Source organism: Sphingomonas sp. 2R-10, from assembly GCF_030062225.1.
Lineage (GTDB): Bacteria > Pseudomonadota > Alphaproteobacteria > Sphingomonadales > Sphingomonadaceae > Sphingomonas.
Genome location: NZ_JASCXF010000016.1, coordinates 1 through 90,871, shown reverse-complemented (window position 1 = coordinate 90,871; position 90,871 = coordinate 1). Strand labels below are relative to the sequence as shown.

Annotated in this window: 89 protein-coding genes, 3 tRNA genes and 1 pseudogene; 48 read left to right on the top strand and 45 right to left on the bottom strand. The window is 68.6% G+C overall.

The window, feature by feature from the left end; genetic code table 11:
• From QLH51_RS09415 to QLH51_RS09405, 3 genes and pseudogenes are all read left to right on the top strand, one after another.
• Positions 1-844, top strand: a pseudogene (locus tag QLH51_RS09415) (hypothetical protein); the annotation flags it as partial.
• 71 nt (positions 845-915) lie between these two features.
• Positions 916-1,437, top strand: a complete 522-nt coding sequence (locus QLH51_RS09410) for a DUF2975 domain-containing protein (protein WP_125658089.1) — start codon at positions 916-918, stop codon at positions 1,435-1,437.
• Positions 1,437-1,664, top strand: a complete 228-nt coding sequence (locus QLH51_RS09405; protein ID WP_125658086.1) for a helix-turn-helix domain-containing protein — start codon at positions 1,437-1,439, stop codon at positions 1,662-1,664. The genes QLH51_RS09410 and QLH51_RS09405 overlap by 1 nt, the downstream gene beginning before the upstream one ends.
• 17 nt (positions 1,665-1,681) lie before the next feature.
• Here the strand turns inward: QLH51_RS09405 and QLH51_RS09400 are convergent, their stop codons facing one another.
• From QLH51_RS09400 to rplJ, 3 genes are all read right to left on the bottom strand, one after another.
• On the bottom strand, positions 1,682-2,278 hold the full coding sequence (locus QLH51_RS09400; RefSeq protein WP_206429040.1) for a TonB family protein: 597 nt from the start codon (positions 2,276-2,278) through the stop codon (positions 1,682-1,684).
• A 731-nt stretch (positions 2,279-3,009) separates the two neighbouring features.
• Positions 3,010-3,387 carry a 50S ribosomal protein L7/L12 gene (gene rplL, locus QLH51_RS09395; RefSeq protein ID WP_055758810.1) on the bottom strand — a complete coding sequence of 126 codons (378 nt, stop codon included), beginning with the start codon at positions 3,385-3,387 and terminating at the stop codon, positions 3,010-3,012.
• A 48-nt stretch (positions 3,388-3,435) separates the two neighbouring features.
• Complete coding sequence (gene rplJ, locus QLH51_RS09390) at positions 3,436-3,951, bottom strand: 50S ribosomal protein L10 (protein ID WP_125658081.1); 516 nt, start codon at positions 3,949-3,951, stop codon at positions 3,436-3,438.
• A gap of 376 nt (positions 3,952-4,327) precedes the next feature.
• On the opposite strand from rplJ, the gene QLH51_RS09385 reads away from it, so the two are divergent.
• A complete protein-coding gene (locus tag QLH51_RS09385; protein WP_206429039.1) occupies positions 4,328-5,092 on the top strand; it encodes a copper homeostasis protein CutC in 765 nt (254 codons plus the stop codon).
• Positions 5,089-7,986 carry a beta-galactosidase GalA gene (gene galA / locus QLH51_RS09380; RefSeq protein WP_206429038.1) on the top strand — a complete coding sequence of 966 codons (2,898 nt, stop codon included), beginning with the start codon at positions 5,089-5,091 and terminating at the stop codon, positions 7,984-7,986. The genes QLH51_RS09385 and galA overlap by 4 nt, the downstream gene beginning before the upstream one ends.
• A 259-nt stretch (positions 7,987-8,245) precedes the next feature.
• Here the strand turns inward: galA and QLH51_RS09375 are convergent, their stop codons facing one another.
• The 5 genes from QLH51_RS09375 to QLH51_RS09355 form a co-directional block, all read right to left on the bottom strand.
• Positions 8,246-9,301, bottom strand: a complete 1,056-nt coding sequence (locus QLH51_RS09375) for a winged helix-turn-helix domain-containing protein (protein WP_125658078.1) — start codon at positions 9,299-9,301, stop codon at positions 8,246-8,248.
• A 617-nt stretch (positions 9,302-9,918) separates the two neighbouring features.
• A complete protein-coding gene (locus QLH51_RS09370) occupies positions 9,919-11,136 on the bottom strand; it encodes an SDR family oxidoreductase (protein ID WP_125658075.1) in 1,218 nt (405 codons plus the stop codon).
• A gap of 64 nt (positions 11,137-11,200) precedes the next feature.
• On the bottom strand, positions 11,201-11,407 hold the full coding sequence (locus QLH51_RS09365; protein ID WP_125658072.1) for a DUF1289 domain-containing protein: 207 nt from the start codon (positions 11,405-11,407) through the stop codon (positions 11,201-11,203).
• A 4-nt stretch (positions 11,408-11,411) separates the two neighbouring features.
• Positions 11,412-12,842, bottom strand: coding sequence for a DEAD/DEAH box helicase (locus tag QLH51_RS09360; protein ID WP_125658069.1), 1,431 nt, complete (start codon positions 12,840-12,842; stop codon positions 11,412-11,414).
• A 132-nt stretch (positions 12,843-12,974) separates the two neighbouring features.
• Positions 12,975-13,454, bottom strand: a complete 480-nt coding sequence (locus QLH51_RS09355; protein ID WP_125658066.1) for a hypothetical protein — start codon at positions 13,452-13,454, stop codon at positions 12,975-12,977.
• A 76-nt stretch (positions 13,455-13,530) separates the two neighbouring features.
• Between QLH51_RS09355 and QLH51_RS09350 the strand changes: the two genes are divergently transcribed.
• The 3 genes from QLH51_RS09350 to QLH51_RS09340 all read left to right on the top strand — a co-directional run bounded on the left by QLH51_RS09350 (position 13,531) and on the right by QLH51_RS09340 (position 16,374).
• A complete protein-coding gene (locus QLH51_RS09350; RefSeq protein WP_206429037.1) occupies positions 13,531-14,973 on the top strand; it encodes an FAD-binding oxidoreductase in 1,443 nt (480 codons plus the stop codon).
• 80 nt (positions 14,974-15,053) lie between these two features.
• Complete coding sequence (locus tag QLH51_RS09345) at positions 15,054-15,839, top strand: SapC family protein (protein WP_125658063.1); 786 nt, start codon at positions 15,054-15,056, stop codon at positions 15,837-15,839.
• 1 nt (position 15,840) lies between these two features.
• The gene (locus QLH51_RS09340; RefSeq protein WP_125658060.1) at positions 15,841-16,374 is read left to right on the top strand and encodes a cytochrome b; all 534 of its coding nucleotides are present in this window, start codon (positions 15,841-15,843) and stop codon (positions 16,372-16,374) included.
• A 379-nt stretch (positions 16,375-16,753) separates the two neighbouring features.
• Here QLH51_RS09340 and QLH51_RS09335 read toward each other — a convergent pair whose 3' ends face one another.
• A complete protein-coding gene (locus QLH51_RS09335) occupies positions 16,754-17,572 on the bottom strand; it encodes an N-formylglutamate amidohydrolase (RefSeq protein ID WP_206429036.1) in 819 nt (272 codons plus the stop codon).
• A gap of 149 nt (positions 17,573-17,721) precedes the next feature.
• On the opposite strand from QLH51_RS09335, the gene cpdR reads away from it, so the two are divergent.
• The 3 genes from cpdR to QLH51_RS09320 all read left to right on the top strand — a co-directional run bounded on the left by cpdR (position 17,722) and on the right by QLH51_RS09320 (position 19,959).
• Positions 17,722-18,099: a cell cycle two-component system response regulator CpdR gene (gene cpdR / locus QLH51_RS09330; RefSeq protein WP_125658054.1), complete on the top strand. Its 378-nt coding sequence runs from the start codon at positions 17,722-17,724 to the stop codon at positions 18,097-18,099.
• A 74-nt stretch (positions 18,100-18,173) separates the two neighbouring features.
• Positions 18,174-18,248 (top strand) — tRNA-Val (locus tag QLH51_RS09325).
• 121 nt (positions 18,249-18,369) lie between these two features.
• A complete protein-coding gene (locus QLH51_RS09320) occupies positions 18,370-19,959 on the top strand; it encodes an amidase (RefSeq protein WP_125658052.1) in 1,590 nt (529 codons plus the stop codon).
• Positions 19,960-19,965: 6 nt separating this feature from the next.
• On the opposite strand, the gene QLH51_RS09315 is transcribed toward QLH51_RS09320, so the two are convergent.
• Both QLH51_RS09315 and QLH51_RS09310 read right to left on the bottom strand, forming a co-directional pair.
• Positions 19,966-21,309: a glycoside hydrolase 5 family protein gene (locus QLH51_RS09315; protein WP_125658049.1), complete on the bottom strand. Its 1,344-nt coding sequence runs from the start codon at positions 21,307-21,309 to the stop codon at positions 19,966-19,968.
• Positions 21,310-21,507: 198 nt separating this feature from the next.
• The gene (locus tag QLH51_RS09310) at positions 21,508-24,843 is read right to left on the bottom strand and encodes a TonB-dependent receptor (protein ID WP_125658046.1); all 3,336 of its coding nucleotides are present in this window, start codon (positions 24,841-24,843) and stop codon (positions 21,508-21,510) included.
• 176 nt (positions 24,844-25,019) lie between these two features.
• On the opposite strand from QLH51_RS09310, the gene QLH51_RS09305 reads away from it, so the two are divergent.
• Genes QLH51_RS09305 through QLH51_RS09295 form a run of 3 tightly spaced genes read left to right on the top strand, consistent with a single transcriptional unit; the run spans position 25,020 to position 29,271 of the window.
• On the top strand, positions 25,020-26,525 hold the full coding sequence (locus QLH51_RS09305; protein ID WP_125658043.1) for a tryptophan halogenase family protein: 1,506 nt from the start codon (positions 25,020-25,022) through the stop codon (positions 26,523-26,525).
• Positions 26,522-27,775 (top strand): tryptophan 7-halogenase, encoded by a 1,254-nt coding sequence (locus QLH51_RS09300; protein ID WP_125658040.1) that lies wholly within the window; start codon positions 26,522-26,524, stop codon positions 27,773-27,775. The genes QLH51_RS09305 and QLH51_RS09300 overlap by 4 nt, the downstream gene beginning before the upstream one ends.
• A complete protein-coding gene (locus QLH51_RS09295) occupies positions 27,772-29,271 on the top strand; it encodes a tryptophan halogenase family protein (protein ID WP_125658037.1) in 1,500 nt (499 codons plus the stop codon). Before QLH51_RS09300 ends, QLH51_RS09295 begins: the two co-directional genes overlap by 4 nt.
• Positions 29,272-29,426: 155 nt before the next feature.
• Here the strand turns inward: QLH51_RS09295 and QLH51_RS09290 are convergent, their stop codons facing one another.
• The gene (locus QLH51_RS09290) at positions 29,427-30,452 is read right to left on the bottom strand and encodes a cupin-like domain-containing protein (protein ID WP_125658034.1); all 1,026 of its coding nucleotides are present in this window, start codon (positions 30,450-30,452) and stop codon (positions 29,427-29,429) included.
• Positions 30,453-30,547: 95 nt separating this feature from the next.
• On the opposite strand from QLH51_RS09290, the gene QLH51_RS09285 reads away from it, so the two are divergent.
• On the top strand, positions 30,548-31,693 hold the full coding sequence (locus tag QLH51_RS09285; RefSeq protein WP_206429035.1) for an SGNH/GDSL hydrolase family protein: 1,146 nt from the start codon (positions 30,548-30,550) through the stop codon (positions 31,691-31,693).
• Positions 31,694-31,929: 236 nt separating this feature from the next.
• On the opposite strand, the gene QLH51_RS09280 is transcribed toward QLH51_RS09285, so the two are convergent.
• Both QLH51_RS09280 and QLH51_RS09275 read right to left on the bottom strand, forming a co-directional pair.
• On the bottom strand, positions 31,930-33,162 hold the full coding sequence (locus QLH51_RS09280) for a glycoside hydrolase family 27 protein (RefSeq protein WP_125658031.1): 1,233 nt from the start codon (positions 33,160-33,162) through the stop codon (positions 31,930-31,932).
• A 112-nt stretch (positions 33,163-33,274) separates the two neighbouring features.
• Positions 33,275-33,553: a DUF2798 domain-containing protein gene (locus QLH51_RS09275; protein ID WP_125658028.1), complete on the bottom strand. Its 279-nt coding sequence runs from the start codon at positions 33,551-33,553 to the stop codon at positions 33,275-33,277.
• 139 nt (positions 33,554-33,692) lie between these two features.
• Between QLH51_RS09275 and QLH51_RS09270 the strand changes: the two genes are divergently transcribed.
• The 10 genes from QLH51_RS09270 to QLH51_RS09225 all read left to right on the top strand — a co-directional run bounded on the left by QLH51_RS09270 (position 33,693) and on the right by QLH51_RS09225 (position 42,718).
• Positions 33,693-35,222, top strand: coding sequence for a CoA-acylating methylmalonate-semialdehyde dehydrogenase (locus QLH51_RS09270; RefSeq protein WP_125658025.1), 1,530 nt, complete (start codon positions 33,693-33,695; stop codon positions 35,220-35,222).
• A gap of 4 nt (positions 35,223-35,226) precedes the next feature.
• Positions 35,227-36,156 (top strand): polysaccharide deacetylase family protein, encoded by a 930-nt coding sequence (locus QLH51_RS09265; protein ID WP_125658024.1) that lies wholly within the window; start codon positions 35,227-35,229, stop codon positions 36,154-36,156.
• Positions 36,156-36,548 carry a RidA family protein gene (locus tag QLH51_RS09260; protein WP_125658021.1) on the top strand — a complete coding sequence of 131 codons (393 nt, stop codon included), beginning with the start codon at positions 36,156-36,158 and terminating at the stop codon, positions 36,546-36,548. Before QLH51_RS09265 ends, QLH51_RS09260 begins: the two co-directional genes overlap by 1 nt.
• Positions 36,545-37,684: an acyl-CoA dehydrogenase family protein gene (locus QLH51_RS09255; protein WP_125658018.1), complete on the top strand. Its 1,140-nt coding sequence runs from the start codon at positions 36,545-36,547 to the stop codon at positions 37,682-37,684. Before QLH51_RS09260 ends, QLH51_RS09255 begins: the two co-directional genes overlap by 4 nt.
• A gap of 211 nt (positions 37,685-37,895) precedes the next feature.
• Entirely contained in the window at positions 37,896-38,930 is a 1,035-nt protein-coding gene (locus QLH51_RS09250) for an enoyl-CoA hydratase/isomerase family protein (RefSeq protein WP_125658015.1), read from the top strand.
• Positions 38,931-39,052: 122 nt separating this feature from the next.
• Entirely contained in the window at positions 39,053-39,829 is a 777-nt protein-coding gene (locus QLH51_RS09245) for an enoyl-CoA hydratase (RefSeq protein ID WP_125658012.1), read from the top strand.
• An 11-nt stretch (positions 39,830-39,840) separates the two neighbouring features.
• On the top strand, positions 39,841-40,716 hold the full coding sequence (gene mmsB / locus QLH51_RS09240) for a 3-hydroxyisobutyrate dehydrogenase (RefSeq protein WP_125658009.1): 876 nt from the start codon (positions 39,841-39,843) through the stop codon (positions 40,714-40,716).
• Between the two features lie 51 nt (positions 40,717-40,767).
• A tRNA-Leu gene (locus QLH51_RS09235) sits at positions 40,768-40,853 on the top strand.
• Between the two features lie 42 nt (positions 40,854-40,895).
• Positions 40,896-42,287 carry an ABC transporter substrate-binding protein gene (locus QLH51_RS09230; protein WP_125658006.1) on the top strand — a complete coding sequence of 464 codons (1,392 nt, stop codon included), beginning with the start codon at positions 40,896-40,898 and terminating at the stop codon, positions 42,285-42,287.
• Positions 42,288-42,292: 5 nt separating this feature from the next.
• Complete coding sequence (locus QLH51_RS09225) at positions 42,293-42,718, top strand: DUF4112 domain-containing protein (protein ID WP_125658003.1); 426 nt, start codon at positions 42,293-42,295, stop codon at positions 42,716-42,718.
• Here QLH51_RS09225 and QLH51_RS09220 read toward each other — a convergent pair whose 3' ends face one another.
• From QLH51_RS09220 to aroA, 5 genes are all read right to left on the bottom strand, one after another.
• Positions 42,719-43,438: a ribonuclease T2 family protein gene (locus tag QLH51_RS09220; RefSeq protein WP_206429034.1), complete on the bottom strand. Its 720-nt coding sequence runs from the start codon at positions 43,436-43,438 to the stop codon at positions 42,719-42,721.
• A complete protein-coding gene (locus QLH51_RS09215) occupies positions 43,435-43,866 on the bottom strand; it encodes a hypothetical protein (protein WP_125657996.1) in 432 nt (143 codons plus the stop codon). Before QLH51_RS09215 ends, QLH51_RS09220 begins: the two co-directional genes overlap by 4 nt.
• 30 nt (positions 43,867-43,896) lie before the next feature.
• Positions 43,897-44,739 carry a carboxylating nicotinate-nucleotide diphosphorylase gene (nadC, locus tag QLH51_RS09210; RefSeq protein WP_125657993.1) on the bottom strand — a complete coding sequence of 281 codons (843 nt, stop codon included), beginning with the start codon at positions 44,737-44,739 and terminating at the stop codon, positions 43,897-43,899.
• A 544-nt stretch (positions 44,740-45,283) separates the two neighbouring features.
• Positions 45,284-45,907 carry a (d)CMP kinase gene (cmk, locus tag QLH51_RS09205; protein WP_125657990.1) on the bottom strand — a complete coding sequence of 208 codons (624 nt, stop codon included), beginning with the start codon at positions 45,905-45,907 and terminating at the stop codon, positions 45,284-45,286.
• Complete coding sequence (aroA, locus tag QLH51_RS09200) at positions 45,904-47,235, bottom strand: 3-phosphoshikimate 1-carboxyvinyltransferase (RefSeq protein WP_125657987.1); 1,332 nt, start codon at positions 47,233-47,235, stop codon at positions 45,904-45,906. Before aroA ends, cmk begins: the two co-directional genes overlap by 4 nt.
• Positions 47,236-47,334: 99 nt before the next feature.
• Here aroA and QLH51_RS09195 point away from each other — a divergent pair, with 99 nt between their 5' ends.
• From QLH51_RS09195 to QLH51_RS09180, 4 genes are all read left to right on the top strand, one after another.
• On the top strand, positions 47,335-47,652 hold the full coding sequence (locus tag QLH51_RS09195; protein WP_125657984.1) for an FYDLN acid domain-containing protein: 318 nt from the start codon (positions 47,335-47,337) through the stop codon (positions 47,650-47,652).
• A 122-nt stretch (positions 47,653-47,774) separates the two neighbouring features.
• Positions 47,775-47,850 (top strand) — tRNA-Ala (locus QLH51_RS09190).
• Between the two features lie 146 nt (positions 47,851-47,996).
• Entirely contained in the window at positions 47,997-48,737 is a 741-nt protein-coding gene (locus QLH51_RS09185; protein ID WP_125657981.1) for a Crp/Fnr family transcriptional regulator, read from the top strand.
• Between the two features lie 77 nt (positions 48,738-48,814).
• Complete coding sequence (locus QLH51_RS09180) at positions 48,815-48,970, top strand: hypothetical protein (protein ID WP_164516145.1); 156 nt, start codon at positions 48,815-48,817, stop codon at positions 48,968-48,970.
• A gap of 15 nt (positions 48,971-48,985) precedes the next feature.
• On the opposite strand, the gene QLH51_RS09175 is transcribed toward QLH51_RS09180, so the two are convergent.
• Entirely contained in the window at positions 48,986-50,290 is a 1,305-nt protein-coding gene (locus QLH51_RS09175) for an MFS transporter (RefSeq protein WP_125657978.1), read from the bottom strand.
• A 126-nt stretch (positions 50,291-50,416) separates the two neighbouring features.
• Here QLH51_RS09175 and pgsA point away from each other — a divergent pair, with 126 nt between their 5' ends.
• From pgsA to QLH51_RS09160, 3 genes are read left to right on the top strand one after another with little or no spacing between them, the layout of a single operon-like run.
• Positions 50,417-50,983, top strand: coding sequence for a CDP-diacylglycerol--glycerol-3-phosphate 3-phosphatidyltransferase (pgsA, locus tag QLH51_RS09170; protein ID WP_125657975.1), 567 nt, complete (start codon positions 50,417-50,419; stop codon positions 50,981-50,983).
• Positions 50,983-51,240, top strand: a complete 258-nt coding sequence (moaD, locus tag QLH51_RS09165; protein ID WP_125657972.1) for a molybdopterin converting factor subunit 1 — start codon at positions 50,983-50,985, stop codon at positions 51,238-51,240. The genes pgsA and moaD overlap by 1 nt, the downstream gene beginning before the upstream one ends.
• Positions 51,237-51,683, top strand: coding sequence for a molybdenum cofactor biosynthesis protein MoaE (locus QLH51_RS09160; protein WP_125657969.1), 447 nt, complete (start codon positions 51,237-51,239; stop codon positions 51,681-51,683). The genes moaD and QLH51_RS09160 overlap by 4 nt, the downstream gene beginning before the upstream one ends.
• A 466-nt stretch (positions 51,684-52,149) precedes the next feature.
• Here QLH51_RS09160 and QLH51_RS09155 read toward each other — a convergent pair whose 3' ends face one another.
• Positions 52,150-52,827, bottom strand: a complete 678-nt coding sequence (locus tag QLH51_RS09155; RefSeq protein WP_125657966.1) for a fasciclin domain-containing protein — start codon at positions 52,825-52,827, stop codon at positions 52,150-52,152.
• Between the two features lie 99 nt (positions 52,828-52,926).
• Positions 52,927-53,826, bottom strand: a complete 900-nt coding sequence (locus tag QLH51_RS09150) for a hydrogen peroxide-inducible genes activator (protein ID WP_125657963.1) — start codon at positions 53,824-53,826, stop codon at positions 52,927-52,929.
• Between the two features lie 128 nt (positions 53,827-53,954).
• Between QLH51_RS09150 and QLH51_RS09145 the strand changes: the two genes are divergently transcribed.
• Positions 53,955-54,497, top strand: a complete 543-nt coding sequence (locus QLH51_RS09145; RefSeq protein ID WP_125657960.1) for a peroxiredoxin — start codon at positions 53,955-53,957, stop codon at positions 54,495-54,497.
• Between the two features lie 114 nt (positions 54,498-54,611).
• Positions 54,612-55,133, top strand: a complete 522-nt coding sequence (locus QLH51_RS09140; protein ID WP_125657957.1) for a carboxymuconolactone decarboxylase family protein — start codon at positions 54,612-54,614, stop codon at positions 55,131-55,133.
• Positions 55,134-55,328: 195 nt separating this feature from the next.
• Here QLH51_RS09140 and QLH51_RS09135 read toward each other — a convergent pair whose 3' ends face one another.
• Positions 55,329-56,090, bottom strand: coding sequence for a sulfite exporter TauE/SafE family protein (locus tag QLH51_RS09135; RefSeq protein ID WP_125657954.1), 762 nt, complete (start codon positions 56,088-56,090; stop codon positions 55,329-55,331).
• Between the two features lie 208 nt (positions 56,091-56,298).
• Between QLH51_RS09135 and epsC the strand changes: the two genes are divergently transcribed.
• Positions 56,299-56,982, top strand: coding sequence for a serine O-acetyltransferase EpsC (gene epsC, locus QLH51_RS09130; protein ID WP_125657951.1), 684 nt, complete (start codon positions 56,299-56,301; stop codon positions 56,980-56,982).
• Positions 56,982-57,323, top strand: a complete 342-nt coding sequence (locus QLH51_RS09125) for a DUF2794 domain-containing protein (RefSeq protein WP_125657948.1) — start codon at positions 56,982-56,984, stop codon at positions 57,321-57,323. The genes epsC and QLH51_RS09125 overlap by 1 nt, the downstream gene beginning before the upstream one ends.
• 109 nt (positions 57,324-57,432) lie before the next feature.
• Here QLH51_RS09125 and QLH51_RS09120 read toward each other — a convergent pair whose 3' ends face one another.
• Positions 57,433-58,458 (bottom strand): hypothetical protein, encoded by a 1,026-nt coding sequence (locus QLH51_RS09120; RefSeq protein ID WP_125657945.1) that lies wholly within the window; start codon positions 58,456-58,458, stop codon positions 57,433-57,435.
• 105 nt (positions 58,459-58,563) lie between these two features.
• On the opposite strand from QLH51_RS09120, the gene QLH51_RS09115 reads away from it, so the two are divergent.
• Positions 58,564-59,124, top strand: coding sequence for a nucleotidyltransferase family protein (locus QLH51_RS09115; RefSeq protein WP_125657942.1), 561 nt, complete (start codon positions 58,564-58,566; stop codon positions 59,122-59,124).
• Between the two features lie 82 nt (positions 59,125-59,206).
• Here the strand turns inward: QLH51_RS09115 and QLH51_RS09110 are convergent, their stop codons facing one another.
• From QLH51_RS09110 to QLH51_RS09075, 8 genes are all read right to left on the bottom strand, one after another.
• Complete coding sequence (locus QLH51_RS09110) at positions 59,207-59,584, bottom strand: Fe-S oxidoreductase (RefSeq protein ID WP_125657939.1); 378 nt, start codon at positions 59,582-59,584, stop codon at positions 59,207-59,209.
• Between the two features lie 77 nt (positions 59,585-59,661).
• Entirely contained in the window at positions 59,662-60,354 is a 693-nt protein-coding gene (phoB, locus tag QLH51_RS09105; protein WP_125657936.1) for a phosphate regulon transcriptional regulator PhoB, read from the bottom strand.
• A 2-nt stretch (positions 60,355-60,356) separates the two neighbouring features.
• Positions 60,357-61,058 (bottom strand): phosphate signaling complex protein PhoU, encoded by a 702-nt coding sequence (gene phoU, locus QLH51_RS09100; RefSeq protein WP_125657933.1) that lies wholly within the window; start codon positions 61,056-61,058, stop codon positions 60,357-60,359.
• 10 nt (positions 61,059-61,068) lie between these two features.
• Positions 61,069-61,851: a phosphate ABC transporter ATP-binding protein PstB gene (pstB, locus tag QLH51_RS09095; protein WP_125657930.1), complete on the bottom strand. Its 783-nt coding sequence runs from the start codon at positions 61,849-61,851 to the stop codon at positions 61,069-61,071.
• Positions 61,851-63,149 carry a phosphate ABC transporter permease PstA gene (gene pstA / locus QLH51_RS09090; protein ID WP_206429033.1) on the bottom strand — a complete coding sequence of 433 codons (1,299 nt, stop codon included), beginning with the start codon at positions 63,147-63,149 and terminating at the stop codon, positions 61,851-61,853. The genes pstB and pstA overlap by 1 nt, the downstream gene beginning before the upstream one ends.
• Positions 63,142-64,524 carry a phosphate ABC transporter permease subunit PstC gene (pstC, locus tag QLH51_RS09085; RefSeq protein ID WP_125657927.1) on the bottom strand — a complete coding sequence of 461 codons (1,383 nt, stop codon included), beginning with the start codon at positions 64,522-64,524 and terminating at the stop codon, positions 63,142-63,144. The genes pstA and pstC overlap by 8 nt, the downstream gene beginning before the upstream one ends.
• The gene (locus QLH51_RS09080) at positions 64,524-65,555 is read right to left on the bottom strand and encodes a substrate-binding domain-containing protein (RefSeq protein ID WP_125657924.1); all 1,032 of its coding nucleotides are present in this window, start codon (positions 65,553-65,555) and stop codon (positions 64,524-64,526) included. The genes pstC and QLH51_RS09080 overlap by 1 nt, the downstream gene beginning before the upstream one ends.
• Before the next feature lie 67 nt (positions 65,556-65,622).
• A complete protein-coding gene (locus QLH51_RS09075) occupies positions 65,623-66,825 on the bottom strand; it encodes an ATP-binding protein (RefSeq protein ID WP_125657919.1) in 1,203 nt (400 codons plus the stop codon).
• Positions 66,826-66,942: 117 nt separating this feature from the next.
• On the opposite strand from QLH51_RS09075, the gene QLH51_RS09070 reads away from it, so the two are divergent.
• From QLH51_RS09070 to QLH51_RS09055, 4 genes are read left to right on the top strand one after another with little or no spacing between them, the layout of a single operon-like run.
• Positions 66,943-67,338 carry a hypothetical protein gene (locus tag QLH51_RS09070; protein ID WP_125657916.1) on the top strand — a complete coding sequence of 132 codons (396 nt, stop codon included), beginning with the start codon at positions 66,943-66,945 and terminating at the stop codon, positions 67,336-67,338.
• Positions 67,339-67,345: 7 nt separating this feature from the next.
• Positions 67,346-67,630 carry an HPr-rel-A system PqqD family peptide chaperone gene (locus QLH51_RS09065; protein ID WP_206429031.1) on the top strand — a complete coding sequence of 95 codons (285 nt, stop codon included), beginning with the start codon at positions 67,346-67,348 and terminating at the stop codon, positions 67,628-67,630.
• The gene (locus QLH51_RS09060; protein WP_125657910.1) at positions 67,627-68,490 is read left to right on the top strand and encodes an HprK-related kinase A; all 864 of its coding nucleotides are present in this window, start codon (positions 67,627-67,629) and stop codon (positions 68,488-68,490) included. The genes QLH51_RS09065 and QLH51_RS09060 overlap by 4 nt, the downstream gene beginning before the upstream one ends.
• Positions 68,487-69,491, top strand: coding sequence for a nucleotidyltransferase domain-containing protein (locus QLH51_RS09055; protein WP_125657907.1), 1,005 nt, complete (start codon positions 68,487-68,489; stop codon positions 69,489-69,491). The genes QLH51_RS09060 and QLH51_RS09055 overlap by 4 nt, the downstream gene beginning before the upstream one ends.
• A gap of 251 nt (positions 69,492-69,742) precedes the next feature.
• Here the strand turns inward: QLH51_RS09055 and wecC are convergent, their stop codons facing one another.
• The 4 genes from wecC to QLH51_RS09035 form a co-directional block, all read right to left on the bottom strand.
• Entirely contained in the window at positions 69,743-70,996 is a 1,254-nt protein-coding gene (wecC, locus tag QLH51_RS09050) for a UDP-N-acetyl-D-mannosamine dehydrogenase (RefSeq protein WP_125657904.1), read from the bottom strand.
• Positions 70,989-72,116: a non-hydrolyzing UDP-N-acetylglucosamine 2-epimerase gene (gene wecB / locus QLH51_RS09045; protein ID WP_443018822.1), complete on the bottom strand. Its 1,128-nt coding sequence runs from the start codon at positions 72,114-72,116 to the stop codon at positions 70,989-70,991. The genes wecC and wecB overlap by 8 nt, the downstream gene beginning before the upstream one ends.
• A gap of 210 nt (positions 72,117-72,326) precedes the next feature.
• Positions 72,327-73,112, bottom strand: coding sequence for an SDR family NAD(P)-dependent oxidoreductase (locus tag QLH51_RS09040; protein ID WP_125657899.1), 786 nt, complete (start codon positions 73,110-73,112; stop codon positions 72,327-72,329).
• A gap of 26 nt (positions 73,113-73,138) precedes the next feature.
• A complete protein-coding gene (locus QLH51_RS09035) occupies positions 73,139-73,813 on the bottom strand; it encodes an HAD-IA family hydrolase (protein WP_125657897.1) in 675 nt (224 codons plus the stop codon).
• 62 nt (positions 73,814-73,875) lie between these two features.
• Here QLH51_RS09035 and glmU point away from each other — a divergent pair, with 62 nt between their 5' ends.
• Positions 73,876-75,234, top strand: a complete 1,359-nt coding sequence (gene glmU / locus QLH51_RS09030) for a bifunctional UDP-N-acetylglucosamine diphosphorylase/glucosamine-1-phosphate N-acetyltransferase GlmU (RefSeq protein ID WP_125657894.1) — start codon at positions 73,876-73,878, stop codon at positions 75,232-75,234.
• 29 nt (positions 75,235-75,263) lie between these two features.
• The gene (glmS, locus tag QLH51_RS09025) at positions 75,264-77,087 is read left to right on the top strand and encodes a glutamine--fructose-6-phosphate transaminase (isomerizing) (RefSeq protein WP_125657891.1); all 1,824 of its coding nucleotides are present in this window, start codon (positions 75,264-75,266) and stop codon (positions 77,085-77,087) included.
• 164 nt (positions 77,088-77,251) lie between these two features.
• Here the strand turns inward: glmS and queA are convergent, their stop codons facing one another.
• Positions 77,252-78,283: a tRNA preQ1(34) S-adenosylmethionine ribosyltransferase-isomerase QueA gene (gene queA, locus QLH51_RS09020; RefSeq protein ID WP_125657888.1), complete on the bottom strand. Its 1,032-nt coding sequence runs from the start codon at positions 78,281-78,283 to the stop codon at positions 77,252-77,254.
• A gap of 16 nt (positions 78,284-78,299) precedes the next feature.
• A complete protein-coding gene (locus QLH51_RS09015; RefSeq protein ID WP_125657886.1) occupies positions 78,300-78,983 on the bottom strand; it encodes a peptidylprolyl isomerase in 684 nt (227 codons plus the stop codon).
• A 251-nt stretch (positions 78,984-79,234) separates the two neighbouring features.
• Between QLH51_RS09015 and petA the strand changes: the two genes are divergently transcribed.
• From petA to QLH51_RS08990, 5 genes are all read left to right on the top strand, one after another.
• Complete coding sequence (gene petA / locus QLH51_RS09010; protein ID WP_125657883.1) at positions 79,235-79,819, top strand: ubiquinol-cytochrome c reductase iron-sulfur subunit; 585 nt, start codon at positions 79,235-79,237, stop codon at positions 79,817-79,819.
• A 10-nt stretch (positions 79,820-79,829) separates the two neighbouring features.
• Positions 79,830-81,140: a cytochrome b gene (locus tag QLH51_RS09005; RefSeq protein ID WP_125657880.1), complete on the top strand. Its 1,311-nt coding sequence runs from the start codon at positions 79,830-79,832 to the stop codon at positions 81,138-81,140.
• A gap of 10 nt (positions 81,141-81,150) precedes the next feature.
• The gene (locus tag QLH51_RS09000; RefSeq protein WP_206429030.1) at positions 81,151-82,017 is read left to right on the top strand and encodes a cytochrome c1; all 867 of its coding nucleotides are present in this window, start codon (positions 81,151-81,153) and stop codon (positions 82,015-82,017) included.
• The gene (locus tag QLH51_RS08995; protein WP_241217928.1) at positions 82,014-82,565 is read left to right on the top strand and encodes an adenine phosphoribosyltransferase; all 552 of its coding nucleotides are present in this window, start codon (positions 82,014-82,016) and stop codon (positions 82,563-82,565) included. Before QLH51_RS09000 ends, QLH51_RS08995 begins: the two co-directional genes overlap by 4 nt.
• 416 nt (positions 82,566-82,981) lie before the next feature.
• Positions 82,982-83,728, top strand: a complete 747-nt coding sequence (locus tag QLH51_RS08990) for a hypothetical protein (RefSeq protein ID WP_206429029.1) — start codon at positions 82,982-82,984, stop codon at positions 83,726-83,728.
• 274 nt (positions 83,729-84,002) lie between these two features.
• Here the strand turns inward: QLH51_RS08990 and QLH51_RS08985 are convergent, their stop codons facing one another.
• The 7 genes from QLH51_RS08985 to QLH51_RS08955 all read right to left on the bottom strand — a co-directional run bounded on the left by QLH51_RS08985 (position 84,003) and on the right by QLH51_RS08955 (position 90,752).
• Complete coding sequence (locus QLH51_RS08985; RefSeq protein WP_125657874.1) at positions 84,003-84,461, bottom strand: MaoC family dehydratase; 459 nt, start codon at positions 84,459-84,461, stop codon at positions 84,003-84,005.
• 39 nt (positions 84,462-84,500) lie between these two features.
• Positions 84,501-85,757, bottom strand: a complete 1,257-nt coding sequence (locus QLH51_RS08980) for an alkaline phosphatase family protein (protein WP_125657871.1) — start codon at positions 85,755-85,757, stop codon at positions 84,501-84,503.
• A 43-nt stretch (positions 85,758-85,800) separates the two neighbouring features.
• Positions 85,801-86,901, bottom strand: coding sequence for a redox-regulated ATPase YchF (ychF, locus tag QLH51_RS08975; RefSeq protein ID WP_125657868.1), 1,101 nt, complete (start codon positions 86,899-86,901; stop codon positions 85,801-85,803).
• A gap of 65 nt (positions 86,902-86,966) precedes the next feature.
• Entirely contained in the window at positions 86,967-87,551 is a 585-nt protein-coding gene (locus QLH51_RS08970; RefSeq protein WP_125657865.1) for a TIGR02466 family protein, read from the bottom strand.
• A 38-nt stretch (positions 87,552-87,589) separates the two neighbouring features.
• The gene (locus tag QLH51_RS08965; RefSeq protein WP_125657862.1) at positions 87,590-88,489 is read right to left on the bottom strand and encodes an alpha/beta hydrolase family esterase; all 900 of its coding nucleotides are present in this window, start codon (positions 88,487-88,489) and stop codon (positions 87,590-87,592) included.
• A 626-nt stretch (positions 88,490-89,115) separates the two neighbouring features.
• Positions 89,116-89,682, bottom strand: coding sequence for an aminoacyl-tRNA hydrolase (gene pth, locus QLH51_RS08960; RefSeq protein ID WP_125657860.1), 567 nt, complete (start codon positions 89,680-89,682; stop codon positions 89,116-89,118).
• A 380-nt stretch (positions 89,683-90,062) separates the two neighbouring features.
• The gene (locus QLH51_RS08955) at positions 90,063-90,752 is read right to left on the bottom strand and encodes a 50S ribosomal protein L25/general stress protein Ctc (RefSeq protein WP_125657857.1); all 690 of its coding nucleotides are present in this window, start codon (positions 90,750-90,752) and stop codon (positions 90,063-90,065) included.
• Positions 90,753-90,871: the final 119 nt, after the last annotated feature.

Here is a 90,871-nt window from a genome sequence, read left to right as displayed (position 1 = left end):
GACCTATGTCGGGCCGCCGGTCCTGGCGGTGTCCGAGCCCACGCCGTCGCCGATCGAGGCCGCGACGCCGGCCCCCGTCGCGACTCCGGTCGATGCCGCGCCGGTTGCCCGGGACGATGCGTTGCCGTGGTGGGTGTGGTTCCTCGGCGGGATCGCGGTTGCGAGCGTCGTCGCATTCCTGCTCGGACGCCGCCGTCGCCCGGCCGAGGCGGTCGTCGACGCGGATGCACCCGCACCGGTCGCGCCGGTGGTGGTCGCTCCCGAGCCGCCGCCGGTCGTCGTGCCGCCACCCGCGCCCATCGCGCCACCGCCCCCGGTCGCACCGCCGGTCCCGGTCGCGCCGACCGCCGGCCCATTCCTCGAATTCCAGCTCGCACCGCTGCGCGTCGGGACCGAGGGCGACCGCGCGCTGCTCGATTTCGACCTGACTGTCGGCAACCCGGCATCGGTCGCGGTCGACGAAGTGCGCATCGCCACGCTGCTCACCACCGCCAACGCCCGACAGGACGAACAGATCGCCGCCTTCTTCTCCGACAGCGAGAAGCGCGGGCTCGATCCCTTCGCGCTGGGCGCGGGCGAGCGGCGCCATCTGGAGGCGACGATGACGCTGCCACGGGCGGCGGTGAACGTCATCACCGCCAACGACCGGTCGTTCTTCGTGCCGATGATCGCGATCGATGCGCGCTATCGCTGGGCCGACGGCCGCGAATCGCGCACCACCGCCGCATTCATGGTCGGTCCGGCCGCGCCGCAGGGCAAACTCGCCCCGATCTTCATCGACCGCGGCGACCGGATGATCGACCGGCTCGACGTGCGGTTGCACGGGCAGGTCCGACGGACCTGACCGGACGGCTTCGGCTATTGTCGATTATCGATATATCGCCTAGCGTTCGGTCGGGCGAGGAGGGGAGCGGCATGGCGCGGCGAGACCGGATATTGCGATTCACCGTCGTCGTCCTGCGCGTGTTGCTGGTCCTCAACATCGCCTTCGCCACCGCGTTCCTGATCGCCGCGCTGGCCAGCGTCCCGCTCCATGACGTGCTCACGGCGCGCATCGCGGCGAAATATCCTGCGATCGACGTGGCGCAGGTCGTGACCGGCATCCGGGCATTGCTGCTGCTCGGCGTCGCCGCGTCGGTGCCGGCGCATGTCATCTTCTCGCGGCTGATCGCGGTGATCGGCACGGTGCTGGCGGGCGAAACCTTCGCCTCGCCCAATGCGCGCCGCGTGCGGCAGATCGGCTGGGCATTGCTCGCCATCCAGCTGCTCGACGTGCCGCTGCTGCTCATCACCCCCAACTTCACGGGCATGGGCGTGCGGGTCGACGGGTCGTCGATCTCGATCGGCGGATGGTTGTCGGTGCTGGTCGCCTTCGTGCTGGCACGGGTGTTCGCCGAAGGGGCCGCGCTGCGCGAGGATCTGGAGGGGACGGTCTGATGGCGGTGCTCGTCCGTCTCGACGAAGTGCTGCAGGCGCGGCGCATGACGCTGACCGAACTGGCACAGGCGGTCGACATCACGCTGGCGAACCTGTCGATCCTGAAGACCGGCAAGGCGCGCGCGATCCGCTTCACCACGCTCGACGCGATCTGCCGAGTGCTGGAATGCCAGCCGGGCGACATTCTGGTCCACGGGCCGGGCGAGGTCGCGGACGGCGAGGACTGAACCCGACGATCGCGGGCTTATCGTGGTGCGCGATCATCCCCGAAATCGTCGATGCCGACCTGCCCGTCGGGCGGGATCGCAAACCGGACCCGTTCGATACAGCCGCTGGCGCCGGTCGGTGACGGCGCCCGTCGTGCCGACCGGATTACCTGCGTCGCCTGCTGGCCGAACGCTTCTGCCGGTTCGCTGGCCAGCACGCGGGTGTTCCCGATCTCACCCCATGGCGCAACGTCGAACTGGATGACTGCCCATCCCTCGATCCGGCGATGGTTCCAGGCGGGTGGGTAGGTCAGGCGCGGCTGCTGCGCCCATGGCGCCGCGACACAATGCGGCGTCGCCCCGAACCGGGCTATGTCCGGAGCAGGCGGGGCGGCTATCCGCAGGGCTGCCCGCCAATAGGGGTACAGGCAGCCCTGACGCTTCCCTTCGGTAAAGCGCGACGCGGACACCGCCTTGCGCGCGGCGGCATCGAGCGGGACGTTACCGGTCCCGCCGATCGTCCGTACGTCGATGGGACGGCCCCGCGCGTCGAGGTCGTAGCCGGTCATCGACCATTGCCGTTCGCCCCGCGTACCGGGCAGTTTCGCGAAGTCGGGATAGGCCCGAAGCAGCACGGAGGGTCGGGGTTGGCGCAGGCAATCGGTGTCCGCCGACCGGATCCGGTGCCAGCCCTCCGTGGGGAGGGGGCCGCTGTTCGGGGTCAAGGAATATGCCATCAGATCGACGGGATCGGCTTGTGCCAGGGGTATCAGTTGCAGCTGATAATCGACGCGGCAATCCGTGCGCTCCGCGCCGGGTGCAAAGGTAGACGCGGCAAGCGCCGGGGCGATGTCGTCGCTGTTCGAAACGTAGGATGTGTCGGTCGTCCGGATGGACAGCGGACGTCCTTCGGCATCAATGCGAAACCGCAGGCTTGCGGAGCGTGTTTCGGCCGTGCCCCAGCGCAGCCCGGGCCGGACGGCGGCGAGCCGGACCGGATCGACGATGGTATCGCCGCATCGGACCGTTCCCGGTATCCACTTCGCCAATGATGGTGCGGACGGACCGGTTGCCGGAACGGGTGCGGTGTTCATCGCCAGTAGCAGCGCAAGGGAGCTGATCGACATGACGGGCAGGATGACCGCCAGTGATTACAATCGCAAGACGAACCGGAACCGACCGGACCCGGGCCACACGTCTGGCGATCGGACCAAAAAAAAGGGGCGTTCCCGCGGTGGGAACGCCCCTTTTTTTGGTCGAGCCGGGATGGGAGCAAGTCCCATCCCGTCGGTCGGGCCTTGCGGCCCGCCGGCCGGCCTTGTGGGAGTGCGGGGCAGCAGCGCTGCTCCGCCTCTCCCACTGCGGCTTACTTGACTTCGACGGTTGCGCCGGCGCCTTCGAGCTGCGCCTTGATCTTGGCGGCCTCGTCCTTGTTGACGCCTTCCTTGACGGCCTTCGGCGCGCCTTCGACCAGCGCCTTGGCTTCGGTCAGACCCAGGCCGGTGATGGCGCGGACTTCCTTGATGACGTTGATCTTCTTGCCACCGTCGCCGGTCAGGATGACGTCGAATTCGGTCTGCTCTTCAGCGGCCGGGGCAGCGGCGCCACCGCCGGCGGCAGGCGCTGCGGCAACGGCAGCAGCGGCCGAAACGCCCCACTTCTCTTCGAGCAGCTTCGACAGTTCAGCTGCTTCGAGGACGGTCAGCGCGCTCAGCTGTTCGACGATTGCGTTCAGGTCAGCCATGATATTCTCCGTAAATCAGATAGGGTTGTGTCAGTGGGAAGCGCCCGTTCAGGCGGCTTCCTTCTCCGCATATGCCGACAGCACGCGCGCGATCTGGGCCGCGGGTGCCTGCGTGATGGTGGCGATCTTCGTTGCCGGGGCAACGATGAGGCCGACCAGCTTGGCGCGCAGTTCGTCGAGCGAGGGCAGCGAGGCCAGGGCCTTCACGCCGTTCGCGTCGAGGATCTGGCCGCCCATGGCGCCGCCGACGATCTCGAGCTTGTCGTTCGTCTTGGCGAAGTCGTTGATGACCCGCGCCGCAGCGACGGGATCGGTCGACGTCGCCAGCGCCGTCGGGCCGGTCAGCAGGTCCGACAGCACCGCGTACGGCGTGCCTTCGGCTGCGATCCGGGCAAGACGGTTCTTCGAGACCTTGTAGCTCGCGCCGGCTTCCCGCATCTTGTTGCGCAGATTCGTCGACTGGGCGACGGTCATGCCGAGGTTGCGGGTGACGACCACCACGCCGACCTCGTTGAAGGTGCGGTTCAGCTCGGCGACGGCTTCACTCTTCTGAGTGCGATCCATGCCGTTCTCCTTTACTGGGGCGTGTCCCGGCAGAACCGGAAACGCCCGCGAACAATCCGCCCGTCGCACGTCGCGACGACCGGGGCGAAAGTCCGTGAAGGGGCATGGTCGCCATGCGGAGCCCTGCGGATGCGAGGGGACCTCCATGACCGGCCCGACGTGCCTCGGCACGGTCGGGCGGAATACACATTCCCCGTCTCGGCAGGAGATTAAGCGGGAAACCCGCACCTGCTGTCTCGGACGGACGTCGCGCGCGGACGAATCCCCGCGTGACGGCTGGGGCGGCGCTTACGGTCGCGGTCGTCCCAAGTCAAGCATGCGAAGCGGCTTGACCTGCCGCGGTGGCGCTTCATTAGTCATATAAAAACTGGCGGGAATGAGCATGGGCGCGGTGACGCTGGAAATCTGTATCGATAGCGTTGCCGGTTGCGAGGCGGCGATCGGCGGCGGGGCGGACCGCATCGAACTGTGCGGTGCATTGTTGGTCGGCGGACTGACCCCGCCCGCCGGTCTGGTGGCGCTGGTGGTCGAGCGGGCGCGGGCGGCGGGCGTGCGGGTCCATGCGATGGTCCGGCCGCGCGCGGGCGACTTCACCTACGATCACGACGAGGTAGCGACCGCCATCGCCGATGCGCGGGCGCTGGTCGCCGCCGGGGTCGACGGGCTGGTGTTCGGAGCGGTGCGAGGCGGCGCGATCGACGGGGCGGTGACGCTGGCGTGGCTCGACGCGGTACGCACCATGCGCCCCGATATCGACCTGACGCTGCACCGCGCGGTCGACCTGTTGCCCGATCCGGTGGCGGCGGTCGATGCCGCCGTGTCGCTCGGCTTCCACCGCATCCTGACCTCGGGCGGTGCCGTTTCCGCCGTCGACGGCGCGGCGACGATCGCGGCGATGCGGGCGGCGGCGGGCGACCGGATCGTGGTGATGCCGGGGGCGGGGGTGAAGCCCGCCAACGTCGCCAACCTGCTTGCCACGACCGGCGCGCGCGAAGTCCATGCATCGGCTGGCGCGCCACTGGTGCAGGACGACTCCCGCGTGACCGCGCTGGGCTTTGCCGGGCCGGGACTGGCCCGGACCGACCCCGCCACGGTGCGCGCGCTGCGCAATGCGATCGATGCTGAGAGGATGAGCCGATGACCTTCCTGCCAATGGGCCGGCGTGCCCTGCTGACCGGAACCGCGGGCACGGTGGCCGCTGCTACCTTGCCCGCGCCGGTGGCGGCGAAGCCCGCAGCGCAAGGCGGCCTGCTCGACGGCCTGTCGCCACGCCCCGGCCTGCCCGAACGCCTGCCGGTCGAGGACCCGTCGCGCATCCTGCTGTCCAACGGCTGGCTGTTCCAGGAAGGCGATATCGTGTCGCCGCTGCCGGTGACGCATGACGAAACCTATACCAACGCCAAGGCCGGCAATGCCCGCGGCGCGGCGGCGATGGAATATGACGACAGCGACTGGGCGAGCGTCACCGTCCCGCACGACTGGGCGTCGGCACAAGGCTTCGTCGAGACGGCCAATGTGTCGCAGGGCTATCGCCCGCGCGGGATCGGCTGGTATCGCCGTACGCTGCGGCTCGACCCGGCGGACCGGGGCAAGAAGCTGGAGCTGTATTTCGGCGCGATCGCCACCGTCGCGACGATCTGGATCAACGGCAGCGTCGTCGCGCGCAACTTCTCGGGCTACAATGCGGTGCAGGTCGATCTGACCCCGTTCGCGCGTTTCGGCGACGAACTGAACGTGATCGCGATCCGCGTCGATGCGACCGCGATGGAAGGCTGGTGGTATGAAGGCGCGGGCCTCTATCGCCATGTCTGGCTGGCGAAGCGTGCGCCGGTGGCGATCGTCACCGATGGCGTGCATTGCGATCCGCGGCGCGGCAGCGACGGGCGCTGGCAGGTGCCGGTGTCGGTGGCACTCGAAAGCATCGCCCGCGAACCGGCGAGCGCGACCGTCATGGTCGACCTACTCGATCCCGCCGGCAGGATCGTCGGCAGCGCGCGGGGGCAGGCCGAACTGCAACCGCTGGGTGCGGCGCAGGTCGCGCTGTCGCTGCCGGTCGTCGAGCCGCAGCGCTGGTCGATCGAGACGCCGGCGCTCTACACCGTGCGCGTCGCCACCGATGCGCCGGGCGGCGGGGACGAACGCCGCATCGCGATCGGTTTCCGCACGATCCGCTTTGACGCGAACGAAGGCTTCTTCCTCAACGACAAGGCGGTGAAGCTGAAGGGCGTCTGCCTGCATCAGGACCATGCCGGCGTCGGCGTGGCGGTGCCCGACGCGCTGCTGGCGTGGCGGCTGCAACGGATGAAGGACACCGGCGTCAACGCCATCCGCTGTTCGCACAATGCCCAGGCACCCGAATTCTACCAGCTGTGTGACCGGATGGGGTTTGTCGTCATGGACGAGAACCGGATATTCAACCCGGCGCCGGAGAATATGGCGCAGCTGGAATGGCTTGTCCGCGCGCATCGCAACCATCCCAGCATCATCCTGTGGTCGGTTTTCAACGAAGAACCGATGCAGGGCACCGAAGCGGGGGTCGAGATGGTGCGGCGGATGGCCGCCCGCGTCCACGCGCTCGACGACAGTCGCCCGGTCACCGCGGCGATGAACGGCAGCTTCTACGATCCGCAGAACGTGTCGAGCGTCGTCGACGTCATGGGGTTCAACTATTATCAGGGCGACTACGACAAGTTCCACGCGCTGAACCCCGCAAAGCCCAGCAGTTCGTCGGAGGATACCAGCGCGTTCATGACGCGCGGCGCGTACGCCACCGACAAGGCCGCGCATGTGATGTCGTCGATGGATACCGAAGCCGCGCCATGGGGCGCGACGCACCGCGACGCATGGGCGGAGATCGCGAAACGGCGCTTCATCGCCGGCGGGTTCGTGTGGACCGGGTTCGATTATCACGGCGAGCCGACGCCGTTCACCTGGCCGACGATCGCCAGCTTCTTCGGCATCCTCGACCTGTGCGGTTTCCCCAAGACCGCCTACGACATCCACCGCGCGCACTGGATCGATAGCGAGCCGGTGGTTGGCGTCGCGCCGCATTGGACTTGGCCGGGACGCGAAGGCCAGCCGATAGAACTGCTGGTGACGAGCAACGCCGAACGGGTCCGCGTCGTGCTGAACGGACGGATGGTCGGCGAGCAGCCGGTCGACCGGATCATGGGGAATGCCTTCACCGTCCCCTATGCGCCGGGCAAGCTGGAGGCGATCGCGCTGAAGGGCGGGCGCGAGGTCGCGCGGGCGATGCATGAGACGGCGGGACCGGCGGTCGCGCTGCGGCTGACCCCGGCGCGCCGGCAGATGCTGGGCGACAACGAAGACGTCGTGCCGGTCACGATCGACGCGGTCGATGCACAAGGGCGGCATGTTCCGACTGAGAACCGGATGACGCGCTTCTCGGTCGAGGGCGCGACGCTGATCGGTGTCGGCAATGGCGACCCCAACAGCCATGAAAGCGAAAAGGCGCCGCAGCGCTCGCTGTTCAACGGGTTGGCGCAGATGCTGGTGCAGGCGGGCGAGGGACGCGGCAAGGTGACCGTCGCGGCGAGCGCGGAGGGCCTGCGTCCCGCCCGGCTGGTGATCGACCGGGTGGCAGCGGCCCCGCGGGCGCAGGTTGCGGTGACGCCGACCGGCGCGTTCATCCTCGGCTGGCGTCGGTCGAAGTCGTTCGCCGCCGCCCCCGATCCGTCGCTGGCCCCGCCGCCCAACGACAATAACAGCTGGGACTTCACCCGCAGCGGCTCGGCGGCGACGCCCGAGGCGGGGCCGTCATTCCGGCTGTACCGCGCCACGCTGCCGGTGCGGCGGCGGGTGGTGGCGCAGGGCGGGACGCTCGGCTTCGCCCGGATCGAGGGGCGGGCGACGGTCTATGTCGATGGCCGGCAGGTCGCGACGAAGCGCGACTTCGCCGCCGGGCCGCTGGAGGCGACGGTGCCGGCGGGAGCGAAGATCGTGGCGGTGCTGGTCGAGGCACAGCCGGGTGCGCGGTCGGGGCTTACCGGGGCGGTGCGGCTGGCGCCGCGATAGGATGCGATCGGCCCGGTCGCGGCCGGCTGCCCCCCCCGTGCCGATCAGCGCGCGGTGGCCAGCGGGACGCTCCGCCGGGCGGAAGCGGGCGTCACCCCGGCGAAGGCCGGGGTCTCCATCGGCTCCTGATGCGCGCTACTACCGGGCGATCCCGGCCCTCGCCGGGATGACGCCCGCTTCAATAGGGGTGGATCAAACTCTGATGGCGCGCGCCAAGCGCCGCTCGAGGCCCTGGCCTCCGCCGGGGCGACGGCTTCGTTCAGATGCCGCCATCCTGATCCCGCCAGCGCCGCTCCGCGAAGCGGACGGCCGCGACGATGCACGCTGCGAACAGCGCGGCTTCGGCAGCGGCGGTGGCGGTCTGGGTGACCGGCCCGAAGCCGCTTTCGCCGAAGAACCGTCCCAGCCCGTCGAGCCGCAGCCGCGACGCGGGAAAGGCGGTGGCGAGCAGCGCGAGGCTGCCGCCGAGCAGTCGCCCGCCCGCCAGCACGATCAGCCCGCCGGTCGCGCCGCCGATCGCCGCCGCTGCCGCGATGCCGCGCCCATCGTCGCGGATCGCGCGCGCGGCGAGCAGGGCAAGGCCGGTCGCGCCGCCCAGCGCCAGTCCCTCGGCCGCGCCGGTAATGTCGCCGGGCGCCTGCCCGAACAACAGCGTGAACAGGTCGCCGCCCAGCAGCTTCACGACCGCGCCGACGACCAGCCCGCCAATCGCCCCGCCCGCGATCAGGGCGACCGGGCGTCGGCCCCATCGCTCCGCCACGGCAAGACCCAGACCGACCCCGGCCGCGCCGGTCGTCGCCATGACCAGCGTCACGCACAGCAGCACCAGCATCACCGCGCTGGCCCCGGTGCCGGGCAGCAGCGGCCGGGTCGCCCCGGTAAAGCCGTAGGCGAGTCCGCCCATCAGTCCGGCCAGCGCGCCACCGGCTATCGCGGCGAGCGCGGTACGGGCGAAGCGGGGCGATGGCGCCGACGGGAAAGGTGCCGCCGCTGCGACCGGCGCACTGGCGTCCACCGCCGCGACGAAGCGATAGCCATGGCGCGGCACGGTTTCGATGAAGCGCGGCGCGCTGGCGCTGTCGCCCAGCGTCCGGCGCAACGTGCGGATGCACTGGGTCAGCGCCTCGTCGGTGACCGGGATCCCCTGCCACACCGCGTCCATGAACCGGTCCTTCGTCACCAGCCGTCCCGCCTGTTCGACGAGCAGGATCAGCGCGTCGAGATACCGGGCGTTGAGGTCGAGCGGGGTGCCGTCGGCGCACAGCGTCCGATCCTGCGGATCGAGCATGAACCGGTCGAACTGGTAGATGGCCATCGCGCTGCTCCCCGCCTGCGGCTTCGACGCTCGGGACGCGAAAGGCAAGGGGGGGGGCGGCCGGGTCGGCACGGCACCGCGACGCTATCGTCACCCCGGGTTAAGCGAGACCTCTGCAAAGGCCCCCAATCCGTACCCCGGCGAAGGCCGGGGCCTATAGCCTGATGGCCCTGAACGGAACCGTTCGTCCTGAGTAGTCGCTGAGCTTGTCGAAGCGGCGTATCGAAGGACTGTGGTGATGCTTCGATACGGGCCTTCGACAAGCTCAGTCCCTACTCAGCACAAACGGTTCTACCTGATGTCATCAAACTCCAGGACCGATCGACATTCAGCGAGTTGGAGCGCCATCCAGCAGGATCAGGAGCCTTTCTGGTTCCCGTACCCCCGCGCAGGCAGGGTCCAGACCCCCGAATGTCGTCCTGCCGTTACTCTGGCCCCCGCCTCTGCGGGGGTACGGCCTGAATGTCGATCGGTCCTAGTTGGGGGGCATTGGCAAGATACGGAACAGCCTTTCCAACTGGACCCCGGCCTTCGCCGGGGTACGGCGAGGCGTTGGCCCTGTTCGAGACGTTCGCAGAGGTCTCGCCAAGCCCGGGGTGACGGCGAAGGCGGTCAGCTTATGATGGCGTCGCGACCTTGATCCCGGCGGCGTTCGGCGCGACGGGGGCGTCGGCAGGGCGCTCCGAGAAGCGGTCGCGCTCGCCCGGGATCGTCCCGGCATCGGCGATCCCCGCCGCCAGCGACGCGGTGGCATCGGTGCCGTCGGCCTGATGCGCCCCGGGTGGCGGCAGCAATCGGGGCGGTTCGGGCTTGCGGCGCGGCGTCGATCCGCGCAGCGACAGCAGCATGCCCGCGGCGACGCCGATCCCGCCGAGTAGCGCGGCGGTGGTCCATGGCCGCATCTGCGCCTCCAGCGCGAGGCTCTGCTTGCGGACATAATGGTCCTGGTTCGACCGCGCCCGGCCGTCGGCGCGCGGCTCGAACAGATTGTCCTTCGTCCCCGGCGCGGCCGGCGTGGTCGTCGTCTGCGCCTCTTCCTTGAAGAACATCTCCATGAACCGGTCGGCCCCGCGCGGCAGCAGGTTGCTCATCTTCGTCATCGCCATGCCGGTGCCGCCGACGGTCAGGTCGCGCTTTGGATGTTCGGCGGCGAAGCAGATCGCCTTGGCGACCAGATCGGGGTCATAGACCACCGGGGGCACGCGGGCGGGCTGGTCCATGCGGTTGCGGGCGTGTTCGGGATATGGCGTGTCGATCGCGGCCGGCTTGACCAGCGTGACCGAGACGGGGCGTCCCTCCGCCTCCAGTTCCATGCGGAAGGCTTCGGTAAAGCCCTGCACCGCATGCTTCATGGCGCTGTACGCGCCCTGCACCGGCACCGAACGGTCGGACAGGATCGAGCCGATGTTGACGATCGCCCCGCCGCCCCGTGCGGTCAGTTCGCGCGCCGCATACAGCGAGGCGGCGACCAGCGCGAAATAGCCGACATCGAACACGCGGCGCTGTTCGTCGAGGCTGGTTTCGCTCAGCCGGGCATAGAGCGCCACGGCGGCGTCGTTGACCCAGGTATCGAACCCGCCGAACGCCTCGCGCGCCTTCGCCCCGATCCGTTCGGGCGCGTCGGCGGCGGTGACGTCGATCGCGAGGTGATCGGCCTTGCCGCCGCGCAACCGGATCGTCTCGACCGCTTCGCGCAGCGCGTCTTCGTTACGGGCGACCAGCAGGACGCGGGCGCCGGCACGGGCCGCGCGGCGCGCGGCGGCCAGACCGATGCCCGACGAGGCTCCGGTAATGACGATAGTCTGTTCGGATAGCGGCTTGAGCGTGACGGCCATGACGAATCTCCGGGGGTTACCGATCGCGCGCTCAACGCACGGGCAGCCCCACGGGTCCGCTAAGCTATTGCTCCAGAACGGCCATGCGTTCGGGAAGCAGTGCCATAACCGCGCGGCGGGCGTCCGGATCGATCGACGTCCAGCGCGCGATCTCGTCGCGCGTGCGCCCGCAGCCGAGGCACCAGTCGGTGTCGGTGTCGATCGAACAGACCAGCACGCACGGGCTCTCGATCGCCACCTTCGCAACCGCTTCGAACGGGTCGTCGCTCACCGGGTCAGAGCGGGATGCGGACGTTCAGAAAGGCGGGGAAGGGGCCGTTCCACGCACCGTCCTCGACCGCGTCCTGCTGCACGTAGCGGGCCGGGCGCTCGTCGCGGCGTTCGTCGCGTTCCTCGCGGCGGGGGCGGCGATCCTCACGCCCGGCGCGCGGCGTGCGTTCTTCGCGCTCGGCGCGCGGCGCACGTTCGCGCTCAACCGGAGCGGCGGCTTCGGCTTCGGCTTCGGCGGCGGCGGCGGCGGCGGGACGGCGGCGGCCGCGACGCGGTGCTTCCATGACCGCTTCGGCGTCGGGCGCGGGGTCGGCGGGGGCATTGCCGAGGTCGAGCACCGGGATCGTCTGCCCGGTCAGCTTCTCGATATTGGCGATGTTCTCGGCATCGTCGGGAGTCACCAGCGTATAGGCGATGCCGGTGGCCCCGCCGCGCCCGGTGCGGCCGATGCGGTGGACATAATCGTCCGGGTGCCACGGCGCATCGAAGTTGAAGACGTGGCTGACCCCCTTCACGTCCAGCCCGCGCGCGGCGACGTCGGAGGCGACGAGGATCGACACGTCGCCCGACTTGAAGCGTTCGAGTTCGGCGATGCGTGCCGACTGGTCCATGTCGCCATGGATTTCGGCCGAGCGGAAGCGGGCGCGCTGCAGCACCTTGTTCAGTTCGCGCACCGTCGTCTTGCGGTTGCAGAAGATGATCGCGTTGCGGACCTCTTCGGTCGCCAGCAGCTGGCGCAGCACGTCGCGCTTCTTCGCAGCGGATACCGGCACGACATGCTGGGTGATGTTCAGGTTGGTCGATGCCGGGCGCGACACCTCGATCGTCCTGGGATTGTCGAGGAACTTGTCGGCCAGCTTCTTGATCGGCGGCGGCATGGTGGCCGAAAACAGCAGCGTCTGGCGCTGCTTGGGCAGCTTGGTGCAGATTTCCTCGATATCGGGAATGAACCCCATGTCGAGCATCCGGTCGGCCTCGTCGATGACCAGCATCGAACAGCCGGTCAGCAGGATCTTGCCACGGGTGAACAGGTCCATCAGGCGACCCGGCGTCGCGATCAGCACGTCGACGCCCTTTTCCAGCGCCGCCAGCTGGTCGCCCATCGACACGCCGCCGATCAGCAGCGCCATCGACAGCTTGTGGTTGGCGCCGTACTTCTCGAAATTCTCGGCGACCTGCGCGGCGAGTTCGCGCGTCGGTTCGAGGATCAGCGAACGCGGCATCCGCGCGCGGCTGCGCCCCTGTGCCAGGATGTCGATCATCGGCAGCACGAACGACGCGGTCTTGCCGGTGCCGGTCTGCGCGATGGCGACCAGATCGCGCATCATCAGGACCGACGGGATCGCCGCGGCCTGGATCGGGGTCGGTTCGGTATAGCCCGAATCGGTAACGGAACGCAGCAGTTCGTCGGACAGGCCGAGATCGGCAAAGGTCATTGCGATTCCATGGCTGGGGAACGCAACAGGTCCGCGCTCCGGTACATCGGATGGGCCCTTGCGAAAAACCGTCGAAAAGTCAAGGTTTCGTGGGGGAGCGGGCCGGCACCGCATCCGCGCAAGCGGAGCGAACTACCGCGCGGGGACGAGCGCCCGGAACGTGGCGATGCGGCACTGCCCGCCCGAGCGCGAGCGGATCACGTCGCGCGAGGCGCACATCCGCCCGTCGCTGCTCGGCTTGATGTAGAGGCCGCCATAGAAATCGAGCGCGGCGCAGTCGTCGGCCAGCCGCGCGCGCACCCGCCCGCCGGTGTTGAGCAACAGGTCCACGCTGTCGGAGCGGCTGATGCTGACCGCCGCAAGGCTCTGTACCGGCAGGCAGCGGTCGGTGCGCTTCTCGACCCACTGGATCGGCGGCAGCGCGCGCGGCGCGCTGTAGGATACGGGCGCGAACGGCGCGCGGGGGACGCGGATGATGACGCGCTGGACGCGGACTTCGGTGCGTACGGTGGTGACGGGCGCCGGGGAGTCCGCCACGCGCCGCTGCGCCGCGCCCGGCAGCGCGAGCAGGAGCAACACCATGGTCGTTGCGGAAAGCGGCAAGGCGGTCACGCAGTCATCATCCTTCGCCCGAATTTAACCGCAGATGAACTGGCGGCAAGGGGTTGCGGGATGCTAACCGCAAAGGATGATGTTGCCCCCCGTCGCCGCCATGGTCGCCGATGCCCGCCGGGCATGGGGCGACCGGATCGCCACCACCGATGCCGACCGGATCGCGCCGTGGCTGACCGACTGGCGCGGGCGCTATCACGGGGCCAGCGCGGCGCTGTTCGAGCCGGCCGACACCGCGCAGGTCGCGGCGCTGGTGATGCTGGCGGCGCGGCATGGCGTGGCGATCGTGCCGCAGGGGGGCAACACGTCGATGGTCGGCGGCGCGACGCCACCTGCGGACGGATCGGCGGTGCTGCTGTCGCTGCGGCGGATGGACCGCATCCGCCGGCTGGACGGGGGGCAGGCGGTGGCCGGGGCCGGCGTCATCCTGCAGCATTTGCACGAGGCGGCGGCGCAGCACGGGCAGCGCTTCCCGCTGACGCTGGGCGCGCGGGGCAGCGCGACGATCGGCGGGCTGGTGTCGACCAACGCGGGCGGCACGCAGGTGCTGCGCTGGGGCAATATGCGGCGGCTGGTGCTGGGGATCGAGGCGGTGCTGCCCGACGGGTCGGTGCATGACGGGCTGAACGTCCTGCCCAAGGACAATCGCGGCTACGACCTGACGCAGCTGCTGGTGGGGGCGGAGGGGACGCTGGGCATCGTTACCGCCGCGACGCTCAGGCTGGTGCCCGCCATCGCCGAGCGTGCGGTGGCATGGGCGGGCATCGCCGATCCGCAGGCGGGCCTCGACCTGCTGCGCGCGATGCAGGCGGCGACCGACCGGATCGAGAGTTTCGAGATCATCCCCGCCGACACGCTGGCGCTGGCGGTGGCGCATCGGCCCGGTGCCCGCACGCCGCTGTCGGGCGACCATCCGTGGCATCTGCTGATCGAGGCGGTGGCGGCACCCGGCGAATCCCCGCCGGCAACACTGCTGGAGGAGTTGCTGGGCGAGGGCGTCGCGGCGGGCCGGATCGCCGACGCCGTACTGGCGGCGAGCGAGGCGCAGGCCGAGGCGTTCTGGCGGCTGCGCGACACGCTGTCGGCGGCGGAGAAGTCGACCGGGCCGGCGGTGCAGCACGACATTTCGGTGCCGGTGGATGCGATGCCGCGCTTCATGACGCAGGCGGCGGCGGCGGCCGAGGCGCAGTTCCCCGGCACCCATGCCACGGCCTTCGGCCATCTGGGCGACGGCAACGTCCATTTCCATGTCCGCGCACCGGCCGGTGCCGACCCGGCGCGCTGGTATGCGCAGGAGGCGCCGGGCATCACCCGCTTCGTCCATGATGCCGTGGCGGCGGCGGGCGGATCGATCTCCGCAGAACACGGCATTGGCCAGATGAAGCTGGGCGAGCTCGAACGGCTGGGCCCGCCCGCCCGGCTGGCGGCGCTGCGCGGGGTGAAGGCGGGGCTCGACCCGCTGGGACTGTTCAACCCGGGCAAGCTCGTATCGCTTGCACCCCGCAGCGCCAATCCATAGACATCGCTCGAGGTTCGCCCGGGGGGGCGGCCGTCCGGCAAGGTTTGGCCGGGCCGAAATGAGTATCTGGAGACCCTGAAATGGCCAGCGCGCCGCAAAATCAATCGCTTCCGCTGTTCTACAACCAGCTCGAACCGCTTTCGAGCCAGACGCATGCGAACTGGAAGGTCCGCGCGACCGATCGTGCGCCGTTCCTGACCGGGCAGCATGCGATCCCCGTCACCGTCGAGGAATTCCCGCTGGTGCAGCGGCGCATGCCGATCGTGTTCTCGGTCGGCGACGATCCCGTGCCGCTGGCACTGATGGGGCTGAACGAAGGTGCCAACACCTTCCTCGACGACGACGGCCGGCTGATCGATCCGGAACTCTACATCCCGGCCTATATCCGTCGCTATCCGTATCTCCTCGCCCGGCTGCGCCCCGATTCGGAGGATCTGTCGCTGTGCTTCGACCCGACGTCGGAGGTCATCGGCCCTTTCGAAGACGGCGAAGCGCTGTTCGACGGCGACCAGCCGAGCGAAGTGACCAAGCAGATTCTCGCCTTCAACGAGCAGTTCGAGCAGGCCGGGCAGCGCACCGGCATGTTCATGAAGGAGATCAAGGACCTGGGCCTGCTGATGGACGGCGAAGTCGCCATCCAGCAGGAAGGCAACGACCAGCCGTTCGTCTATCGCGGGTTCCAGATGGTGTCCGAGGAGAAGCTGAACGAGCTCCGCGGCGACCAGCTGCGCAAGATGCAGCAGTCGGGCATGCTGCCGCTGATCTTCGCGCACCTGTTCTCGCTGTCGCTGATGCGCGACGTGTTCGCGCGGCAGATGCAGCAGGGCAAGGTCCAGCCGCAGCCCGTCGCGGTCCCGACCTTCTGACATGACCGCCGCCCGGCCGGTCCACACCCAGCGTTATTCGCGCGGTGCGATCCTGTTCCACTGGACGATCGCGGCGTTCGTGCTGGTCAATCTGTGGATCGGCCTGGTTGGCGGGTCGATGGCGGCGCACAAGGCGATCGGCATCACCGTCCTCGTCCTGACGCTGGGCCGGATCGGCTGGCGGATCGGTCATGCGCCGCCGCTGCTGCCGGCCGGGATTCCCGCATGGGAACGCATGGTCGCCACGGCGACGCATCTGCTGTTCTACGCGCTGTTGCTGATCGTGCCGCTCAGCGGCTGGGCGATGGTATCGGGCGCCACGCGCCGTCCGCTCGAATGGTTCGGGCTGTTCCCGATCCCCTATCTGCCGATCCCGCCCGCGGTGGCGGACCTGGGGCACGAGGCGCACGAAGTGGTCGGGTTCGCGATGGCGGGACTGGTCGCGCTGCACGTCGCCGCCGCGCTGCGGCATCATTTCCTGCTGCGCGACGGGGTGCTGTTGCGCATGGTGCCGGGCCGCCGGACGACGCGCTGATACGCCGTTGCGACAAAGTCACGGTCAATTGCAAAAATGGGTCTTGAACGGCTTCGACCCCCACCCTAAATCATGGTTACACGGTTCGATGTCCCCCCTTTCGTTGGACCGTGTGGCGCGTTTCACGCGCCTCCTCCCTGAACCTTGGCCACTCCGTGCGATCCGCACGGGGTGGCTTTTTTCTGGGGCCGGGAGCGGTTTTCGACGGGGTTGAACCTTCGTCATCGCCCTGCGGGCGACCGCCGGCGCGGCGGGGCGCTTTCGATCCGGGGCCGTGTTGCCCTTCGGTCGCGATGCCTTGGCATCGCTCCGCTCCCCGCGCCTCGGCCCCAACCGAAATCGCCGCCGTGACGACGGCTCGATCCGGTCGAAAACCGCTCTATTCCGCTGCGATGCGGCGCGTGTCACCGATCACGGCATCGTTCAGCGCGTCGAGCAGGTCGCGGACCATCCGGACCGTCGCCGCCAGCCCGGGTCCGGGCCGGTCGAGCGCGTCGTCGAGATACAGGGTGCGATCGATCTCGACCTGCAGGGCGTGCATGCCCGCGCGGGGCCGGGCATGGCTGTTCAGGATATGGCCGCCGGCATAGGGATGATTGACCGCCAGCGTCACGCCGCTGGCGCGCAGCACCCGCGCCGCCAGATCGGTGAAGCGCGCCGCACAGCTGTGGCCGTAGCGATCGCCCAGCACGATCCGCGCGGGCGTGGCACCGGGCAGCGGTGGCATCGAATGCAGGTCGACCAGCAGCGCGGTACCGAACCGGGCATGTGCGGCTTCGAGGGCGGCAGCAAGGGCGGCGTGGTAGGGTGCGTGGTCGCGCGCGATCCGTTCGGCGACCTCGGCGGCGGTCAGCTTGCGCCGCCACATATTGTCGGCGCCGCCCGCCCGGCGGGGGATCAGCCCGATGCCGCTGCGCACCTTGTCCGACGCGGTGCCGGCAAAGGCACGCGGTTCGACCCCGGCATCGACCTGCGGATCGCGGTCGCGCACCGGCGACCGGTTGAGGTCGATCCAGCCGCGCGCCCGCGTCGCCACGATCATGACCTCCTCGCCCAGCGCGCCGCCCGCGACCGCATCGACGAAGCGATCCTCCAGACCCGTCAGCCGCGCGAGCGGGACGGTCAGCAACTCCTGCATGGCCGCCGGATAGTCGCGCCCGGCATGCGGCACCGACACCACCAGCGGGGACCGCGGCACGGCAGGGCCGATGCGCCGGAACGACGGCGGGGGCGGGGGGGCATCCATCGGTCGCAAAGGATCACGCCCTGTCGCGCTTGTCGAGCGTGCGACTGGAAAATCTTAACCACCATCGGCATATCGAAGGGGCTGGCATCGAAGGGAGTCGGATGTTCAGAATCTTGCTGGCCGAGGACGACCAGGTGATGCGCGAGTATCTCACGCGCGCTCTGGAGCGGGCCGGCTATTTCGTCAGTGCGGTGGACCGGGGAACGGCGGCGATCCCGCTGCTGCGGACCGAGCGTTTCGACCTGTTGCTGACCGATATCGTCATGCCCGAAATGGACGGCATCGAACTGGCGCAGCGCGCGGGCGAGATGGTGCCCGACCTGCGCGTGATGTTCATCACCGGCTTCGCCGCGGTGACGCTGAAGGCCGGGCGGCAGGTGCCGCACGCGCGCATCCTGTCGAAGCCGTTCCACCTGCGCGAGCTGGTCGCGGAGGTCGACCGGCTGTTCGAGGGAGAAAGAATCCCGACCAGCAATTAAAGGCTTGTCAGGGCAAATCGTCGCCGCTAACAGCGCCACTCCGGTTTCGCTCCCTTCTTCGGAAGGACAGCGCCGGGCGCGTAGCTCAGTGGTAGAGCACTGTGTTGACATCGCAGGGGTCGCAAGTTCAATCCTTGCCGCGCCCACCATCTAGAACCCCGCCAACCCATTGGGTCGGCGGGGTTTTTGCGTTGGGTTGCGTCCGTTTCCGCCATTGCGCCGTCCGCGGGGTGCGCTAGCTTCGGCGCGACGATCACGGGGGACACGGACATGCGCTGGCACGGACTTCTGGGCATGGCGGCGATGCTGTCGATCGCGATGCCGGTGGCGGCGCAACCGCGCGGCGATGCGGTCGAGGAAGTGTCGGTCGACCGGTTGCAGGAAGCGCTGCGCAGCGGCGCGACGAGCAGCGTCGCCGTCACCCGCGCCTATCTCGCCCGGATCGCCGCGATGGATCGGCAGGGGCCGACGCTGCGCAGCGTCATCGCGCTCAACCCCGATGCACTGGCGCAGGCCAGGGCGCTGGACGACGAACGCCGCGCCGGACGGGTGCGGGGGCCGCTGCACGGCGTCCCGGTGCTCATCAAGGACAATATCGAGACCGCCGACCGCATGGCGACGACGGCCGGCAGCCTCGCGCTCAGGGACAATGTCACCGGCCGCGATGCGCCGCTGGTCGCCGCGCTGCGCCGGGCGGGGGCGGTGATCCTCGGCAAGACCAACCTGTCCGAATGGGCGAACATCCGATCGACCCGGTCGATGAGCGGGTGGAGCGCGGTCGGCGGGCTGGTGCGCAACCCCTATGCGCTCGACCGCACCGCCTGCGGATCGTCGTCGGGATCGGGTGCGGCGATCGCCGCCAGCCTCGCCGCCGTCGCGGTCGGGACCGAGACCGACGGATCGGTGGTATGCCCGTCGTCGATCAACGGGCTGGTCGGGTTCAGGCCGACGCTGGGCCTCATCAGCCGCAGCCGGATCGTGCCGATCAGCCATAGCCAGGACACGCCGGGGCCGATGGCGCGATCGGTCCGCGATGCCGCGTTGCTGCTGTCCGCGATGGCCGTGCCGGACCCGACCGATGCGGCGACCGCGCTCACGGTCCCGCGCGATTATGCCGCGGGCCTGTCGGCGACGGCGCTGGCGGGCAGGCGCATCGGCGTCGTCCGCCCGGACGATATGCCCGCAATGCTCGCCGAGCGGTTCGACGCGGCGCTGGCGGTGCTGCGCGCGGCCGGGGCGACGCTGGTCGAGGTGAAGATGCCCGGGCTCGACGGGCTGGGCGAGGCGGAGCTGACCGTGCTCAGGACCGAGCTGAAGGCCGATCTCGACGCCTATCTCGCGACCACGCCCCCGGCGGTGAAGACGCGGACGCTGGCGCAGGTCATCGCCTTCAACCGCCGGAACGCGGCGGCGGAAATGCCGTTCTTCGCGCAGGAACTGTTCGAACAGGCGGTACGGACCAGGGGGCTGGACGATCCCGTCTATCGTGCCGCGCGCGCGACCTCGCTGCGGCTGGCGGGGCGCGACGGGATCGATGCGATGCTGGCGACGGCTAAGGCGGAGCTGCTGGTCACGCCGACCTATGGCGCGGCGTGGCTCAGCGATCCGGTCTATGGCGACCAATATGGCGGGCCGTCAGCATCGACGCTGCCGGCGGTCGCGGGCTATCCGCACCTGACCGTCCCGATGGGGCTGATGCAGGGGTTGCCGGTCGGGCTGTCGTTCATCGGCACCGCGAACGCCGACGCCCGGGTGTTGTCGGCGGGCTATGCCTATGAACAGCGCGCGCAGGCGCGGGTGGCGCCGCGCTATCTGCCGCAGGCGGCGGTGGCGCCGGGGCTGGCGGGCACCCCGCGCTGAACCCGGTTACTTCGGCAGGCGGGCGATCGCGGCGGCGTGGTCCGCCACCAGTCGGATCGTCGTGTCGCCGGTGAAGATGCCGTACCAGCCCTGGGGCTCGTGGGGCGGATCGCCCATATATTGCCGGTCGCCGTCCTTGAACCGATAGTCGGGATGGGCGGCCCGCGCCTCGCCGTTCCATGCCCAGAAATTGGTACCGACGATCGGCCCGCCCTCGGTCATGTTGCGGAGCGCCGCGGTATAGATCCGGCCGTAGAAGCGATCTTTGTAGGTCGTCGCCACCGCCGGATCGTTGCTGCCGCCGTCGCGCGGATAGCCGAATTCCTCGATCACCATCGGCTTGTCCAATTGCTTGGCCAAGGCGATGTGGTCGGCGATGTACTTGTCGGTCAGCGCCTCGCCGCGTGCGGCGGTGTTGGCGAGGTCGGTCTGCTTCACCCATTCCCAGTTGTTGGGCCAGATGTGCACCGTCAGGTAATCGATCTCGGGCACGGCATGTTCGGCCAGCACGATGTCGGCGCGCTCCAACCCGCCCTTCAGCCCCTCGCTGCCGGTCGATACCAGCTGGCGCGGGGCCAGCGACTTGATGAGTTGCGCGCTGCTGCGGACCCAGGCGTAGAATTGCGGCAGGTTGGCATGCGCCGCATCGCCCGACGGGCGCGGTTCGTTCGACAGCTGCCACGCCATGATCGTCGGATCGTCGGCATAGCGCGTGCCGGTCACGCCGTTGGTGCGGCCGACGACGGCGCGGATCCAGTCGCGGTACAGCCCCATCGCCCGTTCGTTGCCGTAGAATTGGGCGTTGAAGTTCGCGAATTCCGGCCACGGATGGGCGGGATCGTTCATGTTCAGGTAGTTGCCGCCGTTGACGTACGACAGATACGTCATCATGCCGCCCGACCATTCCCAGAAATTGGTCAGGTACAGCACCGCGCGCATGCCGCGCTTCGCCATTTCGGCCAGCGCATAGTCGAGCCCGGCGAGCAGCGTCTGGTTATAGTCGGTGCTAGGGCCCCGGAACCCCGGCTTGATCGAGTTCCTGAGCGGTCCTTCCTCGGCAGAGGCCAGCACGCGCAGGTTGGTGACGCCCATCGCGGCCAGCGCGTCGAGCTCGCGCGCCAGCCGTGCGCGGTCGCCATAGGCGGCATCGGCGCCGAGATAGGCGGCGTACCAGATGTTGGCGCCGACGAAGCGATAGGGCTCGTTCCCGACCATCAGCCGCTGCCCGTCGCGCCGCACGAAGCCGCCGGGCGCGCCGCCGCCGGAGGTCCGCGCGACGGGTGCGGCCATGGTGCAGCCCGCCAGCATGGCGGACGTGCCGAGAAAGGTGCGTCGTGCGATCTTGGTCATCAGGCCCTCTTCCTGCGCGCCGGTCGCGGCCGGGCGTCCTCGTTGGTTGCGGCATCAGATTGCGCGGGAGCCGTCACCGCTGTCAACGACAATAGCGATATTTGATTTCGAAATTATCCGGCGAGGGTGCCGGATGAAAAACGGGGGCCGCAACCGGATGGCTGCGACCCCCTGAAGGTGTTTTCCCGAACGCAGGGATCAGAGCGTAAGGCGCGCCGTCAGCTGGAACTGGCGATCGCTCTTGAAGTACGAGCGCGGCGCTTCCTGGCCGTCGCTGTTAAGCACGAACGTCGTCCGCGTCGTCGCGTCGAGCAGGTTCTGGACCTGCAAGCCGATCTTGAACTGCGGATTGACGGTGTAGAACAGCGATGCGTCCATCTGCCCGGCCGCCAGCGCATAGACCGGCAGGAACGGGAAGCAGCAGTCGCGGTTGGTCAGCAGATACTTCGAACGCCAGCTGTACGCCACGCGGGCATAGACGCCGGCGAGATCGTAGAAGGCCGAGACGTTGAAGTTGTACTTCGACAGCTGCGACAACGGCAGGTTGTCGTACAGCCCCGCCACGTCGAGCGGCGGACGGTTGCCGTCCTCGGGCCGGTTGTCCGGCACCGCGTTCGGGATGTTGCCCGCCTCGATGTAGGTGAAGGTCGCCTGCGACCCCAGGCCGCGCAGCGCGCCCGGCAGGAAGTCGTAGGTCTGCTGGTACGACAGTTCCGCACCCTTGATGTCGGCATTGCCGGGCACGTTCACCGGACCGTTGATCGTCGCGGCAAAGGTCTGGCCGTTGTTCGTAAAGCTGCGGCTATACCCGAAATTGTCGAGGATGATGTTCGACAGCTGCTTGTAGAACACCGCTGCGGTCAGCGAGCCGACCTTGGCGAAATACCATTCGGCGGTCAGATCGACCTGCTTCGCATCGATCGGCTTGAGGAACGGGTTCCGCGAATTGGCGCTGAAGCCGTAGATCCCGGTCGTGTTCGCTGACGACGGGTTCAGCCCGACGAAGTTGCGCAGGTCGGTGAAACCCGGACGCGAGATCGCCTTCGATGCCGCAAGGCGGAACAGCAACTGCGAATTCGGCTGGAACTTGATGTTCAGGCTGGGCAGCCACTTGTCGAACGACTGGGTTGCGACGCCGGTCGCGTTGCCGCTGTTCGAGAAGGCGACGATCGCCGCCTGCTGGGCCGGGGACACCGTACAGATCGGGCGAACCGTGTTGTTGGTGTTCGGGCTGGCGCAGAATGCCGCGACGGTCGGGAAACCGCCCAGCGTGTTGGCGATGTTCGGGAAGGTGGTGCCGCCGAACGACTGGTCCTCGGTGTGGACGAAGCGCACGCCGATGTTACCCGACACATTGCCTTCGCCGCCGCCAAGGCCGTCGACGCCGAAGTCCAGACGGGCATAGCCCGAATAGGTCTTTTCGGTGATGCGATAGACCTCGCTCGGACGGAAGAAGCCATCGACCAGGTCGGTGCCGCGATCCTCGAGCGGGGTATAGCCGCCGCCGCCCTGGCGGGTGGCGGTGCGCAGCAGCGCGGTCAGCGCGTCGTGGTTGGTCAGGATGCCGTCCTGAATGCCCCAGACCACCGGCGGCTGGATCGCTTCGCCACGATAGAAGTCGGCGAAGTTCACCGGCGTCATGCTGTCGCGATAGCGATCGACCGTGGCGAGGCCCGAGGTCCAGGTGTCCGACACCGCGCCCCAGTTGTTGTAGTCGTTGGCCTTCACCGTCTGGTCGCGGGTGGTGTAGCGGCCACCGACGCGCACCTTGCGCAGGAACGAATCGTCCGACACGTCATACTGCGCATCGGCGCGGAACGCCCATTCGTCGCCGTCGCTGTGCGTGCGGTTGTTCATCGCGTCGCGGATGAAGGTGTTGGTCTGGCTGGCGAAATACGGGCCGACCGCCTGGTTGCCCGGCGGGACCAGCGTGATCTGCGGCACGTTGCCGCGCCCGTCGATCTGCACGCCGCTGAACGTCGCCAGTTCGACCACGTCGTCCGAATCGCGCGCCTTCGAATAGACATACTGCCCGTCGAAGTTCAGGTGGAGCCGTTCTGTCGGGTCCCACTTGACGTTCAGCGACTGGTCCTGCGTGAACCCGTCGGTCTGGAAATAGCGGTTGCCGAGGGTGGTGTACTGGCCACCGAACTGCTTGATCAGCGTCCCGCTGGTGAACAGGCCGTCGTCGCTATAGGTCGGCTGGCTGAAATTCTGTCCGGCGACCGGCGCGAACGAGTTGTAGCCCTGCGGGAAGATCTGGTTCGCATCGCCGTAATAGACGTTGGGTTCGACGGTACGGTCGAGCCAGCTCTGCGACGATTCGGCGCGCAGGAACTGCGCGGTGACCAGCAGGCTGCGCGAGGCGTTCTCATACTGCGCGGCGCCCGAATAGCCGACGCGCTTGCGGTCAAATTCCTGCATGCGCATGCCCGCGCCCAGCGGCACGTAGACGAAGTCGCGGCCCGACGGCACCGGATAGCGATCCCACAGCGTCGACTGGTACGGCGTACCCGCGTTCAGCACGCGACCTTCGCCGGCATCCTGCTGACCGTTCTGGTTGGTGTCGTCGTTGTAGCGCGGCAGGAACGATGAATAGAACACCGAGTCCGACCGGCTGCGCTGGCGGTTGTAGCTGCCGCTGGCCATGATGCCGAAACGGCCGCCGTTGTTCAGGTCCCATTGCTTGGAGAACAGGCCGACCACGGCCGGTTCGCTGCGGCCGTTATAGTCGCCATAGTTCACACTGGCCGACAGGTATATCAGCGTTTCCTTGGTATCGAACGGCTTGCGGGTGTTGATGTTCACCGAACCCGAAATGCCGCCTTCGATCATGTCGGCGGTCAGGTTCTTGTACACCTCGACCGAACCGACCAGTTCGGTCGGCACGTCGTTGAAACCGATCTCGCGACCGCCGCTGACGCCGAAGCTGTCGCGGCCGTTGAACTCGCCACGAACGTACGACAGACCGCGGATGGTGACGCCCGATCCCTCGACCGAGAAGTGCGCGGTGTCCGTCGCGGCGGCGAAACGCGTGATCGCGACGCCGGGCACGCGCTGCAGCGCTTCGTTGACCGAACGGTCGGGAAGCGCGCCGATGTCCTCGGCGGTGATGGCGTCGACAACGGTGTCAGCATTGCGTTTGATCGACTGCGCGTTCGCCAGCGATTGACGCAGACCGGTGACAACGATGTCAGAACCGTCCGACGAATCGGCTGCCGGGGTCTGGACGTCCGCCGCCGTGACGTTCGACTGGTCCGGAGCGACCTGGTTCTCGATCGACATGCTGCCCGACACGGGGCGCTTGCCGGCGCCGGCACCGGCGGGAACCGAACCGTCGGTCTGCGGTCCGGTTTCGGTCTGCGGCTTGGACTGGTCGTCGCGCGATGCCGGAGCAACCGTCGTCTGCGCCATGGCGCCCGTCGCTGCCAGCTGCACCGCGACCGTCAGCGCCAGCATTGACGCCGTCGCACCCAGTCGCTTGCGCGTCTTCAAACCGTCCACGGCATATTGCCCATGGCGTACCACCATCATGCTTCCTCCCCAAAATCCCCGAACGGGGATTCACTGACAACCTCGCATTCGCGGGTTACCATCCGGGTAATTGTCTGTTTTGAGCAACACAACGGAAATATTATAATTTGGTTTTTCTATTGACGATCCTTGGTCCACTGTGGCGTCGCGGTGACAGATAGAGGCGGTGGGAGCGGATGAAGGGCCAGGGGGAGAACGCAGGCGAAGCGGTGCGCGTGGTCGTGGTCGGCGGCGGTACGGCGGGCTGGATGACGGCCGCGGGCGTTGCCGGGCTGTTGCCCGCCGCCTGCACCGTGACGCTGGTCGAATCGGAGGCGATCGGCATCGTCGGCGTGGGCGAGGCGACGCTGCCGCACCTGCGCGCCTATCTCGAACGGTTGGGCATCGACGAGACGGCGTTCATGGCCGCGACCGAGGCGACCTACAAGCTCGGCATCGAATTCCGCGACTTCGGGGCGATCGGCGACCGGTACATCCATCCCTTCGGCACCTATGGCCGGCCGCTGGGCGGGGTGGCGTTCCACCATTACTGGCTGCGGCGGGCGCGGGCCGGGACGGTGCCGCCGATCGGCGCTTTTTCCGCCGGCGTGACCGCCGCCGAACAGTGCCGGTTCGAACGGCCGGGCAGCGATCCGAACGATCCGACCACGTCGTTCGGCTATGCCTATCAGTTCGACGCGACCCGCTTCGCGCCGTTCCTGCGCGACTGGGCGGAAGCGCGGGGCGTGACGCGGGTCGAGGGGCGGATCGTCGCGGTCGAGCGCGACGGCGATACCGTGAGCGCCGTGACGCTGGACGACGGTTGCCGGATCGAAGGCGACCTGTTCGTCGACTGTTCGGGTTTCCGCTCGCTGCTGCTGGGCGACGCGCTGGCCGAACCGTGGGAGGACTGGTCGCACTGGCTGCCGTGCGATCGCGCGGTGGCGGTGCCGTGCGCCAGTCCGGCAGGGCCGACCGAGCCGTTCACCCGGGCGACGGCGATGCCCGCGGGCTGGCGCTGGCGCATCCCGCTGCGCCACCGCGTCGGCAACGGCTATGTCTATGCCGCCGGCCATGTGTCCGACGACGAGGCCGCCGCCGCGCTGCTGGCCGGGCTGGACGGCGAAGCCCTCGCCGAGCCGCGTTTCCTGCGGTTCCGCGCCGGACGGCGGCGGCGCAGCTGGGCGGGCAACGTCGTCGCGGTGGGGCTGGCGTCGGGGTTTCTCGAACCGCTCGAATCGACCAGCATCTATCTGGTGCAGGCGGCGATCACCGCGCTGGTCGAACATTTCCCCGACCGACGGGTGGCCGACGTCGATCGTGACGGGTTCAACGCGGCGATCGATGCCGAATATGACCGCATCCGCGACTTCCTGATCCTGCACTATCACGCGACGACGCGCGACGATTCGCCGTTCTGGAACCATGTGCGGACGATGACGATTCCGGCCACGCTGGCCGACAAGCTGGCGCTGTGGCGCGGCAGCGGGCAGGTGGCGAAATACGGCCACGGCCTGTTCCTCGAACCCAGCTGGGTCGCGGTCTATCTGGGGCAGGGGATCGTGCCGGACGGCTGGGACCCGCGCGCCGACTTGCCCGAGGCCGGCGGGCTCGACCGGGCGCTGGGGTCGCTGGCACGGGCGATCGGCGACCGGGTGGCGGCGATGCCGCTGCACGACGTGGCGCTGGCGCGGCTGGCATGAACTCGCGCGCGGGGTTGCGATCGGTCGCGGTGATCGGCGGCGGGCCGGTCGCGCTGGTGTACGCGGTCGCGCTGAAACAGGCGCTGCCCGCCGCCGACGTGGCGGTGGTACCGGCCGCCGTGCCGGAGGATGCACTGGCCGATCGCTTTCCGCTGGCGCTGCCGTCGGTCCATGCCGTGCTGGCGCGGATCGGGATGCCGGTCGAGCTGCTGCTGGCGCGGGGCGTGGCGCGGCCACGGCTGGCGAGCCGGTTCGACGACTGGAGCCGCGACGGCGCGCCGTGGATGGTCGGCGACGATGCCGTGGCGACGCTGGCCGAGGGGCGGCTGCCCGCGCTGTGGCTGCGCGCGCGCGACGGGCGGGAGCGGGTGCCGCCGTTCCACGCGCTCGATCCCGCCTGCGTCGCGGCGGTGGCGGGGATCGTCGATCCGCGCGTCGAACCGGCGCTGCACCTCGATCCCGCCCGGCTGAACCAGGCGCTGGCGTCGATCGCGCGCCAGGGCGGGGTGCGTTTCGCCGCCGACGGGATCGCCGACGCCGACCTGACGATCGATGCGAGCGGGCGGCGTGACGGGGACTGGGAGGACTGGCAGGGCGCGCTGCCGTGCGGGCGGGTCGCCTTCGCGCCCGCCGCCGGGGAGGCGCTGTACGATGCCTATCGCGCGACGGCGCAGGGCTGGACCGCGCACTGGCCAGGCGTGACGGTGACGGCGGGCGGGCGCGAGGGGGTGGCGATCACCCCCGGTCGCCGGGCGACGCCGTTCCACGGGCGCGTGCTGGCGATCGGCGACGCGGCGGTACAGCCCGGGCCGCTCGGCCGTGCGGGCTTCACGCTGGCGCTGGGGCAACTCGCGCTGCTGCTTGAACTGCTGCCTGCGCAGGGTTCCGAACCGTTGTTGCAGGCCGAGCTCAACCGCCGCATGGCGTTGCAGGCCGACCGGATGCGCGATTTCCTGTCGCTGCATTATCATGGCGGCGGACGGACGCAGGGGCCGTTCTGGCATGGCTTGCGCAACCTGCCGCGCCCGGCATCGCTCGACGGCCTGCTCGCCCGGTTCGCGCGGCGCGGGCAGGTCGTCCCCGCCGACGAGGAACTGGTCCACCGCGATGCGTGGAGCGCGGTGCTGCTGGGGCAGGGGATGCGGCCGGAGCGCCCCGATCCGGTCGCGCTGTCGATCCCGCCCGACCGCGCCGCCCGCCTGCTGACCGACCTCGCCACCCGCATCGCCGCACTGGATTATCCCGCATGACCGACCGCCGTATCGCCCATGTCGTCATCGTCGGCGGCGGCACCGCCGGCTGGATGACCGCCGCCGCCGCGGGCCGCTTCCTCGACGACGGGCAGCGCCGCATCACGCTGGTCGAATCCGACGCGATCGGCACCGTCGGGGTGGGCGAGGCGACGATCCCGTCGATCCTGAGCTTCAACAAGCTGCTGGGCATCGACGAGGCCGAGTTCCTGCGCGAGACGAAGGGCAGCTTCAAGCTGGGCATCGAGTTCGTCGGCTGGCACCGGCCGGACAGCGGCTATTTCCATCCCTTCGGCAGCTTCGGCCGCGATATCGAGGGGGTGAACTTCCACCAGCTCTGGCTGAAGCTGCGGGGACAGGCGGGGATCGGCCCGATCGCCGACTATTCGCCCAGCACCGTCGCCGCCCGCGTCGCGGCGTTCGGCCCGCCGGTCGGCGATCCGCGCTCGCCGCTGTCGGGCATCGCCCATGCCTATCACATCGACGCCACGCTCTATGCCGCGTTCCTGCGCAAACGTGCCGAGGCCGACGGCGTCGCGCGGGTCGAGGGGCGCATCGTCGCGGTCGAACATGCCGACAACGGCCATGTCGCCGCGGTCCGGCTGGACGATGGCCGCCGCGTCGAAGGCGACCTGTTCATCGACTGTTCGGGCTTTCGCAGCCTGCTCCTGGGCGATGCGATGGGGGTGGGGTTCGAGGACTGGTCGCACTGGCTGCCGTGCGACCGCGCGATCGCCGTCCCGACCGAACGGACCGAGCCGGTGCTGCCCTATACCCGCGCCACCGCGCATATGGCGGGCTGGCAATGGCGCATCCCGTTGCAGCACCGCACCGGCAACGGCGTGGTGTATTCCAGCAGGTTCCTCGACGACGACGCGGCCGAGAAACTGCTGCTCTCGCGCCTCGACGCCGCCCCGACCGCCGCCCCCCGGCGCCTGTCGTTCACCGCCGGACAGCGGACGCGCATGTGGGCGGGCAACGTCGTCGGCATCGGTCTGTCGGGCGGGTTCCTCGAACCGCTCGAATCGACCAGCATCCACCTGATCCAGCAGGGCATCTCGAAGCTGTTCGCGCTGTTCCCCGACCGCGACTTCTCTGCCGTCGAGCGCGACGAATATAACCGGCAGATGGCGGACAATTACCGATCGATCCGCGACTTCATCATCCTCCACTACCATGCGACCGCGCGCGACGATTCGCCGTTCTGGAACCATGTCCGGACGATGGCGGTGCCCGACAGCCTGACGCGCAAGCTGGACCTGTTCCGACAGAAGGGCCGCGTCTTCCGCTACGAGGACGAACTGTTCGCCATGCCCAGCTGGGTCGCGGTGCTGCTGGGGCAGGGGATCGATCCGGTCGGCCACGATCCGGTGGCCGACGCGCTGGACGAGGAACGGCTGGCCGGGGCGCTGCGCCAGATGCGTGGCGCGACGGCGGCGGCGGTCGCGGGGTTGCCGCCGCACGGGGCGGTGCTGGCGCGGCTGGGGCAGGGATGAATACGCAGGCAAACCGTTCGTGCTGAGTAGGGGCTGAGCGCAGTCGAAGACCCGTATCGAAGCACCTGCCGCTATCCTTCGATACGCCCTTTCGACAAGCTCAATGGCTACTCAGGATGAACGGAGAGGGTGTGCGTCGCCGTATAGATGTTCGCTTACCCCAGCATCTGCCGCAGATACCCGCGAATCCGTGCATCGCGCTCCGCGCCGGGCGCGCCCAGTATGCCACGCGCCGCGACTGGCAGGTGGTCCGCCACCCCCGCCGCATCGTCGCCGAACACATAATGGTCGAACCAGGTGCGCAGCGCCGCGCGTTCCGCCGCCGGCCGGTCGCGCACCGCGAGGATCGCGTGGACCAGCGCGAGGAACGGCGCGTCGGGCGTCCCGCGCGTCCACCAGTAGTTGACCAGCACGTTCAGCGCCCCGGACGCCCGGATCTCGTGCCACCACAGCGTCGGGATCAGGATCGCGTCGCCCGGCGCCAGATCGGCGACGACCGCATGGGCCTGCGCCTTGGCGAACCGGGGAAAGCGCGCAAGGTCGGGGCGCTCGATATCGACCATCGTCGCGGGCTGTCCCGCCATGGTGACGTCGAGCGGGCCGATATACAGGTTGGCGACCTGTTCGGGCGGAAACAGCACCACCCGCCGCCGCCCGGCGACGACCACCGCCACGTTGCTGGCCATGTCGAAATGCGCCGACACGCGGCTGCCATTGCCGATCCACACCCGCGCGGTCGCATCGCCGGTCGGCAGCGGCAGGACGTTGTCGCGCGTCCAGCCGGGGAAATGCTCCTTCGCCGCGCTCGCCCCGGCATAGAGCGCGGGCGGCGTGGGGGCGTCCGCCGCCTGCAACAACGCGTCGAGCAGAACCGGCAGCGGGATCTGCCCGCGTTCGAAATTGAACCCGCGCATGTCGTCGCGGTAGAAAAACCGCCCGTCGATCTCCGGCGCGCCGGCGAACAGCCCCAGCGGCCGCCCGCCGTCGAAGCGGCGCAGATAGGCCGCCATCGCGTCATGCCCATGGCCTGCCGCCGCCACCGCCGGCCAGTCGGCGGCGAGCCCGCGCAGCACCACCGGGCGGGCGGTGTCGAGCAGCGCGTCGAACGCCGCGGCATTTCCGGGAACGGGAATGTCGGCCAGCCGGGGGGCATTGTCGATCCAGTCGCCGTGCCGTGTCATACGTCCCTCTTGTTTTTCCGCTGGACCGGGTGTGGGTGGCAGCTATGCGCTGTAAAAGACACCGATTTGTTGCCGCCGGTATTCAGGAGACGACGATGCCCCCCTTACTGCTCCGCGCGGCGCTGCCGGCGCTGATGACCCTGCCGGCGCTGATCGCCTTGCCGGCGGTCGCCTCGGCACAGGAACGTCCCGTCGCCGGGGTCCAGCGGCTGTCCGGCGACGCGACCGACGCACGGCCCTTGCCGCTACAGGTCGGCGGGCGCGTGGCGCCGGGTACCGACGCATCGACCCGCTATCGCCGGCAATGGCCCGGGACCTATTTCGAGGCGGCGTTCCGTGGACCCGCGGTCGATATGGTGGTGGGACCGGGCGACGTGTCGCTGCGTATCGCGATCGATGGTGCCGCGCCGATCGCGCTGGTCCGGCCCGCGCCCGGCCGCTACCGGCTGACCGCGCCGTCCGCCGGCCGCCACCGGGTCCGCATCGACGTCGTCAGCGAATCGCAGGCCGGGCCGACCGCGTTCGGCGGGCTGTTCGCGCCCGCCGGCACGACCCCGTTGCCAGCGCCCGCCAACCGGCCCCGCTCGATCGAGTTCATCGGCGATTCGCACACCGTCGGCTATGGCAACACCTCGACCACGCGCGACTGCACCGAAGCGCAGGTGTGGGAGACGACGAACACGGCGCAGGGCATCGCCGGGCAACTGTCGCGCCGTTACGACGCCGCCTACCGCGTCAACGCCATTTCCGGCCGCGGCATCGTGCGCAACTATGGCGGCATGGCGGCGACGACCATTCCCGACGCCTATCCGTACGCGCTGTTCGACGGGCAGACGCCGGCGAACGACGTCGGGTGGCAGCCGCAGGTGATCGTCATCGCGCTCGGCACCAACGATTTCTCGACGCCGCTCAAGCCCGGGGAACGGTGGAAGACCCGCGACGCGCTGCACGCCGATTACGAGGCGCGCTATGTCCGCTTCGTGCAGGATCTGCGCCGCCGCAGTCCGGACGCCTTCTTCGTGCTGTGGGCGACCGATCTGGCCGATGGCGAGATCGTGCGCGAAGTGGCGAAGGTCGGCGCCACGCTGCGCGCGGCCGGCGAGAAGCGCCTTGCGGTCGTACCGGTGACGGGGCTGGCCTTTGCCGGCTGCCACTTCCACCCGAGCGTCGCCGACGATGCGAAGATCGCCGCGGCGATCGGTCAGGCGATCGACGGGCGCAAGGACGTTTGGGGACGGTGAACGCCACCGCCTCACCCCGGGCCTTATCGATACCTCTGCGAAAGGCCTCCATCCGTACCCCGGCGAAGGCCGGGGCCCAGTTGGGGGGCATTGGCAAGATACGGAACAGCCTTTCCAACTGGCCCCCGGCCTTCGCCGGGGTACGGCGAGGAGTTCGCTCTGTTCGAGACTTTCGCAGAGGCCTCGATCAAGTCAGGGGTGACGAAGAGCGTTGAATACCCGCCTACCAGTCCACCTCACGGATTCAACCGCACCATCGCCACGCCGTGCGGTGCGACCTCTGCCGAATAGCTGCGCGACAACCGCCCCAGATCCTTGTGCGCCCACAGGTCGCGCGCCTTCAGGCGGATGTTGGCGGGCAGGCCCAGCGTGGTCCAGTCGGCGGTGATCCGTGCCGGGGTCTCGCCCCGGTTCCACAGCAGCAGCGTCCGGCCGCCATCGGCCATCTGCTTGACCCATACCTCGCTGGTGCCGTCGCGGGCGACGCGGTGGCCCTGGCTGCCCAGCCGGTCCTGGTCGACCGCGATGACCTCGCGGTTGAGCAGGATGTCGCGGGTCGGCCGGTCCATGGTCGCGACGTCGTTGCCCGCGATCAGCGGTGCCGCCATCAGCGCCCATAGCGAGAAATGCGCGCGATATTCGGTGTCGGTCAGCCCACCATTGCCAACTTCGAGCATGTCGGGGTCGTTCCAGTGGCCCGGACCGGCATAGGGCCATAGCGGCTCGTTCAGGTCGACGATCGACGCGACGCCCCAGCTATAGCCGTGCTTGCCGATCCATTTGTCGGTGATGTCGCCGGTGGTGCGCCACATGTTGCCGATCTTCGACGCCCACAGCCATGGCTTCGACGTGCCCCATTCGCACATCGAGAACAGGATCGGCCGCCCGCTGGCCTTCAGCGCGTCGGCCATCGTGGCATAGGCTTCCTCGGCGTTGCGCACGCCGGTCGAGCACCAGTCGTATTTCAGGTAGTCGACACCCCAGCGGGCGTACTGGATCGCGTCCTGCGCCTCGTGTCCCTGGCTGCCGGGCCGGCCGCCGCACGTCTTGGTGCCCGCGTCCGAATAGATGCCGAACTTCAGCCCCTTGCTGTGGATATAGTCGCCCAGCGCCTTCAGGCCGCCGGGAAAGCGCTGGCGGTCCTCGGTAATGAAGCCGTCGGCGTTGCGGGTCCCGTGCCAGCAATCGTCGATGACCACATATTCGTAGCCGGCTTCCTTCATGCCGTTCGACGCGATCGCATCGGCGGTGGCGCGGATGACGCCTTCGTCGACCTTGCAGGCGAACTTGTTCCAGCTGTTCCAGCCCATCGGCGGCGTCCGGGCGAGGCCGTTGGCCATGCGCTTCGGGTCCTTGGATGGGGCCAGCGTGTTCGGATCGGTGTCGAGCACCTCCTGCGCCACCACCGGCTGGACCGCCGCGACTGCCGCGACCAGCATCGCCGTGACCCGTGAAACCCCTGCGCGCATCCTGCCCTCCCCGAACCCGCCGGACATGGTGCCCGATCGATAATGCAATTTATCATATTAATGGGGCGCAGGGAGGTCAATCGTTCTGCGGCACCTTCACCAACTTCCGGTGCTATTCGGGGGCATCGACCCCGAACAGCCGGTCGACCAGCCGCTGCACCACCGGTACGACCAGCAGCGACGCCGGCAATGCGGTGGCGAACCCGATCGGCGCCCCCTGCACGAACGCGTCCCGGAACCCCGCCGGCCCGACGCGGACCAGCGCACCGACCGCACCGATCAGCGAGGAAAAGATGAGGGCATTGATCGCCGACGACGTCAGCCGATAGCGGAATCGCGATCGAACCTTCACCGTCTGCTGCGCGCGTGCCTGCTCGGAACCATGTTGCATGGCCTGCCAAGCGGACGACCCGGGGCAAGGTTCCGACGATTGGGCGCTGACAGCCGCGCCCTGCTATGCCAAAAGCAATAATATTGCGCGGGAATGAGTCGGCGACAGACCGGCCCAACCGCGACCGACAGGAGAGTGTATGCGGGTCATCGATCATGTGATCGCCGGCGGAAGCCAGACCATGGACGGCGCGACGGGCGCGGTGTTCGATCCCAATCGCGGCGAGGTGCAGGCGCATGTCCGCCTCGGCACCGCCGCCGATCTCGACCGCGCGGTGGCGGCGGCACAGGCGGCGCAGCCGGGCTGGGCGGCGACCAATCCGCAGAAGCGCGCCCGCGTGCTGTTCGCCTTCAAGCAGTTGGTCGAGGCGAACATGCAGCAGCTGGCCGAGCTGCTGTCGAGCGAGCATGGCAAGGTGATCGCGGATGCGAAGGGCGACATCCAGCGCGGGCTGGACGTCATCGAATTCGCCTGCGGCGTGCCGCATCTGCTGAAGGGCGACTATACCCAGGGCGCGGGGCCGGGGATCGACGTCTATTCGATGCGGCTGCCCGTCGGCATCGGTGCGGGGATCACGCCGTTCAACTTCCCGGCGATGATCCCGATGTGGATGTTCGGCGTCGCCATCGCGTGCGGCAACGCGTTCATCCTGAAGCCCAGCGAGCGCGATCCTTCGGTCCCGGTGCGCTTGGCCGAACTGATGCTGGAGGCGGGTGCTCCGCAAGGTATCCTGCAGGTCGTGCACGGCGACAAGACGGTGGTCGACGCGATCCTCGACCATCATGCGATCGGCGCGGTCAGCTTCGTCGGGTCGAGCGACATCGCGCATTATGTCTACAGGCGCGGCGTCGCGGCGGGCAAGCGCGTGCAGGCGATGGGCGGGGCCAAGAATCACGGCATCGTCATGCCCGACGCCGATCTCGACCAGGTCGTCGCCGATCTGGCGGGGGCCGCGTTCGGATCGGCGGGCGAGCGCTGCATGGCGCTGCCGGTAGTGGTGCCGGTCGGCGACAAGACCGCCGAGCGCTTACGCGAAAAGCTGATCCCCGCCATCGCGGCGCTGCGCGTCGGGGTGTCGACCGATGCCGACGCCCATTACGGTCCGGTGGTGAACGCGCAGCACAAGGCGCGGGTCGAGGGCTGGATCGCCAGGGGCGTCGAGGAAGGCGCCGAACTGGTCGTCGACGGGCGCGGGTTCAGCCTGCAGGGGCATGAGCGTGGCTTCTTCATCGGCCCGACGCTGTTCGACCATGTGACGCCGCAGATGGAATCCTATCGCGAGGAAATCTTCGGCCCCGTGCTCCAGATCGTCCGCGCGCCCGATTTCGAGACCGCCGTCCGCCTGCCGAGCGAGCATCAATACGGCAACGGCGTCGCGATCTTCACCCGCAACGGCCATGCCGCGCGCGAATTCGCTGCCCGCGTCAATGTCGGCATGGTCGGCATCAACGTGCCGATCCCGGTGCCGGTCGCCTATCACAGCTTCGGCGGGTGGAAGCGCAGCGCGTTCGGCGACGTGAACCAGCATGGCGAAGAGGGCGTGCGCTTCTGGACGAAGGTCAAGACGATCACCCAGCGCTGGCCCGACGGTTCGGCGATGGGCGGCCAGGCCGAGGACGGCGCGGCGGCGCGGACGCAGGATGCGTTTGTTATTCCGACGATGGGATGACGATATGAAACTTTGGTTGGTGGCGGTCGTGGCGGCGTGCGTTGCCGCGCTGCCCGCGATGGCGCAGAAGCGGATCGCGCTGACCTTCGACGACGTGCCGCGTGCGCGGGGGCCGTTCCTGACCCCCGACCAGCGGACCGAGCGGCTGATCGCGGGCCTGCGCCGGGCGAAGGTCGCCCAAGCGGCGTTCTTCGTCGTGCCGGGCAACCTGTCCGATCCCGATGGCACAGGCGGCGAACGGCGGATCGCGGCCTATGTCGCCGCAGGGCATGTCGTCGCCAACCACAGTTTCAGTCATCCCGCACTGAAGGCGATGACCGCCGAAGCCTATCTGGCCGATATCGACCGGGCGGGCGCGTGGCTGGAAGGGCGGCAGGGGCTGCGGCCGTGGTTCCGCTTCCCGTATCTGGACGAAGGCGGCAGCGACAGGGCCAAGCGTGACGCGGTGCGTGCCGGGCTGGCCGCACGCGGGCTCGCCAACGGCTATGTCACGGTCGACGGGTCGGACTGGAATATCGAGAGCCTGACCGCCGACGCGCGCAAGGCGGGCAAGCCGGTCGACATGGACGGCTTGCGTGACCTCTATGTCGAGACGCATGTCGAATCCGCCGAGTTCGCCGACGGTCTGGCGCGCAAGGCGCTGGGACGGCAGCCGGTGCAGGTGATGCTGCTCCACGAAACCGACCTTGCCGCCTGCTGGATCGCCGATCTGGTCGCGGGCCTGCGCCGGAAGGGATGGCAGATCGTCAGTGTCGACGCCGCCTATCGCGATCCGATCGCGAAGCTGCACCCCGATGTGCCATCGGCGCAGGGGACGCTGCTGGAGGCGATCGCGTGGGAAAAGGGCCTGCCGGCGCCGCGCTGGTACGAGCGCAACACGCTGTCGATCGCGACCCCGCTGTATCGGCGGCGCGTGCTGCACGAGGCGCGGTGATGGCGCGCCGGCATACTGCCTCCGCTTCGCCCTACGAAGCCGCGATCGGCTTCGCGCGGGCCGTGTGGGTGGGCGACCGCATCCTCGTGTCGGGCACCGCGCCGGTCGAGCCGGACGGCAGCAGCACGCCGGGCGACGTAGCTGCCCAAGCCGAGCGCTGCTTCGCGATCATTTCGCAGGCGATCGGGCAACTGGGCGGGCGGATCGACGATGTCGTCCGCACGCGCATGTACCTGACCGACCCGGCCGATGCCGATGCGGTCGGGCGGGTGCATGGCAGGATTTTCGGCACCGTGCGGCCCGCCGCGACGATGCTGGTGGTGGCCGCACTTCTCCGCCCCGAATGGCGGGTGGAGATCGAGGCCGAAGCGATAGTGGAGAGTGAAGCGTGACCCAGTTCGACCTGACCGACGACCAGCGCGAAATCCAGGAGCTGGCGCGCCGGTTTACCGCCGACGCGATCACGCCGCATGCCGCGGAGTGGGATGAAAAACACATCTTTCCGCGCGACACGATCAGGCAGGCGGCCGAGCTGGGCTTCGCCGCGATCTACGTGTCCGAGGAATCGGGCGGGATCGGTCTCGGGCGGATGGAATCGGCGCTCATCATGGAGGCGATGGCCTATGGCTGTCCGTCGACCTCCGCGTTCATTTCGATCCACAACATGGCGGCGTGGATGCTCGACGCGTTCGGTTCGGCCGAACTGAAGGCGCGCTTCCTCCCCGACCTCGTCACGATGGCCAAGCTGGCCAGCTATTGCCTGACCGAGCCGTCGTCGGGATCGGATGCGGCGGCGCTGAAGACGAAAGCGGTGCGCGACGGCGACGACTATATCGTCACCGGCACCAAGCAGTTCATTTCGGGTGCGGGCGACAACGACGTCTATCTGGTGATGGTGCGCACCGGTGGCGAGGGGCCGAAGGGTATCTCGTGCCTGGTTGTCGAGAAGGACATGCCCGGCGTGTCGTTCGGCGCGAACGAGCGCAAGCTCGGCTGGCATTCGCAACCGACGCGCGCGGTGATCCTCGACCAGGTCCGCGTGCCCGCCGCCAATCTGGTCGGCGCGGAGGGGCAGGGCTTCTCGATCGCGATGCAGGGGCTCGACGGCGGCCGGCTCAATATCGGCGCCTGCTCGCTCGGCGGTGCGCAACGCTGTCTGGACGAGGCGGTCGCTTATACCAAGGCGCGGCAGCAGTTCGGCAAGCCCATCGCCGATTTCCAGAACACGCAGTTCACGCTGGCCGACATGGCGACCGAGCTGGAGGCGGCGCGCGCGCTGCTCTACACCGCCGCGGCCAAGGTGACGGCGAACGCGCCGGACAAGACGCGCTTCGCCGCAATGGCGAAACGCTTCGCCACCGACACGGGATCGAAGGTGGTGGATCAGGCGCTCCAGCTGCATGGCGGCTATGGCTATCTGATGGACTATCCGATCGAACGCTTCTGGCGCGACCTGCGCGTCCATTCGATCCTTGAGGGGACCAACCAGGTGATGCGGATGATTATCGGGCGGGAGTTGGTGAAGTGATGAACCGCGCCAATCCTCCCCGGCACGGGGAGGGGGACCGCCGCGAAGCGGTGGTGGAGGGGGCTGTCCTGATCCACTCCGGTTGCGATTGCGGCGCTCCCCCTCCACCAGCCTGCGGCTGGTCCCCAGTGCGGGGTCGGATTGTCCCCCGGACAATCCTCGACCATGCGGGGCATGGTCGATCCCACACTCCGTGCCGGGGAGGATTTGCATGATCCTTACCTCCATCGACAATCATGTCGGCCGCATCCGGCTGAACCGGCCCAAGGCGCTGCACGCGCTGAACCACGCGATGTGCGACGCCATGCTTGCCGCGCTGGAGGACTGGCGCGACGATGCGGCGGTACAGGCGGTGGTGATCGACCATGCCGAGGGGCGCGGTTTCTGCGCAGGTGGCGACATCCGCATGATCGCCGACAGCAGCGCCGCCGACGGGGCCGATGCCCGCGCGTTCTTCGCGACCGAGTACCGGCTGAACCACCGGCTGTTCACCTATGCCAAGCCGACCATCGCGTTCATGGACGGAGTGACGATGGGCGGCGGCGTCGGCATCTCGCAGCCGTGCCGCTTCCGCGTCGCGACCGAGAACAGCCGCTTCGCGATGCCCGAGACGGCGATCGGGCTGTTCCCCGATGTCGGCGGCGGCTGGTATCTGTCGCGTCTGCCGGGACGCATTGGCCAGTATCTGGCGCTGACCGGCGCGCGGCTGGACGGGGCGGAGATGCTGGCGCTGGGGCTGGCGACGCACCTGCTGCCCGCCGGCACGCTGGACACGGTGAAGCGGGCGATCGCCGCCGACCCGATGGCGGCGGAGGCGATCCTGTCCGACCATGCCGCGCCGGCGGGCGATGCGCCGATCCTGACGCAGCGCGAGGCCATCGACCGTCTGTTCGCCAGCGACGATTTCGAGGAAATCCTGGCCGCGCTGGAAGGCGACGGGTCGGACTGGGCGCAGGCGCAGCTGGCGACGCTGCGGCAGCGTTCGCCGCTGTCGTGCAAGGTGTCGCTGAAACTGCTGCTCGACGGTGCGACCATGCCGACCTTCGAGGACGAGATGCGGCAGGAATATGCCGTCGTCACCCGCATCGTGCAGCGCCCCGACATCGTCGAGGGGGTGCGCGCGGTGATCGTCGACAAGGATCATGCGCCGAAATGGGATCCGGCGACGCCCGAGGGGGTGAGCGACCACATGATCGACCGCATCTTCGCGCCGCTGCATGCGGGCGACGAGTGGCGGCCGCGATGATTTTTCCGTCATTCCGGCGCAGGCCGGAATCCATTGTGTCGGGACGTCGCCGCTCTTCCGGTAGCTTTGCCTGTCCATGGATTCCGGCCTGCGCCGGAATGACGATCCGTTAGGGAATTCCTATGTCCGACTATGAAACCATCCTCGTCGAACGCCGGGATGCCGTGACCCTGGTCACGCTGAACCGGCCGCAGGCGCTCAACGCGCTGAATGCGCAGATCCTGTCCGAACTGCTCGACGCGATGCGCGCGTTCGACGCCGATCCGTCACAGGGCTGCGCGGTCATCACCGGATCGGCCAAGGCGTTCGCGGCGGGCGCGGACATCAAGGAGATGCAGGAGATGGACTTCGCCGCCATGTATGGCGGCGACCATTTCAGCGGCTGGGACGCGTTCGTGCGCACCCGCAAGCCGATCATCGCCGCCGTGGCCGGCTTCGCGCTGGGTGGCGGGTGCGAGCTGGCGATGATGTGCGACTTCATCCTCGCCGCCGATACCGCGAAGTTCGGCCAGCCCGAGATCAAGCTGGCGGTGACGCCGGGCATGGGCGGATCGCAGCGCCTGGCACGCGCGGTCGGCAAGGCCAAGGCGATGGAGATGTGCCTGACCGGGCGGATGATCGGCGCGGAGGAGGCGGAACGCTGCGGCCTCGTCGCGCGGATCGTGCCGGCCGACGATCTGGTCGAGGATGCGGTCAAGACCGCCGCCACGATCGCGGCGATGGCGCCACTGGCGGTGAAGGCGAACAAGGAAATGGTCAACGCCGCGTTCGACACGACGCTGAGCCAGGGCGTGCAGTTCGAACGGCGGCTGTTCCACGGGCTGTTCGGCACGGCGGACCAGAAGGAAGGCATGACCGCCTTCGTCGAGAAGCGCCCCGGCAACTGGACCGGGCGATAGGAGGGCGGAATATGGCGCGGATCGGGTTCATCGGCCTTGGCAACATGGGCGGCGGCATGGCGGCCAATCTGGCGAAGGCGGGGCATGACGTGCGCGCGTTCGACCTGTCGGCCGACGCGCTGGCGCGGGCGAAGGCGGCGGGGTGCCTGGCCGTAGCCGATGCGGGCGAGGCGGCGGCGGGGGCGCAGGCGGTGGTGACGATGCTGCCCGCGGGCAGCCATGTCGCACAGGTCTATTCCGACGCGCTGTTCGACGCGGTCGATACCGGCGCGGTGCTGATCGACTGTTCGACGATCGACGTCGACACCGCCCGCCGCGTCGCCGGGGCGGCGCGGGCGAAGGGGCTGCACGCGGTCGACGCCCCGGTGTCGGGCGGGATCGCCGCCGCCAATGCGGGTGCGCTGACCTTCATGGTCGGCGGCAGCGACGCCGCCTTCGCCAAGGCCGAGCCGTTCCTGTCCGACATGGGCAAGGCGGTGATCCATGCGGGGACGAGCGGCGCGGGGCAGGCGGCCAAGATGTGCAACAACATGCTGCTCGGCGCATCGATGATCGCGACGTGCGAGGCGTTCGCGCTGGCGGAGAGGCTGGGGCTCGACGCGCAGACCTTCTACGACATTTCCTCGGTCAGTTCGGGCCAGTGCTGGTCGATGACCAGCTATTGCCCGGTCGCGGGCGTCGGCCCGGAAACGCCCGCCGACCGCGGGTTTCAGGGCGGGTTCGCCGCTGCGCTGATGCTCAAGGACCTGCGCCTCGCGATGCAGGCGGCGGCGGGGGCCGGTGCCGACACGCCGATGGGGGCCCGGGCCGCCGAACTGTACGCGCGCTTCGTCGAGGACGGGAATGCGGGCACCGATTTCTCGGGCATCATCCAGACGCTGCGCTGACGCAGGCGCTTGACGGACCCCGCCCGATCCGCTTGGAACGCGTGACCCCACGCGGACGTGGCGAAATCGGTAGACGCAGCGGACTTAAAATCCGCTTCCCATCGGGAGTGCGGGTTCAAGTCCCGCCGTCCGTACCAGCCACTGGCCGGGCGCCCGCCTTTCGTGGCAAGGGAGGGGCCATGGCGCGTTTCCTGTTCCTCGTTCCCGTGTTGCTGGCGATCGGTGCGTGCGACCGGGGGGCGGACGAGCGGCCGGTGGTGGTCGACGCGATCGAGCATGGCGCGCGGGGCGATGTCGAGCGGGTGCTGCTGCGCGGGGCGCTGGCGCAGGGACTGGTGCGGTTCGATGCGGCGGGGCAGGTCGAGCCGGCGCTCGCCGAACGCTGGAACATGGTCGACGATGGCCGCAGCTATATCTTCCGGCTGGGCGATGCGACGTGGAGCGACGGGCGGCCGGTCACCGCCGAACAGGTCGTGGCGGCGCTGCGCCGCGCGGTCCGGGTCGAGGCGGGGCATCGGCTGACCCCGTTCCTGCGCTCGATCGACGAGATCGTGGCGATGACGCCGCAGGTGATCGAGGTGCGGCTGAAGCGGCCCAATACCGAATTGCTGACCCTGCTGGCCCAGCCGGAACTGGCGGTGATCCGCGGGCCGCAGGGGACCGGGCCGCTGCGCCGGTTGCAGGGGCGCGGCATCCGGCTGCACGCGCCGGTCGACCCGCAGGCACCGCCACCGGTCGCCGCCGACGAGGTCCGGCTGCGCGGCAGTCGCGCGGCGCTGGCGGTGGTGCGTTTCGCCGGGAAGCGCAGCGATCTGGTGCTGGGCGGCGACTTCGCCGACTGGCCGCTGGTCGCCGCCGCCGATGTGCGGCCCGCCGATATCCGCGTCGATCCGGCGCGGGGGCTGTTCGGCTTCGCCTTCGTCTCGCGCGAGGGGTTGCTGGCGACGCCGTTCGGGCGGGCGGCGGTGGCGATGGTGCTGCAAAGCGCGAACCTGCCCGGCGCGATCGATGCGGGCTGGGGAGCGGCCGACACGGTGCTGCCCGAACGGCTCGATTCGCTGGCCGACCCGGCGCTGCCACCGTGGCGCAACCTGACCGAGGACCAGCGCTGGCCGACCGCGCGGGCGCAGGTGGCGGCCTATGGCCAGCCGGTGCGGCTGCGCGTGGCGCTGCCCGACGGGCCGGGTGCGACGTTGCTGTGGGGGCGGGTGGCGGCGGCGCTGGCGCGGATCGGGATCGCGGGGCAGCGGGTGGCGATCGATGCGCCGGCCGACCTGCGGCTGCTCGACCGGGTCGCGCCCTATGACAGTGCGCGCTGGTATCTGGCGACGGCGTGTCGGACCTGTTCGATGGAGGCGATGACGCTGATCGCGGCGGCGCGCGATGCCGGCACCCTGCCCGAACGGGCGCAGCGGCTGGCGGTGGCGGATGCGGCACTGGCGGCGGACGTGGCGTTCGTGCCGGTGGCGCGGCCGTGGCGCTGGTCGCTGGTGGCACCGCGGCTGCGCGCGTTCCAGACCAACGCGCGCGCGGTGCATCCGTTGAACCATCTGCGCGCCGACACCAGATAGGGGGCATGGCAAAGCCGACCCGCATCTCCCCCGAATTGTTCGAGCAGATCGCCGGACATCTCGACCGCAATCCCGCCGCCGTGCGCCGCCGCGTAGTGGCGATCGAGCGGCTGCTGGAACGATCGATGACGATCCCGGGCACGAAGCACCCGGTCGGGCTGGATTTCCTGCTGAACCTGATCCCGGTGGTCGGCAGCTTCATCGGCGCGGCGATGGGCAGCTACATGCTGTGGGAGGCCCGCAACCTGGGCATGTCGCGGTGGCAGATGGCGCGGATGGCGGGCAATGTCGGTACCGACTGGGCGCTGGGGCTGATCCCGGTCGTCGGCGCGGTGCCCGATTTCTTCTTCCGTTCTAACACGCGCAACCTGCGCATCATCCGCAAGCATCTCGACCGCCACCATCCCGCGACGGCGACGGTCGAGGGCTGATTACCCCGCCTGCCGCCCGCCGCGCCAGATCCTGACGCGGGTAGCGGGTGTCACGCCGCCCTGATGCGCCGGGCAGCGGGTGAAGCGGCGGCGGGTGTCGAGGCACAGCCAGACCTCGTCGAGCCAGCCGCGGGCGTTGGTGGTCACGCGCATCGATTGCGGCGTCATGCCGGGGTTCAGCCGGGCGATCGCGGCGGCGAGTTGTCCGGCGGTCAGGGTCGGCCGACGCGACAGCGCCATCATGTCGGGAAAGCGCAGCCGCTGGAACAAGGTGCGCGATTCGTCGAAATAGGCGGCGGGCGAGACGCCCATGCAGGTGCCGTGCTTGGCATATTCGTGCTGCAGCAGCTGGGCCGAGGGGGTGGCGCACAGGTTCCGGCGGATCACCGCATCGGGCAGGATCGGCGTCGACGCGCAATATTGCGGCCATTGCCTGCCCGTGCCGTCGGGCCACAGGCCGTGCAGCGTGAAGCCGAAGCGGTTGCCGCCGCCGCACTGGAAGGCGTTGCGCGCATCGTCGCGGCGCGTGCGGCAATATTCGGGGCTCCAGCTGATGGCCAGCGTGTAGCTGCCGATCGGGAGGACGCGGCGCGGCTGCTGCGGGCTGGGCAGGTCGGGGCGCGGGCGTTCGACGTGTGCAGGGGCGGCGCATTGCAGCGCCTGTGCGTGCGCCGCGACCGGCGCCAGCAGCAGGGCGAGGGTCAGGGCGATCCGCTTCACGCTTCGTCCTCCCCGACATCGGCGGCGAACCATGCGGCGGCGTCGGGGCGGAACAGGAAGAACACCGCCGCCGTCTGGAGCGCGACCGCGACGATGCGGACGATGCCGCCGCCGTCGAGGATCACCGCGCCGCTGGAAAAGCCGACGAACAGGCTGCCGACCGCGAAGACGGTGAAGGCAACGAGGATCCATCTGGCGACTCCGCTGGCGCGCCGGGCGATGAAGAACCACAGCAGCAGCGCGATGGCGACACCGACCGCGATCATGCCGCCGACCGCCGCGACCGCGCCCGATCCGAGCACCGCGGTGTCGGGATTCTCGGCCAGCCGTGCCATCGTGACCGGCCAGTCGAGGATGTTGCCGATCAGCCCGACGGCGATCGAGGCGAGATAGAGCCGGTCGAACCGGACGATCGAAGACGGACGCATCGCATTCCCCCCAAACAGTGCGACCGGTGGTTATGCGGCGTCGAGCGCGAAATCCAGCCCGATATCGGCCGCCGGGGCCGACTGGGTCAGGCGACCGACGCTGACATAGGTGACGCCGGTTTCGGCGATGGCGCGGATGGTGTCGAGCCGGACGCCGCCCGATGCCTCGGCCGGCACGCGCCCCGCGATCCGGGCGACGGCGTCGCGCAGCGTCGCCGGGGCCATGTTGTCGAGCAGGAGGTGGGTGGCACCGCCCGCAAGGGCCGGTTCGATCTGGTCGGGCGAATCGACCTCGACGATGATCCGCTCGATGCCCGCCGCCCGGGCGCGCGCAGTGGCTTCGCCGACCGATCCGGCGACGGCGACATGGTTGTCTTTTATCATCGCCGCGTCCCACAACCCCATGCGGTGGTTCGTCGCGCCGCCCATGCGGGTCGCGTATTTTTCGAGGACGCGCAGGCCGGGGATTGTCTTGCGCGTGTCGAGCAGCGTCGCGCCGGTCCCGGCGATCGCGGCGACATAGGTGGCGGTGAGGGTAGCGATGCCCGAGAGGTGCTGGACGGTGTTGAGCGCCGAGCGTTCGGCGGTCAGCAGCGCGCGGGCATTGCCGCGCAGCCGCATCAGCGCGGTGCCGGGCGCGACCGCATCCCCATCGGCGACCAGCGGTTCGATGACGACCGCCGGGTCGAGCCGGCGGAAGAAGGCGGCGGCGATGTCGAGCCCGGCGACGGTGATCGCGTCGCGGCTGTCCATCACCCCGGTGAACACCGCATCGGCCGGGATGACCGCGGCGGCGGTGATGTCGCCCGCCTCGCCCATATCCTCGGACAGGGTGGCGGCGACGAAGGCGGCGAGGTCGAAACCGGGGATCATGGGGCAGGGTCCGCGCTTGAAGGGAGTTCGGCTATAGCGGCGGGGAGCTCCAGGCGACAGGCGGTTTCGGGTCCGGTCCGGTGGCCGAAGGTCACGAAGGTCACGAAGGTCACACTATAGCCTGATGGCGTTGAACGGAACCGTTCGTCCTGAGTAGTCGCTGAGCTTGTCGAAGCGGCGTATCGAAGGACTGTGGTGATGCTTCGATACGGGCCTTCGACAAGCTCAGTCCCTACTCAGCACAAACGGTTCTACCTGATGTCATCAGGCTATAGTGGCGCTTTCGCGCGGTTGTTGTGGTGGTGCTTCGGGTGGGTCGGCAGGAGAGCTCACCGGTAACGATGGCAGGCGGCTGTCGTGTAGGAAAGCCTTCTGACCATAGACGTCGTCCCAGCGGAGGCCGGGGCCTCCGGCGGTTCCTGCCATGCGCTGTCACCGGGAAATCCCAGCCTTCGCCGGGATGACGGTTGGGGCGAGGTGGAATCGGTAGACGTGGGGGATCGAAGAAGCGGGACGCCGGGTCAAGCCTTGATAAGGTGGCGGTCTACTTCCCCCGCTGCCCCTCGACGATGGCGATGGCGCGTTCGACCGCGACCTCGATCGACAGGGTGCTGGTGTCGAGCGGGGCGGCGTCGGCGGCCATGGTCAGGGGGGCGGTGGCGCGGCCCGAATCGCGGTCGTCGCGGGCACGGATGTCGGCGAGGACGCGGTCGAAGGTGACGTCGGACCCGGCCTTCGCCAGTTCGGCGTGGCGGCGGCGGGCGCGGATCGCCGGCGTCGCCTTCACGAACAGCTTCGCATCGGCGTCGGGCGCGATCACCGTGCCGATGTCGCGGCCGTCGAGCACCGCGCCGCCGGGCTGCTGCGCGAACCGGCGCTGGCGGCGCAGCAGGGCCGAGCGGACCAGCGGATGCGCCGACACGATCGACGCGGCCTGTCCCGCTTCGTCGGTGCGCAGCCACGGGTCGTCCAGCAGCGTATCGGCGAAGTCGCAGGCCGAGACGCAATCGGCCTCGCGCGTCGGATCCAGCCCGTCGCGCAGCACGCGGGTCGCGACCGCGCGGTACAGCAGCCCGGTGTCGAGGTGCGGCAGGCCGTAATGCCGCGCCAGCGCGCGGGCGATCGTGCCCTTGCCCGACGCCGCCGGGCCGTCGACCGCGATAATCACAGCGATGCCCCGAGGCCGCGCAGCAGCGTGGTGAAGGTCGGGAAGCTGGTCGCGACCGGTGCCATGTCGTCGATCGTGACCGGCGCCCTGCTGACCAGCCCGGCGACGACGAAGCTCATCGCGATGCGGTGGTCGAGCCGGGCCGCGATCGTGCCGCCACCGGGCAGCAGCGCGCCGCCGGTGCCGTCGATGATGAGGCCGTCCCCGGTCTCCTCGACCCGCGCGCCGATCGCGCGCAGCCCCTCGGCCATGGTGGTGATTCGGTCGCTTTCCTTGACGCGCAGTTCCTCCAGCCCGCGTGTGATCGTGCGGCCGTTCGCCAGCGCGGCGGCGACGAACAGCACCGGAAATTCGTCGATCATCGCCGGGGCGACCGCCGGGTCGACCTCGATCCCCGTCAGCGTCGAGGCGCGCACGACGATGTCGGCGACCGGCTCGCCCCCCACGTCGCGCGGATTTTCGAATACGATGTCGCCGCCCATCGCGCGCAGCACGTCGAACAGCGCGGCGCGCGTCGGGTTCAGCCCGACATTGGTGATGGTGACGTGGCTGCCCGGCACCAGCAGCGCGGCGACGACCGGGAAGGCGGCCGACGACGGATCGCCGGGAACGGTGATCGTCTGCGGCTGCAACTCCGCCTCGCCATGCAGTTCGATGATGCGGCCGGCGGGCGTGACCTCGACGGTCAGCTTCGCGCCGAATCCCCTGAGCATCCGCTCGCTATGGTCGCGGGTCGGCACCGGTTCGATCACGCGGGTGATGCCCGGCGTGTTCAGGCCGGCGAGCAGGATCGCCGACTTCACCTGCGCCGAGGCGACCGGCAGCGTATAGTCGATTGGCACCGCCGGCACGATCCCGCGCAGCATGAGGGGAAGGCGCCCGCCGGGGCTGGCGGTGATCTGCGCGCCCATCTGCGACAGCGGTTCGATGACGCGGCCCATCGGCCGCTTGCTGAGCGAGGCGTCGCCGGTGAAGGTCGCGGTGATCGCGTGGGACGATACCAGCCCCATCAGCAGCCGGGTCGAGGTGCCCGAATTGCCCATGTCGAGCGCGCCCGCGGGTTGCAGCAGCCCACCGACGCCGACGCCGTCGATCGTCCACACGCCGTCGTCGCCGCGTTCGATCGTCGCCCCCATCGCCCGCATCGCGGCGGCGGTGGCGAGCACGTCCTCCCCCTCCAGCAGGCCGGTCACGCGGCTGGTGCCGACGGCGAGCGCCGATAGCATCAGCGAACGGTGGCTGATCGACTTGTCGCCGGGGACGGGGGCGGTGCCCGTCAGGGGGGCGCTGGCGCAGACGGAAAGCGGAGTGGGCGTGGCATCGTGCATGACCGGCGGCTTTGACAGCGCGTGCCCGCTATGGCAAGGCGCGGCCCCATCCGGGGTTTCCGCCCCGTTCTTCCACAACACCGAGAGGTTTGGCTACACATGGTGAAGCCGGAATGGGGTACGAAGCGTACCTGCCCGAAATGCGCGACGCGCTTCTACGACCTTGGCAATGACGAACCGGTCACCTGCATCAATTGCGGCGTGCACTGGAATCCCGAGCCGATCCTGAAGTCGAAGCAGCCGCTGCCGTTCGAACAGGTGAAGGTCGAAAAGGAAGGCACCAAGGACGCCGATCTGGGCGACGATCTGGACATCGAGGGCGACGACGAGCCGTCGGCGGACGACGATGTCGACCTGGGCGGCGACGACGACCTGGGCGTCGACACGACCGACGAGGACAGCGAAGCCGAACGCTGACGCTTTTTTGGCGGGCGGGCCAAAAACCCGCTTGCCAAGACCGCGCCCTCCGCATAGAGGGCGCCTTCCCCGACGGGGACGCCGACCGGTTCTTCCAGACGCCGGACGTCGACATGAAATGAGGGGCCGTAGCTCAGCTGGGAGAGCGCTGCAATGGCATTGCAGAGGTCAGGGGTTCGATCCCCCTCGGCTCCACCATTTTTCCAAGAACCCCGCAGCGATGCGGGGTTTTTTGTTGGTTTGCGTATAATCCGTTTCGAACGTGATCCAAAATCGGCGCCAAACCCCGTCGATTAAACCAGTATATCGTGCCGCTTCGCATTAGGCGCTAGCTGGAGCCCCCTATGACAGGGGCTCATGATCTGCGGTACCGTTCTCGACTGCTCGCCTACGCCGAACTGACCGACGCCGACCGGGTCGCGATCGATGCCCTGCTTGATCAGCGGCAGCGGGTCGTCGCGTCGCGGCGCGACGTCGTGGCGGAGGGGGAGGTGCCGCGCTTCGTGCATTTCGTGCTCGACGGCTGGGGCTGCCGTTACCGGCAACTGCCCGACGGACGGCGGCAGATGCTGTCGCTGCTGTTGCCGGGCGACCTGTTCGACCCGCACCTGCAGGTCATCGGGCGGATGGACCACGGCGTCGGCGCGATCACGACGATGACCGTGGCCGAGGTCGTGCCCGAGCAACTGAGCGCGCTGAGCCAAGCACGCAGCGCCGTCGCGCAGGCGTTGTGGTGGAACGACCATGTCGCGATGGGCACGCACCGCGAATGGATCGCCAGCCTGGGGCTGCGCACCGCGCGCGAACGGATCGCGCTGCTGTTCTGCGAGGTGTATTTCCGGTTGCGGCTGGTCGGGCGATGCCACGGCACGAGCTGCGAATTCCCGCTGACCCAGGCCGATCTGGCCGAGGCGACCGGGCTGACCCCGGTACACGTCAACCGGATGGTGCAGGACCTGCGGCGCGACGGGCTGATCGCGTGGGAGGCACGGACGCTGACCATCCTCGATCTCGACCGGCTGTGCGCGATGGCGATCTTCACCCCGGCCTATCTGCACCTCGACCGGACGGTGGCGAGCGGATAGCGACTCGTCCCGATATCGGACGGGGTGCGCGCGATCGCACGCGACCAAAAGGTAAAGAACGCGTTAACGCGGTCATGATGAAATCGCCGAGCGAAACCCGCAGCCGTCATCCGTTCCGCGCCAGCCTGCCGCGGCTGGCCAGCGTGCCGGTATCGAGCGAGGACAGCGACCTGAAACTCTTCGTCGTCAGCTTCACCGCCTTCTTCATCTGCTTCTACACGTTCATCCTGTAGCGCAGACGCTGCGTCCTACGCCGGGCAGCCCTCGTCGCACGCCCGGTGCAGCCGCCATGCCAGCCATGCCGAGCCGAGGCACATCGCCGCGACGATCAGCAGCATGTCGGTCGGCCCGATGCCGAGCTTCGTCAGCAGGATGACGCTGATCGCGCCGACGGTCATCGACGCGCAGTTGACGACGTTGTTCGCCGCCACCGTCCGCGCGGTCTGGTCCTTGGTGACGGTCGTCGTCAGGAACGCGTAGAGCGGCACGACGAACATGCCGCCGAAGATCGCGATCAGCGCCAGCGTGCCGAGCAGCAGCAGCGACTGCGGATGGGTGGCGAAGTCGATCACCCCGTACAGCGTGTCGCCGGGGGCGGGCACCCATGCCTTCGCCTCGAACGCGAAGGCCAGCACGCACGCCGCCATCGCGATGACCGAGGCCGGCGAATAGCGCGCCGAAATCTGGCCTTTCAGCAGCGCGTTGATGATAACCGATCCGATCGCGACGCCGATCGAAAAGATGGCGATGGTCAGCGACGCGACCTGCTGGTCGGCGGTCAGCACGTTCTTGACCAGCACCGGGAAGATCACGATCAGCACCGATCCGATCGTCCAGAAGAAGCTGATGGCGATGATCGCGAGGAACAGGCGGCGGATGTGCATCGTCGCCGCGATCAGGTGCCACGACGCGGTGAACGGGTTCCAGTTGATGGTGAGTTCGGGGCCGCTGCGCGGGGCGGGGGGCACCTGTCGCCCGGTGAACCAGCCGATGATCGCGACTACCACCACCAGCGCGGCGGCCCATTCGACGCTGATCCAGCCTGCGACGATCGTGCCGGTCAGCACCGACAGATAGGTCGCGGCCTCGATCAGCCCGGTACCGCCCAGCACCTGATGATCCTCCAGATGCTGGGGCAGGATCGCGTATTTGATCGGCCCGAAGAACGTCGAATGGACGCCGAGCAGCACGACGGCGCTGAGCATCATCACCACGCCGGTCGTGACATAGCCGGTGCGCGCGACCAGCATCCCCGCCGCGCCGTAGATCATGATGCCGATCTCCGCCGTCTTCACGATGCGGATGATCCGCGCCTTGTCGTGCGTGTCGGCCAGCTGTCCCGACAGGGCAGAGAGCAGCACGAACGGCAGGATCGCGAGGCCGGTGGCCAGCGCGTTGAAATTCTGTTCGCTCGCCGGATCCTTGAACAGTTGATACGTCGCGAACAGCACCATCGCGTGCTTGAACAGATTGTCGTTGAACGCGCCCAGGAACTGGGTGACGAACAGCGGCAGGAAACGGCGCTGCTTCAGCAACCCCAGCGCATTATTCATTCCGGCTACGACCTGCTCTACTTTGCCCTTCGGGCTGTCGATCGGGGTTTAGCTACCGCGTCCGCGCGCTTCAATCGCCGTTTTGCCGCTTTCACCCGGCCCGCCGGGGATGCTAAGCGCCGATACGTGCTGACGCTTCCCAATATCCTGACGTTGTCGCGTATCCTGGCGGTGCCGCTGCTGGTCGCGTTCCTGTGGTGGCCGATGTGGGAGGCGGGCTATGCGATCGCCTTCGCGCTCTACTGCCTGATGGGAATCACCGACTATTTCGACGGCTATCTGGCGCGGGCGCAGGGGACGGTGTCGAAGCTGGGCGTGTTCCTCGACCCGATCGCCGACAAGATCATGGTGGCCGCGGTCATCCTGATGCTGGTCGGCACGCGCCACGACGTCGCGATCATCACCGGCATCCACCTGATCGCCGCGCTGGTCATCCTGCTGCGCGAGATCGCGGTGTCGGGGCTGCGCGAGTTCCTCGCCGGCATCCAGGTGTCGCTGCCGGTGTCGCAGCTCGCCAAGTGGAAGACGACGCTGCAACTGGTCGCATTCGGCGCGCTGATCCTTGCGGGCGCGGTGCCGGCCCATGCGTTCGTCCACGTCACCGGGCTGGTGTGCCTGTGGGGGGCGGCGGTGCTGACCGCGGTCACCGGCTGGGACTATCTGCGCCTCGGCCTGCGGCACATGGACAGCTGATGCCGATCGAGCTGCTGTATTTCGCATGGGTGCGCGAGGCGATCGGGACCGGTAGCGAGCGGGTCGATCCGCCCGCCGGCGTCGCGACCGTCGCCGGGCTGATCGACTGGCTGGCCGGCCGGGGCGGGGGCTATGCGACCGCCTTCGCCGACCGGCAGCGGCTGCGCGCGGCGGTGGATCAGGCGTTCGTGCCGCTCGACACGCCGATCGCGGGCGCGCGCGAGGTCGCGATCTTTCCGCCGGTGACCGGCGGATGATCCGGGTCGTGGTGCAGGATGCGCCGATCGACCTTGCCGCCGAGTTCGCGGCTGCGGAGGCGGCGGATGCCGGCGCGGTGGCGACCTTTACCGGGCTGGTGCGCGGCGACGACGGGGTGACCGAACTGGCGCTCGAACATTATCCCGGCGCGACCGAGCGCGCGCTGGAAGCATTGTGCGGGCAGGCGGCCGAGCGCTGGGGGCTCGCGCAGGCGACAATCGTCCACCGCGTCGGGCCGATGGTGCCGGGCGACCGGGTGGTGTTCGTCGCGACGACCGCCCGGCACCGCGCGGCGGCGCTGGAGGCGTGTGCGTTCCTGATCGACCGGCTGAAGACCGGGGCGCCGTTCTGGAAGCGCGAACGGCGCGGGAGCGATGCGCGGTGGGTCGAGGCGCGGGCGAGCGACGACGCGGCGGCGGCGCGGTGGGGTGGCGCCGTTTAGAGTTTGATCCACTCATACTGAAACGGGCGTCATCCCAGCGAAGGCTCGAATCTCCCGGTGGTAGCGCGCAGCAGGAGCCGATGGAGACCCCAGCCTTCGCTGGGGTGACGGTTCCAGACGGATGGATTAAACACCTGACGCTGCGTTCGGGGCCGGTCCTTCGATCCGCCCTTTCGACAAGCTCAACGGCTATTCGGGAAAACGGATTTCCTCGAGCCATCTGGCCATTTCCACCCATTCCGTTCGGTTCGAGTAGCGATCGAGCGAAGTCGAGAGCGCGTATCGAGAACGGGGTTCCGCCGGGGGGACGTTCGAGGGTTTCGCCGGTGAAAGGGGTTCTCGACGGACGCTTCTCGACAAGCTCGAAGCTGCTCGAACTGAACGGGGTGGGTGGGAACGAGAGTGGCCGCAAAAAAAACCGGGCAGGATCGCTCCCGCCCGGTCGTTATCTACCCCAAACCGCGGATCAGCCGAGCTTGGGGGCCAGCACGCCGTTCACGACATGGACGATGCCGTTCGACTGTTCGACGTCATACTGCGTGACATAGCTCTTGCCGCCGCCGACATCGGTCAGCACCAGCGCGCCGTTTTCCAGCGTCGCTTTCAGCGGCTGGCCCTCGACCGTGGTCAGCGTCGCGGTGCCGCCACCGGCCTCGACCTGCTTCTTGAGCGCTTCGGCGTCCAGCTTGCCGGCCACGACGTGATAGGTCAGCAGCTTGGTCAGCGACGCCTTCTGTTCCGGCTTCATCAGCTGGTCGAGCGTGCCCGGCGCGAGTCGCTGAAACGCTTCGTTGGTCGGGGCGAACACGGTGAACGGGCCGGGGCCCGACAGCGTCGCGGCCAGATCCGCAGCCTGCACCGCCTTGACCAGCGTGGTCAGGTTGCTCGCCTTCGACGCGTTGGCGACGATCGTCGCGGTCGGCAGCATCGGCGCGCCGCCGACCATGACCGGTGCGCCGGCAGCAGGCGCAGTCGTGCCCGGCTGGGCGGTGCCGGCCGGGGCGGCGGGGGCCGTGGTGGTGCCAGCCGGCGCGGCGGGTGCCGGCTGCGCGGTCGGCTGGGCCGGCTGGGTCGTGGTCTGGGCATGGGCTGCGGCGGCGAGCGACAGGGTGAGCGCGGCGGCGGAAATCGTGGCGCGAATCATCGGTATTCTCCGGTGGTTGCGGGAAAATTCGCGGTGCGTGACGCACCGACCCGAGAAATACGGTTTGGTAACGTAACGGTTCCCGCCCGCCCGCGCGCCTCAGTCGCGTTCGGCGGCAAGCACCTCTGCCAGCAACCGGAAATCGCGTTCGCGCGGCGAAGCCCGTCGCCATACCAGCGCGATCCGCCGCGATGCGTTCTGCGATTCGATCGGTCGCGCGGTGACGCCGGTATTGTCGAGGATGCCGGCATCGATCGCCATCTGCGGCAGCATGGTGGTGCCAAGGCCGTTGTCGACCATCTGGACGATGGTGTGCAGCGACGTGCCCATCATCATCGCCTGTCCCCGCGCCTCGGGCTGTTCGCAGGCGCGCAGGGCATGGTCCTTCAGGCAATGGCCATCCTCCAGCAGCAGCAGCCGTTCGGGATCGATGTCGTCGGCGACCAGCGGCGCGGGGTCGTGGACGTCGTTGCCCGGCACGGCCAGCGACAGCCGGTCGTCGAACAGCGGCGCCACCTCCACCTCGCCACAGGCATAGGGCAGCGCGAGCAGCACGCAGTCGGTGCGCCCGTGATGCAGCCCTTCGCACGCCGCCGCGCTCGCTTCCTCGCGCAGATAGAGCCTGAGGTCGGGATAGTCGCGGCGCAGGCGGGGCAGCAGGCGCGGGAGCAGGAACGGCGCGATCGTCGGAATGACGCTCATCCGCATCTCGCCCGACAGCGGCCGCCCGGCGGCGCGCGCCATGTCGGTCAGTTCCTCCGCCTCGCGCAGCACCTTGCGCGCCTTGGCGACGATGCTTTCGCCCAGCGGGGTGAAGCGCACCACGCGGCGGGTGCGTTCGACCAGCACGACGCCGATCAGCGTTTCCAGTTCGCGAATGCCCGCCGACAGCGTCGACTGGGTGACGAACGACGCCTCCGCCGCGCGGCCGAAATGACCGGCGTCGCGCAGCGCGACCAGATATTGAAGCTGCTTGAGCGTAGGCAGATACACCGACATGCCGCCTTACTTATTGGCTCGGTCGATCAATCCCAAGGGCAATTTCGATTGGAACGGTCCGTTGCGCACCCTATATCGCGTTGCAGCAATTCACGGTGTGGCAACGCACCAAAAGAAAGGGCATTTCCATGCTGACCGTTGGCGACAAGCTCCCCGAATTCACCGTTCCCGTCCAGCAGGGCACCGACGCGCTGCCGGCCGGCGAGACGCTGAGCCACGACGCGTTTCCGGGCAAGTGGAAGGTGCTGTTCTACTGGCCGAAGGACTTCACCTTCGTCTGCCCGACCGAGATCGTCGGCTATAGCGAGCTGAAGGAAGACTTCGCCGATCGCGACGCCGTGCTGATCGGCGCATCGACCGACACCGCGCACGTCCACCTGGCATGGCGCAAGTCCGACCCGGATCTGGCCGCCGCCGACTTCCCGTGGATCGCCGACAACGGCGCGGTGCTGGCCAGCAAGCTGGGCATCCTCGACAGGAACGAGCATGTCGCGTTCCGCGCGACCTTCATCGTCGATCCCGACAACGTCATCCAGGCGGTGCAGGTCAACGGCCTGAACGTCGGCCGCAACCCGGCGGAAACGCTGCGCGTGCTCGACGCGCTCCAGACCGACGAGCTGTGCCCGTGCAACTGGAACAAGGGCGACGACGTCCTCCAGGTCGCGGCGTAAGCCTTTTCGGGCGGGGCTTCGGTCCCGCCCCCCCGTTCTTTCCACACCCCAGCGCGGACCGGCGATGGCGCCCGGTCGGCTGGGGTGTCGTGTATCTGCTTTCCGGAGAACCCCATGTCGTTGAAAGAGTTTGCGGGCCAGTTGCCCGACTTCGCCAAGGATATCCGCCTGAACGTCGGCTCGCTGCTGAACGAGACGGTGCTCGATCCGCAGAAGAAGTTCGGGACCATGCTCGCCTGCGCCCACGCCACCGGCCACAAGCCGCTGGTCGATGCCGCCGAGGCGGAAGTCGCCGACAAGCTCTCGCCCGAGGCAGCCAATGCGGCGCGCGCGGCGGCGGCGGTGATGGCGATGAACAACGTCTATTACCGCTTCGTCCACCTCGCGAAGAACAAGGAATATGGCAACATCCCCGCCAAGCTGCGCATGAACGTCATCGCCGCGCCGGGGATCGAGAAGGTCGATTTCGAACTGTTCAGCCTCGCGGTGTCGGCGATGAACGGCTGCGGCATGTGCATCGACGCGCATGAGGACGTGCTGAAGAAGCACGGCATCAAGGCCGAGGTGATCCAGGGCGCGGTGCGGATCGGCGCGGTGATGGCGGCGGTCGCGACGGTGCACGCGGCGGTGGCGTGATCCGGCTTTAGAAGGAAGAAGTTGGTTCACGCGGAGGCGCAGAGGCGCGGAGGGGTTACGGCGCACGGTCGTCGCGCGACAGCGGGACCGTCATCCCTGCCACAGCGCACGAAGGGGCTGATCGCTACGCGATCGGTCTCCCCAAACGATTCTCCTCTGCGCCTCCTCGCGAACCGATTTCTTCTTCTGTCAGACCTACGACAGCGCCCGGTACACGCTGTACAGGCTGGTGATCGTCAGCACGATGCCGACGAGGATCAGCAGCGTGCGCGCGGGCACGTGCTTGGCGAACATCGCCCCGAACGGCGCGGCGACGATGCCGCCGATCAGCAGCCCCGCGACCGCGGTGGTGAACGCCTCCAGCCCCAGATGGATCAGGAAGGTGGCGGAGATGCTGACCGTCAGGAAGAATTCGACGGTGTTGACGGTGCCGATGGTCGTGCGCGGCGTCGCGCCCTGTACCAGCAGGTTGGACGTCACCACCGGCCCCCAGCCGCCGCCGCCGGCCGCGTCGAGGAAGCCGCCGATCAGCCCCAGCGGGGCGATGACCTTCGGATCCTTCGGCTGGGGCGGTTTGCGCAGGCCGCGCCACAGCAGGTACAGGCCGATCGCCGCGAGATAGGTCATCACGAACGGCCGCGTGACCGATGCGTCGAGCGACGACAGCAGGTACGCGCCGGTCACGCCGCCCGCGACGCCGGGCAGCAGCAGCCGCCAGAACAGCTTCCAGTTCACGTTCTTGTGCAGCACATGGCTGATCCCCGACACGCCGGTCGTGAAGCATTCCACCACATGCACGCTGGCCGATGCGGTGGCGGGCGGTACGCCCAGCACGCTGACCAGCAGGGTCGACGAAATCACCCCGAACGCCATGCCCAGTGCCCCGTCGACGATCTGGGCGGCGAAACCCGCAGCCACGAACTCGGCCAGGCGCGCCCAGTCGATATTCTCGAACATCCAATTTCCCTCGATATCGGCTCAGCGGCGGCCAGTGATGACGGCAAACGACAATGCCTACAAGATACATAGGGTTTGTTGCGCCTACAGCACGACTTGGCGGGCGGTGGTGGGCGGCCTACATCACGGCCTGGGAGTCCGTTCGGAAACGTGCGGAAAGCGGGTTTCGACGCACCGCGAACGGGCTCGGCGACAAAGGGGACTGCCCATGGCTGCGCGGCTGATGCGCTATCTGGATTCGATCAAGGCGCGTGACCCCGCGCCCCGGTCGCGCGCCGAAATCCTGACCTATCCCGGCGTGTGGGCGGTGGCGTTCCACAAGGTCGCGCACCGGCTGTTCCGTGCGCGCTGGTATTTCGCGGCGCGCGCGATCAACCATTTCTCGCGCTTCCTGACCGCGATCGACATCCATCCCGGCGCGACGATCGGACGGCATTTCTTCATCGACCACGGCTTCGTCGTGATCGGCGAGACGGCACGGATCGGTGATGGCGTGACGATCTACCAGAACGTCACGCTGGGCGGGACCAGCCCCGACAACGGCGTTGCGGGCAAGCGCCATCCGACGATCGGCGACGGTGCGATCATCGGGTCGGGCGCGCAGGTGCTGGGGCCAATCACCGTCGGCGTGCGCGCCCGCGTCGGCGCCAATGCGGTGGTGACGAAGGACGTGCCCGACGGGACGACCGTCGTCGGCATCCCCGCGCGGCCGACGGTGGTCGAGGGCGGGCAGGCGACCGATCCGCGCTTCGTTCCCTATGGCACGCCGTGCCGCGACACGTTCGACCCGCAGACGCAGCGCGTGGAGCTGCTGCGCTGCGAGGTGGAGACGCTACGGCGGCGGCTCGACGAGCTGCTGGCCGAGCAGCGGGACCATCGCGACAGCGCCTGATGGGGATCGTCACGCCCTTTCCCAATGCCCGGCAGCCGGGGCAGGTCGGGTTCGAACGCGTCGAGCTGACCCGCATCCTCGACCTGTACGGCCGGATGGTCGCGGCGGGGCACTGGCGCGACTATGCCATCGACCTCGGCCGTGATGCCGCGATCTTCAGCGCGTTCCGCCGTGCGACCGAACGGCCCGAATTCCGTATCGAGAAGCGGCCGGAACTGCGCAACCGGCAGGGGATGTGGGCGCTGGTCGGTGAGGCCGGGGCGATCGTGAAGCGCGGGCACGAGCTGGGCCCGGTGCTGGCCCCGGTCGAGCGGCGGCTGATGAAGCTGGTCGAGGAATGACAGGCCGTTGCCCCGGCCTGCGCCGGAATGACGTTCCCGGCGGTCCGCGCACACGAAAAAAACGGCCCCGGTCGCCCGGGGCCGCGAGGTTCGCTCCTGAGGAATGGTTTCAGGCCATCGCCACCGGCGGCAGGCGTTCGCCGATGCCGCCGAGCAGCCCAACCACCGCGCGGCGCATCGGTTGCCAGAAAACCGACAGCGTCAGCAGCGCCGATCCGATGACGAAGGCGGTGAACGCCGCCGACAGCTCGACCGCACCCGCCTGTTCGAACAGCGCGTAGAGCGCGTAGAGGACATAGGCGAGGCTGGACACCAGCAGCGCGCGGCGATCGACCGCCAGCGCGACGACGCCGAACAGGATGTAGAGCGCGATCACCACCGCCGCCATCGGCAGCGTGACGCTGGGGCCGAACACGCCGAGCAGCTGGAACAGCGAATGTGCGATCAGCGGCGCGGCGACGAGGTGCAGCCAGAAGGCGACGTCGCTGCGCCGGGTGCGGCGGTCGCGGTCCGACAGGTCCCACCGCATCGCGGCGACGAACACGCCGATGCCCCCCAGCAGCGTGACGGGATAGAAATTGTCCTTCAGCGTCGGCACCGCGGCGACGATCAGCGCCGACACGGTCAGTACCAGCGCCGCTGCCCCCGCGGCGACGGTGATCGGCACCATGAACCGGCGCCAGTGCGCCCATGCCGCCCCTGCGGCGACCACGCCGATGCCGGCGAAGATCATCGCCGTCGTCCGGTCAGGCAGGTTCCGCGGATCGAGTTCGACGACGATGCCGACCAGCGTCGCCGCGACGCCGCCGACGAACGCCAGCAGCAGCAGGATGCTGGGCAGCGCCATGCGCCGCTTCGCGGTGAAATATTCGGCGAGGAACCACGCCGCCCCCGCGACGCCCAGGCCGCCCAGCGGCGTCAGGATCGTGCCGCCGATCCACGCCAGCGACACCAGCAGCAGCGCGAGCGCGACCGAGACGAAGATGTCGTTGAACCCGGTGAGCAGGCGGAAATGTTCCTCGTCCACCACCGGCGTCGCGCGCTGCCGCGCGATGTGCGCGCGCAACGCCTCGGCGGCATCGCGCGACAGCACGCCCGCCTCCACCGCGCCGTTCAGATCGCTTTCGCTATACATGCTGCTACCTCCCTGTATTGGTCAGGTATAGCACCCGTGTATTGCCTGCACAATACACAACCGTCTGCCCTTCCGCCCCAGCAGTGGCCACGATAGCATCGTTGCATGGAGGATGCTGCCGAGGTCATTGCCATCCTGCGGGCCGATCCGCTTCGCTGGCGGCTGCTGGGGCACGTGCGCGAGCTGGGCCTGCCCGATGGATGGATCGGGGCCGGCTTTGTCAGGAATGCCGTATGGGATCGGCTGCATGGCCGCACGCCGTCCGCGCTGGCGGGTGATGTCGACGTGATCTGGTACGATCCGCATCGCATCGATGCAGCGCTCGACCGGGAGCATGAAGCCGCCTTGCGTTCGGCGGCGCCGGGCATCGCGTGGTCGGTCAGGAATCAGGCGAGGATGCATGTCCGCAATGGCGATGCGCCCTATGCGTCCACCGTCGATGCGATGCGGTTCTGGCCGGAAACGGCGACCGCCGTGGCAGTCCGTCGCGTCAGGGGCGACGATGCCGAGGTGGCGGCGCCGTTCGGGTTGCACGACCTGCTGCACCTGATCCTGCGGCCGATCCCGCCCTGCACGGCGGCCAGACGCCGCATCCATGAGGAACGTGCGCAATCGAAGGGGTGGCGGCGGCGCTGGCCCCTGCTGCGGGAAGTGCCGACTCGATGACTGGGCCGGCGATCGGCGGCAACAAAAAAGGCGCCCCGCCGGATGAGCGGGGCGCCGTTGTTGGCCTGTCAGGCCCGTGCGGTTACTTGCCGCCCGGGTTGCGGCAGCCGTCCTTCACGGTGCGCGAGCACACCGGATAGCTTTCCTTCGCCGCCGGCGGCGGGGTCATCTGCGGCGGGGCGAACTGCACCTGCGGCGTGCCGGCCATCGGCGCACCCGCCATCGGTGCCGGGGCGGCGGTCGTCGCCATCGGGTCGGCCGGCGGGGTGGTCGGGGCCGCTGCCGGATCGGCAGGGGCGTCCGGGGCGGGCGGCGGCGTCATGTTGTCGGCCGGCGGCGTCGGCGCGGCCGGCGTGCCCGGCTGCATCGTCGAATCGGCCGGCGGCGTCGTCGGCGGGGTGGTCTGCGCGACGGCGGCGCTGCCCATGAGCAGGGCAGCCATGAAAGCAACAGTCTTCATCGGATAGCTCCTTGTGACGTGTTTCGTTGAGGCTGCGAACCAAACGTGCAAGCACGGAAAGGTTTCCGACGAAGTTTTCAGCCCGCCGCGTCCAGAGCATAGCCTGCCGACCGTACGGTGCGGATAATATCGGGCCGGTCGCCGACATTGATCGCCTTGCGCAGCCGCCGGATATGTACGTCGACGGTACGCGATTCGATGTCCGAATCATGGCCCCAGACTGCATCGAGCAGTCGTTCGCGCGAGAAGACCCAGCCGGGATGTTCGAGGAAGTGCTTGAGGAGGCGAAATTCCGTCGGACCCAGCGGCACGACCTCGCCCCCGCGCCGGACGCGGTGGCCGACCGTGTCCATCTCGATATCGGCATAAGTCAGCGCCTCGCCGGCCAGCGCGGGCCGCACGCGGCGCAACACCGCGTTGACGCGCGCGACCAGTTCGCGCGGCGAAAACGGCTTGGTGACGTAATCGTCCGCCCCGGTTTCGAGGCCGCGGACCCGGTCCTCCTCCTCGCCGCGCGCGGTCAGCATGATGATCGGCACGTTCTGCGTCTCGGCCTGTCGCCGCAACTGGCGGCAGACCTCGATCCCCGACAGCCCCTCGACCATCCAGTCGAGCAGGACGATGTCGGGCGTCGCCTCGCGCGCCAGCAACAGCGCTTCCTCGCCCTCGTGCGTGCGGACGACCTCGAAATCCTCGCGCTGGAAATGAAAGGCGATCAGTTCGGCCAGCGCCGCATCGTCTTCCAGCAGCAACATCCGTGCCTTGGTCATGATTATCCTGCGAAGTCCGGGGTTTCACGCTCTGCCATCGTCTGGCCGGTCGCGGCGAAATAGACCATTTCGGCGACGTTGGTCGCATGGTCGCCGATGCGTTCCAGATTCTTGGCGACGAACAGCAGGTGGGCGACCTGGCTGATCGTCTTGGGATTTTCGACCATATAGGTCACCAGCACGCGGAAGATGCTGTTGTAATAATCGTCGAGCGCATTGTCGCGCTTGCAGATCTCGACCGCCGCCTGCGCGTCGCGCGCCGAAAAGGCGTTGAGCACGTCATGCACCATATCCGACGCGAGCTGCGCCATGGCGGGGAGGATGCTGAGCGGTTCGATGCGCGGGTCGTGCGTCTCGCCATGGATCGACGACACGCGCTTGGCGATGTTCTTGGCATAGTCGCCGATGCGTTCGATCACCGCTGCGATCTTGAGCGCCGCGACGACCTCGCGCAGGTCGTCGGCCATCGGCGCGCGCAGCGCGATGACGCGCACGACCAGCTTCTCGACCTCCGCCTCGATCGCGTCGATCGCCTTGTCCTGTGCGCGGACCTGCTTGGCGAGCGCGGGATCGTTGCGCGACAATGCCAGCATCGCGTCGTGGATCGCCTGTTCGGCAAGCCCGCCCATCTGCGAGATCAGCGCGCGCAGATGCCCGATGTCGCGATCGAATGCCTTGACGGTATGTTCGTGGCCCGTCGTCATTTCGCCTCCCTCAACCATAACGCCCCGTAATATAGTCTTTTGTGCGCTCTTGCCGGGGGTTGGTAAAGATATCCGAGGTCCGGCCATATTCGACCAGCGTGCCCAGATGGAAGAAGGCGGTACGCTGCGACACCCGCGCCGCCTGCTGCATGTTGTGGGTCACGATCGCGATCGCGTAGCGGCCGCGCAGTTCGTGGATGAGCTCCTCGATCTTCGCCGTCGCGATCGGATCGAGCGCCGAGCAGGGCTCGTCCATCAGGATCACTTCCGGATCGACCGCGATGGCGCGCGCGATGCACAGCCGCTGCTGCTGCCCGCCCGACAGCGCGGTGCCACTGTCGGTCAGGCGGTCCCTGACCTCGTTCCACAGCCCGGCGCGGGTCAGCGATCGTTCGACGATCCCGTCCATCTCGCCCTTCGACGTGGCGAGGCCGTGGATGCGCGGGCCGTAGGCGACGTTCTCGTAGATCGATTTGGGGAAGGGGTTCGGCTTCTGGAACACCATGCCGACGCGCGCGCGCAACTGCACCACGTCCATCGCGGGGGAATAGATGTCCTCGCCGTCCAGCCGGATGTCGCCGGTGACCCGGGCCGAGGCGACGGTGTCGTTCATCCGGTTCATCGTGCGCAGGAAGGTCGACTTGCCGCAGCCCGACGGGCCGATGAAGGCGGTGACATGTTCCATGTCGATGTCGATCGACACGTCCCTGATCGCCTGTTTCTGGCCATAGAACACGTCGACGCCGCGCGCCGACAGTTTCGGCGGTGCGTTGTTGAGAGTGGTGTCGGTCATTACCAGCGGGTCTCGAAGCGATTGCGGAGATAGATGGCGAGCGCGTTCATCGCGAGGAGGAACGCCAGCAGCACGAGGATCGCCGCGCTGGTCTTTTCGATGAAGCCGCGGCTGACCTGATCGGACCACAGGAAGATCTGCACCGGCAGCACGGTGGCGGGGTCGGCGAACCCCTGTGGCGCCTGGCTGATGAAGGCGCGCATGCCGATCATCAGCAGCGGCGCGGTCTCGCCCAGCGCGCGCGCCATGCCGATGATCGTGCCGGTCAGGATGCCGGGCAGCGCGAGCGGCAGGACATGGTGGAACACGACCTGCACCTTCGACGCGCCGATGCCGAGCGCCGCGTCGCGGATCGACGGCGGCACCGCCTTGATCGCGTTGCGCCCGGCGATGACGATGACCGGCATGATCATCAGCGCCAGTGTCAGCCCGCCGACGATCGGCGCCGAGCGCGGCAGGTTGAGCGTGCCGAGGAATACCGCCAGTCCGAGCAGGCCGAAGATGATCGAGGGGACGGCGGCGAGGTTGTTGATCGACACCTCGATCAGGTCGGTCCAGCGGTTCCGCGGGGCGTATTCCTCCAGATACAGCGCCGACAGCGTGCCGACCGGAAAGGCGATCAGCAGCGTGACGAGCATCGTCATCAGCGAGCCCTTGAGCGCGCCCCAGATGCCGACCGCCGTCGGATCGGTCGAGTCGGCCGATTGGAAGAAGTCGGTGTTGAACCCGGTCGAGATCGCGCCCGCGCGCTCCAGCCGCGCGACCATCGCTTCGTCCGCCGGCTCGCCATCACCCTTGGCCGCTTCCTCCAGCCCCGGCGCGGCGGGAACGGGGATGCTGACCTTTTGCGTCAGGATCGACGGATCGGCCTTGATCGCGTCACGCACCGTCAGCCATGCGCTGTCGGAAACGACACGGTTGTCCTCGCCGAACGCGGCTGCCGCCGTGCCGTTGACGGCGTTTTCGAGGCCCGCGCCGGCGAGTGCGAGGTCGGCGCCACGCGTCTTCAACTGCGCGCGGTCGACCTCGATCCCCGCCGATGGGAAGTCGATGGGCAGCGTGACGAGCGTCCGCTGGAACCCGCCGACGCCACTGATGAGCATGGTGACGAGCAGGAAGGCGAGGAACCCCGCCGACAGCACGACCGCCGCCAGCCCGAAGAAGCGGAAGCGGCGTTCGGCGGCATAACGGCGGCGGATGCGCTTCTGCATCGCCCCCGTCTTCCAGTCGGTCGGCACCCGTTCGGGCACATCCCGCTCGATCGCGGGCGATCCGGCGACGTTGGCAGGATTATTCATATGCTTCCCGGTACCGTTTCACGACGCGCAGCGCGACGACGTTGAGGAGGAAGGTGATCGCGAACAGCGTGAGGCCCAGCGCGAAGGCGGCGAGCGTCTTCGGGCTATCGAACTCCGCCTCGCCGGTCAGCAGGTCGACGATCTGCTTGGTGACCGTCGTGGCGCTTTCGAACGGATTGAGCGTGATCGAGGCGGCACCCGAGGCGGCCATGACGACGATCATCGTCTCGCCGATCGCCCTGGAGACGGCGAGCAGTACGCCCGCGACCACGCCGGGCAGCGCGGCGGGCAGCAGCACCTTGGCGATCGTCTCGCTGGTGGTGGCGCCCATCGCCAGGCTGCCGTCGCGCATCGACTGCGGCACGGCGGCGATCGAATCATCGGCCATCGACGACACGAACGGGATAATCATCACGCCCATGACGAGGCCGGCGGCCAGCGCGCTTTCCGAACTGGCGAACGGCATCCCCAGCACCACCGCGAGGTCGCGGATCGCGGGACCGACGGTCAGCGCGGCGAAATAGCCATAGACGACGGTCGGCACGCCGGCGAGGATCTCGAGGATCGGCTTCATCCACTTGCGCACGGCCGGGCGGGCGTACTGCGTCAGGTAGATCGCGCTCATCAGCCCGAACGGGATGGCGACGATCATCGCGATCACCGCGCCGATGAAGAACGTGCCCCAGAACAGCGGCACCGCGCCCAGCGTCGCGCCGGGATCGGACGATCGGATGACCTGCGGGCTCCAGTTGGTGCCGAACAGGAAATCGGTCACCGGCACGATGCGGAAGAAGCGCCAGCTTTCGACCACCAGTGACACGAAGATGCCGAGCGTGGTCAGGATCGCGATCAGCGACGCGACCAGCAGCGCCAGCATCACCGCGCGCTCGACCTGCGTACGCGCCCGGTAATCGGGGCGGATGCGGGTGAAGGCGAACGCCCCGCCGGCAAAGGCGAGCAGGATGGCAAGTGCGGTGCCGATCCAGTCGTAGCGGCTCTGCGCGGCGGCATAGGCCGGGGCCAGCACCTCTGCCTGCTGGTTGAACGCGCCATAGGCGGTGCCGCTGGCCAGCGCGCGCGCTTCGGCGAGGATCGCCGAGCGTTCGAAGCCGGGACCGGGCAGGCCGGTGGCGGCGGGCGTCGACAGCACCGCATCGCGCACCAGCGCGGGCGATACTGCGCTCCAGACGCTCAGGAACAATAGCGCCGGTGCGGCGATCCAGATCGCCATGTGCCAGCCATGCTGGCTGGGCAGCGAATTGGGGCGGTCGGCGGCGGTGACCGGCTTGGCGAAGCGGGCGGCGCGGGCGCGGGCGACCATCCAGCCGATGCCGCCGAACCCCAGCACCAGCAGGATCAGGGTGAAGCCGTGCATCAGTGCAGCCCCGCCGGGTCCATGACCGTCTGGTTCGCGATCTCCGCCGCCGATTCGGCGCGGACGGCGGCGGGCGCGGCGATCATCCCGCGGCGGGTCAGCGGACCGCCCGGGTCCCACGACTTCGCGAAGGTGGCGAGGAAGTCGGTCATGCCGGGCACCGGTTTGATATGCGCCTTCTTCACATAGAGGAACAGCGGACGCGCGCCGGGATAGGTGCCGCCGGCGATGCTGTCGTAGCTGGGGGCGATGCCGTCGATCGGCACGCCGTGCAGCCGCGACTTGTTCTCCTCGAGATAGGAATAGCCGAAGATGCCGATCGCGTTGGGGTTGGTCGACAGGTTCTGCACGATCAGATTGTCGTTCTCGCCCTTGTCGACATAGGCCGCGTCCTCGCGGATGCGGGTGCAGATGTCCTCGTAGCGGTCCTTGTCGCTGTCCTTGAGCGCCTTGGCCTGCGGGAACGCCGCCTCGCACGCCGGGACCATGATGAGTTCGACCAGCGCGTCGCGCGTCCCGCTGGTGGAGGGGGGGCCGAAGAACTGGATCGGGATCGCGGGCAGGGCGGGGTTGATTTCGTTCCACATCCGCGCGGTGTTGGGCCTGCCCAGCGGATTGGCCGACAGTGCCATGTAGACGTCGCGCCTGCTCAGCTGCAGCTTCGGTCCGTTGTTCGATTCGGCCAGCGCCACGCCGTCGACGCCGACCTGGATCTCCATGATCTCCTTCACCCCGTGCGACACGCAGCCGGCATATTCGGACTTCTTCAACCGGCGCGAGGCGTCGAGGATGTCGGGATGCTGCGGGCCGATGCCGGCGCAGAACAGCGCCGCACCCGCGCCGGTGCCGGTCGATTCGACCAGCGGCGCGCGCAGGTCGGGGTTGGCGTTCACCAGCATCTCCGCGACGGCGGTGGTGAAGGGATAGACGGTCGACGACCCGACGACGCGGATATGGTCGCGCGACGTCTGCGGCTCGCATGCGGCAAGCGCTAGGCCGAGGGCCACGACGGACGCGATCCGGCGATACATGCGGTTCCAGTTTCCATGGGCGTATACGGACATTCGCGACGCTCGGGCGTGCTGTGTTACCATCGCGTTACGGCTTCATGACACCGTGGAGGGGCAGCAGGACGGAAACCGTCGTGCCGTCGCCCACCACGCTGCCGATATCGAGGCGGCCGCGATGCCGCTCGACGATGTGCTTGACGATCGCGAGGCCGAGGCCGGTTCCCCCCAGCGCCCGGCTGCGCCCTGAGTCGACACGGTAAAAGCGTTCCGTAAGCCGTGGCAGATGCTCGATCGCCACCCCCTCCCCATGGTCGCGCACCACCAGTTCGGCCATGGTGTCGCGCGACGTCAGCCGCACCTCGACCGGAGTGCCGGCGCGACCATATTTCATCGCATTGCCCATGACGTTGTGCAGCAGCTGCGACAATTGCGCGCGGTCGCCGATCACAGTGACGTCGTGGTCGATCGTCAGGGCGACGTCGCCGCCGCGCGTCGGGTTGGTGGCGGCGAGTTCGTCGCGGACCGCCGGCACCATCGTCGACAGGTCGACCGCTTGGTCGGGGGGGCGATATTTCTCCGCCTCGATCCGGCTGAGGGAGATCAGGTCGTCGATCAGCCGCTGCATCCGCCGCGCTTCGTCGTTCATGACCTTCAGGAAGCGTTCGCGCACGCCCGGATCCTCGCCCGCCTCGTCGCGCAGCGTTTCGATGAAACCCAGCAGCGAGGCGAGCGGGGTGCGCAGTTCGTGGCTGGCATTGGCGACGAAATCGACGCGCATCCGTTCGGTCGCGCGGTTGCCGGTGCGGTCGACCAGATGCACCAGCCGCCGGTCGTGGGTCAGCGGACGGACGCGCATCTCCCAGCTCTGGTCGCGCGCGCCCAGGCCCACCAGCCCGACGGGTTCGCGATCGTCGCGCGTGCCGAACAGCCGTTCGGCCGCGGCCGGATGGCGGATGGCGAGGCGGACGTCGCCGCCGACGACATGCTGGCCCAGCAGCGCGAGCGCGGCGGGGTTCGCCGCCTCGACATGGCCCGCCGCAATGACGAGGATCGGTTCGTCGACCGCATCGATCGCCGACTGGGTCGCGGCGGCGGCATGCTGGCGCGCGGTGTCGGGTGATTCGGTGGGGCCCCGTTCGGGGGCGTGCAGCCCGGCGACCAGCACCGCGGCGACCGCGCCGACCAGCACGACCGCGCTGGCATTGATCCCGGCGCCCAGCAGCAGCGCCAACAGGGCGACGCCGACCGCGATGACGAGGGCGAGGGGCAGGCGGGGGCCGAATTCGTCCATCACCCCCGATTAGGCGGAAGTGTCGCGCAAGGCCAGAGGGGGCGGATCGCCCCTTTGTCGGACATTCCTTAACCCTCTTTGTCGTTGCGAAACGCGACGCATTGGGGAAGATGGCGCATGACCGACACGCCCACCCCCCCGAACGACGGTACGCTGGCACGGCGTACGCTGCTGATCGGTGCGGCGAGCGCGTCGGCGGTGGTGTCGATCCGCCCGGCGCTGGCACAGACGCAGGCGTCGATCATGACCTGCGAGATTCCGATTCCCGATCGCGCGCGCGCCGGACAGCTGATCGCGGCCGACGGTCAGGTCGTGGCGCCAGGCACGCCCGGCGCCTTTCCCGGTGCCAATCGGCCGTTCACCGGCGAGCAGGTGAAGGCGGCGATGAACGGGCAGAACCTGCCCGGCGCCGATGGCGACACGACCCGCGCCTATCTGAAATATGTCCAGCGGCTCCAGAACGGGACCAGCGGCTTCACCTGCTTCGCATCGCTTCAGATGCCGCGCGGCTGACGCAGCCGTGGCGGCACGCTATCGCGCGCCGCCGGTGGCATCGCTGCGCATCGTGCCGCTGGACCAGCTCAGCGCCGTCTATCACCGGGCGTCGGGGCAGACGCATGTCGTCGCGCCGCCGGTGCCCGAGATTCTCGACCTGCTGGCCGACCGGGCGATGACCGCCGATGAATTGCTGGCGGCGCTGGCGGCGCGCTACGACCTGGCCGATGGCGATACGGGGGGCCTCGTCGCGCGGCTGGACGAACTGGTCGATACCGGGCTGGTCGAGTGCGTGGACCAACCGGCGTGAGGCATGTCGCGACGTTGCGCATCGGGCCGGTCGGGTTCCGGATCGGCAGCGACTGGCGCACGCCGGTCGATCAGTTGCGTACCCTGTATCGCGACTATCCCCAGCCCGAGGATGGCATCGCCGACTTCAACGTGCGCCTGTTCGCCGCGCGGCCGTGGCGGCGGGTGGTGCGACCGTCGGTGATGATCGGCGGCGACTTCACCATCCCCGACGCCGCGCCGCTGCCGCTGGCGCAGGGGGTGCTGGCGGCGGAGATGGGGATGAACCTGCAAATGGCGCTGGCGCAGCGTCGCTACCTGCTGCTCCACGCCTCCGCCGCCGAGCGGGACGGGCGGGCGCTGCTGATGACCGGCGAATCGGGGGCGGGGAAGTCGACGCTGGCGGCGCTGCTGATGACGCGCGGGTGGCGGCTGATGGGCGACGAGTTCGCGCTGCTCGATCCGGCGACGGGGCTGGTCCACGCCTTTCCGCGCCTCGTCAGCCTGAAGAATGCCGCGATCGGTGTGATGGAACGCGCGGCGCCGGGCGGGCGGTTCGGGCCGTTTCTGGCAGCGACGCCCAAGGGGGATATCCGCCACCTCGTCCCCAATGCCGCGGCGATCGCGGCAATGGACGTGCCGGCGCGACCGGCGCTGCTGCTGTTCCCCACCTATGGACAGGCGCAGGCGGTGCGTCCGGTCGAACCGGCCGAGACGTTCGTGCGGCTGACCCAGGCGTCGACCAATTATGTGGCGATGGGCGAGCGCGGCTTCGACGCGCTGACCGGGCTGGTTCGCAGGCTACCGGTGCGGGCGATCGATTATCCCGATACCGAAACCGCACTCGCACTGGTCGAGACGCTATGGAGCGAGCTGGCATGAGCGGCGCGCTGGTCGCCGCGGTGCTGGCCGATCCGGCGCGGGCGACCGGGCTGAACGCCGGACAGTGGAACGCGCTGATCGCGGCGGCGCGGGCCGAGCAGCTGATCGGCAGCGTCGCCGTGCGGCTGGACGGCGTGGCCATGCCCCCGGCGGCGGCGCGCATCCTCGCCGATGCCCGTGCCTCCGCCGAACAGGGACGGGTGGCGGCGTTGTGGGAGGCGGAGGCGGCACAGCGGGCGCTGGCCCCGCTCGGGCTGCCGGTGGTGCTGCTGAAAGGAACCGCGTTCGTCGCCGCCGGGCTGGATGCGGGGCGGGGGCGGGCGATCGGTGACCTCGACATCCTCGTGCCGCGCGAACATCTCGATGCGGTGGAGGCCGCGTTGCTGGCGGCGGGGTGGGAATGGGTGAAGCCCGACCCTTATGACGACGCCTATTATCGCCGCTGGATGCACGAGCTGCCGCCGCTGATCCACCGCGACCGGGACCGGATGATCGATGTGCATCACACGATCCTGCCCCCGACCGCGCGGCCGACGCCCGATGCGGGGGCGTTGATCGCCGATGCCGTGCCGCTGTGCAACGGGCTGTCGGTGCTGTGCCCGGAGGACATGGTGGCCCACGCCGCCGCGCACCTGTTCGCCGATGGCGATTTGCAGGGGGGCTTGCGCAACCTGTGGGACATCGACCGGCTGGTGCGCGAGTTTGTCGAGCGGGATGCCGGGTTCATCGCGGCGCTGACCGAGCGGGCGGCGCGACATCAACTGTCGGACGCGGTGGCCCGCGCGCTCAGGCTGGCGCGGCGGATCTATGGGACGCCGGGCGGTGGGGAACCGGTGGCGTCGGATGGGTTGTTCGCCCGGCGGCTGCTGGCGCGCGACGGCTGGGGGCGATTGCGGCACAAGGGCACCGAGTTCGGTTTCTATGTCCGCTCGCACTGGCTCAGGATGCCGCCTGCGATGCTGGCGCGGCATTTGTGGACGAAGTTTCGGAAGAAGAAATAGGTGGTTCGCGCGGAGGCGCGGAGACGCGGAGAAGAAGTTTTTATTTCGCGCAGAGGCGCAGAGGACGTTGAGGGTAGCGCTCGCCGCGACTGCGGCTCTTCACCATGGGGCGCCAACAGGAATCAGGCTGCGCCAGACAGGCTGACATGGCCTGCTCAACAACATCTCAGCGTTCTCTGCGCCTCTGCGCGAACAATCCTCTTCCTCTTCGTGCCTCCGCGCCTTCGCGTGAAAATCCTATTTTCTTTCGATTACCGCCACATCCCCCGCGTATCGTAAAGCTGCTTGCCCGCCCGAGCCTCGACCGGCACCGCCTTGAACGCGCTGTGATCGACCAGCACGACCAGAATATCGTTGGCCAGCCCCTCGTCCAGCGACACCAGCCGCCCGCCGTCGAGCGAACGGGGCAGGGCGGTGACGAACGGTTCGACCAGATCGATCCGGTCGCCGTACCGGGCGATCAGGTCGGCGGCGACCTTCACCGCTGGACTTTCGCGCAGGTCGTCGATGTCGGCCTTGAACGCCAGCCCGAGCAACGACGCGCGGGCGTCCGGTGACGCGTCGAGCATCGCCACGACCCGGCCGACGACATGATCGACCTTGCCGTCGTTCACTTCGCGCGCGGTGCGGATCAGCGGGGTCTGTTCGGGGGCGGCGTCGACGATGAACCACGGGTCGACCGCGATGCAGTGCCCGCCGACGCCGGGGCCGGGCTTCAGGATGTTGACGCGCGGGTGGCGGTTGGCCAGCTCGATCACGTCCCAGACGTTCAGCGCCATCTTGTCGCACACGATCGACAATTCGTTGGCAAAGGCGATGGCGACGTCGCGGCTGGTATTTTCGACCAGCTTGACCATTTCGGCGGTGCGCGCGGTGGTGACGGTGCACGCCCCCTCGACGAAGCGGCGATAGAAGTCGCAGGCGGCTTCGGCACAGGCCGGGGTGATCCCGCCGATCGAACGTTCGTTCGACACGAGTTCGAGAATGATGCGCCCCGGCAGCACCCGTTCGGGGCAATAGGCGATGGCGATGTCGGGCGCATCCGACAGGCCGGGCAGGGCCAGGTCGGGGCGCAATTCGGCCAGCAGGTCGCGAATCTGTTCGGTGGTCCCGACCGGCGAGGTCGATTCGAGGATCACGGTGTTGCCCCGCGCCAGCACCGGCGCGATAGCGCGGGTGGCGTTCAGGACATAGCTGATGTCGGGCGCATGGCCCGGCCCGAACGGCGTCGGCACCGCGATGACGAACACGTCGGCCGGCGACGGCACGGTGGCGGTGGTAAGGCGTCCGAGCAGCACGACGTCGCGCACCAGCGTGTCGAGATCGGCCTCCTCGATATGGATGTCGCCGCGCGCGACCGTGTCGACGACGTGCTGGCTGACGTCGATGCCGATCACCCGCGCGCCCGACCGGGCGACGACGGCGGCGGTCGGCAGGCCGATATAGCCCAGCCCCACGACGCACACGTCATAGGTGTCGGCAGCGGCGATGCGCTGTTCAAGCATAGAGGGTCTCCACGATGCGGGCGGACGCATGGCCGTCTCCGAAAGGATTGTGCGCCTTTGCCATCGCGGCATAGGCGTCGGGGTCGTCGAGCAGTTGCGTGACCTCGGCGACGATGCGGTCCTCGTCCGAACCGATCAGCCTGGCGGTGCCGGCCATCACGCCTTCGGGGCGCTCGGTCGTCTCGCGCATCACCAGCACCGGCTTGCCCAGACCCGGTGCCTCCTCCTGCACCCCGCCCGAATCGGTCAGGACGAGGTGGCACAGGTCGAGCAGGCGGACGAAATGCGGATAGTCCTGGGGGGCGATCATCGCCACGCGCGGATTGTGCCCGAGGATCGCGTCCATCGGCCCGCGGACCTGCGGATTGGGATGGACCGGAAAGATAACGCCGACATCGTCGCGCGCGGCGATGCGGGCGATGGCGCGGGCGATGCTTTCCATGCCGCCGCCGAAATTCTCGCGCCGGTGGGTGGTCACCAACACCACGCGCTTGCCTGCGAACCGCTGCGCCAGATCGTCGAGCGCCTGCGTCCGTGCCGGTTCGGCGGCGATCCGTGTCCGGGCCATGTGCAGCGCGTCGATGACGGTGTTGCCGGTCACCAGCACGCGGTCGCCTGGCACATTCTCCGCCAGCAGCGCGTCGGCGGCGGTCTGCGTCGGGGCGAAATGCAGGTCGGCGATGCTGCCGACGATCTTGCGGTTCACCTCTTCGGGCCACGGATGATAGATGTCGTGGCTGCGCAGGCCCGCCTCGACATGCGCGACCGGGACCTTGCGGTAATAGGCGGCGAGCGCGGCGACCATCGCGGTGGCGGTGTCGCCCTGCACGATCACCCGGTCGGGCTTCTCGGCGTCGAAGACCGGGCCGAGCGCACCCAGCAACCGCGCGGTCAGGGCATCGAGCGACTGGCCGGCGGTCATGATGTTCAGGTCGATGTCGGGCACGATCCCGGCAAATTCCATGACCTGATCCAGCATCTCGCGGTGCTGCGCGGTGACGACGACGCGGGTGTCGAATCCGGGATGGGCGCGCAGGGCGTGGATCAGCGGGAACAGCTTGATCGCTTCGGGCCGCGTGCCGAAGACGACCAGTATCCGCTGCACCTGCTTGCCCATCATACGCCCCCGCGACCCGGATTGGCCGCTATCATGCCGGGCCTAGCCGCGGGAGCTTAATAATTGGTGGGCGACCCGATCCTCCCCGGCACGGGGAGGGGGACCAGCGAAGCTGGTGGAGGGGGGTGTCCGCGTATGGACCGGTTGCGTTGCGTCGCCATCCCCCTCCACCACTGCTTCGCGGCGGTCCCCCTCCCCGTGTCGGGGAGGAGCTTATCCGTGATACCGCTCCGCCACCTTGTCCCGCGAAGCATTCGGCGCGATCTTCGCTTCCGCCGCCTCCAGCGCTTCCCAGTCCGCCACGTCGGGCAGCGACGGGATGCAGACCGCCTCGCCCAGCTCCAGCCCCCGCAGCGACGCGACGACGAGGTCGTCGGGCTCCATCACCCGTTCGGGCGGGAAGTCGTCGACGCTCTTGCCCGCGACATGGTGGAAATTGGTCGCGGTGACGCCGGGGATCAGCAGCTGGATGCGGATGTTGCCGTCCTTCGCCTCGGCCTGCATCACGCGGGTATAATAGGCGACATAGGCCTTGGTCGCGCCATAGCCGGCATAGCTCGGCATCTTGGTGAACAGCGTGCCCGACCCGACATTGATGATCGTGCCCGTACCCGACCGCTTCATGCCGGCCATCGCCGCATCGGCCAGCCGGCTGAACGCCACGACGTTGAGCAGCAGCATGTCGGTCATGTCGTCGCGGTCGCCTTCGCCGACTTTGCCCATCGCGGCGAAGCCGGCATTGTTGACGAACAGCGCGACCGGATCGCCCGCCTCCAGCCGTTCCTCGACCACGTCGAGGTCGTCGGGATCGGCGAGGTCGGCGGCGATCACCTCGATATCGATGCCGTGTTCGGCGGACAGCTGTTCGGCGAGGTCGCGCAGCCGGTCCTCGCGCCGCGCGACGATCACAAGATCGTGGCCGGTGCGGGCGAGATGATGCGCGAAGCTCAGGCCGATACCGGACGATGCGCCGGTGACGAGGGCGACGGGGCGGGTCATGGCAAATCCTTGCGTGGAGGAACAGTTCAGGCCGACAAACGCGCCAGCGTCGGGATAAGCTCGTCGAAATGATCGATGATCGCATCGGCGCCCAGTTCGGCGACCGGCTGCATCATGAATCCGAACGAACAGGCGACAGAGGGAATGCCGGCATTGCGTGCGGCATCGATATCGAAATGCGAATCGCCGACGAACGCCGCGCGTCCGCCGCCGCACTGCGCGATCATCGCATCGATCGGCGCGCGGTTCGGCTTCGACTTGCCCGGCCCCAGCGTATCGCCGCCGATGATGCAGGCGAAGCGGCGGGTCAGGTCGAGTTCGTCCAGCAGGCGCCGGGCCAGCCCCTCCAGCTTGTTGGTGACGATCGCGGACTTCACGCCCATCGCATCGAGCCGGTCGAGCGCTGCCATCGCGCCGGGAAAGGGGCGCGAGCGGACCGCGATATGGGCCTCGTAATGGCCGAGCAGCATCCGGTGCAGCCGGTTCAGTTCGGCATCGTCGCAGCCGCCGGTCGCTTCCATCCCCTGGCGCAGCATGTGCTTCGCGCCGCCGCCGATCATCGGAATGACCTGTTCGCGCGTCAGCAGCGGGCGGCCGGCATCGGCGAGCGCATGGTTGACAGCATCGGTCAGGTCGCCGCTGGTGTCGACGAAGGTGCCGTCGAGATCGAAGCCGACGATATCGAATGAAATCTTTGTCATCATCGCCGCATTGGCGCGCGCGATATGGAATTGGCAAGGGTCGTGTGCCACAGACGGCCCCCATGAGCGCACAACCGATCGCCGCCGTGATCCTCGCCGCCGGGCAGGGTACGCGCATGAAATCGACGAAGCACAAGGTGCTGCATCCGCTGGCCGGGCAGCCGATGCTGTTCCACCTGCTCGACAGCCTCTCGGCCGCGAACGTCACCCGCCGCGTGGTGATCGTCGGCGCGGTCGGCGAACAGGTCGAGGCCGCCGTCGCCGGGCGCGAAGTCGAGATCGCGTGGCAGCGCGAGCAACTGGGCACCGCGCACGCCGCGCTGCAGGCGAAGGACACGCTGGCCGACCATGACGGCATCGTGCTGGTCTGTTTCGGCGACACGCCGCTCCTGTCGGCGGACACCGTCGCGCGGCTGGCCGCGCGGCTGGGCGACGCGGACCAGCCGATGGTCGCGGTGCTGGGCTTCCGCCCTCCGCAAGCCGCCGCCTATGGCCGGATCATCGCCGACGATGCCGGCAACATCGCCAAGATGGTCGAGTTCGAAGACGCCACGGCGGACGAACGTGCGGTGAACCTGTGCAACAGCGGCGTGACCGCGGTGCGCTCGGCCGACCTTTGGCCGCTGCTGGAGCGGGTCGGCAACGCCAATGCGGCGGGCGAATATTATCTGCCCGACATCGTCATGCTCGCCATCGCCGACGGGCGCGGCGCGGTGGTGATCGAAACCGGTGCCGACGAAGTCGCCGGCATCAACAGCCGCGCCGAACTGGCGGCGGTCGAGGCGGCTTGGCAGGACAAGCGCCGCGCCCGGGCGATGGCAGACGGCGTGACGCTGGTCGCGCCCGACACCGTCTTCTTCGCACACGACACGCAACTCGGCCGCGACGTGACGATCGAACCGAACGTCGTGTTCGGTCCCGGCGTGACCGTCGCCGACGATGTCGTCATCCACGCCTTCAGTCACCTTGAGGGCGCGGCCGTCGCGACAAAGGCGGATGTCGGCCCCTATGCCCGCCTGCGCCCCGGCGCGATGCTGGGCGAGGGCAGCCGGGTCGGCAATTTCGTCGAGGTGAAGAACACGACGCTGGGCAAGGGCGCGAAGGCCAACCACCTGACCTATCTGGGCGACGCCAGCGTCGGGGCCGACGTCAATATCGGCGCGGGCACGATCACCTGCAATTACGACGGCTTCTTCAAATACCGTACCGAGATCGGCGCGGGCGCGTTCATCGGATCGAACAGCGCGCTGGTCGCGCCGGTGAAGATCGGCGACGGTGCGCTGGTCGCCGCCGGATCGGTCGTGACCCGCGACGTCGCAGCCGATGCGCTGGCGCTGGTCCGTGCCGAACGCGCCGATCATCCTGGTTGGGCGATGCGCTTCCGCAACAAGCAAAAGGCCGCGAAGGCCGCGAAGAAATAAGCGGGCCTTCCCGCCGGAGAGATACGGATATGTGTGGAATTGTTGGGATCATCGGCACCGAGAGCGTCGCCGACCGGCTGCTCGACGGGCTCAAGCGCCTCGAGTATCGCGGGTATGATTCGGCCGGTATCGCCACCGTCGAGGCGGCTTCGATCGAGCGCCGCCGCGCGTCGGGCAAGCTGAAGAACCTTGCCACCGAGCTGGCCGCGCACCCGCTGCCCGGCAATATCGGCATCGCCCACACCCGCTGGGCGACGCATGGTGGCCCGACCACCGACAACGCGCACCCGCACGCCACGCAGGAAGTCGCGGTGGTCCACAACGGCATCATCGAAAATTTCAAGCCGCTGCGCGAGGAATTGACCGCGCGCGGCCGGGTGTTCACCAGCGAGACCGATACCGAGGTCGTCGCCCATCTGGTCAGCGAACAGGTCGAGGCCGGGCTGTCCCCGCAGGACGCGGTGAAGGCGATCCTGCCGCGGCTGCACGGCGCGTTCGCGCTCGCCATCCTGTTTCGCCAGCATGACGACCTGCTGATCGGCGCGCGGCTCGGCTCGCCGCTGGTCGTCGGCTATGGCGAGGGCGAAGTGTATCTCGGCTCCGACGCGCTGGCGCTGGCGCCGCTGACGCAGCGCATCGCCTATCTGGAGGAGGGCGACTGGGTCGTCTGCCGCCGCGACGGCACCGACATCTTCGATCGCGACAACAATCCCGTCGACCGCCCGGTCACGCTGTCGGGCGTCACCGGCGCGCTGATCGACAAGGGCAATCATCGCCACTTCATGCAGAAGGAGATCTACGAACAGCCGATCGTCGTCGCCCAGACGCTGCGCTCGTATCTCCAGCGGTTCGAGGGCAAGGTGACGATGCCGATCCCCGATTTCGACCTGTCGGGGATCCGGCGCGTCACGATCGTCGCGTGCGGCACCAGCTTCTATGCCGGGATGGTCGCCAAATACTGGTTCGAACAGTTCGCGCGGGTGCCCGTCGACTTGGACGTCGCGTCCGAGTTCCGCTACCGCGCGCCGGTGATGGAGGAGGGGGGCCTCGCCCTGTTCATCAGCCAGTCGGGCGAGACCGCCGACACTCTCGCCGCGCTGCGCCATGCCAAGGGCGAGGGGCAGACGATCGCGGTCGTCGTCAACGTGCCGACCAGCACCATGGCGCGCGAAGCCGACCTGCTGCTGCCGACCCATGCCGGGCCGGAGATCGGCGTGGCATCGACCAAGGCGTTCACCTGCCAGCTTGCCGTGCTCGCCGCACTCGCCGCGAACCTTGCCAAGGCAAAGGGGCGGCTGAGCGAGGCCGAGGAACGCAGCATCGTGCGTCATCTGGCCGAGGCACCGGCGTCGATCAATGCCGCGCTCGCCTATGACGAGGCGATCGAGGGCATGGCCGGGGTCATCGCAGCGGCGCGCGACGTGCTGTATCTCGGACGCGGCACCGACTATCCGCTGGCGCTGGAAGGGGCGCTCAAGCTCAAGGAAATCAGCTATATCCATGCCGAGGGCTATGCCGCGGGCGAGATGAAGCACGGGCCGATCGCGCTGATCGACGAACATGTCCCGGTGATCGTGATCGCGCCGTCGGGGCCGCTGTTCGACAAGACCGTCAGCAATATGCAGGAAGTGCAGGCGCGCGGCGGCAAGGTCGTGCTGATCTCCGACTATGACGGCATCCAGGCGGCGGGCGATGGCGCGGTGGCGACGATCACCATGCCCAAGGTCCACCCGCTGATCGCGCCGATCGTCTACGCGGTGCCGGTGCAGTTGTTGGCGTACCATGTCGCCGTGGCGAAGGGCACGGATGTCGATCAGCCGCGTAACTTGGCGAAGTCGGTGACGGTGGAATAGGGCGGGGCATGGGGCTCGACGGGACAGCTTTACCCATCTGGCCCCGAACGTCATCCCAGCGCAGGCTGGGATCTCCTGGTGATAGCGCGCAGCTAAAGCCGCTTGAGGCCCCAGCCTTCGCTGGGGCGACGGGCCGGGTGACGTAACGTTCGAGAGGTCAGCCCCTATCGTGGCAGCAACAAACTCGCGTCGCCATAGGAATAGAAGCGATACCCTCCCGCGATCGCATGGGCATAGGCGGCCTGCATCCGCTCGCGCCCCATCAAGGCCGAGACCAGCATGAACAGCGTCGAGCGCGGCAGGTGGAAATTGGTCATCAGCCCGTCGATCCCGCGAAAGCGATAGCCCGGCGTGATGAAGATCGCGGTGTCGCCTTCGAACGGCTGCACCCGGCCTTGCGGATCGCAGGCGCTTTCGATCAGGCGCAGGCTGGTGGTGCCTACCGCGATCACACGACCGCCGGCGGCGCGCACCGCGTTCAGCCGGTCGGCGGTGGCGCTATCGATCCGGCCCCATTCGGCATGCATCCGGTGGTCGTCGGTATCCTCGGCCTTGACCGGCAGGAAGGTGCCCGCGCCGACATGCAGCGTCAGCGTGGCATGGCCGATCCCCGCCGCCTCGATCGCCGCCATCAGTTCGGGCGTGAAGTGCAGCGCCGCGGTCGGCGCGGCGACGGCGCCGGCTTCCCGCGCGAACAGCGTTTGGTAATCCTCGGCATCGCGGGCGTCGGCGCCGCCACGCTTCGACGCGATATAGGGCGGGAGCGGCATGCGCCCGGCGCGCTCCAGCAGCAGTTCGACCGGCTCGTCACCCTGAAAATCGAGCGCGAGGCTGCCGTCTTCGCCCTTGTCGCCGGCGATCGCGGTGACGCCGGCGCCGAAATCGATGCTGTCGCCGTCGCGCAGCCGCCGCGCGTTGCGGACGAACGCACGCCAGCGTCGCGGCCCTTCGCGCTTGTGCAGCGTCGCGCCGATCGTCGCGTCGCCGCGCTTCCCCTCCAGCTGCGCCGGGATCACCCGCGTGTCGTTGAACACCAGCAGGTCGCCGGCGCGCAGGCACGACGGCAGATCGGCGACGCCGCGGTCGAGCGTCGCTTCGCCGCTCAGTACCAGCATCCGCGCCGCGTCGCGCGGGGCGGCGGGGCGCAGCGCGATACGATCGTTGGGCAGTTCGAAGTCGAACAGGTCGACATGCATCGGCGGCGTGACGTCCCTAGCGCGGACGGACCGGCTGGGCGCGGCGCGGCGCCGGCGTGCGCGGCGTGGTGGCGGGCAGCGGGGCGACGGTTTCGGGCAGCGCGACCGGTGCCTCCGCCTGGTACGGCGGGGGATTGTCGCTGGCGATATAGGCGTGGACGATACGCGACGGGTTCGCCGGCGGCTCGCCGCGTTCGATCGTGTCGACATATTGCATGCCGCCGATCACCCGCCCGAACACCGTGTACTTCTTGTCGAGCGCGAGGCGCGGAGCGAGCATGATGTAGAACTGGCTGTTCGCGCTGTTCTCGTCCTGCGCACGCGCCGCCGCCACCGCGCCGCGGACGTGGGGGAGGTAGTTGAACTCCTTCTCCACGTTCGGCAGCTTCGATCCGCCGGTGCCGTCGCCGTCGGGATCGCCGCCCTGCGCCATGAACCCGTCGATGACCCGGTGGAAGGCGAGGCCGTCATAGAATTTGTCGCGGGTCAGCGTCTTGATCCGCGCCACCATCTTGGGCGCAACGTCGGGCCGCAGCCAGATCGTCACCCGCCCGCCGGTCGACAGGTCGAGGATCCACAGGTTGCGCGTGTCGGTGGTCGACGGCGGCGGCTCGCGCCCGGGCACGTCGATGACCTGCGCAAGGGCGGGCAGCGCGAAGAACGAGGCGAGGAAAGCGAGCAGGATAGCGAGACGACGCATGAACTTCCCGGATGCGCGAGGAAACTTTTGGGTGCAGACCGGCGCGCATAGACCATGTCGTCGCTTGCGCCAATCTGAACATGTCATGGTCGCCGAACGCCACGATACGGCAAAAGGGATTGGCAAACGACCGAACGCCCGGCTATCACCCGTGGCGACTGGACGGAGAACCGATCGGTCCGGCGTCGCTTCCACGAAAGCGACCGGAGAGGGGCAGGGCGCGATATGCGCCCGACGACAAGGGCTGTTGAATGGCGACTGACGACGATCAGCACGTACCCGCAGGCGGCGCGACCGCGCTGGACGGCGGGCCGGACAATCCCCGCAGGCGCGACTATCTGTCGATCGGCGCGGTGGCCTTTGCGGGAGTCGGCGCGGGCGTGATCGCGCTGCCGCTCATCAACCAGATGTCGCCCGCCGCCGACACGCTGGCGCTGTCCACCACCGAAATCGACCTGTCGGCGATCGAGCCGGGACAGGCGATCAAGGCGACGTTCCGCAAACAGCCGCTGTTCGTGCGCAACCTTACCCCTAAGGAAATCGCAGAGGCCGATGCGGTCCCGCTCAGCGAACTGCGCGATCCGCAGACGCTGGAGGAACGCACCAAGACCGGCAAGGCCAACTGGCTCATCACGCTGGGCGTCTGCACCCATCTCGGCTGCGTGCCGCTGGGCGCGGGCGAGGGCGAGAACAAGGGCCCGTTCGGCGGCTATTTCTGCCCGTGCCACGGCTCGGCCTACGACACTGCCGGGCGCATCCGTTCCGGCCCCGCGCCGCAGAACCTGCACGTTCCCGAATACGCATTCACGTCCGACACCGTCGTGACGGTCGGCTGAGGAGACAGTCATGAGCTTCCCCTGGGCCAAGCATTACGAACCGAAACAGCCGCTGATGCGCTGGCTGGACGAGAAGCTGCCGCTTCCCCGGTTGGTCTACAACGCGGTCGGCGCCGGTTATCCGGTGCCGCGCAACCTTAACTATTTCTGGAATTTCGGCGTGCTCGCCGGCGCCGCGCTGGCGGTGCAGATCATCACCGGCATCGTGCTGGCGATGCATTATGCCGCCAACGGCGCCGTGGCGTTCGATTCGGTCGAGCGCATCATGCGCGACGTGCCGTCGGGCTGGTTCCTGCGCTATGCCCATGCCAACGGCGCGTCGATGTTCTTCATCGTCGTCTACACCCATATCGCCCGCGGCATCTATTACGGGTCGTACAAGGCCCCGCGCGAGATGGTGTGGCTGCTGGGCGTCGTCATCTTCCTGCTGATGATGGCGACCGCGTTCATGGGCTATGTGCTTCCGTGGGGGCAGATGAGCTTCTGGGGGGCGCAGGTCATCACCGGCTTCTTCTCGGCGATACCCGGTGTGGGCGAAACGATCCGCGTGTGGTTGCTGGGCGGCTATGCGCCGGACAACGCCGCGCTCAACCGCTTCTTTTCGCTCCACTATCTCCTGCCGTTCGTGATCGCCGGCGTCATCGTCCTGCACATCTGGGCGTTGCATATCCCCGGCTCGAACAACCCGACCGGCGTCGAGGTGAAGGGGCCGCAGGATACGGTGCCGTTCCACCCCTATTACACCGCGAAGGACGGGTTCGGGCTGGGCGTGTTCCTGATCGTGTTCGCGTCGCTGATCTTCTTCGCGCCGAACCTGCTCGGCCATCCGGACAATTACATCCCGGCCAACCCGCTCTCGACGCCCGCGCACATCGTGCCCGAATGGTATTTCCTGCCCTTCTACGCGATCCTGAAGGCGTTCACCGTCGACTTCATCTTCCCGGCGAAGCTGTGGGGCGTGCTGGCGATGTTCGGCTCGATCCTGCTGCTGTTCTTCCTGCCGTGGCTCGACAAGTCGCCGGTCAAGTCGGCGAACTATCGTCCGACCTACCGCATCTTCCTGATCGTGCTGCTCGTGGACGTGCTGGTGCTCGGCTATCTCGGCGGGGCGGAGGCGACGCCGATCACGGTGCTGCTCAGCCAGATCGCGGCGGGATATTATTTCGCGCACTTCCTGGTCGTGCTGCCGATCGTGTCGGCGATGGAGCGTCCGCGCCCGCTGCCCAACTCGATCACCGAAGCGGTGCTGAAGGGCGAAGGCGGCACCTCGCCCGTGCAGACCGCCGCCCATGGCCATGCCTCGCCGGCCGCGGCCGAGTAAGGGAATAACGATGCTCTCCTTCGCTTCCCGCTTTCTCGCCCGCAACCTGAACCTCGTCGTGGGTGCCGGCTTCCTGTTCGCGCTGCTGCTCGGCATCTTCTCGACCGTCGGCGGCATGATCAACGACAAGCCGGTCCATTCCGCCGAGCACGAGTTCCACCTGAAGCCGCGCGAGGCGGGGCTGCAATCGGCCGGCATCTTCGGCACCTTCGACAAGCAGCAGCTGCAGCGCGGGTTCCAGGTCTATAAGGAAGTCTGCTCGGCCTGCCATTCGATCCGGCTGATGTCGTTCCGCGACCTCGAGGCGCTCGGCTATGACGAGGGGCAGGTCAAGACGATCGCCACCGACTGGCAGATCGAACAGCCGAGCGTTAACCCGGAAACGGGCGAGCCGGCGACGCGCAAGAACCTGCCGTCGGATCGCTTTCCGCTGGTGTTCGCCAACGACGTCGCCGCGCGTGCCGCCAATAATAATGCGGTGCCGCCCGACCTGTCGTTGATGACCAAGGCACGCGACGACGGTCCCGACTATGTCTATTCGCTGCTGACCGGCTATCGCGCGCAGCCGGCGGACCTGCTCAGGAAGTTCCCCGAGGCGAAGACGCCCGACGGGTTGCACTACAACCCCTATTTCGCGACCCTCAACCTCGCCATGGCGCCGCCGCTGACCGCCAACGATCAGGTTCAGTATCAGGACGGCACCCGGGCCACGGTGGATCAGATGTCGAAGGACGTGTCGGCGTTCCTGACCTGGACCGCTGAGCCGAAGCTGGAAACCCGCCACACCTGGGGTCTGGCGACGGTCATCTTCCTGCTGATCTTCACCGGCCTTGCCTTCGGTGCCTATCGCAATATCTGGCGGGGCATGAAGCATTGAGCGGCACGGATGGCGTCGGGCCGGCAGAGCTGGCCCGACGCATCCGTACCATTCCGGACTTCCCCAGGCCCGGCATCCAGTTCCGGGACATCACCACGCTGATCCTCGATCCCGAAGGGTTGCGGCTAGCCGTCGACGGCATGGTCGCGGCGGTCGCGGGACCGATTGACCTTGTCGCGGGGATCGAGGCGCGGGGGTTCGTCTTCGCACCCGCCGTCGCGCTGGCGCTGGGCGCTGGCGTGCTGCTGATCCGCAAGGACGGCAAGCTGCCCGGCGCGACCATCGCCGAGGATTATGCGCTGGAATATGGCACCGACCGGATCGCGATCCATGCCGATGCCTGCGCGCCCGGCGCGCGCGTGTTGCTGGTCGACGACCTGATCGCCACCGGCGGTACGGCGCGTGCGGCGGTAAGGCTGCTGCGCAAGGCGGGGGCCAGCGTCGAACAGGCGATGTTCGCGATCGACCTGCCCGACCTCGGCGGGGCGGCCGCGTTGCGCGCCGAGGGGATCGCGGTGTCGGCGCTGGTGGCGTTTCCGGGGCATTGAGGTCGGGCGGGATGGCTGGTTCGTAGTTCGGGCCCGCCGCGACGAACCCGCAATGCTCGCCACGTACCGGGTTGTCGCCGTTGGGATGCCGAATCATTGCGGCCCAGCGACCGACACGGAGTTGATCCGGGGTGACGGGTAGGGCTTTCCAAAAGAACGACGGTCGTTCGACGGGGCAAGTCCGAGGCGCGTCATCGTCATGGTCGCGGTAGATCGCCCCCGCCAGAAGCCCGTCCGGCCCATCATCCACCCCGTCCGGACAGCCCACGTTCAGGCACGAATGCGTACCCGTGACAGCCTGAACAGGAACCAGCGGCCGCGACCGACCGTTGCTTCGTGTCATCCAATCTCGGCGCCGAGCCCGCAGCCCGTCGCCAGCGGGAGCAAGCGCCATGTTTCATCGGCTTCGCGCGATCATGTTTACCTTGGCCCTCGGGGCGGGCGCTTCCGCCTGTGCCTATGGCGATTACGGTTATGGCGGGGTCAATGTCGGCTATGCCTCGCCCGGCTATTATGGCGGGGGTATCGGCGGCGGATATTATGACGGCTATGCCGGCGGGTTCGGCGATCCCTATTGGGGCTGGTTCGGCGACTATTATTATCCGGGCACCGGCTACTACGTCTACGACCGCTATCGGCGGCCGTTCCGCTGGAACGATCGCCAGCGTTATTACTGGCAGCAGCGCCGGGGCCAATGGCGTGGCGACTGGGGCGGCGGGCGGCCGCGCTGGGATAACTGGAACCGGCCGGGCTGGCGCGGCGACCGTCGGCCGGGGTTCGACAATCGGCCCGGTTTCGAGAACGTGCCCCGCGGCAGCAGCCAGTCTCCCTATCAGGGCCGGCCGGGCGGCTGGCGTGACCGGCCGAGTGCCGGCACCGGTGACGGCCGTCCGGACTTCGGTAATCGGCCGCGCGGGAGCTGGCGCGGCAACCGGCCCGATGCGACGCCGGGTAGCGGGCGACCCGGCTTCGAGCGGCGTCGCGGGTTCGAGAACGTCCCGCGCGGCACCAGCCCGTCGACGGTGCCCGGTCGGCCGGACATGGGCGGCGTGCGCGGCTTCAACCGGCCCGAGCGGATCGGCCCCAACCCCGGCGCTTTTCGTGGCGGCGAGGGGCGCGGACCGCGCGGCGGCGGCGGTCGCGGCGGGCGTCGCCCGAACTGATCGTCGTCAGGGATTGATCCGTCGCTATCAAAACGGGTGTCATCCCGGCGGAAGCTGGGACCTCCCGGTGGTCGGACGCTGCAGGAGCCGATGGAGACCCCAGCCTTCGCCGGGGTGACGTCTTCATACGGATGGATCAAAAACCTAACGTCCGGCCCTTTCGTTGCCCCCGACCGGTTCCGGGATCGGCGGCGCGGCGGTCGATGCCGTCCGCAGCTTTGACGATCACGTCCGGGCCACGGTGGACCGATGCGCGCGCGAATGTCGATCGGCGCTATGTCGCCCCGGCGCCGGCCCGCGTGGCGATCAGCGCCAGCGAGATGAAGGTCATCACGACCTGATCGTCCTGGTTGCGTACCGTCACCTTGCTGGCGACGCTGCCCATTTCCGGGCGGCTGGCCGACGGCCGGGCGGAGAGCACTTCGGTCTCGCACGAGAGCGTGTCGCCGGGGTAGACTGGACGCTTCCAGCGGAGTTCATCGATCCCGGCGGCACCGAGGCTGGCGACCGGGTTCGCGGTCCAGTGTTCGACCAGCATCGCCATCGTCATCGCGCAGCTGTGCCAGCCGCTGGCGGCAAGGCGGCCGAAATGGGTCTGCGCCGCAGCGTCGTCCGACAGGTGGAACGGTTGCGGGTCGTACTGCCTGGCAAAGTCGAGCACGGCGTCGCGATCCACCGGGTAGGTGCCGAAGCGGGCGGTTTCGCCAACGGCGATGTCTTCGAAATAGCGCATGCGGCCAGTTTCGCCCCGAAACCGGTCGCGCGGCAAGCCCTATCGCAGCGCCGCCGCACCGATGCCGCCATCGCCGTCGAGCGCAGGGTCCGGCGCGAGGCCGAGGATGCGGCGCAGCAGCGGGTGGATCGCGGTGTTGCGAAACGACGGCAGCGTCACGCCGGGCCGGAGCGCCGGACCGCCCGCGACGAACAGCGCCTGCATCTCGGGTGCGGCATCGTCATAGCCATGCGCGCCGCCGGTGATGGCACGGGTCGGTCTGGTCGGGGTGATCGTCCAGCCGATCTCCGCGAGGCACAGGAAGGCGGCGACGCGTGGGTTGGTGCCGTAGCGCAGCCGGGCCGGGATCGCCGCCTTGGGCCAGCATTGCATATGCGGGTGGGGGCGGGCGAGCGCGGCGGCGAGCGCGGCCTCACGGCCGGGCAGCGGCTCGATCGCGGCATAGGGGCCGGTTTCGATCAGCCGGTAGCTGTTGGCCGGCGCGATGCCGTCGAACGCGATCACGCGGTCGGGCGCGATCGCCGCCATGCCGTGATCGGCGACGACGATCAGGTTGGCCGGCTGACCCAGCGCGGTCAGTTCGCGCTGCAACCGCCCGATCTGCGCATCGACCGCATGCATCGCCGCACGGGTTTCCGGGGCGGATCGGCCATGATCGTGCCCGGCGACGTCGACATCGTCGAAATAGAGCATAACGAGGCGCGGGCGCGTTGCCGCCGGGCGCCGCAGCCAGTCGACGACCGCATCGACACGCTGTCCGGCGGTGACGGCGGCGCTGAACGCCTGCCAGTCCGATGCGTGGGCGCCGCCGGCATAGACGCCGTGATCGGGCTTGCCAGTGCCGCCCCATGCGACCTCGCTGCCCGGCCAGAACATCGTCGCGCTGCGGATGCTGGCCTGTTCGGCGGCGATCCAGATCGGCTTGGCCGCGTTCCACCAGAACGGATCGACCGTCTCCATGGTGAAGGTCTCGCCCGGGCGTGCCGGGTCTTCCATCTTGTTGCCGACGATGCCGCTCTTGTCGGGGCGGACGCCGGTGGCGAGCGTCCAGAAATTGGGGAAGGTCTTGGTCGGAAAGCTGGGCCGCATCGCGCCCGCCACGCCGCCCGCCGCCAGTCGCGACAGGTTGGGTGCGGTGGCGGGCGTCAGATAGTCCGGCCGGGCGCCGTCGACGCCGATCACGATCGTGACCGGCGGGCGGGCCTCGCGGACCGCGGGCGCAGCCGCGATCGGCGCGGAGGACGTCGTACATCCGGCAAGCAGGACCAGCGCGGCGAACAGGGAAGGGATACGCATGACCCGACCTGCTAAGGCCCTATAATGACGGAGCGGTGAACGATCAGACGTTGAAGCGGAACAGCATCACGTCGCCGTCCTGCACGACATATTCCTTGCCCTCGGCGCGCAGCTTGCCCGCGTCGCGCGCGCCGCTTTCGCCCTTGCACGCGACATAGTCGTCGAACGCGATCGTCTCGGCGCGGATGAAGCCGCGTTCGAAATCGCTGTGGATCTCGCCCGCCGCCTGCGGCGCCTTGGCCCCGACCGACACGGTCCACGCGCGGGCTTCCTTCGGGCCGACCGTGAAGAAGGTCAGCAGGTGGAGCAGCGAATAGCCGGCGCGGATGACGCGGGCGAGGCCGGTTTCGGACAGGCCGAGGTCGGACAGGAACTCGGCGCGGTCGGCGCTCTCCATCGTGGCGATCTCCGCCTCGATCGCGGCGGAGACGACGACCGCCTCGGCGCCCTCCGCCTTCGCCTTCGCGAAGACCTTGGCCGACAGGGCGTTACCTTCCGCGGCGTCCTCCTCGTTCACGTTGCAGACGTAGAGCACGGGCTTGGCGGTCAGCAGCTGCGCCTGCGCGAACAGGCGTTCCTCTTCCTCGTCCTTGATCTCGGTCAGGCGGGCGGGTTGTCCCAAGCGCAGCAGGTCGAGCGCGCGGCCGAGGACGGCGGCGGCGAGCTTCGCCTCCTTGTCGCCCTGCTGGCCTTTCTTGGCAAGGTTGGGGACGCGCTTTTCGAGCGATTCGAGGTCGGACAGCATCAGCTCGGTCTCGACGGTATCGGCATCGGCGATCGGATCGACCCGGTCGTCGACATGCTGGATGTCGTCATTCTCGAAGCAGCGCAGGACGTGGACGATCGCGTCGACTTCGCGGATGTTGCCGAGGAACTGGTTGCCAAGGCCCTCGCCCTTCGACGCGCCGCGCACGAGGCCGGCGATGTCGACGAACGCCAGTTGCGTTTCGACCTTCCTGGCCGATCCGGCGATGTCCGACAGCGCGTCGAGCCGGGGGTCGGGGACGGCGACGTTGCCGACGTTCGGCTCGATCGTGCAGAAGGGGTAGTTGGCCGCCTGTGCCGCCTGCGTTTGCGTCAGCGCGTTGAACAGGGTGGACTTGCCGACATTCGGCAGACCGACGATACCGCAGCGAAAACCCACGTGATGCTATCCCGGTGACGATGGAAAGCCTGCGCCTTAGCCGCTGGTGGGCGGCTTTGCAAAAGCTACCAGCGATAGTTGAAGCTGACGCTGATCCGTTCGCCCCTGCCGGCGTGCGGCATGACTTCGTGGCGCAGCCAGCTTTCCCACATCAGCAGCGTGCCGGGCGCAGGGGCGACCGTTTCGAACGTGCCGGGGCGGGTGGGGGCGGCCATCAGCATCGGCAGCCGGGGATCCTCGAAGCGGATGCCGCCCGCACCCTCGGGCACCGCGACATATACGGTGCCCGACACGACGCTGTGCGGATGGAGGTGCCCCGAATGGCCGCCGCCGGGCTTGAGCAGGTTCACCCACAGGCTGTCGAGCTTCAGCCTGCGGCCGGCAAGCTCCATGCCGCACGCGGCGGCGAACTTCGCCACATGGCGGTCGAGCACGCGCTTGAGGTCGGCGAAGGCCGGGTCGCGCAGCGGCAGGTCGTTCAGGGAGGCGTAGGAGGTATAGCCGCGATACTCCTTGTCCTTCGACCAGCGGCGGCCGGCCATGTCGTCCTCGGCCAGCGCACGGACCGATGCGTCGAGGTCGGCGACCAGTGCGTCGTCGCCGAGGTTCGCTTCGTAGAGTTGGGTCGGAAAGAGGGTGCGGACGGTCATCGGCGCGGCTTGGCCGATCCGGCGCGCTTTGGGAAGCGTCAGCGGCGATGCGCGGACAGGAAGGTCCAGAGAGCGTCGTTGTCGACCACCCAGCTATGGCCGCCGCCCACGGTGATCCGCCCCGCCACGTCCGCGCCGCCGCGGCAGGCGGTGTAGCGTTCCTCGTACACCGTCGGCGCGACCCAGCGGGTGGTGGGGGCGGCGGTACAGCCGTTGAGCGCGGCCCAGCGCTGTTCGGCGGCGTGCATGGTGTAGGACCAGTATTTCGCGCCGCCGCCCCGGATCGGGTTGGTGGTGTCGGCGTCGCCGGCAAAGGCGATGACGGGCAGCGGCCGGGACGGGCGGCAGGTCGCGGGGTCGGGACGGGTCGGGTCGCTCGCCAGCGGATTGCCGGCGCGCAGGCCCACGACCGGGGCGATCGCGGCGAAGCGATCGGTCGCGACGCAGCCGAGCCACGACGTCATCCGCCCGCCACCCGACAGGCCGGTGGCATAGACACGCGCCGGATCGGCGCAGCCCGCCCGGGCCAGATGGTCGATCAGCGCGCCGATGAAGGCGACGTCGTCGGGGGCGTCGGGGCCGGGAATGGCGCCGGTGACGGTCGGTACGCCGGGGATGTTCCAGACGAAACCCCTGTCATGCGGGATGCCGGCATCGGGGGCGGCGACGATGAAACCGTGACTGTCGGACGCTTCGGCCAGTTTCGAATCGCGCAGCATCGCCGCGCCGGTGCCGCCGCTGCCGTGCAGCAGGATGACCAGCGGGGCGGCCGTCGCCGGGTCGAATCCGCGCGGGGCGTGGATCAGGACCGAGCGGCCGTTGCCGACCGTGATCCGCTGCTCGCCGCCGGGGGCGAGGGTACAGCGCGTCGCGGCCTGTGCGGTGGCGCCGGCGAGCAGCAGGAACAGGAAGGCGAGCAGTTGCAACGGTTTGGCCATGAGGCGCTTCCTATCGGGCCGGGACGGGGCGGCGCAAGCGCGGGCCAAAGGTCACAAAAGTCACACTCGTGCGCAATGCGTGGTCGTGGTGGTTTCGTGGTCGGCGGCGAGGTCGTTCGGTGGGTGGGCAGGCGATCGGTTCGGCGACCCTGACCGTTGCGGGGCGTGTAGGAAAGTCGTTTTTGGCGGGGTGTGTCGTTGTTTCCCGTACCCCGGCGGAGGCCGGGGGCCAGTTACGACGTCCTGTCGACAGGGGCGCAGATGTTGCCCAACTGGATCCCGGCCTTCGCCGGGGTACGGACTGGAAGGGCGCGCGGAGCTGCGCCTACCGCAATGGCAGGAACAGGTGGGTGATCGCCTCGCTCTCGGGTACGTCGGGGAGGAAGCGCAGGCGCTGGCAGACGAGCGGAGCGTCGCGCAGTTCCTCACCGCTGGCGGGCAGCCAGTCGTGGTAGAGAAGGCGCTCGACCGTTCTTGCGGATGTCCGGGGCTTGAATGGGCTTCGTCATTCCCGCGAAAGCGGGAATCCATTGACGCGGAGGAAGCGACACCGTCGCAGACGTCAGCGTCTATAGACTCCCGCCTTCGTGGGAGTGACGAATGGGCAGGGGCAAACGTGCCGCCGCTCACCCCATCCGTCGTGCGACCTCGTTCATGAAGCGGACGTCGTCGCCGGCTGCGAGCCACGGCGCCTCGGCGGCGATGGCGCCGAGCAGGTCGGTCAGGTCGTCGATCTCGGCCTTGGCGAAATTGCCCAGCACATAGGGGGTGACGCGGTCCTTGTGCCCCGGATGGCCGATACCCAGCCGGATGCGGCGGAAGTCGGGGCCGATATGCGCGTCGGTCGAGCGCAGACCGTTATGCCCGGCATGGCCGCCGCCGACCTTCACCTTCAGCTTGAACGGCGCGAGGTCGAGTTCGTCGTGGAACACGGTCACGTCGGCAGGAGTCAGCTTGTAGAAGCGCATCGCCTCCCCGACCGAGCGGCCGCTTTCGTTCATATAGGTGCCGGGTTTCAGCAGCAGGATTTTCTGCGTGCCGATGCGCCCTTCCTGTACCCAGCCCTGGAACGCGCGCTTCGGGGGCGGGAAGCCATGGACCTCGGCGATCGCATCGATGCCCATGAAGCCGATATTGTGGCGGTGCATCGCATATTGCGGGCCGGGATTACCGAGGCCGGTCCAGAGCTGCATCGAGGGTCCTTTGGGTGGAGTGAGAGGCGGGGAACGCTCCTACCCAAGATCGTCATTCCCGCGAAGGCGGGAATCCATATGCGCTGACGCCGGAGATGGAGTCGCTGGTGTTGCGGTTATGGGTCCCCGCCTGCGCGGGGACGACGATGGGGGGCGGGACGGCGCGTCTTCTCTTCCGTCATTTCGGCGTAGGCCGGAATCCATTGTATCGGGCGTTCTCGATGGAAGCGCGACGTGGCCGTGGCCATGGATCCCGGCCTTCGCCGGGACGACGTCGGCAGGGGCGGATGCGGGAGCGGGGCTGTACCCCCAAACGCAAAGGGAGCGGGACGGCCTCGGCCATCCCGCTCCCCGCAAGCGTCGCGCAAGGACGGGGCGGATCAGCCCTCGGCCTTGTCCTCGCCTTCGGCTTCCTCGCCTTCCGATTCCGCTTCGGCAGCGGCTTCGGCCGACTGCGCTTCGGCGACTTCGGCGTCGAGCGCCTCGTCCTCGGCGGTCGGGACCGTCGGCGGCACGATGGTGGCGACGGTGAAGTCGCGGTCTTCCACGGCCGGCTCGGCACCGTTCGGCAGCTTCACGTCCGAAATGTGGATCGAATCGCCGACTTCGCGGCCGGTCAGGTCGATCGTGATCTCGGTCGGGATGTTCGACGCTTCGACCACCAGTTCGATTTCGTGGCGCACGACGTTCAGCACGCCGCCGGCGCGCTTGATGCCGGGCGCGTCGTCTTCGTTGGTGAACACCACCGGGACCGCGACGGTGACGGTCGCGTTCTTCGAGATGCGCAGGAAGTCGACATGGATCGGCTGGTCGGTGACGACGTCGAACGCGACGTCCTTCGCCAGCGTACGCACCTGCTTGCCGCCGACCTCGACCATGATGACCGAGTTCATGAAGTGGCCGGTCATCAGCTGCTTCATCAGTTCACGGGCGTTCAGGTGGATGCCCTGCGGCTCTTCCTTGTTGCCATAGATCACGGCGGGGACGCGGCCATCGCGACGCAGGGCACGGGAGGCTCCCTTGCCTGCCCGATCGCGCGTCTCGGCCGACAGGTGCAGCGTGTCGCTCATCATGTCTTCCTTGAATGCTTGGTTTATCAGTCTTGCGCGGCCGGGCCTCCAGGGATGACCCCGGCACGAACAAGCGCGGGCGCATAGGGGAGTTCGGGGGGAAAGGCAAGGTTCGGGGT

Excerpts from the sequence above, each read along its gene's own strand:
- QLH51_RS09410 (WP_125658089.1), top strand. The coding sequence starts at position 916 with ATGGCGCGGCGAGACCGGATATTGCGATTCACCGTCGTCGTCCTGCGC.
- QLH51_RS09405 (WP_125658086.1), top strand. The coding sequence starts at position 1,437 with ATGGCGGTGCTCGTCCGTCTCGACGAAGTGCTGCAGGCGCGGCGCATG.
- rplL (WP_055758810.1), bottom strand. The coding sequence starts at position 3,387 with ATGGCTGACCTGAACGCAATCGTCGAACAGCTGAGCGCGCTGACCGTC.
- rplJ (WP_125658081.1), bottom strand. The coding sequence starts at position 3,951 with ATGGATCGCACTCAGAAGAGTGAAGCCGTCGCCGAGCTGAACCGCACC.
- QLH51_RS09385 (WP_206429039.1), top strand. The coding sequence starts at position 4,328 with ATGAGCATGGGCGCGGTGACGCTGGAAATCTGTATCGATAGCGTTGCC.
- galA (WP_206429038.1), top strand. The coding sequence starts at position 5,089 with ATGACCTTCCTGCCAATGGGCCGGCGTGCCCTGCTGACCGGAACCGCG.
- QLH51_RS09375 (WP_125658078.1), bottom strand. The coding sequence starts at position 9,301 with ATGGCCATCTACCAGTTCGACCGGTTCATGCTCGATCCGCAGGATCGG.
- QLH51_RS09370 (WP_125658075.1), bottom strand. The coding sequence starts at position 11,136 with ATGGCCGTCACGCTCAAGCCGCTATCCGAACAGACTATCGTCATTACC.
- QLH51_RS09360 (WP_125658069.1), bottom strand. The coding sequence starts at position 12,842 with ATGACCTTTGCCGATCTCGGCCTGTCCGACGAACTGCTGCGTTCCGTT.
- QLH51_RS09350 (WP_206429037.1), top strand. The coding sequence starts at position 13,531 with ATGATGTTGCCCCCCGTCGCCGCCATGGTCGCCGATGCCCGCCGGGCA.
- QLH51_RS09345 (WP_125658063.1), top strand. The coding sequence starts at position 15,054 with ATGGCCAGCGCGCCGCAAAATCAATCGCTTCCGCTGTTCTACAACCAG.
- QLH51_RS09340 (WP_125658060.1), top strand. The coding sequence starts at position 15,841 with ATGACCGCCGCCCGGCCGGTCCACACCCAGCGTTATTCGCGCGGTGCG.
- cpdR (WP_125658054.1), top strand. The coding sequence starts at position 17,722 with ATGTTCAGAATCTTGCTGGCCGAGGACGACCAGGTGATGCGCGAGTAT.
- QLH51_RS09320 (WP_125658052.1), top strand. The coding sequence starts at position 18,370 with ATGCGCTGGCACGGACTTCTGGGCATGGCGGCGATGCTGTCGATCGCG.
- QLH51_RS09315 (WP_125658049.1), bottom strand. The coding sequence starts at position 21,309 with ATGACCAAGATCGCACGACGCACCTTTCTCGGCACGTCCGCCATGCTG.
- QLH51_RS09310 (WP_125658046.1), bottom strand. The coding sequence starts at position 24,843 with ATGATGGTGGTACGCCATGGGCAATATGCCGTGGACGGTTTGAAGACG.
- QLH51_RS09305 (WP_125658043.1), top strand. The coding sequence starts at position 25,020 with ATGAAGGGCCAGGGGGAGAACGCAGGCGAAGCGGTGCGCGTGGTCGTG.
- QLH51_RS09300 (WP_125658040.1), top strand. The coding sequence starts at position 26,522 with ATGAACTCGCGCGCGGGGTTGCGATCGGTCGCGGTGATCGGCGGCGGG.
- QLH51_RS09295 (WP_125658037.1), top strand. The coding sequence starts at position 27,772 with ATGACCGACCGCCGTATCGCCCATGTCGTCATCGTCGGCGGCGGCACC.
- QLH51_RS09290 (WP_125658034.1), bottom strand. The coding sequence starts at position 30,452 with ATGACACGGCACGGCGACTGGATCGACAATGCCCCCCGGCTGGCCGAC.
- QLH51_RS09285 (WP_206429035.1), top strand. The coding sequence starts at position 30,548 with ATGCCCCCCTTACTGCTCCGCGCGGCGCTGCCGGCGCTGATGACCCTG.
- QLH51_RS09280 (WP_125658031.1), bottom strand. The coding sequence starts at position 33,162 with ATGCGCGCAGGGGTTTCACGGGTCACGGCGATGCTGGTCGCGGCAGTC.
- QLH51_RS09275 (WP_125658028.1), bottom strand. The coding sequence starts at position 33,553 with ATGCAACATGGTTCCGAGCAGGCACGCGCGCAGCAGACGGTGAAGGTT.
- QLH51_RS09270 (WP_125658025.1), top strand. The coding sequence starts at position 33,693 with ATGCGGGTCATCGATCATGTGATCGCCGGCGGAAGCCAGACCATGGAC.
- QLH51_RS09265 (WP_125658024.1), top strand. The coding sequence starts at position 35,227 with ATGAAACTTTGGTTGGTGGCGGTCGTGGCGGCGTGCGTTGCCGCGCTG.
- QLH51_RS09260 (WP_125658021.1), top strand. The coding sequence starts at position 36,156 with ATGGCGCGCCGGCATACTGCCTCCGCTTCGCCCTACGAAGCCGCGATC.
- QLH51_RS09250 (WP_125658015.1), top strand. The coding sequence starts at position 37,896 with ATGATCCTTACCTCCATCGACAATCATGTCGGCCGCATCCGGCTGAAC.
- QLH51_RS09245 (WP_125658012.1), top strand. The coding sequence starts at position 39,053 with ATGTCCGACTATGAAACCATCCTCGTCGAACGCCGGGATGCCGTGACC.
- mmsB (WP_125658009.1), top strand. The coding sequence starts at position 39,841 with ATGGCGCGGATCGGGTTCATCGGCCTTGGCAACATGGGCGGCGGCATG.
- QLH51_RS09230 (WP_125658006.1), top strand. The coding sequence starts at position 40,896 with ATGGCGCGTTTCCTGTTCCTCGTTCCCGTGTTGCTGGCGATCGGTGCG.
- QLH51_RS09225 (WP_125658003.1), top strand. The coding sequence starts at position 42,293 with ATGGCAAAGCCGACCCGCATCTCCCCCGAATTGTTCGAGCAGATCGCC.
- QLH51_RS09215 (WP_125657996.1), bottom strand. The coding sequence starts at position 43,866 with ATGCGTCCGTCTTCGATCGTCCGGTTCGACCGGCTCTATCTCGCCTCG.
- nadC (WP_125657993.1), bottom strand. The coding sequence starts at position 44,739 with ATGATCCCCGGTTTCGACCTCGCCGCCTTCGTCGCCGCCACCCTGTCC.
- aroA (WP_125657987.1), bottom strand. The coding sequence starts at position 47,235 with ATGCACGATGCCACGCCCACTCCGCTTTCCGTCTGCGCCAGCGCCCCC.
- QLH51_RS09195 (WP_125657984.1), top strand. The coding sequence starts at position 47,335 with ATGGTGAAGCCGGAATGGGGTACGAAGCGTACCTGCCCGAAATGCGCG.
- QLH51_RS09185 (WP_125657981.1), top strand. The coding sequence starts at position 47,997 with ATGACAGGGGCTCATGATCTGCGGTACCGTTCTCGACTGCTCGCCTAC.
- QLH51_RS09180 (WP_164516145.1), top strand. The coding sequence starts at position 48,815 with ATGAAATCGCCGAGCGAAACCCGCAGCCGTCATCCGTTCCGCGCCAGC.
- QLH51_RS09175 (WP_125657978.1), bottom strand. The coding sequence starts at position 50,290 with ATGAATAATGCGCTGGGGTTGCTGAAGCAGCGCCGTTTCCTGCCGCTG.
- moaD (WP_125657972.1), top strand. The coding sequence starts at position 50,983 with ATGCCGATCGAGCTGCTGTATTTCGCATGGGTGCGCGAGGCGATCGGG.
- QLH51_RS09160 (WP_125657969.1), top strand. The coding sequence starts at position 51,237 with ATGATCCGGGTCGTGGTGCAGGATGCGCCGATCGACCTTGCCGCCGAG.
- QLH51_RS09155 (WP_125657966.1), bottom strand. The coding sequence starts at position 52,827 with ATGATTCGCGCCACGATTTCCGCCGCCGCGCTCACCCTGTCGCTCGCC.
- QLH51_RS09150 (WP_125657963.1), bottom strand. The coding sequence starts at position 53,826 with ATGTCGGTGTATCTGCCTACGCTCAAGCAGCTTCAATATCTGGTCGCG.
- QLH51_RS09145 (WP_125657960.1), top strand. The coding sequence starts at position 53,955 with ATGCTGACCGTTGGCGACAAGCTCCCCGAATTCACCGTTCCCGTCCAG.
- QLH51_RS09140 (WP_125657957.1), top strand. The coding sequence starts at position 54,612 with ATGTCGTTGAAAGAGTTTGCGGGCCAGTTGCCCGACTTCGCCAAGGAT.
- QLH51_RS09135 (WP_125657954.1), bottom strand. The coding sequence starts at position 56,090 with ATGTTCGAGAATATCGACTGGGCGCGCCTGGCCGAGTTCGTGGCTGCG.
- epsC (WP_125657951.1), top strand. The coding sequence starts at position 56,299 with ATGGCTGCGCGGCTGATGCGCTATCTGGATTCGATCAAGGCGCGTGAC.
- QLH51_RS09125 (WP_125657948.1), top strand. The coding sequence starts at position 56,982 with ATGGGGATCGTCACGCCCTTTCCCAATGCCCGGCAGCCGGGGCAGGTC.
- QLH51_RS09120 (WP_125657945.1), bottom strand. The coding sequence starts at position 58,458 with ATGTATAGCGAAAGCGATCTGAACGGCGCGGTGGAGGCGGGCGTGCTG.
- QLH51_RS09115 (WP_125657942.1), top strand. The coding sequence starts at position 58,564 with ATGGAGGATGCTGCCGAGGTCATTGCCATCCTGCGGGCCGATCCGCTT.
- QLH51_RS09110 (WP_125657939.1), bottom strand. The coding sequence starts at position 59,584 with ATGAAGACTGTTGCTTTCATGGCTGCCCTGCTCATGGGCAGCGCCGCC.
- phoB (WP_125657936.1), bottom strand. The coding sequence starts at position 60,354 with ATGACCAAGGCACGGATGTTGCTGCTGGAAGACGATGCGGCGCTGGCC.
- phoU (WP_125657933.1), bottom strand. The coding sequence starts at position 61,058 with ATGACGACGGGCCACGAACATACCGTCAAGGCATTCGATCGCGACATC.
- pstB (WP_125657930.1), bottom strand. The coding sequence starts at position 61,851 with ATGACCGACACCACTCTCAACAACGCACCGCCGAAACTGTCGGCGCGC.
- pstA (WP_206429033.1), bottom strand. The coding sequence starts at position 63,149 with ATGAATAATCCTGCCAACGTCGCCGGATCGCCCGCGATCGAGCGGGAT.
- pstC (WP_125657927.1), bottom strand. The coding sequence starts at position 64,524 with ATGCACGGCTTCACCCTGATCCTGCTGGTGCTGGGGTTCGGCGGCATC.
- QLH51_RS09080 (WP_125657924.1), bottom strand. The coding sequence starts at position 65,555 with ATGTATCGCCGGATCGCGTCCGTCGTGGCCCTCGGCCTAGCGCTTGCC.
- QLH51_RS09075 (WP_125657919.1), bottom strand. The coding sequence starts at position 66,825 with ATGGACGAATTCGGCCCCCGCCTGCCCCTCGCCCTCGTCATCGCGGTC.
- QLH51_RS09070 (WP_125657916.1), top strand. The coding sequence starts at position 66,943 with ATGACCGACACGCCCACCCCCCCGAACGACGGTACGCTGGCACGGCGT.
- QLH51_RS09055 (WP_125657907.1), top strand. The coding sequence starts at position 68,487 with ATGAGCGGCGCGCTGGTCGCCGCGGTGCTGGCCGATCCGGCGCGGGCG.
- wecC (WP_125657904.1), bottom strand. The coding sequence starts at position 70,996 with ATGCTTGAACAGCGCATCGCCGCTGCCGACACCTATGACGTGTGCGTC.
- wecB (WP_443018822.1), bottom strand. The coding sequence starts at position 72,116 with ATGATGGGCAAGCAGGTGCAGCGGATACTGGTCGTCTTCGGCACGCGG.
- QLH51_RS09040 (WP_125657899.1), bottom strand. The coding sequence starts at position 73,112 with ATGACCCGCCCCGTCGCCCTCGTCACCGGCGCATCGTCCGGTATCGGC.
- QLH51_RS09035 (WP_125657897.1), bottom strand. The coding sequence starts at position 73,813 with ATGACAAAGATTTCATTCGATATCGTCGGCTTCGATCTCGACGGCACC.
- glmU (WP_125657894.1), top strand. The coding sequence starts at position 73,876 with ATGAGCGCACAACCGATCGCCGCCGTGATCCTCGCCGCCGGGCAGGGT.
- glmS (WP_125657891.1), top strand. The coding sequence starts at position 75,264 with ATGTGTGGAATTGTTGGGATCATCGGCACCGAGAGCGTCGCCGACCGG.
- queA (WP_125657888.1), bottom strand. The coding sequence starts at position 78,283 with ATGCATGTCGACCTGTTCGACTTCGAACTGCCCAACGATCGTATCGCG.
- QLH51_RS09015 (WP_125657886.1), bottom strand. The coding sequence starts at position 78,983 with ATGCGTCGTCTCGCTATCCTGCTCGCTTTCCTCGCCTCGTTCTTCGCG.
- petA (WP_125657883.1), top strand. The coding sequence starts at position 79,235 with ATGGCGACTGACGACGATCAGCACGTACCCGCAGGCGGCGCGACCGCG.
- QLH51_RS09005 (WP_125657880.1), top strand. The coding sequence starts at position 79,830 with ATGAGCTTCCCCTGGGCCAAGCATTACGAACCGAAACAGCCGCTGATG.
- QLH51_RS09000 (WP_206429030.1), top strand. The coding sequence starts at position 81,151 with ATGCTCTCCTTCGCTTCCCGCTTTCTCGCCCGCAACCTGAACCTCGTC.
- QLH51_RS08990 (WP_206429029.1), top strand. The coding sequence starts at position 82,982 with ATGTTTACCTTGGCCCTCGGGGCGGGCGCTTCCGCCTGTGCCTATGGC.
- QLH51_RS08985 (WP_125657874.1), bottom strand. The coding sequence starts at position 84,461 with ATGCGCTATTTCGAAGACATCGCCGTTGGCGAAACCGCCCGCTTCGGC.
- QLH51_RS08980 (WP_125657871.1), bottom strand. The coding sequence starts at position 85,757 with ATGCGTATCCCTTCCCTGTTCGCCGCGCTGGTCCTGCTTGCCGGATGT.
- QLH51_RS08970 (WP_125657865.1), bottom strand. The coding sequence starts at position 87,551 with ATGACCGTCCGCACCCTCTTTCCGACCCAACTCTACGAAGCGAACCTC.
- QLH51_RS08965 (WP_125657862.1), bottom strand. The coding sequence starts at position 88,489 with ATGGCCAAACCGTTGCAACTGCTCGCCTTCCTGTTCCTGCTGCTCGCC.
- pth (WP_125657860.1), bottom strand. The coding sequence starts at position 89,682 with ATGCAGCTCTGGACCGGCCTCGGTAATCCCGGCCCGCAATATGCGATG.
- QLH51_RS08955 (WP_125657857.1), bottom strand. The coding sequence starts at position 90,752 with ATGAGCGACACGCTGCACCTGTCGGCCGAGACGCGCGATCGGGCAGGC.